The 111,658-nt window shown below is 69.9% G+C and carries 110 protein-coding genes and 1 pseudogene (1 of these 111 cut by a window edge); 59 read left to right on the top strand and 52 right to left on the bottom strand.

The features are described from left to right. The first annotated feature begins 306 nt into the window (after positions 1-306). Entirely contained in the window at positions 307-639 is a 333-nt protein-coding gene (locus Q0568_RS10450; protein WP_298866146.1) for a tryptophan synthase subunit alpha, read from the top strand. 90 nt (positions 640-729) lie between these two features. Here the strand turns inward: Q0568_RS10450 and trxA are convergent, their stop codons facing one another. From trxA to Q0568_RS10465, 3 genes are all read right to left on the bottom strand, one after another. Next, positions 730-1,053, bottom strand: a complete 324-nt coding sequence (trxA, locus tag Q0568_RS10455) for a thioredoxin (RefSeq protein WP_298866148.1) — start codon at positions 1,051-1,053, stop codon at positions 730-732. A gap of 62 nt (positions 1,054-1,115) precedes the next feature. Beyond that, complete coding sequence (gene trxB / locus Q0568_RS10460; RefSeq protein ID WP_298866151.1) at positions 1,116-2,069, bottom strand: thioredoxin-disulfide reductase; 954 nt, start codon at positions 2,067-2,069, stop codon at positions 1,116-1,118. A gap of 153 nt (positions 2,070-2,222) precedes the next feature. Further along, positions 2,223-4,253 (bottom strand): DUF6049 family protein, encoded by a 2,031-nt coding sequence (locus Q0568_RS10465; RefSeq protein WP_298866153.1) that lies wholly within the window; start codon positions 4,251-4,253, stop codon positions 2,223-2,225. A 96-nt stretch (positions 4,254-4,349) separates the two neighbouring features. On the opposite strand from Q0568_RS10465, the gene Q0568_RS10470 reads away from it, so the two are divergent. The 3 genes from Q0568_RS10470 to Q0568_RS10480 are packed head-to-tail and all read left to right on the top strand — an operon-like array spanning position 4,350 to position 7,535. Beyond that, on the top strand, positions 4,350-5,867 hold the full coding sequence (locus Q0568_RS10470; protein ID WP_366941398.1) for a methyltransferase: 1,518 nt from the start codon (positions 4,350-4,352) through the stop codon (positions 5,865-5,867). Positions 5,868-5,895: 28 nt separating this feature from the next. After that, a complete protein-coding gene (locus tag Q0568_RS10475) occupies positions 5,896-6,954 on the top strand; it encodes an LLM class flavin-dependent oxidoreductase (protein WP_298866157.1) in 1,059 nt (352 codons plus the stop codon). A 47-nt stretch (positions 6,955-7,001) separates the two neighbouring features. Next, complete coding sequence (locus Q0568_RS10480; RefSeq protein ID WP_298866158.1) at positions 7,002-7,535, top strand: AAA family ATPase; 534 nt, start codon at positions 7,002-7,004, stop codon at positions 7,533-7,535. 7 nt (positions 7,536-7,542) lie between these two features. Here Q0568_RS10480 and Q0568_RS10485 read toward each other — a convergent pair whose 3' ends face one another. Next, the gene (locus Q0568_RS10485; RefSeq protein ID WP_298866160.1) at positions 7,543-8,787 is read right to left on the bottom strand and encodes an NAD(P)/FAD-dependent oxidoreductase; all 1,245 of its coding nucleotides are present in this window, start codon (positions 8,785-8,787) and stop codon (positions 7,543-7,545) included. A 75-nt stretch (positions 8,788-8,862) separates the two neighbouring features. Between Q0568_RS10485 and Q0568_RS10490 the strand changes: the two genes are divergently transcribed. The 9 genes from Q0568_RS10490 (at position 8,863) to Q0568_RS10530 (ending at position 20,243) form a co-directional block, all read left to right on the top strand. Then, complete coding sequence (locus Q0568_RS10490) at positions 8,863-9,453, top strand: TetR/AcrR family transcriptional regulator (RefSeq protein ID WP_298866163.1); 591 nt, start codon at positions 8,863-8,865, stop codon at positions 9,451-9,453. A gap of 10 nt (positions 9,454-9,463) precedes the next feature. Continuing rightward, a complete protein-coding gene (locus tag Q0568_RS10495; protein ID WP_298866165.1) occupies positions 9,464-10,909 on the top strand; it encodes a CCA tRNA nucleotidyltransferase in 1,446 nt (481 codons plus the stop codon). A gap of 164 nt (positions 10,910-11,073) precedes the next feature. Continuing rightward, entirely contained in the window at positions 11,074-12,705 is a 1,632-nt protein-coding gene (locus Q0568_RS10500; protein WP_298866167.1) for an ABC transporter substrate-binding protein, read from the top strand. A gap of 80 nt (positions 12,706-12,785) precedes the next feature. Then, positions 12,786-13,868, top strand: a complete 1,083-nt coding sequence (locus Q0568_RS10505) for an ABC transporter permease (RefSeq protein ID WP_298866169.1) — start codon at positions 12,786-12,788, stop codon at positions 13,866-13,868. Positions 13,869-13,896: 28 nt separating this feature from the next. Continuing rightward, the gene (locus Q0568_RS10510; RefSeq protein ID WP_298866398.1) at positions 13,897-14,925 is read left to right on the top strand and encodes an ABC transporter permease; all 1,029 of its coding nucleotides are present in this window, start codon (positions 13,897-13,899) and stop codon (positions 14,923-14,925) included. Beyond that, positions 14,922-16,643, top strand: coding sequence for an ABC transporter ATP-binding protein (locus Q0568_RS10515; RefSeq protein ID WP_298866171.1), 1,722 nt, complete (start codon positions 14,922-14,924; stop codon positions 16,641-16,643). The genes Q0568_RS10510 and Q0568_RS10515 overlap by 4 nt, the downstream gene beginning before the upstream one ends. 148 nt (positions 16,644-16,791) lie before the next feature. After that, positions 16,792-18,105: a helix-turn-helix domain-containing protein gene (locus Q0568_RS10520; protein ID WP_298866173.1), complete on the top strand. Its 1,314-nt coding sequence runs from the start codon at positions 16,792-16,794 to the stop codon at positions 18,103-18,105. 119 nt (positions 18,106-18,224) lie between these two features. Then, positions 18,225-19,772 carry an aldehyde dehydrogenase family protein gene (locus Q0568_RS10525; RefSeq protein ID WP_298866175.1) on the top strand — a complete coding sequence of 516 codons (1,548 nt, stop codon included), beginning with the start codon at positions 18,225-18,227 and terminating at the stop codon, positions 19,770-19,772. Between the two features lie 66 nt (positions 19,773-19,838). After that, positions 19,839-20,243 (top strand): DUF779 domain-containing protein, encoded by a 405-nt coding sequence (locus Q0568_RS10530; RefSeq protein ID WP_298866178.1) that lies wholly within the window; start codon positions 19,839-19,841, stop codon positions 20,241-20,243. 3 nt (positions 20,244-20,246) lie between these two features. On the opposite strand, the gene Q0568_RS10535 is transcribed toward Q0568_RS10530, so the two are convergent. Beyond that, positions 20,247-21,431 (bottom strand): hypothetical protein, encoded by a 1,185-nt coding sequence (locus Q0568_RS10535; RefSeq protein WP_298866180.1) that lies wholly within the window; start codon positions 21,429-21,431, stop codon positions 20,247-20,249. Beyond that, positions 21,428-22,393, bottom strand: coding sequence for a hypothetical protein (locus Q0568_RS10540; RefSeq protein WP_298866182.1), 966 nt, complete (start codon positions 22,391-22,393; stop codon positions 21,428-21,430). The genes Q0568_RS10535 and Q0568_RS10540 overlap by 4 nt, the downstream gene beginning before the upstream one ends. 86 nt (positions 22,394-22,479) lie before the next feature. Here Q0568_RS10540 and Q0568_RS10545 point away from each other — a divergent pair, with 86 nt between their 5' ends. The 6 genes from Q0568_RS10545 to rplI all read left to right on the top strand — a co-directional run bounded on the left by Q0568_RS10545 (position 22,480) and on the right by rplI (position 24,996). Then, a complete protein-coding gene (locus Q0568_RS10545; RefSeq protein ID WP_298866183.1) occupies positions 22,480-22,686 on the top strand; it encodes a type II toxin-antitoxin system VapB family antitoxin in 207 nt (68 codons plus the stop codon). Continuing rightward, complete coding sequence (locus Q0568_RS10550; protein WP_298866185.1) at positions 22,683-23,123, top strand: PIN domain-containing protein; 441 nt, start codon at positions 22,683-22,685, stop codon at positions 23,121-23,123. The genes Q0568_RS10545 and Q0568_RS10550 overlap by 4 nt, the downstream gene beginning before the upstream one ends. 203 nt (positions 23,124-23,326) lie before the next feature. Beyond that, entirely contained in the window at positions 23,327-23,695 is a 369-nt protein-coding gene (gene rpsF / locus Q0568_RS10555) for a 30S ribosomal protein S6 (RefSeq protein WP_298866187.1), read from the top strand. A gap of 5 nt (positions 23,696-23,700) precedes the next feature. Further along, a complete protein-coding gene (locus Q0568_RS10560; RefSeq protein WP_298866189.1) occupies positions 23,701-24,207 on the top strand; it encodes a single-stranded DNA-binding protein in 507 nt (168 codons plus the stop codon). 70 nt (positions 24,208-24,277) lie between these two features. Next, entirely contained in the window at positions 24,278-24,532 is a 255-nt protein-coding gene (rpsR, locus tag Q0568_RS10565) for a 30S ribosomal protein S18 (RefSeq protein WP_071641238.1), read from the top strand. Positions 24,533-24,543: 11 nt separating this feature from the next. After that, entirely contained in the window at positions 24,544-24,996 is a 453-nt protein-coding gene (gene rplI / locus Q0568_RS10570) for a 50S ribosomal protein L9 (RefSeq protein WP_298866191.1), read from the top strand. 176 nt (positions 24,997-25,172) lie between these two features. Here rplI and Q0568_RS10575 read toward each other — a convergent pair whose 3' ends face one another. The 3 genes from Q0568_RS10575 to Q0568_RS10585 form a co-directional block, all read right to left on the bottom strand. Then, positions 25,173-26,327 carry a hypothetical protein gene (locus Q0568_RS10575; RefSeq protein ID WP_298866193.1) on the bottom strand — a complete coding sequence of 385 codons (1,155 nt, stop codon included), beginning with the start codon at positions 26,325-26,327 and terminating at the stop codon, positions 25,173-25,175. An 89-nt stretch (positions 26,328-26,416) separates the two neighbouring features. Then, positions 26,417-27,448: a hypothetical protein gene (locus Q0568_RS10580; RefSeq protein WP_298866195.1), complete on the bottom strand. Its 1,032-nt coding sequence runs from the start codon at positions 27,446-27,448 to the stop codon at positions 26,417-26,419. Between the two features lie 385 nt (positions 27,449-27,833). Continuing rightward, entirely contained in the window at positions 27,834-28,862 is a 1,029-nt protein-coding gene (locus Q0568_RS10585) for a hypothetical protein (protein ID WP_298866197.1), read from the bottom strand. A gap of 486 nt (positions 28,863-29,348) precedes the next feature. Between Q0568_RS10585 and dnaB the strand changes: the two genes are divergently transcribed. Further along, on the top strand, positions 29,349-30,725 hold the full coding sequence (gene dnaB, locus Q0568_RS10590; RefSeq protein WP_298866199.1) for a replicative DNA helicase: 1,377 nt from the start codon (positions 29,349-29,351) through the stop codon (positions 30,723-30,725). Between the two features lie 217 nt (positions 30,726-30,942). Here the strand turns inward: dnaB and Q0568_RS10595 are convergent, their stop codons facing one another. Next, positions 30,943-31,110 (bottom strand): hypothetical protein, encoded by a 168-nt coding sequence (locus tag Q0568_RS10595; RefSeq protein ID WP_298866201.1) that lies wholly within the window; start codon positions 31,108-31,110, stop codon positions 30,943-30,945. A 191-nt stretch (positions 31,111-31,301) separates the two neighbouring features. Here Q0568_RS10595 and Q0568_RS10600 point away from each other — a divergent pair. Beyond that, positions 31,302-31,887: pseudogene (locus Q0568_RS10600) on the top strand (aldo/keto reductase); the annotation flags it as partial. Between the two features lie 38 nt (positions 31,888-31,925). Here Q0568_RS10600 and Q0568_RS10605 read toward each other — a convergent pair. Continuing rightward, complete coding sequence (locus tag Q0568_RS10605; RefSeq protein WP_298866203.1) at positions 31,926-32,498, bottom strand: TetR/AcrR family transcriptional regulator; 573 nt, start codon at positions 32,496-32,498, stop codon at positions 31,926-31,928. Between the two features lie 263 nt (positions 32,499-32,761). On the opposite strand from Q0568_RS10605, the gene Q0568_RS10610 reads away from it, so the two are divergent. Continuing rightward, a complete protein-coding gene (locus Q0568_RS10610; RefSeq protein ID WP_298866205.1) occupies positions 32,762-33,181 on the top strand; it encodes a hypothetical protein in 420 nt (139 codons plus the stop codon). Positions 33,182-33,227: 46 nt separating this feature from the next. On the opposite strand, the gene Q0568_RS10615 is transcribed toward Q0568_RS10610, so the two are convergent. The 5 genes from Q0568_RS10615 to Q0568_RS10635 are packed head-to-tail and all read right to left on the bottom strand — an operon-like array spanning position 33,228 to position 37,709. Further along, positions 33,228-34,124: a DMT family transporter gene (locus Q0568_RS10615; protein WP_298866206.1), complete on the bottom strand. Its 897-nt coding sequence runs from the start codon at positions 34,122-34,124 to the stop codon at positions 33,228-33,230. Further along, positions 34,121-34,387: a DUF2933 domain-containing protein gene (locus Q0568_RS10620; RefSeq protein ID WP_298866208.1), complete on the bottom strand. Its 267-nt coding sequence runs from the start codon at positions 34,385-34,387 to the stop codon at positions 34,121-34,123. Before Q0568_RS10620 ends, Q0568_RS10615 begins: the two co-directional genes overlap by 4 nt. After that, positions 34,384-35,427, bottom strand: coding sequence for a type II glyceraldehyde-3-phosphate dehydrogenase (locus Q0568_RS10625; RefSeq protein ID WP_005049566.1), 1,044 nt, complete (start codon positions 35,425-35,427; stop codon positions 34,384-34,386). Before Q0568_RS10625 ends, Q0568_RS10620 begins: the two co-directional genes overlap by 4 nt. Positions 35,428-35,466: 39 nt before the next feature. Then, the gene (locus Q0568_RS10630; protein ID WP_298866210.1) at positions 35,467-37,122 is read right to left on the bottom strand and encodes an AarF/ABC1/UbiB kinase family protein; all 1,656 of its coding nucleotides are present in this window, start codon (positions 37,120-37,122) and stop codon (positions 35,467-35,469) included. Beyond that, entirely contained in the window at positions 37,122-37,709 is a 588-nt protein-coding gene (locus Q0568_RS10635) for an ATP-binding protein (protein ID WP_036286077.1), read from the bottom strand. The genes Q0568_RS10630 and Q0568_RS10635 overlap by 1 nt, the downstream gene beginning before the upstream one ends. Positions 37,710-37,769: 60 nt before the next feature. Here Q0568_RS10635 and Q0568_RS10640 point away from each other — a divergent pair, with 60 nt between their 5' ends. The 6 genes from Q0568_RS10640 to Q0568_RS10665 all read left to right on the top strand — a co-directional run bounded on the left by Q0568_RS10640 (position 37,770) and on the right by Q0568_RS10665 (position 42,587). Beyond that, complete coding sequence (locus Q0568_RS10640; protein WP_298866211.1) at positions 37,770-38,054, top strand: metal-sensitive transcriptional regulator; 285 nt, start codon at positions 37,770-37,772, stop codon at positions 38,052-38,054. A 46-nt stretch (positions 38,055-38,100) separates the two neighbouring features. Continuing rightward, positions 38,101-38,460, top strand: a complete 360-nt coding sequence (locus tag Q0568_RS10645; protein ID WP_298866212.1) for a heavy-metal-associated domain-containing protein — start codon at positions 38,101-38,103, stop codon at positions 38,458-38,460. Further along, positions 38,457-40,742, top strand: a complete 2,286-nt coding sequence (locus Q0568_RS10650; protein WP_298866213.1) for a cation-translocating P-type ATPase — start codon at positions 38,457-38,459, stop codon at positions 40,740-40,742. Before Q0568_RS10645 ends, Q0568_RS10650 begins: the two co-directional genes overlap by 4 nt. Positions 40,743-40,767: 25 nt before the next feature. After that, complete coding sequence (locus tag Q0568_RS10655) at positions 40,768-41,046, top strand: YHS domain-containing protein (RefSeq protein WP_298866214.1); 279 nt, start codon at positions 40,768-40,770, stop codon at positions 41,044-41,046. 29 nt (positions 41,047-41,075) lie between these two features. Next, positions 41,076-41,693, top strand: coding sequence for a hypothetical protein (locus Q0568_RS10660; RefSeq protein WP_298866215.1), 618 nt, complete (start codon positions 41,076-41,078; stop codon positions 41,691-41,693). 405 nt (positions 41,694-42,098) lie between these two features. Beyond that, a complete protein-coding gene (locus Q0568_RS10665) occupies positions 42,099-42,587 on the top strand; it encodes an alpha/beta hydrolase (RefSeq protein ID WP_298866216.1) in 489 nt (162 codons plus the stop codon). Positions 42,588-42,615: 28 nt separating this feature from the next. On the opposite strand, the gene lnt is transcribed toward Q0568_RS10665, so the two are convergent. The 3 genes from lnt to Q0568_RS10680 form a co-directional block, all read right to left on the bottom strand. Continuing rightward, on the bottom strand, positions 42,616-44,232 hold the full coding sequence (gene lnt / locus Q0568_RS10670; RefSeq protein WP_298866217.1) for an apolipoprotein N-acyltransferase: 1,617 nt from the start codon (positions 44,230-44,232) through the stop codon (positions 42,616-42,618). Further along, positions 44,229-45,248: an NAD(P)-binding domain-containing protein gene (locus Q0568_RS10675; RefSeq protein ID WP_045245675.1), complete on the bottom strand. Its 1,020-nt coding sequence runs from the start codon at positions 45,246-45,248 to the stop codon at positions 44,229-44,231. The genes lnt and Q0568_RS10675 overlap by 4 nt, the downstream gene beginning before the upstream one ends. A 268-nt stretch (positions 45,249-45,516) precedes the next feature. After that, on the bottom strand, positions 45,517-45,963 hold the full coding sequence (locus tag Q0568_RS10680) for a hypothetical protein (protein ID WP_056518817.1): 447 nt from the start codon (positions 45,961-45,963) through the stop codon (positions 45,517-45,519). 424 nt (positions 45,964-46,387) lie between these two features. Here Q0568_RS10680 and Q0568_RS10685 point away from each other — a divergent pair, with 424 nt between their 5' ends. Next, a complete protein-coding gene (locus Q0568_RS10685; RefSeq protein ID WP_298866224.1) occupies positions 46,388-48,304 on the top strand; it encodes a multicopper oxidase domain-containing protein in 1,917 nt (638 codons plus the stop codon). Between the two features lie 180 nt (positions 48,305-48,484). Here the strand turns inward: Q0568_RS10685 and Q0568_RS10690 are convergent, their stop codons facing one another. The 9 genes from Q0568_RS10690 to Q0568_RS10730 form a co-directional block, all read right to left on the bottom strand. Next, a complete protein-coding gene (locus tag Q0568_RS10690) occupies positions 48,485-49,768 on the bottom strand; it encodes a hypothetical protein (protein ID WP_298866226.1) in 1,284 nt (427 codons plus the stop codon). A gap of 325 nt (positions 49,769-50,093) precedes the next feature. After that, positions 50,094-50,822: a cytochrome c biogenesis protein CcdA gene (locus Q0568_RS10695; RefSeq protein ID WP_298866228.1), complete on the bottom strand. Its 729-nt coding sequence runs from the start codon at positions 50,820-50,822 to the stop codon at positions 50,094-50,096. Then, positions 50,822-51,454, bottom strand: coding sequence for a TlpA disulfide reductase family protein (locus Q0568_RS10700; protein WP_298866230.1), 633 nt, complete (start codon positions 51,452-51,454; stop codon positions 50,822-50,824). Before Q0568_RS10700 ends, Q0568_RS10695 begins: the two co-directional genes overlap by 1 nt. A 19-nt stretch (positions 51,455-51,473) precedes the next feature. Next, a complete protein-coding gene (locus Q0568_RS10705; RefSeq protein ID WP_298866232.1) occupies positions 51,474-51,743 on the bottom strand; it encodes a hypothetical protein in 270 nt (89 codons plus the stop codon). 26 nt (positions 51,744-51,769) lie between these two features. Then, the gene (gene ccsB / locus Q0568_RS10710; RefSeq protein ID WP_298866234.1) at positions 51,770-52,774 is read right to left on the bottom strand and encodes a c-type cytochrome biogenesis protein CcsB; all 1,005 of its coding nucleotides are present in this window, start codon (positions 52,772-52,774) and stop codon (positions 51,770-51,772) included. Continuing rightward, positions 52,771-54,399: a cytochrome c biogenesis protein ResB gene (locus Q0568_RS10715; RefSeq protein ID WP_298866236.1), complete on the bottom strand. Its 1,629-nt coding sequence runs from the start codon at positions 54,397-54,399 to the stop codon at positions 52,771-52,773. The genes ccsB and Q0568_RS10715 overlap by 4 nt, the downstream gene beginning before the upstream one ends. After that, positions 54,383-55,267: a prolipoprotein diacylglyceryl transferase gene (gene lgt / locus Q0568_RS10720; RefSeq protein WP_298866238.1), complete on the bottom strand. Its 885-nt coding sequence runs from the start codon at positions 55,265-55,267 to the stop codon at positions 54,383-54,385. The genes Q0568_RS10715 and lgt overlap by 17 nt, the downstream gene beginning before the upstream one ends. Further along, positions 55,267-55,935 (bottom strand): M23 family metallopeptidase, encoded by a 669-nt coding sequence (locus Q0568_RS10725; protein WP_298866240.1) that lies wholly within the window; start codon positions 55,933-55,935, stop codon positions 55,267-55,269. The genes lgt and Q0568_RS10725 overlap by 1 nt, the downstream gene beginning before the upstream one ends. 523 nt (positions 55,936-56,458) lie before the next feature. Further along, a complete protein-coding gene (locus Q0568_RS10730) occupies positions 56,459-56,881 on the bottom strand; it encodes a DUF6153 family protein (RefSeq protein ID WP_298866242.1) in 423 nt (140 codons plus the stop codon). A gap of 255 nt (positions 56,882-57,136) precedes the next feature. Between Q0568_RS10730 and Q0568_RS10735 the strand changes: the two genes are divergently transcribed. From Q0568_RS10735 to Q0568_RS10765, 7 genes are all read left to right on the top strand, one after another. Then, the gene (locus tag Q0568_RS10735; protein ID WP_298866245.1) at positions 57,137-57,604 is read left to right on the top strand and encodes a DUF6153 family protein; all 468 of its coding nucleotides are present in this window, start codon (positions 57,137-57,139) and stop codon (positions 57,602-57,604) included. Positions 57,605-57,706: 102 nt separating this feature from the next. Continuing rightward, positions 57,707-58,324, top strand: a complete 618-nt coding sequence (locus Q0568_RS10740) for a DUF305 domain-containing protein (protein WP_298866247.1) — start codon at positions 57,707-57,709, stop codon at positions 58,322-58,324. A gap of 117 nt (positions 58,325-58,441) precedes the next feature. After that, complete coding sequence (locus Q0568_RS10745; RefSeq protein WP_298866249.1) at positions 58,442-59,302, top strand: F510_1955 family glycosylhydrolase; 861 nt, start codon at positions 58,442-58,444, stop codon at positions 59,300-59,302. 58 nt (positions 59,303-59,360) lie between these two features. After that, positions 59,361-61,814 (top strand): phosphoketolase, encoded by a 2,454-nt coding sequence (locus Q0568_RS10750; protein ID WP_298866251.1) that lies wholly within the window; start codon positions 59,361-59,363, stop codon positions 61,812-61,814. Continuing rightward, entirely contained in the window at positions 61,811-64,432 is a 2,622-nt protein-coding gene (locus Q0568_RS10755; RefSeq protein ID WP_298866253.1) for a heavy metal translocating P-type ATPase, read from the top strand. The genes Q0568_RS10750 and Q0568_RS10755 overlap by 4 nt, the downstream gene beginning before the upstream one ends. Next, positions 64,425-65,954, top strand: a complete 1,530-nt coding sequence (locus Q0568_RS10760) for a multicopper oxidase family protein (RefSeq protein WP_298866255.1) — start codon at positions 64,425-64,427, stop codon at positions 65,952-65,954. The genes Q0568_RS10755 and Q0568_RS10760 overlap by 8 nt, the downstream gene beginning before the upstream one ends. A gap of 228 nt (positions 65,955-66,182) precedes the next feature. After that, on the top strand, positions 66,183-66,890 hold the full coding sequence (locus Q0568_RS10765) for a trans-aconitate 2-methyltransferase (RefSeq protein ID WP_298866257.1): 708 nt from the start codon (positions 66,183-66,185) through the stop codon (positions 66,888-66,890). A 56-nt stretch (positions 66,891-66,946) separates the two neighbouring features. On the opposite strand, the gene Q0568_RS10770 is transcribed toward Q0568_RS10765, so the two are convergent. Both Q0568_RS10770 and Q0568_RS10775 read right to left on the bottom strand, forming a co-directional pair. Then, on the bottom strand, positions 66,947-67,330 hold the full coding sequence (locus Q0568_RS10770) for a cupredoxin domain-containing protein (RefSeq protein WP_298866259.1): 384 nt from the start codon (positions 67,328-67,330) through the stop codon (positions 66,947-66,949). Positions 67,331-67,503: 173 nt separating this feature from the next. Next, positions 67,504-68,163 carry a histidine phosphatase family protein gene (locus Q0568_RS10775; protein WP_298866261.1) on the bottom strand — a complete coding sequence of 220 codons (660 nt, stop codon included), beginning with the start codon at positions 68,161-68,163 and terminating at the stop codon, positions 67,504-67,506. A 31-nt stretch (positions 68,164-68,194) separates the two neighbouring features. On the opposite strand from Q0568_RS10775, the gene Q0568_RS10780 reads away from it, so the two are divergent. The 5 genes from Q0568_RS10780 to Q0568_RS10800 all read left to right on the top strand — a co-directional run bounded on the left by Q0568_RS10780 (position 68,195) and on the right by Q0568_RS10800 (position 73,399). Continuing rightward, positions 68,195-69,871, top strand: coding sequence for an NAD(P)-binding domain-containing protein (locus tag Q0568_RS10780; RefSeq protein WP_298866263.1), 1,677 nt, complete (start codon positions 68,195-68,197; stop codon positions 69,869-69,871). After that, positions 69,868-70,704, top strand: a complete 837-nt coding sequence (locus Q0568_RS10785; protein ID WP_298866264.1) for an SDR family oxidoreductase — start codon at positions 69,868-69,870, stop codon at positions 70,702-70,704. The genes Q0568_RS10780 and Q0568_RS10785 overlap by 4 nt, the downstream gene beginning before the upstream one ends. Before the next feature lie 114 nt (positions 70,705-70,818). Next, positions 70,819-71,745, top strand: a complete 927-nt coding sequence (locus Q0568_RS10790) for a VOC family protein (RefSeq protein WP_298866266.1) — start codon at positions 70,819-70,821, stop codon at positions 71,743-71,745. Then, positions 71,742-72,374, top strand: a complete 633-nt coding sequence (locus Q0568_RS10795; protein ID WP_298866269.1) for a dienelactone hydrolase family protein — start codon at positions 71,742-71,744, stop codon at positions 72,372-72,374. The genes Q0568_RS10790 and Q0568_RS10795 overlap by 4 nt, the downstream gene beginning before the upstream one ends. Further along, on the top strand, positions 72,371-73,399 hold the full coding sequence (locus Q0568_RS10800) for an LLM class flavin-dependent oxidoreductase (protein WP_298866270.1): 1,029 nt from the start codon (positions 72,371-72,373) through the stop codon (positions 73,397-73,399). The genes Q0568_RS10795 and Q0568_RS10800 overlap by 4 nt, the downstream gene beginning before the upstream one ends. Before the next feature lie 25 nt (positions 73,400-73,424). On the opposite strand, the gene Q0568_RS10805 is transcribed toward Q0568_RS10800, so the two are convergent. Both Q0568_RS10805 and Q0568_RS10810 read right to left on the bottom strand, forming a co-directional pair. Next, on the bottom strand, positions 73,425-73,919 hold the full coding sequence (locus Q0568_RS10805; RefSeq protein ID WP_298866273.1) for a MarR family transcriptional regulator: 495 nt from the start codon (positions 73,917-73,919) through the stop codon (positions 73,425-73,427). Between the two features lie 110 nt (positions 73,920-74,029). Next, positions 74,030-74,944 (bottom strand): DnaJ domain-containing protein, encoded by a 915-nt coding sequence (locus Q0568_RS10810; protein ID WP_298866276.1) that lies wholly within the window; start codon positions 74,942-74,944, stop codon positions 74,030-74,032. 45 nt (positions 74,945-74,989) lie between these two features. Between Q0568_RS10810 and Q0568_RS10815 the strand changes: the two genes are divergently transcribed. Next, positions 74,990-75,169 (top strand): hypothetical protein, encoded by a 180-nt coding sequence (locus Q0568_RS10815; RefSeq protein WP_298866278.1) that lies wholly within the window; start codon positions 74,990-74,992, stop codon positions 75,167-75,169. Between the two features lie 42 nt (positions 75,170-75,211). On the opposite strand, the gene Q0568_RS10820 is transcribed toward Q0568_RS10815, so the two are convergent. Continuing rightward, positions 75,212-76,006, bottom strand: a complete 795-nt coding sequence (locus Q0568_RS10820; protein WP_298866280.1) for an alpha/beta fold hydrolase — start codon at positions 76,004-76,006, stop codon at positions 75,212-75,214. Positions 76,007-76,160: 154 nt separating this feature from the next. On the opposite strand from Q0568_RS10820, the gene Q0568_RS10825 reads away from it, so the two are divergent. Both Q0568_RS10825 and Q0568_RS10830 read left to right on the top strand, forming a co-directional pair. Further along, the gene (locus tag Q0568_RS10825; RefSeq protein ID WP_298866282.1) at positions 76,161-77,678 is read left to right on the top strand and encodes an MATE family efflux transporter; all 1,518 of its coding nucleotides are present in this window, start codon (positions 76,161-76,163) and stop codon (positions 77,676-77,678) included. Positions 77,679-77,821: 143 nt separating this feature from the next. Then, positions 77,822-78,247 carry a hypothetical protein gene (locus tag Q0568_RS10830; protein WP_298866284.1) on the top strand — a complete coding sequence of 142 codons (426 nt, stop codon included), beginning with the start codon at positions 77,822-77,824 and terminating at the stop codon, positions 78,245-78,247. Positions 78,248-78,262: 15 nt separating this feature from the next. Here the strand turns inward: Q0568_RS10830 and Q0568_RS10835 are convergent, their stop codons facing one another. The 4 genes from Q0568_RS10835 to Q0568_RS10850 all read right to left on the bottom strand — a co-directional run bounded on the left by Q0568_RS10835 (position 78,263) and on the right by Q0568_RS10850 (position 83,105). Continuing rightward, positions 78,263-79,312 carry an NAD(P)-dependent alcohol dehydrogenase gene (locus Q0568_RS10835; RefSeq protein ID WP_298866286.1) on the bottom strand — a complete coding sequence of 350 codons (1,050 nt, stop codon included), beginning with the start codon at positions 79,310-79,312 and terminating at the stop codon, positions 78,263-78,265. Between the two features lie 42 nt (positions 79,313-79,354). Then, positions 79,355-81,064, bottom strand: a complete 1,710-nt coding sequence (locus Q0568_RS10840) for an AMP-binding protein (protein ID WP_298866288.1) — start codon at positions 81,062-81,064, stop codon at positions 79,355-79,357. 51 nt (positions 81,065-81,115) lie between these two features. After that, positions 81,116-82,018: a DMT family transporter gene (locus tag Q0568_RS10845; protein WP_298866290.1), complete on the bottom strand. Its 903-nt coding sequence runs from the start codon at positions 82,016-82,018 to the stop codon at positions 81,116-81,118. A gap of 166 nt (positions 82,019-82,184) precedes the next feature. Further along, complete coding sequence (locus Q0568_RS10850; protein WP_298866292.1) at positions 82,185-83,105, bottom strand: hypothetical protein; 921 nt, start codon at positions 83,103-83,105, stop codon at positions 82,185-82,187. Positions 83,106-83,363: 258 nt separating this feature from the next. Between Q0568_RS10850 and Q0568_RS10855 the strand changes: the two genes are divergently transcribed. After that, positions 83,364-84,005, top strand: coding sequence for an acyl-CoA synthetase (locus Q0568_RS10855; RefSeq protein ID WP_298866294.1), 642 nt, complete (start codon positions 83,364-83,366; stop codon positions 84,003-84,005). After that, positions 84,002-84,406 carry a hypothetical protein gene (locus tag Q0568_RS10860; protein ID WP_298866296.1) on the top strand — a complete coding sequence of 135 codons (405 nt, stop codon included), beginning with the start codon at positions 84,002-84,004 and terminating at the stop codon, positions 84,404-84,406. Before Q0568_RS10855 ends, Q0568_RS10860 begins: the two co-directional genes overlap by 4 nt. A 3-nt stretch (positions 84,407-84,409) precedes the next feature. On the opposite strand, the gene Q0568_RS10865 is transcribed toward Q0568_RS10860, so the two are convergent. Next, complete coding sequence (locus Q0568_RS10865) at positions 84,410-85,474, bottom strand: PQQ-dependent sugar dehydrogenase (protein WP_366941401.1); 1,065 nt, start codon at positions 85,472-85,474, stop codon at positions 84,410-84,412. Positions 85,475-85,571: 97 nt separating this feature from the next. On the opposite strand from Q0568_RS10865, the gene Q0568_RS10870 reads away from it, so the two are divergent. After that, positions 85,572-87,032, top strand: a complete 1,461-nt coding sequence (locus tag Q0568_RS10870; protein ID WP_298866297.1) for an MFS transporter — start codon at positions 85,572-85,574, stop codon at positions 87,030-87,032. Positions 87,033-87,282: 250 nt separating this feature from the next. Here Q0568_RS10870 and purB read toward each other — a convergent pair whose 3' ends face one another. Next, entirely contained in the window at positions 87,283-88,656 is a 1,374-nt protein-coding gene (purB, locus tag Q0568_RS10875) for an adenylosuccinate lyase (RefSeq protein ID WP_298866402.1), read from the bottom strand. Between the two features lie 5 nt (positions 88,657-88,661). Further along, positions 88,662-89,207: a low molecular weight protein-tyrosine-phosphatase gene (locus Q0568_RS10880; protein WP_298866299.1), complete on the bottom strand. Its 546-nt coding sequence runs from the start codon at positions 89,205-89,207 to the stop codon at positions 88,662-88,664. A gap of 113 nt (positions 89,208-89,320) precedes the next feature. Here Q0568_RS10880 and Q0568_RS10885 point away from each other — a divergent pair, with 113 nt between their 5' ends. Together Q0568_RS10885 and Q0568_RS10890 are read left to right on the top strand one after the other, a co-directional pair. After that, positions 89,321-89,587, top strand: coding sequence for a hypothetical protein (locus tag Q0568_RS10885; RefSeq protein ID WP_298866301.1), 267 nt, complete (start codon positions 89,321-89,323; stop codon positions 89,585-89,587). Continuing rightward, positions 89,584-90,924, top strand: coding sequence for a hypothetical protein (locus Q0568_RS10890; protein ID WP_298866303.1), 1,341 nt, complete (start codon positions 89,584-89,586; stop codon positions 90,922-90,924). The genes Q0568_RS10885 and Q0568_RS10890 overlap by 4 nt, the downstream gene beginning before the upstream one ends. A 33-nt stretch (positions 90,925-90,957) precedes the next feature. On the opposite strand, the gene Q0568_RS10895 is transcribed toward Q0568_RS10890, so the two are convergent. Further along, positions 90,958-91,356, bottom strand: a complete 399-nt coding sequence (locus Q0568_RS10895) for a phage holin family protein (protein ID WP_298866305.1) — start codon at positions 91,354-91,356, stop codon at positions 90,958-90,960. 74 nt (positions 91,357-91,430) lie between these two features. On the opposite strand from Q0568_RS10895, the gene Q0568_RS10900 reads away from it, so the two are divergent. From Q0568_RS10900 to Q0568_RS10935, 8 genes are all read left to right on the top strand, one after another. Further along, positions 91,431-92,504 carry a histidinol-phosphate transaminase gene (locus Q0568_RS10900; protein WP_298866310.1) on the top strand — a complete coding sequence of 358 codons (1,074 nt, stop codon included), beginning with the start codon at positions 91,431-91,433 and terminating at the stop codon, positions 92,502-92,504. Then, the gene (locus Q0568_RS10905; RefSeq protein WP_298866312.1) at positions 92,501-93,679 is read left to right on the top strand and encodes a MalY/PatB family protein; all 1,179 of its coding nucleotides are present in this window, start codon (positions 92,501-92,503) and stop codon (positions 93,677-93,679) included. The genes Q0568_RS10900 and Q0568_RS10905 overlap by 4 nt, the downstream gene beginning before the upstream one ends. A gap of 53 nt (positions 93,680-93,732) precedes the next feature. Beyond that, positions 93,733-93,990 carry a hypothetical protein gene (locus Q0568_RS10910; RefSeq protein ID WP_298866314.1) on the top strand — a complete coding sequence of 86 codons (258 nt, stop codon included), beginning with the start codon at positions 93,733-93,735 and terminating at the stop codon, positions 93,988-93,990. 32 nt (positions 93,991-94,022) lie between these two features. Next, entirely contained in the window at positions 94,023-94,649 is a 627-nt protein-coding gene (locus Q0568_RS10915) for a hypothetical protein (protein WP_298866316.1), read from the top strand. Positions 94,650-94,654: 5 nt separating this feature from the next. Next, on the top strand, positions 94,655-94,819 hold the full coding sequence (locus Q0568_RS10920; protein ID WP_298866318.1) for a hypothetical protein: 165 nt from the start codon (positions 94,655-94,657) through the stop codon (positions 94,817-94,819). A 92-nt stretch (positions 94,820-94,911) separates the two neighbouring features. After that, positions 94,912-96,039, top strand: a complete 1,128-nt coding sequence (locus Q0568_RS10925) for a thiamine pyrophosphate-dependent dehydrogenase E1 component subunit alpha (protein WP_298866320.1) — start codon at positions 94,912-94,914, stop codon at positions 96,037-96,039. 11 nt (positions 96,040-96,050) lie between these two features. Beyond that, complete coding sequence (locus Q0568_RS10930) at positions 96,051-97,016, top strand: alpha-ketoacid dehydrogenase subunit beta (protein WP_298866404.1); 966 nt, start codon at positions 96,051-96,053, stop codon at positions 97,014-97,016. 122 nt (positions 97,017-97,138) lie between these two features. Then, entirely contained in the window at positions 97,139-98,482 is a 1,344-nt protein-coding gene (locus Q0568_RS10935; protein WP_298866322.1) for a dihydrolipoamide acetyltransferase family protein, read from the top strand. Positions 98,483-98,538: 56 nt separating this feature from the next. Here the strand turns inward: Q0568_RS10935 and Q0568_RS10940 are convergent, their stop codons facing one another. The 10 genes from Q0568_RS10940 to Q0568_RS10985 form a co-directional block, all read right to left on the bottom strand. Continuing rightward, on the bottom strand, positions 98,539-99,063 hold the full coding sequence (locus Q0568_RS10940; RefSeq protein ID WP_298866324.1) for a formaldehyde-activating enzyme: 525 nt from the start codon (positions 99,061-99,063) through the stop codon (positions 98,539-98,541). Next, positions 99,060-100,535, bottom strand: coding sequence for an FGGY-family carbohydrate kinase (locus tag Q0568_RS10945; RefSeq protein WP_298866326.1), 1,476 nt, complete (start codon positions 100,533-100,535; stop codon positions 99,060-99,062). Before Q0568_RS10945 ends, Q0568_RS10940 begins: the two co-directional genes overlap by 4 nt. A 3-nt stretch (positions 100,536-100,538) precedes the next feature. After that, positions 100,539-102,002, bottom strand: coding sequence for an FAD-binding oxidoreductase (locus Q0568_RS10950; protein ID WP_298866328.1), 1,464 nt, complete (start codon positions 102,000-102,002; stop codon positions 100,539-100,541). Positions 102,003-102,042: 40 nt separating this feature from the next. Further along, positions 102,043-102,819 (bottom strand): SDR family oxidoreductase, encoded by a 777-nt coding sequence (locus Q0568_RS10955; RefSeq protein WP_298866330.1) that lies wholly within the window; start codon positions 102,817-102,819, stop codon positions 102,043-102,045. A gap of 2 nt (positions 102,820-102,821) precedes the next feature. Continuing rightward, positions 102,822-104,294: an NAD-dependent succinate-semialdehyde dehydrogenase gene (locus Q0568_RS10960; protein WP_298866332.1), complete on the bottom strand. Its 1,473-nt coding sequence runs from the start codon at positions 104,292-104,294 to the stop codon at positions 102,822-102,824. Next, positions 104,291-105,250, bottom strand: coding sequence for an NAD(P)-dependent oxidoreductase (locus Q0568_RS10965; protein ID WP_298866334.1), 960 nt, complete (start codon positions 105,248-105,250; stop codon positions 104,291-104,293). The genes Q0568_RS10960 and Q0568_RS10965 overlap by 4 nt, the downstream gene beginning before the upstream one ends. A 50-nt stretch (positions 105,251-105,300) precedes the next feature. Next, positions 105,301-106,245 (bottom strand): glycine betaine ABC transporter substrate-binding protein, encoded by a 945-nt coding sequence (locus Q0568_RS10970; protein ID WP_298866336.1) that lies wholly within the window; start codon positions 106,243-106,245, stop codon positions 105,301-105,303. A 63-nt stretch (positions 106,246-106,308) separates the two neighbouring features. Beyond that, complete coding sequence (locus tag Q0568_RS10975; protein ID WP_298866338.1) at positions 106,309-107,085, bottom strand: ABC transporter permease; 777 nt, start codon at positions 107,083-107,085, stop codon at positions 106,309-106,311. Continuing rightward, a complete protein-coding gene (locus tag Q0568_RS10980; RefSeq protein ID WP_298866340.1) occupies positions 107,082-108,134 on the bottom strand; it encodes an ABC transporter ATP-binding protein in 1,053 nt (350 codons plus the stop codon). Before Q0568_RS10980 ends, Q0568_RS10975 begins: the two co-directional genes overlap by 4 nt. Then, a complete protein-coding gene (locus Q0568_RS10985; RefSeq protein ID WP_298866342.1) occupies positions 108,134-108,802 on the bottom strand; it encodes an ABC transporter permease in 669 nt (222 codons plus the stop codon). Before Q0568_RS10985 ends, Q0568_RS10980 begins: the two co-directional genes overlap by 1 nt. Positions 108,803-108,922: 120 nt before the next feature. Between Q0568_RS10985 and Q0568_RS10990 the strand changes: the two genes are divergently transcribed. Further along, complete coding sequence (locus tag Q0568_RS10990) at positions 108,923-109,771, top strand: IclR family transcriptional regulator (RefSeq protein WP_298866344.1); 849 nt, start codon at positions 108,923-108,925, stop codon at positions 109,769-109,771. A 25-nt stretch (positions 109,772-109,796) separates the two neighbouring features. Here Q0568_RS10990 and Q0568_RS10995 read toward each other — a convergent pair whose 3' ends face one another. Then, a complete protein-coding gene (locus Q0568_RS10995; RefSeq protein ID WP_298866346.1) occupies positions 109,797-111,011 on the bottom strand; it encodes an ROK family protein in 1,215 nt (404 codons plus the stop codon). A gap of 113 nt (positions 111,012-111,124) precedes the next feature. Here Q0568_RS10995 and Q0568_RS11000 point away from each other — a divergent pair, with 113 nt between their 5' ends. Further along, on the top strand, positions 111,125-111,658 hold the beginning of the coding sequence (locus Q0568_RS11000) for an ABC transporter substrate-binding protein (protein WP_298866348.1). 780 nt of this gene lie beyond the right edge of the window; only the first 534 of its 1,314 coding nucleotides appear in the window; it begins with the start codon at positions 111,125-111,127; the stop codon falls past the right edge of the window.

The following is a 111,658-nucleotide window of genomic DNA, read 5'->3' on the forward strand; positions in this document are numbered from 1 at the left end:
GAGCGAGCGCAGCGAGTCGAAACGAGTTCTCGTGCGGGCTCGGGCATTTCGTCTCCTCGCTTCGCTCGTCGCTCAATGACCGGTCGTTGAGCGAGCGCAGCGAGTCGAAACGAATACGCTGCTTGTTTCACGTGAAACATCGCTCCGCACACGCCCGCTGGCATCCGTTTTGATCCGCATACCTCTGAGTACGCCACGAACTGCGAAATGACGATCCCAGCGGTCCGCCCGGCAGTGACACACGCGGTTCTCCACAGGCGAAGCGTCGACACCGCCAGATCGGCGGGCCGCGTTTAGGCTGGAACGGTGACAGATTCCGTTCCACGCCGTGCGAGTCTCGAGGTGCTCCGCGCTGAGGCATCCGACGAGCTCGCGGTGCTGATCCAGGAGCGACTCCGTGCCGGCGAGGACCCGTGGGACTTCATGGAAGAACTCCCCAGCATCGATGAGCTGGTCGTCTACCTGCTGCGCGCCGAGAACATCAAGGCCAACGACGGCGTGCGTCCGAATGCCGCGCGCCACTACCGTGTGCTGCGTCAGATCGCGCTGGAGTACCCGGGTCTGACGAAGACGGTGTGGGGGATGCTGGGGGAGCGGCGCCACCGTCGCTGGGATCCCACTGTCGCCGACGCGTCCTGAGTCACCGGCATCCGAACGCAGAAGAAGCCCGCCACCTCGAAAGGTGACGGGCTTCTCGACGCTTCGACAGGCTCAGAGCCCCGAAGGCGCTCAGCCGATGAACGCGGCCAGGTCCTGCTCGAGCGCGAACTTCGGCTTGGCGCCGATGATGGTCGTCTTGACCTCGCCGCCCTGGAACACCTTCATCGCGGGGATCGAAGTGATCTGGTACTTCATCGCGAGGTTGGGGTTCTCGTCGACGTTGAGCTTGAGGACGGTGAGCTTCTCCGAGTGCTCGGACTGGATCTCGTCGAGGATGGGCGAGACCATCCGACACGGACCGCACCACGCGGCCCAGAAGTCGACGAGCACGGGTCCTTCGGCCTGGAGGACGTCCTGCTCCCAGGTCGCCTCGGTGGTTGCCTTGGCAGTCATGATTCTCCTTAGTTGGATGTCACCCGGTGCAACACCGGATGCAGGTCAGGTGTTCCGAACGATCAGTTGGCGGCCGCAGCCACGGGCACGGCATCCGCGAGCCCGGCGAGGAAGTGCTCCACGTCGAGTGCGGCGACCACGCCGGATCCCGCCGCGGTGGCGGCCTGGCGGTAGGTGGGGTCGATCACGTCGCCGGCGGCGAAGACGCCGGGCTGCGAGGTGCGCGACGAGCGGCCGTCGACCCAGATGGTGCCCTCGGGCGTGAGCTCGAGCTTGTCGTGAACGAGGTGCGTGCGCGGGTCGTTGCCGATCGCGACGAACACGCCCTGCAGGTCGAGTTCGCGGGTGGAGCCGTCGACCGTGGAGCGCAGCCGCACGCCGGTGGTCTCGAACTCGCCGAGGATCTCGTCGACCTCGCTGTTCCAGATGAACTCGATCTTCGGGTCGGCGAACGCGCGCTCCTGCATGATCTTCGAGGCGCGCAGCGTGTCCTTGCGGTGGATCACGTACACCTTCGACGCGAAGCGCGTGAGGAACGTGGCCTCTTCCATCGCGGAGTCGCCGCCGCCGACGACGGCGATGGCCTTCTCGCGGAAGAAGAAGCCGTCGCAGGTGGCGCACCAGGAGACACCGTGTCCGGAGAGCCGCTCCTCGCCCTCGATGCCGAGCTTGCGGTAGGCGGAGCCGGTCGCGTAGATCACGGCGGATGCCTCGTGCTCAGCGCCCGTGCCCAGCACGACCTTCTTGACCGGACCGTCGAGCTCCAGCGAGACGACGTCGTCGTAGACGACCTCGGTGCCGAACTTCTCGGCCTGCTCCTGCAGCTTGACCATCAGATCGGGGCCCTGGATGCCCTCCGGGAAGCCCGGGAAGTTCTCCACATCGGTGGTCTTGGTCAGCTCGCCGCCGACCTCGACGGAGCTGGCGATCAGCAGGGGCTGCAGGTTGGCGCGCGCCGCGTAGATGGCGGCGGTGAACCCGGCCGGTCCCGAGCCGATGATGATGACCTGACGCATGTGCTCTCCTCTGCCGGCGAGTGCGTCACCAGGACGCAAGGAACCCGCCACGACTGCTTCAACCCATGGTAACCGCGCGGCATTCCCCTCCGCTGACCGCGACCGCTGACTGCCCGAGCCGACCACCCCAGCTGGCCACCCCAGTTGACCCGCTCAGCCCGCGGCATCCGCTTTGCGACGACGCCGCCGTACCGTGCGGATCAGACCGAGCACGAACAGCAGCGCGATCACGCCGCCGAGGATGCCCAGGCCGATGCCCTCCCAGTCGGCGCGCAGCGTGACTTCGGCGACGGCCGGCTGCGAGATCGGCACGCCCGTCGCGCTGGTGAGTCGGAAGTGCACCTTCACCTCGCCGCTGGCCACGCGCGCCGAGATGGGAACGTCCACGCGCGTCGTGCCGTCAGCGAGAGCCTCGACCGTGGTCAGGGGCTGGATGTCGAGACGGGGCTGGGACGGCTCGCTGTTCAGGACCACGTGCACGTCCCACGGCAGCTCGTTGCGCACCCACACCGGCAACGGCGCCGCGGAGGTGATCAGCTGCACGGGCTTGGGGCGCTGGATGCTGACCGAGTTCAGCAGCTTCTGCACGTGCGCGGCACGATCCGAGACGGCGGTGGCGAACTGCTTGTCGCTGAGTCCGACGGCGATGGTCCGCAGGATCCGGATGCGCTCGGGCGCCAGCATCAGCGCCGGGGTGTCGAGGATCGACGAGAACGTCACCAGCTGCTGCTCGCCCGCCAGCATGGACGTCAGCGCGGTCGGGCGCACGGTGTCGGCCGTAGTGACCAGAGCAGCGGATGCCGCGGGCGAGGACTTCAGCGACGACAGCCGCACGCCCGGCGTGGCGAAGGCGCTCAGCAGCTCGCGCAGCGCGACGGGCGACCGCGTCTCGGAACGGTTCAGCCCCACCAGCACGGTGGGGGATGCCTGGGATGCGAAGTAGAGGTGCCCGGCGGCGCCGGCGATGCCGAGGTCGATACGAGTGGGGTCAGTGAGCTGCGCGGTCTGGGACAGGTGCGAGGAGACGTCGGCATCGGTCACCAGGATGCTGTGCCCGTCGACCTCTGCGTGGGAGCCGACGGAACCCTGCAGCGATGTGGAGGGCAGGATCGTGGTGACGGCGTCTCCGAGATACCCGCCGAAGGTCGCCAGATCGGAGGCCGTGACATCCGATCTGGGCCACAGCACATCGGTGTCCGCGCTGCTGATCGCGGACAGCGACGAGGTGCTCGGCGCGGTGGGGGAGGGTGTGCCGATCGGTGTGGGGGCGGGCGTCGGGAAGTCCGCGGCATCCAGCAGGGGAGTGAGGTCGGGAGTGGCCAGCAGCGTCTTCTGGCCCGCGTGCGCCTGCGTGGTGGCATCCGCATCGCCGAACTGCAGCATCACGATGTCGTTGGGCAGTCTCTCCAGGCGTGTCAGCCATGCCACCGCGCTCTGCGGCGCGCGGATTCCCAGCACGCGGATGGCGGCGGGGATCGCCGGATCGACGGCGATGATGGCCGGGGCGTCCGTGAGGGCGTCGAGCTGACCCGTGAGCATGCCGTCGGGCGCCGTCAGGTCGGCCAGCTCGTCGGCGCTCAGCAGCGCGCCCGAGGCCGGCGTCGCGGTGATCGGGACCACCACGCCGACGGTCCGCGCGGTGGGGCTGATCACCAGCACCGACCTCGCCGACAGGTTCCAGGCCACCCCGCCTTCGGTCGTCGCACCGCTGAGCAGAGCCTTGACGGCGTAGACCCCGGCGCTGAGGTCGCCCAGATCGGAGGAGTCCGCGAGGGCGCCGACCTCGACGCTGTCTCCCGGTCCGACCTTCGGCGACGGCTCGGTGGTGACGGAGCGGAACGCGCCGGTCGCCGTGCCGTCGGCGAGCCAGGCATCCAGTGCCGCGTCGTTCGCGAGCGGCGCGGGATCGATCTCCAGCGCGACGGAGCCCGCGCTGAGCTCGTCGGGGGTGGTGTTGGAGATGGTGATCGTGCTGACCAGCGACCCGCCGGGCGCGATGCGCGCCCCGGTGCCGGTGGAGACGGCGAGTTCGACGGTGGCCGACTCCGTCTTCGGGGCATCGGCAGCGGATGCCGGTGACGCGCCGCCCAGGAGCACCGAGCCGACGACGAGTACCGCGGCGAGTCGGCTCAGCAGCCTACGCGCGCGCGGGCGGAGGCCTTCGCGGGGGGAGAACGCAGTCATGGTGTGTCGTCGTCCGTGCGAATCGAGCGCGCGGACGACGCCCCGATTCTATTGGGCGCGCCGCGGGGAACCCTGAAGGCGCGTAAAGTGACGGCCGTGCCGGATCGTGCCCACCCCCGCCCCGATTCCGTTCTGCTGCAGGCGCTGGCCGCCGATCTGGATGCTGCGGACTTCCGCTCCGAGCCGCTGCGCCGGCTCTGGGGCGAGGAGGCCGACGATGCCCTGGCCCGCGGACTGCGTGAGCCGATCCTCCGCGCCATCGCCGGCCGCGAGGACGCTCTGGCCACGCTCGGCCGCCTGTGGGTGCTGGGGATGCCGCAGCCGCACCGCGCCGTGGAGTGGGCCGTGCCCCGCACGGGCGTGGACGGCCTGGTGGAACTGGGTCTGGCCGCGACCGAGGGGCCCGATGTCGTGCCTCTGGCCGTCATCCGCCCGCAGTCGTTCGTGGATGCCGACGGCGTCGGCGAGTGGTGGATCGCCAGCGACCTCGATGAGATCGCGCTGGGCACCTCTCTTCCCGCCGATCACGTGCTGGGCGTTGGCGGTGCCTCGCGGACGCTGGCCGAACTGATCATCCCCGCTCCCGTGGAGCGCGCCCTGGACCTGGGCACCGGATGCGGCATCCAGGCGCTGCTGGTGTCGCGGCACGCGCGGCAGGTCGTGGCGACGGACATCTCCGAGCGCGCACTGGCCTTCGCCGCCGTGAACGCGCGCCTGAACGGCGTGCACAACGTCGAGTTCCGCCATGGCAGCATGTTCGAGCCGGTCGAGGGCGAGACGTTCGACCTGATCGTCTCCAATCCGCCGTTCGTCATCACGCCGCGCGTGAACGACGTGCCCGAGTACGAGTACCGCGATGGCGGGCTGATCGGCGACGCGCTGGTCGAGCAGTTCCTGCGTGCGGCCCCGTCGCGGCTGACACCGGGTGGGGTGGCGCAGCTGCTGGGCAACTGGGAATCGCGCGCGGGCGTGGACGGGCTGGACCGGGTGCGCTCCTGGATCGGCGAGGAGCTGGATGCCTGGGTCATCCAGCGCGAGCAGCTCTCGCCGCTGGCGTACGCGGAGCTGTGGATCCGCGACGGCGGCACGCTGCCGAGGGATGCCGGGTTCACGCGGCTGCTGACCGCCTGGCTCGACGACTTCGAGTCGCGCGAGGTGACGGCCATCGGGTTCGGGTACATCCTGCTGCGGAGGGGCGACATCGAAGGTTCCGAGCCCCTCCGCCGCTTCGAGACGATCACCCAGTCGGTGTCCAACCTCGGCCGGGCCCTGCTCGCGGGGCTGGTCGCACACGACGAGCTCGCCGACGGCATCCCGGATCGCCTGCTGGTGGCCGCCGACGTGACCGAGGCTCGGCACCACCTGCCCGGCGACGACGCACCCAGCGTGATCGAGCTTCGTCAGGGCGGCGGGTTCGCCCGGACCATCGGCGTGGACCCCGCGCTGGCGGGTTTCGTGGGCGCCTGTGACGGCGAGCTGACGGTGATGCAGATCGTGCAGGCCCTCGCCGACCTGTTCGAAGTGCCGCTGACCGACCTCTGGGCGGACCTGGAGCCCCGCATCCGCCGACTCATCGAAGACGGCCTGCTGCTGCCCGCGGATGCGGCGGAATAGCATCCGGATCCATGCGGTTGCATAGAGCATGAAGGCTTTCGGGTTCCTCTCCTTCGGGCACTACGCGGATGTGCCCGGCTCGCTCACGCGCACGGCGGGCGACATGCTGCGCCAGACGATCGAGATCGCGGAGGGCGCCGACGAGATCGGCGTGAACGGCGCGTACGTGCGCGTGCACCACTGGGCGCGGCAGTCGGCATCCCCGATCCCGCTGCTGACGGCCATGGCCGCGCGCACCAAGCGCATCGAGGTCGGCACCGGCGTGATCGACATGCGATACGAGAACCCGTTCCAGTTCGCCGAGGAGGCCGCGGCGCTGGACTACATCGCCGACGGCCGCATCGCACTGGGTGTGAGCCGGGGGTCACCCGAGACCGCGCTGCGCGGCTACGAGACCTTCGGCTTCCACGACGGCGAGGACCCGGAGCGCGGCAGCGTGATGGCCCGCGAGAAGTTCGACCTGTTCCTGAAGATCATCGACGGGGAGCGCATCGCGCCCGGAGATCCGCGCATGGTCGGCGCCGGGCAGTACCTGTCCATCGAGCCGCACTCGCCCACCCTGCGCGACCACATCTGGTGGGGCGCGGGGTCGCGGGCGACCGCGGAGAGCACCGGCCGGATGGGCCTGAACCTGATGAGCTCCACGCTGCTCACCGAGGCCACCGGGCAGCCGTTCCACGAGCTGCAGCGCGAGCAGATCGACATGTTCCGCGCCGCCTACAAGGAGGCAGGGCACACCGGCGCTCCGCGCGTCTCGGTCAGCCGCAGCGTGTTCCCGCTGGTCAGCGACAAGGACCGCGCCTACTTCGGCCTGCGCTCCGAGGACAGCCACGACCAGATCGGCATCATCGACGGGCTGCGCTCCACGTTCGGCAAGACCTACGCCGCCGAGCCAGACGTGCTCATCGAGCAGCTGAAGGCCGACGAGGCCGTGATGGCTGCCGACACCCTCATGCTGACGATCCCGAACCAGCTGGGGCCGGAGTACAACGTGCACGTGCTGCAGGCCTTCGCCGAGCACGTCGCCCCGGCGCTGGGCTGGAAGCCGAACACAGAAGGACCGGTGCAGGGCGACCCGATCGCGTAGCAGGCATCCACCGGCTTCCATCGCGGCGGCGCGAGTACGCTCGCGGAATGCGCATCGTCGTCTCGGGCACCCACGCCAGCGGGAAGAGCACCCTGATCTCGGACTTCGCGCTGGGGCATCCGGGGTTCACGGTCCTGCCCGATCCGTTCGAGCTGCTGGACGAGGCGTCCGATGCGCCGGGCGCGGCGATGATCTCGGCGCAGCTGCGCCTGAGCGCGGAGCGCCTCCGCGAGGAGACCGCAGCCGATCTGATCGCCGAGCGCGGCCCGATCGACTTCCTCGCCTACCTGCTCGCGCTCGCCGACCTGACCGGTGACGACTTCCCTGACGGATACCTGGAACGGATGACCGCGCTGACCGCCGATGCCCTGCGCACGGTCGACCTGCTGGTCGTGCTGCCGCTGAACGATCGCGACGTCATCGAGGTCGGCGCCGAGGAGCACCCCGCGCTGCGCACCGCGATGGACGGCATCCTGGGGGAGCTCATCGACGACCCCGACATCGTTCCGGCGGGCGTGCGGGTGGTCGAGATCACCGGCGATCCGCGCACGCGGCGGGAGCTGCTCGAACAGGCGCTGTGACAGACCTTCAGCGCATGCGAGCCTGCTGAGCGGCCAGCAGTGCCTCCGGGTCGGGGCGTGCGGCGACGAGCCGCACGATCGGCCCCAGCACGGACTGCACGCTGAGCATCCGCATCGTCGTCTCGCGCAGCCAGGCGGTGAGCCGTCCTCTGCGGAACATCAGACGGGCCAGCACCCGCGAGTTCGCCTGCGCGGCCTCCACGCGGGGGCGCTCCGCGCGCTCCCACGCGGCCAGCAGTCCGGGCAGCGCGTCGGGCGCCGCGCCCGCGAGCATCCTGCCCATCAGCCAGGCGGATTCGATCGCCATCCCCGCGCCGATCCCGGCCGTCGGCAGGAACCCGGCCGCGGCGTCGCCGAGCAGCACGCCGTGCGGCAGCACCCAGTGCGCGACTCCGGCGTCCTCCAGCCTCCAGAGATACGGGTCGGGCGCCGCCGCGACCGCGGCGAGAGCCTCGTCCAGCCGAGGGCCGATGTCGTCGACGCGGGATCGCACGGATGCCGCGAATGCGGTCGGTCCCCCTGCGAGGTCGGCATCCGGTCCGCCGAGGAACACGCCCAGCCGGCCCTTCACCGGATACGCGCCGAGGAAGAATCCGTCGCCCCAGAGTTCCTCGCCGAGGGCGGAGTCGCCGCGCTCGTCCGCCCAGGCGACCCAGCCCGACCAGCCCGTCCTCGCGACGTCGAGCGGTCCTGCCCCCAGCACGTCGCGCATGCGGGAGCGGATGCCGTCGGCGCCGACGACGAGGTCGAATGAGGCTTCGCCGATCGCCCGGCCCTCCCGGCCGACGAACCGCGCCGTGCCGCCGGCTCCCCGAGCCGCGCCGGTGACCGCGTCGACGGTCGTGCCCAGGGTCACCGGGCATCCGTCGTGCGTGAGCACCTCGATCAGCGCCTCGCGGGAGATGCCGAGGGAGTCGCCGTAGGCGCCCAGCAGTTCGCTCATCGAGTCGGTGCGCAGCGTCTTTCCGCGATGGGAGCGGAACGCGTAGCGAGCCATGGGCGTGCCTGCCGCGAGGTACTCGTCGTGGATGCCGAGGTCGATGAAGGCCTGGTCGACAAGGGGCATCAGGGCCAGCATGTAGCCGGGATGGTCGAAGGCCGGCATCCGGTCGACCAGCGCGGGGTGCAGCCCGTCGCGGCGCAGCAGTTGCGCGAGAGTGGTGCCGGCGACGCCCGCGCCGACGATGAGCACCCGCAGGCGGTCGTCGCGCTGGGCGCCGAGCTGGTTCGCCAGTGGCGTGTCGATGAGCATGCTCCTCCTTTGGACCACCTGGTCCATTCACGACTGTACGCCGCCTTGGACTGGGTGGTCCAGTAGGTTGGGATCGTGACCGCTCTGACTGGACCGCATCGCGACGCCCTCATCGAGGCCGCCATCGCCGAGTTCACATCCGCCGGGTTCGAGGGCGCCTCGCTGAACAGGATCATCCGGGCCGCAGGGCTCAGCAAGAGCTCGTTCTACCACGCGGCGGCCTCCAAGGCCGAGCTGCTGGATGCCGTGGTCGAGAGCCTCGTCGACGATGTGCGCGCGCAATGGACGGCTCCCGCGCCGGTCGAGTTCGCGGAGGAGGAGTTCTGGCCGCAGGTGGATCGCGTCCTCTCCGACCTGGGCGCGCTGACCGCAGAGAATCGCGCCCTCGGGCTGCTGGGCAGCATCTTCTACCTTCCGGCCGGTGCGGGGGCGGATGCTCGCACGACCCTGCTCGAGACCGTGCGCACCTGGGTGGCGGAGGTCCTCCACGTCGGCGTCGAATCCCATGCCGTGCGCGACGACCTCCCGGCCGACGCGCTGGTCGCCGCCGCGTTCGGCATGCTGCGAGGGCTGGACGAGTGGGCGCTGGCCGCAGGGCTGCCCGAGGTCGCGGCATCCGCTCCCGGCATGCTGCTGCGCTCCATGCTGCAGCACCCGCCCCGGTAATCTGGAGATCATGCTCAATATGGCCGAAGGACTGGAACGTCTCGGCGCGCTCGCCGCGAATCCCGTCGTCTCGGCCCTCGCTTCAGCCTTCGCGGATGCCGGGTTCGAGCTGGCGGTCGTCGGCGGCCCCGTGCGCGATGCGCTGCTGGGCCGCAGCACCCACGACCTGGACTTCACCACGAACGCGCGGCCCGATGACATCCTGCGGATCGTCAAGCCGCTGGCATCCGCGCACTGGGACATCGGCCGCGCCTTCGGCACGATCGGCGCGCGCGTGCAGGGCGAGCAGGTCGAGATAACCACCTACCGCGCCGACAGCTACGACGGCCTCACCCGCAAGCCCGTCGTCGAGTTCGGCGAGAGCATCGACGGCGACCTGCTGCGCCGCGACTTCACGGTCAACGCCATGGCGCTGCAGGTGGCCGTGCCCGGACAGGCGCCGATCTCGAAGCTCATCGACCCGACCGGCGGCGTCGAGGACCTCGTCGCCGGCATTCTGCGCACCCCCATCGACCCGAGCGTGAGCTTCGGCGATGACCCGCTGCGGATGCTGCGCGCGGCGCGCTTCGCCGCGCAGCTGGAGTTCGGCATCGACGCGGAAACCCTCACCGCTATGGAGCAGCTGCGCCAGACGCTCAGCATCGTCAGCCCCGAGCGCGTGCAGGGCGAGCTCATCCGCCTCATGCAGACCGACGATCCCGTGCGGGGCCTGCGCGTGCTGGTGGACACCGGCCTGGTCGAGCAGTTCCTGCCCGAGGTCAGCGCGCTGCGCCTGGAGGTGGACGAGCACCACCACCACAAGGACGTCTACGAGCACTCGCTGACCGTGGTGCGCCAGGCCATCGACCTGGAGCATGCGCGGCATCCGGGCGCCGAGCCCGACGTGCCGCTGCGCCTGGCCGCCCTGCTGCACGACATCGGCAAGCCCCGCACCCGCAAGCTCGAGCCGGGCGGCGCGGTCACCTTCCACCACCACGACGTGGTCGGCTCGCGCATGGCGCGCAAGCGCCTGCAGGCGCTGCGCTTCGACGGCGCGACGACGGATGCCGTGGCCCGTCTCATCGAGCTGCACCTGCGCTTCTTCGGCTACGCCGAGGGCGCCTGGACCGACAGCGCCGTGCGGCGCTATGTGCGGGATGCCGGTGAGCTGATCGACCGGCTGCACATCCTGGTGCGCGCCGATGTCACCACCCGCAACAAGCGCAAGGCCGCACGTCTGGCATCCGCTTACGACGACATCGAGCGCCGCATCGAGGAGCTTCGCGAGCAGGAGGAGCTGGACAGCATCCGCCCTGAGCTCGACGGCAACCAGATCCAGCAGATCCTCGGCATCCCGCCCGGCCGCGAGGTGGGCGAGGCCTACAAGTTCCTGCTGGAACTGCGGCTGGACGAGGGCGTGATCGGACCGGATGCCGCCGAGCGGCGCCTGCGCGAGTGGTGGGCGAGCCGGTCCTGATCAGGCCATTACGAGACGCCGCGACCGGAATCGTGCGAGTGTCGGTCTCGTCACGATCCTGACCGAGCGGTTGGGTATGTCCCATGCTCCTGAGTAGATTTGAGCCCATGCCGCGTCCATCACGAGCGCGGAAACCGAACACCCGAACCATCACAGGGCAGGTTATGTCAATGAAGATCTCCAGGGGCCGACTCGGCCTCGCCATCGGCGCGCTCAGCGTCGCGGCTGTTGTTCTGTCCGGCTGCGCCACCAGCACCGGCGGATCCGATGAGGGCAGCAGCTCGGGTGGCGGTGACCTGATCGTCGGCACCACCGACAAGGTCGTCTCGCTCGACCCGGCCGGCTCCTACGACAACGGCTCGTTCGTCGTCATGAACCAGGTCTACCCGTTCCTGCTCAACAGCAAGTACGGCGACGCCACGGTCAGCCCCGACATCGCGGAGTCGGCCGAGTTCACCTCGCCGACCGAGTACACGGTCAAGCTCAAGAAGGGCCTGAAGTTCGCCAACGGCCACGAGCTCACCTCCAGCGACGTGAAGTTCACGTTCGACCGCATGGTGAAGATCAACGACCCGAACGGTCCCGCCTCGCTGCTGGGCAACCTCGCCTCGGTCGCGGCCCCGGACGACACCACCGTGGTCTTCACGCTGAAGAACGGCAACGACCAGACCTGGCCGCTGATCCTCTCCAGCCCCGCCGCTCCCATCGTCGACGAGGAGGTCTTCTCGCCCGACGCCGTCACTCCCGACGCCGACATCGTGAAGGGCGACGCCTTCGCCGGCCAGTACACGATCGACTCGTACAAGCTCAACGAGCTGATCTCGTACAAGCCGAACAAGGACTACCAGGGCAACCTCGGTCCCGCCCAGAACACCGGCATCCAGGCGAAGTACTACGCCGACGCCTCCAACCTCAAGCTCGCGATCGGCAACGGCGACATCGACGTGGCCTTCCGCAGCCTGTCGGCCACCGACGTGGAGAGCCTGAAGGGCAACAGCAAGGTCAAGATCGTCGACGGCCCCGGCGGCGAGATCCGCTACATCGTCTTCAACTTCGACACCATGCCGTTCGGCGCCAAGACCGCCGAGGCCGACCCGGCCAAGGCGCTCGCCGTCCGCCAGGCCATGGCCGACCTGATCGACCGCAACGCCGTCGCGAAGGACGTGTACAAGGACACCTACAGCCCGCTGTACTCCTTCGTGGCCGACGGCATGCCCGGCGCGACGACCGTCCTGAAGGACATGTACGGCGACGGCAACGGCGGACCCGACCAGGCGAAGGCCGAGAAGGTGCTGAAGGATGCCGGCATCACCGCGCCCGTCACGCTGAACCTGCAGTACAACGGCGACCACTACGGCCCGTCGTCGGGTGACGAGTACGCCGCGTACAAGACGCAGCTCGAGAAGGGCGGCCTGTTCAAGGTCAACCTGCAGCAGACCGAGTGGGTGCAGTACTCCAAGGACCGCTCGGCCGACGTGTACCCGATGTACCAGCTGGGCTGGTTCCCGGACTTCTCCGACCCGGACAACTACCTGGCGCCGTTCTTCATGAAGGACAACTTCCTCGCCAACCACTACGACAATCCCGCTGTCAACGACGCCATCGTCCAGGAGCAGACCGAGACCGACCAGGCCAAGCGCCTGGAGGAGATCGGCCAGATCCAGGAGATGGTCGCCAAGGACCTCTCCACCCTGCCGATCCTGCAGGGCAAGCAGGTCGCGGTCGTGGGCAAGAACGTGCAGGGCACCACGCTCGACGCCTCGTTCAAGTTCCGCTACGCGCCGCTGAAGAAGTAACGCGTTCCACAATCGGGGGTGCTGCTCACGCAGCGCCCCCGATTGCGCTCGCCCCCAGAACGTAGAAGTTAGGTACCCATATGGCCGTCGATGCCGGCGCTGCCCTCGCCCCCGTCCAACCGCGAAGCAAGTCCAAGGGCGGTGGCGGCCTGTGGCGCTACATCCTGGTCCGGCTCGTGCTGATCATCCCCACGGTCTTCATCCTGGTGACGACCGTGTTCTTCCTGATGCGGATCACCGGTGATCCCATCACGGCCGCGCTCGGCGGCCGGTTGCCGGCCGACCAGCTCGCGCAGCGCATCCACGAGGCCGGCTACGACCGGCCGCTGATCGTGCAGTACGGCGATTACCTCGCCGGCATCCTGCACGGCGACTTCGGCACCACGATCACCGACCGCCGCCCGGTCACCGCGATCCTGCTGCAGTACGGCTCGGCCACGCTCGAGCTCGCGATCTACGCGCTCATCGTCGCCCTGATCATCAGCATCCCGCTCGGCCTGATCGCCGCCTACCGCCGCGACCGCTGGCAGGACGCCACGCTGCGCGTGATGGCGATCCTCGCCTACGCCACCCCGATCTTCTTCGCCGGCCTGCTGCTCAAGCTCGTCTTCTCGGTGTGGCTGGGCTGGCTGCCGGTCTCCGGTCGCGGGAACACCCGCACCGAGCTGCTGATGAGCGGCATAGACACGCCCACCGGCCTCTACCTGCTCGACGCGATACGGCTCGGCAACGGCCCCGCCATCGCCGACGTGCTGCAGCACGCGATCCTGCCGGCCGTCGCACTGGGACTGCTGACGGCAGGCGTGTTCCTGCGCCTGATCCGCACCAACGTCATCGGCACGCTCGGACAGCAGTACGTCACCTCGGGCCGCTCCCGCGGCGTCAGCGAGTACCGGCTGCTGACCAAGCACGCGTACCGTCCGGCACTCATCCCCATCATCACGGTGATGGGCATGCAGATCGCCCTGCTGTTGGCGGGCGCCGTGCTGACCGAGACGACCTTCGAATGGAAGGGCATCGGCTTCATGCTCGCCGAGTACCTGAAATCGCGCGACTTCGTCGCCGTGCAGGGCATCGTCGTGATGATCGCCGTCGTGGTGGCCGTGACGAACTTCATCGTCGACATCGTCGCCGCGTTCATCGACCCGAGGGTGAGGTACTGAGATGAGCATCCCTGATTCCTACGACGAGATGCCCACCCCCAGCACCTCGGCGCTGGCCGCCGTCCCCGTGCGGAAGAAGAGCTGGGTCGAGAAGACCCCCGTGCTCAAGGAGCTGCGGCAGAGCGTCGGACTGCAGCGCGGAATGCTGGTGACGGGCCTGGTGATCACGGTCGCGTTCATCCTCGTCGCCGTCCTCGCCCCCGTGCTCGCGCCGTACTCGTGGGCGCAGCAGCAGACCGCCGACGGGCAGTCGTTCGGCACCCAGCAGGCGCCGAACGCGCTGAACATCCTCGGCACCACGGTCTCGGGCTTCGACGTGCTCTCCCGCGTGCTGTGGGGTGCGCAGACCGCGCTGCTGGTGATCATCGCCGCCATCGCGTGCTCGATCTTCATCGGCATCGCACTGGGCCTGATCTCCGGCTACTTCGGCGGCTGGCTGGACCGCATCCTGGTGGTCATCGCAGACGCCATCTACGCGTTCCCGTCGCTGCTGCTGGCCATCGTGATGTCCATCGTGATCAGCCGCGGCCAGTCCACGCTGTGGGGCGGGATCATGGCCACGGCCATCGCCATCACCGTGGTGTTCGTGCCGCAGTACTTCCGCGTGGTGCGCTCCGAGGTGGTGCGCGTGCGAGCCGAACCGTTCGTGGACTCGGCCAAGGTGATCGGCGTGCCGACCACCCGCATCCTGCTGCGCCACGTGCTGCGCAACTCCACCCGCTCGCTGCCGGTGATCATCACCCTGAACGCCTCCGAGGCGCTGCTGACCCTGGCCGGCCTGGGCTTCCTGGGCTTCGGCATCGAGGCCACGGCCGCCGCCGAGTGGGGCTACGACCTCAACCGCGCCATGGGCGACGTGACCAGCGGCATCTGGTGGACCAGCGTGTTCCCCGGCGTCGCCATCGTGCTGGTGGTGCTGGGCGTGACCCTGGTGGGCGAGAGCCTGAACGACCTCGCCGACCCGCGCCTGCGGTTGCGTCGCCGTGCGGGCGGCAAGAAGAAGTCGGGTGCTGCGGATGCCGGATCCGGCGCCGCGAGTGAAGGAGCACAGTCGTGACCGACGTCGCAGACAAGAGCACGGTCGCCGAGATCCGCGACCTGAGGGTGGTCTTCGCCACCGATGACGAGCCCGTCGTCGCCGTCAAGGGCATCTCGCTGAGCGCCCACGCCGGCGAGGTGCTGGCGATCGTCGGCGAGTCCGGCTCGGGCAAGACCGTCACCGCGAACACCCTGCTGGGGTTGCTGCCGGAGACCGCCACCACCTCGGGAGCCGTGATCGTGCGCGGCCGCTCGGGCGATGAGACCGACATCGTGCACGCGAGCCATCACCGCATGCGCGAGATGCGCGGACGCGATGCGGCGATGGTGTTCCAGGAGCCGTCCACGGCGCTGAACCCGGTGTACACCGTGGGCTGGCAGATCACCGAGGGTCTTCGTGCGCACACGAAGATCTCCAAGAAGAAGGCCCGCGAGCGCGCGATCGACATGATGCAGCGCGTGGGCATCCCGGATGCCGCCACGCGCGTCGACGACTATCCGCATCAGTTCTCCGGCGGCCAGAAGCAGCGCATCGTGATCGCGATGGCGCTGGTGCTGGATGCCGGCCTCATCATCGCCGACGAGCCGACCACCGCGCTGGACGTCACGGTGCAGGCCGAGATCCTCGACCTGCTGCGCACGGCGCGCGACGAGTTCGGCGCGACCATCGTGCTCATCACGCACAACATGGGCGTGGTGGCCGACCTGGCCGACCGCGTCGTGGTGATGTACCAGGGCGACATCGTGGAGCAGGCGCCGGTGCGCGAGCTGTTCGCGAACCCGCGCGAGGAGTACACCAAGAAGCTGCTGGCGGCCGTGCCGCATGTGGGGCAGGGCAAGTCGGCTGCCGGTTCCGCGGGCGTTCTGACCGAGCCGGACGTCGCCCCGCACACTGCGCCGCCGGTGCCGGAGGGCTCGCTGATCGTGGCATCCGCCGCCGAGATCGGCTACCCGGGCCGGTTCGGCCGCAACGCGGTCGTCGCCGTCAAGGGCGTGGACTTCCACGTCGGACCCGGCGAGGTCGTGGGTCTGGTCGGCGAGTCCGGATCGGGCAAGACCACCATCGGCCGTGCGGTCGTGGGACTCACCACGGTGCTGGGCGGCTCGCTGACCGTGCTCGGCCAGGAGATGAACGGCGTCAAGAACCGCACGCTCAAGCCCCTGCGGCCGCAGATCGGGTTCGTGTTCCAGGATCCTGCCACCAGCTTCAACCCGCTGCTGTCGATCGCGGAGTGCATCGCCGAGCCGCTGATCGTGCACGGCCGGGCAGCGAACATGCAGGCCGCGCGTCCGCGCGTGAACGAGCTGCTGGATGCCGTGCGGCTGCCGACCAGCTTCGGCGACCGCTACCCGCACGAGCTCTCCGGCGGTCAGCGTCAGCGCGCCTCGCTGGCCCGTGCCCTAGCGCTGGACCCGAAGCTGCTCATCGCCGACGAGCCGACCAGCGCGCTGGACGTGTCGGTGCAGGCCACGGTGCTGGAGCTGTTCGTGCAGCTGCAGGCCGAGCTGGGCTTCGCGTCGCTGTTCATCAGCCACGACCTGGCCGTGATCGACGCGGTCTCCGATCGCATCATCGTGCTGCAGCAGGGCCGGATCAAGGAGCAGGGCACCACCGCACAGGTGCTCGGCGACCCGCGCGACCCGTACACCCGCGAGCTGCTGGCCGCGCTGCCCGTGCCCGACCCGGTCGAGCAGGCCGAGCGCCGGGCGCTCTGGGAGTCCGTGCGCAGGCACTGAGAGCCGCTGCGAGTCGCCCAGAACCGGAGGATCGCCGAGATCCGGAGAGAAAACGGCAAAATCCTCCGGTTCCCGGACGTCCTCCGGTTCTCAGCTGCGGGGCACCGACCTACACTGGGCACATCCGTCAGTGCCGATCGGAGGTCGCATGCCGTCTTCCTGGTCCTCTGCGCGCGACCCTCAGGCGTCGCGCCTGATCATCGAACGCGCGCACGAGGAGCTCGTCGCGGGCAATCTCGACGACCACCGGCTGCAGCAGGTGCGTCCGCTCATCAGGGCGTCCTGGCAGCGCGCCTGGCAGGACAGGGTCGGCGCGGAGGGCCTGCCGCCGATCGATCTCACCGGGGAGCTCCTCGAGGAGTATCGCTCGCAGCATCCGCTGTCCGGTGCGATCGACCTGATCCGCTCCCTGCTGCTGCCGGGATCCGCCGACGACTCCGGTGTCGTGGTGGCCGTCGGTGACCACGCCGGCCGCCTGCTGTGGGTGGAGGGAGACCTGAGCCAGCGGATGCTGTCAGGCGAGATGGGGTTCGTGGAGGGCGCGAACTGGTCAGAGACGACGGTCGGCACGTCGGCGCCGGGTACGGCCCTGACGCTCGGCGAATCGGTGCAGATCCATCACGCCGAGCACTACAACCGGCTGGTGCAGCCGTGGTCGTGCACGGCGGCGCCGGTGTTCGATCCCGAGACGCATCGGATCCTCGGGGTTCTGGACGTCACCGGCGGTGAGGAGGCGGTGACGCCGCAGGCGCGGATGCTGGTGGACGCCACGGCGCGCGCGGTGGAGTCGCAGCTGATGATCGCACGGCTGCGGGAGCGGGCCGCTCCGCGGGCGGCATCCGCTCCGCCCCGCACGCTGCACCGGACCAGGGCCACCCTGCAGGTGCTGGGCAGGGACCGGGCACGGCTGGAGGTGATCGGCGACGGCGGAGAGTCGATCATCGAGCTCAGCGCCAGGCACGCCGAGATCCTGCTGATGCTCGCCACCCACCGTCAGGGACTCTCCGCGGAGCGGCTGGCCGAGCTCGTGTACGGCGAGGGCGCCTCTGCGGACACGCTGCGCCCGGAGATGGTGCGGCTGCGCAAGGTGCTCGAACGCGTGTCGCCCGAACTGGTGCCGCAGTCCCGGCCGTATCGGCTCTCCGCGCAGCTGGAGACGGACGCCCAGAACGTGCTCTCGCTGCTGGACCGAGGGGCGCACCGGGTGGCGCTGAGCGCCTACCCCGGACCGGCGCTGCCCGACTCCGACGCACCCGGCGTCGTGGAGCTGCGGGAGAGCCTTCGCGGCACCCTGCGCGAGACGATGCTCAGCGAGGCGAGCATCGACGTGCTGCTGGCGTACGCGGACATCCCCGAAGGCGCCGAGGATGCCGAGGTGCTGAGACTGTGCCTGGAGATGCTGCCGGCGCGCTCGCCGCGCAGGGCGGGGCTGGTCAACCGGATCGCCAGGCTCGACGAGTAGGCGCGTCGCGGGCGCTGCAACTCGATGCAACGTGACGCACGGGGGTGCAACCCGCCTCGCCGTACCTTCTGAGGACAGCCGTGCGGCACCGATGCCGCGGCCCGTCGAAGGAGACCACGATGACCATCGTCGAAGAGGACGTGTCCACCGCCTACGCCGCTCCGGGTCAGCCCGGCGCCGTTGCGAACTATCGCCCGCGTTACGGGCACTACATCGGCGGCGAGTTCGTCGATCCCGTCAAGGGCCAGTTCTTCGAGAACATCAGCCCCGTCAACGGCAAGCCGTTCACCGAGGTCGGCCGGGGCACCGTCGAGGACATCGACCGCGCCGTCGACGTGGCGTGGCGGGCGTTCGAGTCGTGGAAGCGCACCACGCCCGCCGAGCGATCGGTGATCCTGAACCGGATCGCCGATCGCATGGAGCAGCATCTCGAGGAGATCGCGGTCGCCGAGACCTGGGACAACGGCAAGCCGGTGCGCGAGTGCCTCGCCGCCGACATCCCCCTGGCCATCGACCACTTCCGCTACTTCGCCGGCGTCCTGCGCGGGCAGGAGGGCGGCATCAGCCAGATCGACGAGAACACGGTCGCGTACCACTTCCACGAGCCGCTGGGTGTCGTCGGCCAGATCATCCCGTGGAACTTCCCGATCCTGATGGCGACGTGGAAGCTGGCGCCCGCGCTGGCGGCGGGCAACTGCATCGTCATGAAGCCGGCCGAGCAGACGCCGGCATCCATCCTCTTCCTCTTCGACATCATCGGGGATCTGCTCCCGGCCGGCGTCGTGAACATCGTCAACGGCTTCGGCATCGAGGCGGGCGCCCCGCTCGCGCAGCACAAGCGCATCCGCAAGGTCGCGTTCACCGGCGAGACCACCACGGGCCGGCTGATCATGCAGTACGCGTCGCAGAACCTCATCCCCGTCACCCTTGAGCTCGGGGGCAAGAGCCCCAACGTGTTCTTCGAGGACGTCGCGCGCGAGGACGACCCGTTCTACGACAAGGCGCTGGAGGGCTTCACGATGTTCGCCCTCAACGGCGGCGAGGTGTGCACCTGCCCCTCGCGCGCGCTTGTGCAGCGCTCGATCTACGACGAGTTCGTCGCCGACGGCATCGCCCGCGTGGACAGGATCATCCAGGGCAACCCGCTGGACCCGTCGACGATGATCGGCGCGCAGGCGTCCAACGACCAGCTGGAGAAGATCCTCAGCTACATCGACATCGGCAAGCAGGAGGGCGCGAAGCTGCTCACCGGCGGCGAGCGGGTCGACCTGGGCGGGGATCTCAGCGGCGGCTACTACGTCGCTCCGACGGTGTTCGAGGGCACCAACGACATGCGCATCTTCCAGGAGGAGATCTTCGGCCCGGTGCTGGCGCTGACGAACTTCGCCGACTTCGATGACGCGATCTCGATCGCCAACGACACCCTCTACGGGCTGGGCGCCGGCGTGTGGAGCCGCAGCGGCGACACCGCCTACCGCGCCGGCCGGGCCATCGAGGCCGGGCGCGTGTGGACCAACACCTACCACCAGTACCCGGCGCACGCCGCCTTCGGCGGATACAAGCAGTCGGGTATCGGCCGGGAGAACCACAAGATGATGCTCGACCACTACCAGCAGACCAAGAACCTCCTGGTCTCGTACGCGGAGGGCCCGATGGGCTTCTTCTGATCGACCATCCGGGCGGGGCCGTGCGGCTCCGCCCGGATTCCATTCACGCAGGAGGGAAGAGGGCTCATGGTCAGCATCGGCAGGTACGAGCGGGTGGATGTCACGGATGCCGCGGCATCACTCATCCGCGATCTCACGACGCAGCACGGCCCGTTGATGTTCCACCAGTCGGGCGGATGCTGCGATGGGTCTTCGCCCATGTGCTATCCGGTCGGCATGTTCATCACGGGGCCGAGCGATGTGAAGCTCGGCGATCTCGACGTGGGGCTGGACGCCCCAGTGGAGATGTTCATGTCGGAGTCGCAGTTCGAGTACTGGAAGTACACACACCTCACCGTCGACGCGGTGCCGGGCCGCGGCGCGGGGTTCAGCGTGGAGGGCCCGACCGGGATGCGGTTCCTCACCCGATCGAGAATGCTGAACGACGCGGAGTTGGAGTATTTCGGGCTCGCACCCGCAGGCAACCCCTGATCGTCAGCGCAGGAACAGGACCCCGAGCACACCGAAGAACTGCGGCAGGATCATGAAACCGACCACCACGGCGAAGATCACGATGGTCAGCCACGGCACGCTCCTGTGCAGCCGGCGTCCCTGCAGGGCCACGCCCGGCGGCGGCGCCAGCAGTCCGGCGGGTGCGGCGAAGGGCAGCGGAGCGGATGCCGGCGATCCGACCGGCCCCGGCGCGGATGCCGACGACTCGGCCATCCCCGGCGCCGGCGCCTGCGCCTGCGCCGCGCGGAGCCGGTCGTCGCGCCAGCGCGCCCACTGGTCGAACTTGGTCATCAGCGCGCCCACGGCGTTGAACAGCCACGCCCAGGTCGCGGCATCCGTCGTCGAGGCCGCCCGCCGCATGTACAGGAACATCCAGTCGTCGACGATCTCCACGTCCAGCTGTGCGGCGTTGTCGATGAAGCGCGCCATGATGTCGGGCGTGAACAGGTACAGCGCGTCGGCCTCGTAGCCCTGGGGGCAGTACAGCGTGAAGTGCTGGTCGAAGTCGCCCTCCAGCGACAGCCGCTGGTCGCGCGAGAACGAGGCGGGCAGGTTGGTGCCCAGGGTGTTGTTGCCCAGGGCATCCAGCACGATGTTCGGCAGCGGCACATCCAGTTTGACGGCCACGTACCCCCAGTGGTGCGTCGAGCGGTTCTTGCCGGAGCCCGTCGAGTACCGGTAGTTGCCGAATTCGACGAATCGCGGTGTGTGCCCGCGCACCAGCTGTGACGCCACCCGGCTGTCGCCGAGCTGGAAGATCATGCCCGGCAACGCGGGATTCGCGATCTCGTGCTCGTAGGTCATGGCGTTGGCCTGGGCGAACCGCGCGATGCGGAACGCGTTCGTGCGGTTGCGGCGCATCGACGCGACGCCGATCGGGATGCCGATCGCCAGGAACAGCACCACCAGCACCAGCGGCAGCACGAACCCACCGCTGATCCCGCCGTGCGCGAGACCACCGCCGGCGATCCCGAAGACCGCGACGCCGATCAGCGGCATGATCGTCATGACGACGAACACGCCGGCGATCACCCAGCCGATGACGGTCACCGTGCTGGTCGGGTGGGTGGCGCGGATGCCGCGCCAGAACGCGCTGACGGCTCGCGGGTCGACGGGGTCGGTGAGCGGGCGCGCATCGAACGGGTAGGTCTGGGCGGGGATGGTCATCCGTTCACCTCGTCCCCCTGCCAGCCGAGGTCTGCATCCGCCGGCACCGGCATCGCCTCGACGGCGGGGTCCGCGCAGATCTCGGCCACCAGCGCGGCCGAGCCCGCCACGATCGTCGAGTCGAAGTCGATCTCGCTCACCAGCACCCACGCACGGTCCTCGGGCCAGATCAGGCTCGGATGCTGCGCAGACGGCGCGAACCCGTGCTCCTCGGCCTCGGCGTCGCGCCACGGCGCGTCGAGGATCCAGTCCGGGTCGGCGAACGCCCGCGGTGGCGCGGAGAACAGCACGTGCTCGCGGTCCGGCAGCTGCAGGCGGGGGCCGCGCGAGATCTCCTCCGACAGGATGCCGGGCTGCCAGGTCTTCTTGCGGTAGTCATCCTCGAAAGGGTTGTGGATGCTGCGCTCCAGCAACTGTTCGTGTGCGGGCGCGTCGAAGGAGAAGAACCGCCGCGAGGGCGTCTGCCCCATGAACCCCAGCAGGCCGCCCCATCCCGCCCAGAGCGCGGCGAACCCGGCATCCGGAGTCGACGTGTGCGCGATCAGGTGCGAGGCGACGGACGCCAGCAGCTCGGGCGGCATCGAGCCCTCCTCCGGAGAGGTGAACTCGCGGCCGTCCGGCGCCACTCGCGTGCGCCAGTCCTCGCCGTCCGGCGCGCGGACCAGCCGCTGCCACTGCGCGAGCGGATGCAGGGCCGTACCGAACGCCTCGGCGGTCTGCGCCCACGTCGTGGTCTCGTCGATGTAGGTGCCGTGCAGCGCATCGCGCTCGGCATCCGGCATCCGCTCGTACTCGGCCTGCGTGGGAACCGCGCGGTCGGGGAGAGAACGCAGGCACGCCGGGTGAAAGACCCGCGCGTAGGCGTCGTACCCGCGGGGCACGACGCTCTGCGTCGTCTGGGCCCCGGCGTCCAGCAGCTCGCGCAGCCAGTCCCCCCGGGAGGGGTCGTCGATCCACTCCATGCGTCAACGGTACCCGCGGCGCTCGTGCGCTCCCGTACATGAGGCGTATATACTGAGATGGAAGGTATGGATATATGGAGCCCGGAATGACGAAGACGCTCATCGACATCGACGACGCGCTGCTCGCGCGCGCCATGCGCCTCACCGGGGCGACCACGAAGAAGGCCGCAGTCAACGACGCTCTCGGGCAGGTCGTGCGCAGGTTCGAGGCTCTCGGCTACATCGACATGATCCGCGCTGGAGTGGCGGTCGACCTCGATGACGCACAAGTGATCGAGGACGCGCAGCGTTGAGCCGCGTCTTCCTCGTCGACAACTCGGTGATCCAGCGTCTGCACCGGTCCGACGAGGTCGCCGCTTCTCTCGTGGATCTGCTGGCACTGGGAGAGCTGGGCGGATGCCTGCCCCAGCTGCTCGAGGAGGGATACTCGGCCCGCTCGGGCGAGGAGCATCGCCGGATCCTGGATGCCAACACGCGGGCGAAGGTCTTCCTGCAGGCGGATGCCGAGGTGGCCGAGATCGCGATCGATCTGCAATCGCGGCTCTTCGCGGCAGGTCTCGGCCGGGCGGTCGGTGTGAGCGATCTGCAGATCGCCGCCACGGCGATTCGGCACACGAGAGGGGATCGTCTCGTCTCGGTCGTGCATTACGACGCCGACTTCGAACAGCTGGCCGGCATCGCCCCGGAGCTTCACCAGCAGTGGATCGTGCCGCGCGGCAGCGTGGACTGACCTGGCATGATCGTGGGGTGACCGAGACCACGACGCTGCCCTCGTCGCTTGCAGGCCACGGTCAGCGGCATCCACGCTCTTCGGCTAGACTGTTGTGGTTGTCTGCCCGGCGGCGCCCTGCCGAAGGAGCGGACGACATGCAGCACACCCTCCTGCTTCCGGGAAAGTCCCGGGAGCCGTTCTAGTCCGAAGGAGGTGGGTAAGTGACGCACCAGTACGAGCTCATGGTCATTCTGACTCCCGAGCTGGACGAGCGCCAGGTTGCCCCCAACCTCGACAAGTTCCTGAAGGTCATCACCAACGATGGTGGCACGGTGGACAAGGTCGATGTCTGGGGCAAGCGTCGTTTCGCCTACGAGATCAACAAGAAGACCGAGGGCATCTACGCCGTCGTGAACTTCACCGCGACGAGCGAGGCCACTGCCGAGCTCGACCGTCAGCTGAAGCTGAGCGAGCTCATCTTCCGCACCAAGGTCCTGCGCGCCGAAGAGGCACAGGCGATGGTCGCGGCTGAGGCCAAGCGCGCCGCCGCCAAGGCTGCTCGCAAGCCCAAGACGGCAGTCAAGGCGTAAGCACCATGGCCGGCGAAACCGTCATCACCGTGGTGGGCAACCTCACCGCAGACCCCGAGCTGCGCTATACGCAGAACGGCCTGCCGGTGGCGAACTTCACCATCGCCTCGACCCCGCGCACGTTCGACCGTCAGGCCAACGAGTGGAAGGACGGCGACGCGCTGTTCCTCCGTGCGTCGGTGTGGCGCGAGTTCGCCGAGCACGTGGCGGGCTCGCTGACGAAGGGCATGCGCGTCATCGCGCAGGGCCGTCTGCGTCAGCGCTCCTACCAGGACCGCGAAGGCAACAACCGCACGGCGATCGAGCTGGAGGTTGACGAGATCGGTCCGTCGCTGCGGTACGCGACGGCACAGGTCACGCGGGCCGCGTCGAACGGCGGTGGCGGAAGCTTCCAGGGCGGCGGCAGCCGTCCCCAGCAGCAGGTCTCGGAGGAGCCGTGGTCCACGCCCGGCTCGTCGAGCGCTGACGCATGGAGCACCCCGGGCAGCTTCGGCGACGACACCCCGTTCTAAATCTGCAGGTACTGGGCCCCCGAGCGTGTCGACGGGGCGCAGCATCCGAAATTCTTCTTAAGGAAAACTCATGGCTGGAAAGTCGAGCGGCGACCGCCGCAAGCCGCGGAAGGGTGGCAAGCCCACCGCTCCCGCGAAGTCGATCCGCGTGGGCGTCATTGACTACAAGGACGTCGCAACGCTTCGCAAGTTCATCTCCGAGCGCGGGAAGATCCGCGCCCGCCGTATCACCGGTGTCTCGGTCCAGGAGCAGCGTCTGATCGCCAAGGCGATCAAGAACGCTCGCGAGATGGCCCTGCTGCCCTACGCCGGCGCCGGCCGTTAAGGGGTACGAACATGGCAAAGCTGATTCTCACGAACGAGGTCGCCGGGCTGGGCAGCGCCGGTGACGTCATCGAGGTCAAGAACGGGTACGCCCGCAACTACCTCATCCCCCAGGGCTTCGCGGTCGCATGGACCCGCGGTGGCGCCAAGCAGGTCGAGTCGATCCAGGCAGCCCGCAAGGCTCGCCAGATCCACGACCTCGACGAGGCCACGGCTCTGAAGAACAAGCTCGAGGGCACCAAGGTGCGCCTGGCCGTCAAGGCCGGCGCTCAGGGTCGCCTGTTCGGCTCGGTGAAGACGGCCGACGTGGCCGACGCTGTCGCCGCCGCCGACCTCGGCTCGATCGACAAGCGCAAGGTCCACTTCGCCGCACCCATCAAGGTGACCGGCGAGCACGAGGCCACCGTGCGTCTGCACGACGACGTCGTCGCCGTGATCACCCTTCAGGTGGTCGCTGCGAAGTAATTCGACAGCACGATGGGCTTCCGAGCCCGTCACGGAACGCCCCGTCCTCTTCGGAGGGCGGGGCGTTCCGTGTTGTGGCGGATGCCCGCATGGGGGTGCGGGCATCCGCCGAAGGACTGGCGCCCGACCAGCCCCGGCAGCGCGCGAGAGGGATCGTGCGCCGCGCCGAATGATGCTCAGGCCACCCGGGCCCGTCGCATCAGCCAGAACCCCGCAGCCAGCATCAGCACGGCAGTGGCTGCGAACAGCGGCGCCTCGCCGCTTCCTCCGGTCGAGGCGAGGACGCCGGCGCTCGCTGCCCGTGCCGCGCTCGTGTGGATCACGGATGCCAGCTGCGGGGTGGGTTCAGGAGTCGTTCCGGGCGTGGTGCCCGGGTCGGTTCCGGGGTTCGTGCCCGGGTCGGTCCCGGGGTCTGTACCGGGATCGGTTCCGGGGCTCGTTCCGGGGTCGGTGCCCGGGATGGTGTCGGTCACGGTCGCATCGCCGACGACGCCGATGGCGTTGCCGCCGATCGTGAGGGGCACGGAGAGCGGCGCCACCACCTGCGTGCCGCCGAGGATGCCGCCCAGACCGTCGGTGGCCGGTGCCAGCGGATCGGTGGCTGCGGGTGCCGTGGTGTCGGTGGTTCCGGTGCTGGTGACGGTGGAGTCGCCGAGGATGCCGATGGCGTTGCCGGTGGCGGTGATCGGTGCGGTGACGGGTGCGGCGACCTGTGTGCCGCTGGCGACACTGTTCGTGCCGTCGGTGGTGGTCGGTGTCGCGGTGGCCGGGGACGATCCGGGGTCGACTGCCGATGTTGTCGTCGCGTCGGTGTCGTCGAGGACGCCCACCGAATTGCCGACGACGCTGATCGGCGCGTTGACGGCGATCAGTTCCTGGGTTCCGGAGAGCAGCCCGTCGACGCCCGTGGTCTGCAAAGCGGGAGCCGGCGCGGGTGCCGGTGCGGGAGCCGAAGCCGAAGCCGCCTGCGACGTCCCGGCCACGGCCAGCGCCACGTTGCGCACCGCCACCGGCGCGTTCACCGTGACGACGGCCTGGGTGCCACTCGCCGCGCCGTTGCTGCCGGAGGTCGTCGTCGTCGGTGCCGGTGCAGGTGCAGGTGCAGGTGCAGATGCCGGAGCCGGTGCGGAATGCGTCGCCGAAGTGCCGAGCAGCGAGACGGCGTTGCCGACGATACTGATCGGCGCGTCGAGCGTGGCCACGGCCTGGGTGCCTGAGGCGACGCTGTCTGCGCCGTCTGTCTCGGCCGCATTGGCGGCCGTCGCACCGAGGAGCGTGATGCCCCCGGCGATCAGCGTGCCCCACAGGGCGCGCTTGATGAAGGTATTCATGATGAAACTCCTGACTGGATGAATGGGTCCTGGATTCGCTGCGTCAGCAGCGTCGTTCGTCGTCGAACAGAGCGACGGCAGGACCCGTATCAGTCAGGGGATACGTCGAAGGAGGTGCTGGGCGAGGACGGCAGTGCGTCGTCGCCAGCGGAGAATCCGCCAGCCCGCGTAGCGGTCGGCAGGACGAGTGCGTTGTTGAGTGCGGCCGCGGATCCTGCGCTCCCGCCACCGGAAGACCCTGAGGAGGATGCCGGCGCCGCGGCCGACCCGAGATCGGGCAGCGGGCCCGGTGTGATCGGGCTCGTCGGCGAGACGGCGGCATCCCCGGCATACGGGACGGCGCTGTCCTGCGCGTCGGCGAGGAACGGCACCCACGACTGCGGGTGCACAGCGGCATCCTGCGGCGGGATCGCGTCGAGCAGACCGGCAGTCGAGAGCGCGGCTGCTCCGGTGGCGTCGTCCGATGAGATTACGGGAGTCGTCGGCGAGGAGCCTGCGGGTGCAGTCGGACCCAGCGCGCCGATGACCGGCGGCAGGATCGTATCGGCGCCTTCAACGACGTCCGCGACCGTGCCGTCGACGGCGCCGACGACGCTGCGGACGATGTCTGTGGCACCGAGATCGCCGATCACCGGCAGTTGATCGATCGCTCCGAGCACCGGATCGGTGATCGACGAGATCGGCTGCTGGTGCAGGATCTCGGTCACAGGTGCGGTGACGCTGCTCTGCACGGCATCCGCGACGCCAGTGCTGACGGTCTTGATCACCGGGCCCGCCACGGGAACCTTCGCCGCCGTGTCGGCGGCCGTCGCGACGACAGCCGGAGCCGTCTTCGCCACGGGCTGGACGACGGCCTTGACGACAGGCTCGACGACCGTCTGCACGACCGGCTCGGCGTCCTGAACCACCGGCTCGATTACCTGCACGACGGGATCGGTGACCACGGTGACCGTCGAGCTGACGAGCGAGGTGATCGGTGACAGCGGGTTGCTGGGCGGCTGATCGTCGGCGTGCGCCGCAGACCCGCCGAAGAACAGGCTCAGGGCGGCCCAGGAAAGTGCGCACACAGCACCCCACAGAATCACCGCACGGATGCGGTTCTGGGATGCGTTCCCGTACACGCCCAGCCTCCCCCTCAGAAAGCTATGCCACGAGCACGTCTCGGTGCTCGTTACGGCAAATGTAGGCCGAGAAGGGAAAACTGTCCAGTCCGTGGTGAAAAGAAGGGCGGGTGTCTCGCATGAGGGTGCGAGACACCCGCCAGGGGAGTGGCGGCTCTGAAGGCTGCTCTTCTCCCGGGTGGGCGACGCAGCGGAGAGGGGATTCCGCATTGCCGCCAGAGACGACGGATCCATGCCGGGATGCTGGGGACATCACTGTGGCACGGGCTGCTATCGTCCCACCGCCGGCGGCGCGGACCTTCCCCCGAAGGCGTGCGCAGCACCGGCGGAGTCTGTGGGGTGCGACGATGTCGCGTACAGCTCGGTCGGAGTGATGGGCCCGCTGCTAGTCGGGGAACGACTCAGTGCTGTCGACGGGGCCCGCCGGCGGCACGTCATCCGCGTGCAGAGCCTGCTCCGCGCGCAGAGAGGCCGGCGTCGGCGGCATCGCCGCGGCCGACGCCTCGAGAGCGAAGATCGATCCGGCGCCTGAACTCTGCGCCGCTGTCGAGAGCGGGTGGCTGCTGGTGTGGTGCTGCGCCGGGATCGGTGCGGCCGGCTGGGCAGGAGCCTGCGCTTCAGTGGCGGGCTGCGGAGTCGCGGATGGCGGTTGCGGCGCCGCGGTCGCGGTGGCAGAGTGCGTTCGCGACGTCGCGAACGAGGCTCTGTGCGTCTTGTGGGCCTTGTGCGCCTGCGTCGCCTTGTGCGCCTGCACCTGCGGGTGCGTGCGCAGCTGATGCTGACCATGCCACCCACGGTCCCCGCGGAATGAATCGGCGATGCGTGCCTTGTGGTGGCCCGAGTTATCGACGTGTCCGACGAAGTGGTCGATGTGGGCACCGGCCTTCTCAGCGAAGCGCTGCGGCGCGGCCTTCACGGCCTTCACGTTCTGGGGGACGACGATGCGCTGGGCATCCGCTTTGATGTTGCCATTGCCAGACTTATGCGCGGCAGGGACTGCCTTTGCGACCTTGACGGCGACGTTCCGCGCGGGCTGCACGGCGGTGGCTGCGGGGGCCGAGACTGCCTGAACGGTCTTGACGGCGATGTTCCGCGCAGGCTGCACGGCACGCGAGGGAGCCGGCGTCGAAGCTGCGGGAGCCTTGTGCTTGGAGTTCACCTGGTGCCCGGCGTTCGCGCCACCGTTCCCGCGGTTCGCGTTCTGCCGGCCGTCGTGACCTTGACCGGGGTGGCCCTGACCCGCAGCTGCCTTCGTGAGCGTCGGGGTCGATGCCGCGACATGAGTGGCAGGAGTCTGGGATGCGGATGCCGGGGAACCGCTCAGCAGCATGCTCAACGCGGCCCAGACGAGCACGCCGAGGCCGCCCAGCAGCCACATCGTCGTGCTGCGGTTCTGAACCGGCAGAGCCCGCACGCGTTTCCCCTCCCCATGTGATCACGCGGTATACCGCATGACGCGAACGTTGTGACGATACCGTGTCCGGCGCTCGATGTCCATCCGGCGGGGAACGCTTACCGGATGCGGCCGCAGGATGGGCCTGTCCCCAGGGTTCTGCACATGACCGTCGCGCGCGGCCAACCTTAAATCTTTCCTTGAAGTCGAAATGATCCACAGGTGTGCACAGATGAATATCGCAGGTCAAGCGTGCATTCGTCTTCAGAATCGGATGCTCTCCACCGAGTTGTCCACAGCCGTTCTGCACAGACACTCCCGAGTTGTTCGCAGACTGTCCACAGAGTTATCCACAGGGCGTCTTGCGTGGGGATAATGCGACTCCTACGGTGGGGGAGACCGGATGTCGGAGCCCCGTGATTCGCTTGTCCAAGCGGGCGGGGAGCTGCCTCGGTCGTGTGGTCGGCGAATCGTCATCAGATGACGCCGGCGGGGGAGGAGCACGGATTGTCGATCGCCGATATCTCTGACGAGCGCCTGGGCGGGTCACGCCCTGCTGAGCGGACCCCTCCGCACGATCTGCTCGCCGAGCAGAGCGCGCTGGGCGGCATGCTGCTGTCGAAGGACGCCGTCGCGGACGTGATCGAGAGCCTCAAGGGCGCTGACTTCTACGTGCCCAAGCACGAGCTCATCTTCGAGGCGATCCTGTCGCTGTACTCGCATGGCGAGCCCACCGATGTGGTGGCCGTCACCGACGAGCTGATCAAGACCGGCGAGCTGGGCCGGGCCGGCGGCGCGGACTACCTGCACACGCTGACTTCCATCGTGCCGACGGCGGCCAATGCCGGCTACTACGCGAGCATCGTCTCGGAGCGCGCCATCCTGCGCCGCCTGGTCGATGCGGGCACGCGCATCGTGCAGCTCGGCTACGCGGGCGAAGGCGATGCCACCGACATCGTCAACAACGCACAGGCCGAGATCTACTCGGTCACCGGATCCGAGACCGCCGAGGACTACGTGCCCCTCACGGTCGCCGTCGACGCGGCCGTCGAGGAGATCGAGGCCGCGAACGGCCGTGACGGCTCGATGACCGGCATCCCCACCGGCTTCCGCGAGCTCGACGAGCTGACCAACGGCCTGCACGGCGGGCAGATGATCGTCGTCGCCGCGCGCCCCGCCATGGGAAAGTCGACGCTCGCCCTGGACTTCGCCCGCTCGGCATCCATCGGCCACAACGAGCCGTCGATCTTCTTCTCGCTCGAGATGGGCAAGAGCGAGATCGCCATGCGGCTGCTCAGCGCCGAAGGCGCCATCCCGCTGCAGAACATGCGCAAGGGCACGCTCGATCCGCGCGACTGGACCACCGTCGCGGCCACGCGCGGGCGCATCAACGATGCCCCGCTGTACATCGACGACAGCCCCAACATGACCCTGGTCGAGATCCGGGCCAAGTGCCGCCGGCTCAAGCAGCGGGCGGGCCTGAAGATGGTGATCATCGACTACCTGCAGCTGATGACCAGCGGCAAGCGCGTCGAGTCGCGCCAGCAGGAGGTCTCGGAGTTCTCCCGCGCACTCAAGCTGTTGGCCAAGGAGCTGCAGGTGCCCGTGGTGGCGCTGAGCCAGCTGAACCGCGGTCCCGAGCAGCGGCAGGACAAGAAGCCCGCCATCAGCGACCTGCGCGAATCCGGATCGATCGAGCAGGACGCCGACATGGTGATCCTGCTGCACCGCGACTCGGTCTACGACAAGGACGTGCGCCCTGGCGAGGCCGACCTCATCGTCGCCAAGCACCGCAACGGCCCGACCGCCACCATCAACGTCGCGTTCCAGGGCCACTACTCCCGTTTCGCAGACATGGCCCCCGGCGACTTCAACGGCGTGTAGGTTCCACGCCGAAATGACATATTCCACGGGTAGTTGGCAGGCACTTGGCGTCTCTGCCATTTGCCGTGGACGATCGGCGGTCCGGCGCGACTGATGAGACGGGGGCGCGCGCGTTTACGTCTCACAGCTCGGCGGCGCGTACGCCTCGGTTCTGCGGCCGACGAACACCTACGTCGCGCGTCTATCGGCCACGGCCGCGACCCCCGGATGGCCAGATCTAGGACGCGGAGCGTTCCTCGACCGCGGGAGCGTCGTCGACGTACTGGCTCGCGGCGTCCCACCAGGGGTTCTCGCGTACGCGGTAGAGGAGGGTGCGTTCGCCGGGCACTCGCTCGACGAGCTCGATGAAGTTCGCGCGGCGAAGCTTCTGGATGAGTGGATGCACGATTCCGGGGGAGAGTCTCGTTGCGTCGGTGATCGACCTCGAGGAGAACTTCTCGCCGCGCTGCGCGCCCGCGAGCTCGACCCCACCGCCGACGTGGGGTTCAGGTGGGGTCCTCGAGCGCGGATTCGGTCGTCCCTACGATCAGTATCCCTGTGTAGGTTCCACACCGAGATGACGGTTTTCACGGGTACGTGCTGCTCCTGCACCGCCCCGACGCGCTCGTCGAGCCCGAGGAGGTCGCCCGCGCGTTCGATCACCTCGAGTCGTCGGCGAAGGTCCGTCACTTCGGGGTTTCCAACCACGCCCCCGTCAGATCGACCTGCTGAAGACGGCGGTGAGGCAGCCGATCGTGGCCAACCAGGTGCAGCTGTCGATAGGAACACGCCGTCCTGATCGCGCAAGGCCTCTCGTCGAACATGACCGACTACGACGACTCCATCACCCGCGACGGCGGCGGCCGGGCCGACTACGCCAGGATCAACGACATCACGCTGCAGGCGTGGTCTCCGTTTCAGAAGGGCTTCCACGGCGGCGTGTTTCCTCGACTCGCTCGACTACCCCGAGCTGAACGCGGAGCTCGACCGGCTCGCCGCGAAGTATGTGGTGACCTCGATCGCGGTCGCCACCGCGTGGATCACCCGGCGCCACGCGAACATCCAGGTCGTGCTCGGCACCACCACCCCGTAGCGCGGCGCCGACGCGGCCCAAGGCTCCGACATCCCGCTCACGAGAGCCGAGTGGTACGTCCTCATCCAGGCCGCCGGCCACATGTGCCCTGATATTGCTCCTGACCGCGTGAACGACGGTCGGTCTGCTCACTCCTCGGCGTCTTGCCGGATGGTGGCGACGACGAGCGTGGCGAGTCGTGAGACGGCGGTCGTGTCGGGCAACGCCGCGGCGGCGCCGATCGCGCCGACCGCGTACGCGGCGAGTTCCTGCGGCGAGAGGTCGGTGCGGGTTGTTCCTGCCCGGGTGTCGTCGTCGATGATCTCCTGCACGAGCGCGGTGAGCTCGGATTCGGCGGGTGCGAGCCGGATAGTGCCGTGGAGTGCATCGTCGTCGTCGTCGCCGTGCCGGTGCCGGCGCAGCCGGGCGTAGGCGAGCAGCATGTCGGACAGCCGGGATTCCGGCGGGCTCTCCTGTGCGATGGTTCGCAGGCGCTGCAGGTGGCGTCCGATCTCGCGCTCCTGCCACGCGGTGAGAGCGGCGGCGACGTCGGGCACGTACTTGTACAGCGTCGCCCGGCCCACTCCGCTCGCCTCGGCGAGGGCGGTCATGGTGAGTCCGGTCAGGCCGTCCCGGTGCACGAGCCGACCGGTAGCGTCGAGGATCGCGTCCCGCACCGCGGAGCGATGTTCCACGATGGTGTCACTCCACAGCTTGGGCACTCCCCTACCTTATCAGGAACGAGACGCTTTGACCTGTATGCAACAGTGTGTATAGATAAAGCCGTGATGTCGAAACCGAGTCCGGTGCCCCGCTGGGTGATCGTCGGGGGAGTCCTGGTGCTGCTGGCCGCCGGGGCGTTCGTGGTGCTGCATCTGACCGGCAACGGGATGGCGGGGATGCATTGATGGGCGCGTCCGGTCGTCGGCTGCGGTCAGTGTTGCGGGCGTTGCATGTCGTGTTTTCGATCGGGTGGGCGGGGTCCGTGGCCGTGTTCTTGGTCGTGGCGGCCGCCGGCTGGGCGTCGCCGGACGCGCGGATCTGGGCGGGTGTGTACGCGGCGCTGCAGGTGACCATGTGGTGGGCGGTGGTGCCGCTGGCCGGGTTGTCGCTGCTGACCGGGATCGGGGTGTCGCTGGTGACGCGGTGGGGGCTGACCCGTCACTACTGGGTGCTGTTCAGGCTGGTGCTCACCGTGGTCGCGACTGGCGCTCTTGTGCTGCACACCGGGGTGGCCGACACCGCCGCGCACGCGTCCCTCCAGGTCGGTATGGACTTCTCCGCGGTGCGGCTGCAGCTGATGGTGGACGCGGTCGCGGCGTTGGTCGTGCTGGTCGTGGTGATGATCCTGGGGTTCGTCAAACCCCGCGGGACCACCCCGTGGGCGGCCCGGCCCGTCTCCTGACTGTGCGACGTCCGTCTGCCGGACGCCGGGTGTGGCAGGCGGGCGCTCAACCTCGAAGCCGACGGGACGCGCGATCAGCGTGTCTGCCGGGGATGGTGAGGAGTGCGACGGAGCCGATCACGATGGCCGTGCCGGCCCAGCCGAGCACGCTCTGGGTCTCGCGCAGGAGCAGGATGGACAGGACGATCCCGAAGACGGGCACGAGGATCGTCCAGGTCGTGAGGATGTCGAGCCGGGACCGCTGTGTCTCGGCGTACCAGGCGACGGTGGTCGCAGCGGTGCCGGCCAGGGACATCCACAGCAGGGAGAGGGCGAATCCCGGCGTCCAGTCGATGACCGGGGGGCCTTCGACGATCGCGGCGGCGACCAGAAGTATCCCGCCGCCGAGCAGCAGCTGCACGGCGGCGACGAGGAACGGGTCGGCGCGCACGGCGCGGCTGATGAGGGTGCCGGCGGTGACGGCGGCGGCGGCGGTGACGGACAGCCATGCCCCGGTCCCGGCGCCGGCGGGCAGCACGATGAGCAGGAGCCCGGCGAGCCCGGTGAGCATCGCGGCCACCGACCGTGGGGAGGGGCGTTCTCGGTAGAGCCACCAGGCGGGCAGCAGGATGAGGACGGGCTGGATGTTGGCCAGCACGGACGCGACGCCGGTGCTCAGGCCGATGGTGCCGCCGAACATCGCGGCGTAGGCGATCGCGACGTTCACGACGCCGAGCACGCCGATCAGCGTCCAGCTGCGCACCTCGCGGGGGACGGGTGCGCGGCGGATGACGGTGAGGATCAGCAGCGCGGCGCCGGCGACGAGGGCGCGCAGCGCTGCGAGCCACAGCAGCGGCGCGTCCTGCAGCCCGACGCTGATCGCGACGAAGCACGAGCCCCAGACGAAGGTGACCCACAGCATCCGCCACGGGCTCGGCGCCCGCCGTTCGGTGGGCGTGCTCATGCGGCGTCGTCGGCGGGCGGGTCCGTGTGGTCGTGACGGGGCTGTTCACGGTGTCGTCCGGAGTCACCGTGTCCGCGGTGGCCGAACAGGTGCAGCAGGGCGATCACGATGATGCCGGCGTAGGGGGCGGCCGCAGCGAGGTGGGTCCAGTGGTCGATGATCAGGTAGAGGACGATCCCGGCGACGGCCAGCGCGATGATCACCCAGATCCACACGCGTCCAGCGCGGGGGGCACGGGGCGGCCCGGCGTTCGGGGAGGTCATGACCGCTCCGGGGCGAGGAAGTCCTGCCTCATGCCGAGGGTCGCGTCGGTGAGCCGGATGGAGGCGGCGGGGTCGGTGACGGTGCCGGTGAGGGCGCGGATCGCGTCGACGGTCTCGGGGATGACGATCGCCTCGTTGCACACCTGGTAGGTGAGGTACGCCTCGTCGCCGTCGACGGTGACGAGGTCTTCCCAGACCGCGACCTCCCACATGTCCCCGCGGGGCCGGCCGAGGTCGCGCATCAGCTCGACCGTGGAGTTGAGGGCGACCAGCCCGTCGGACATCCGGATGAACGCGATCCGGGGTGCGGCGCGCAGTGCGTCGAGGACCTCGTCGCGGGATGCGCGGCGGGTCAGCTGCAGGGTCCAGTAGTGGTTATGGGTCTGGGTGTGTGCGCCCTTGGCGGCGATGGTGACCACGTCCAGGTCGGGGAGCACGGTCTTCGCGTCGGGGCCCTGGTGGGAGGGGATGACCGGTTCGGGGACCATCGTGTTCATGATGCCGCCCAGGTGCGATTCCCACGGGTCGGTGGCGCGGCGGATGAGGACCCCGCGGGCGCGCAGCAGCAGCCCGGCGTTTTCGAGCGCGCCGAGGACGCGGACGATGCTGGTGGTGTTGCAGGACACCACCCGGGTCAGGTCCCGGCCGAGCGCGGTGGCGTAGTTGGCCTGGGCGACGAAGGAGTGCCCGGTGGTCGAGTGCGCTTCCCCGCCCTGCACGATCACCTTTACTCCCGCCGCCTGGTAGCGGGGCAGGTTTCCGGCGGCGACGTGCTTGGGGGTCGTATCGACGATCACGTCGCTCTGCGCGAGGAGATCGTCGAGGGTTCCCTCGGGGCGGATGCCGGTGTCCACCATGCCGCTGTGCGCGTCGGGGGTGGCGGCGAATACGGGCAGCCGCGGGACGGCGGATTGTATTCGCCAGTCGGTGACGATGTCCGCGACGCCCACCAGGTGCATGTCGGGTTGGGCGTGGACGGCGTCGGCGACCCTCTTGCCGATCACTCCGTACCCGTTGACGCCGACTCTGATCCTGTCCATCTTCGTCTCCTTTCGTGGTGTTCTTGAGCCGTGCGCGGGTCAGGGGCGGGGTCGGCGGCGCCGCAGCGTCCACAGCAGATAGCCGCCGAGCGCGCCGATCGTGCCGGTCCCGGCGCCGATCAGGACGCCTTCCCGGGAGCGCCATTTCGTGTTCCCGCCGACGAGGGTGCCGATCCCGCCGATCAGCGCGGCGGCGATCATTCCCGCGACGACACGGTTGCCGATGCGTTCGGCGCGCCCGACGAGAGGTTCCAGCTCCGTCGCGCGCAGGTGCACCTCGAACCCGCCGTCTTCGAGGAGATGCCGGAGCCGGCTCAGGGTGGCGGGCAGCTCGGTGAGCAGTGCCCCGGTGTCGGCTCCCGCGCGCGCCCATCGCCGGGCCAGAGCCGGCGGGGACAGCTGGGCGCGGGTGAGCTGCTCAGCGTAGGGCTGCAGGGCGTCGAGCATCTGGAAGTCCGGATCCAGCCGCGCCGCGGTCCCTTCGGCCATCATCAGCACTTTGAACAGCAGCGCCGTCTCCTGCGGAAGGTGCAGCTGGTGCTGCTGCAGGATGCCGAGCAGCTGCTGGAGCATGATTGCGAGGCTGATCTCCGACAGCGAACGGCCCCGGTAGCGGGCCGTGAACGCGGTGATCGCCTGCCGCAGCCCTGCCCGGTCGACGACGTCGGCGGTCCGGGAGAGTTCTATCAGGGCGGTGGTGAGGGTGTCCGGGTCGTCGCGGGTGAAGGCGAGCACGATGCCGGCGAGGCCGTCCGTGGTCTGTTCGGTGAGCTCCCCGACCATCCCGAAGTCGATCAGCGCGAGCGCGCCGTCGGGCTGCACGAACATGTTCCCGGGATGGGGGTCGGCATGGAAGAACCGGTTGTCGAACACCATCGTGAGCACGATGTCGGCACCCAGCCGCGCGAGTGCGACCCGGTCGATGCCGGCGGCGTCCAGGCCCTCCAGGTCGTCGATCCGCACACCGCTCATCCGCTCCAGGGTCAGCACGCGCGAGGTCGTGGTCTCCCCGTGCACGCGGGGAATCCGCACCCGCGCCGCGTGGGCGAACTCCTGCGCGAACCGTTCGGCGTTGCGGGCCTCCTGCAGGTAGTCCAGCTCGGCACGCAGCGTGCGGGAGAACTCCTCCACCAGCCCGGGCAGGTCGTACTGCCGGATGGTATCCCAGCGCCGGTCGGCGCGGTCGGCGAGGTTGCGGAGAATGTCCAGGTCTTCATGCACCTGCGCGACCACGCCGGGCCTGCGCACCTTCACGACGACCTCGGTGCCGTCGTGAAGAGTTGCCGCGTACGCCTGCCCGATGGACGCCGCCGCCAGCGGCACCGGGTCGAACTGGGCGAACACGTGCTCTGGGTCGGCGCCGAGCTCTTCACGGAGCACGTCCCGAATGCCCTCCCACGGTGCCGCGGCGACGTCGTCCTGCAGTTTGGCGAACTCGGCGACCCATGCCGCGGGGAGCAGATCGTGCCGGGTGGAGAGGATCTGGCCCAGTTTCACGAACGTCGGCCCGAGCTCCTCCAACGCGACCCGCACATGCTCGGGGTTCGTGTAGGGGTCCTCCTGCCGGGCGTGTCCGAGGGCGCCGCGGTGGAACGGCACCAAGCCGCCCAGGCCCAGCACGCCGGCCAGGACGCCGAGTCCGTGCCGGCGCAGCACGGCCCCGATCTGCCGGTACCGGCTACTCCCCGCGCCCATCAGCTCACGCCCCTCTCGGCTGGAGTGCCGGCCGATGCTCGTTCGAGGATGAAGTCGACGCGCGCGTCGGGGGCGAGTGCGGGGACGGTGACGACGGGAAAGCCCAGCTCCTGGTACACCAGCCCGAGCAGGTCGTGGATGCGCCGCTGCGCGGCGGGGTCCTCGGTGCGCGCGTAGTCGGACGCCAGCGGGAGCAGGTCAAGCAGGAACACCGTCGCGTACCGGGCGCCGGCCAGCGCGCCCAGCAGGGCGGTGCCGGGGGCGAGGCCGAGGAAGCGGTAGTAGGCGAGCGAGTCCGGCAGAGCACGGTCCAGGAACACGGTCTGTTGCGGGTCGAGGGAGCGTTCCTGCTCGATCTGCATGTCGACGACGGCGCGCTGGAACTCGCTCTGCCGTGCCCGCACCTCCGCGGTGCTGCGCCCGGTGATCCGTTGCAGGTCGATGTAGTGGCGGGCGTGCTCGATCGTGGTCGTGTACCCGCGGCCCCGCAGCAGGTTGACCGTGGTGGTCTTGCCCGAGCTGGGACCGCCCGTCACGACGTGCCAACGGGTGGTCTGTGCGGGCCGCGGCTCCTGGATGCCGGTCATGACCTCACCCTACACCCTGTACCCCTACAGGGTATGGTAGATTGTGGGTGGGGGTGCGAGATGGCACACGGGTATGTGGACAACAAGCCGGCGCTGCTGGCGCGGCTGAGCCGCGCGGAGGGTCAGGTGCGCGGGATCGCGCGGATGATCGACGAGGACGTGTACTGCATCGACGTGCTGACCCAGGTGTCGGCGGCGACGAAGGCGCTGGAGTCCGTCGCGCTGTCGCTGCTGGAAGACCACCTCGCGCATTGCGTCGTGCAGGCGACCGCCGAAGGCGGCCCGGTCGCGGAGGAGAAGCTCCGCGAGGCGAACGCCGCGATCGCGCGCCTCGTGCGCTCCTAACGTCGTCCCCACTCACATCGTTCAACGCTCTTGAAGGGAGCACATCATGACCGGACAGGGATTCCAGGACCTCGGCCTGCAGGCGACCAGCACCGGCGGTGGCTGCGCCTGTTGCAGCTCCACCTCCCACGCCACGGCAGCCACCGACACCGGCGCACCGGCGCAGCAGACGGCGGCGGGCGAGACCGTGTCGGCGCGGTTCCTGGTGGAGGGGATGACCTGCGCGCACTGCGTGCGTAGCGTCACCGAAGAGGTCTCCGCGATCGACGGCGTCTCCGACGTCGCGGTCGATCTGCACGCCGGCGGTGTGTCCACGGTGACGGTGTCCAGCGCCGCGCCGGTGGATGCGGAGCGGGTGCGTGCGGCGGTGGAGGAGGCCGGCTACAGCCTCGCCTCAGCGTCATGACCACGACGACGACGGATGTCGATCTCGACATCACCGGGATGACCTGCGCGTCGTGCGCGACCCGGGTGGAGCGGAAGCTGAACAAGCTGCCCGGGGTGGCGGCGACGGTCAACTTCGCCACCGAGAAGGCCCGCGTGCACGCCGAGTCCGCGGTGCCGGTGGAGGAGCTGATCTCGGCGGTCGAGCAGGCCGGGTACGGGGCATCCGTCCCCGCCCCACCCGTCGACACCCCCGACGAGAAGACCACGCCGCAGGATGCGGAGTTGGTGTCGTTGCGGCAGCGGCTGATCGTCTCGGCGATCCTGGCGGTGCCGGTGGCGGTGTTGTCGATGATCCCGGCGCTGCAGTTCACCTACTGGCAGTGGCTGACCCTGACCCTGGCGGCCCCGGTGGTGGTGTGGGGGGCGTGGCCGTTCCACCGTGCCGCGGCGATCAACGCCCGTCACGGTGCGGCGACGATGGACACACTGATCAGCCTGGGCGTGCTGGCCGCGTTCGGCTGGTCCCTCTATGCCCTGTTCTTCGGCGGTGCCGGGATGCCCGGGATGCGGATGAGCGTGACCTTCGTCGGCACCCCGCAGTCCGGCGGTCACGAGGTGTATCTGGAGGTCGCCGCCCTGGTGACGGTGTTCATCCTCCTCGGCCGCTACCTGGAGACCCGCGCGAAGCGGCAATCCGGGGAGGCTCTGCGCGCCCTGTTGGAGCTGGGCGCGAAAGACGCCGTCATCCTCCGCACGGGTGTCGAGCAGCGCGTCCCGGTCGCCCAGCTGGTGCCCGGCGACATTGTGGTGGTGCGGCCGGGGGAGAAGATCCCCGCCGACGGTGTCGTCACCGAGGGTGTCTCCGCGGTGGACGAGTCGATGCTGACCGGCGAGTCCGTCCCCGTCGAAGTCGCCCCCGGCTCGAAGGTGGTCGGCGCGACGGTGAACACCGGCGGCCGGCTGCTGGTGGAGCTCACCCGGGTCGGCGCGGACACGGAGCTGGCCCGGATGGCCAGGTTGGTGGAGGAGGCGCAGACCGGGAAGGCGCAGGTGCAGCGCCTCGCCGACCGGGTCTCCGCGATCTTCGTCCCCATCGTCATCGCCCTCGCCATCGTCGCGTTCACGGTGTGGCTTCTGATCGGGGCTTCCCCGGAGGTCGCGTTCACCGCCGCGGTGACGACGCTGATCATCGCGTGCCCGTGCGCGCTCGGGTTGGCGACGCCGACCGCGCTGCTTGTCGGCACCGGGCGGGGCGCGCAGCTGGGCATCCTGATCCGCGGACCCCAGGTGCTGGAGCAGACCCGCCGCATCGACACCGTCGTGCTGGACAAGACCGGCACCATCACCGCCGGCACCATGACCGTGACCGCCACCCACCCCGCCGCAGGGACCGACGAGACGGAGCTGGTGCAGGTCGCCGGGGCGCTCGAGCACGGCTCCGAACACCCCATCGGCCGCGCCATCACCAACGCGGCCAGCGGCCCGCTCGCGGCAGTGGAATCGTTCGCCGCGGTGGCCGGGCAGGGCGTGCAGGGCATCGTCGACGGCCGCCTGGTCGCCGCCGGCCGCGCCTCCTGGATCACCACCCAATGGGCACTTCCCGTCCCTACCGACCTCGCCGCGACCATCGCGGCGGACGAGGCGGCGGGGGCGACGGTGACGGTGGTGGCGTGGGACGGGCAGGTGCGCGGGGCGATCAGCGTCGCCGACACCATCAAACCCACCAGCCGTGAGGCGGTCACCCGGCTCCGGGAGCTCGGGTTGACCCCGATCCTGCTCACCGGCGACAACCCCGGCGCCGCGCGGGCGATCGCCGACCAGGCCGGGATCGAGGACGTCCGTGCCGGGGTCACCCCGCAGGGCAAGCTCGACACCATCCGCGACCTGCAGGCCGCGGGCCGGGTGGTCGCGATGGTCGGCGACGGCGTCAACGACGCCGCCGCCCTCGCTGCGGCAGACCTGGGGATCGCGATGGGCACCGGCACCGACGCGGCCATCACCGCCGCGGACCTGACCATCGTCTCCGGCGACCTCGTGCTGGTCCCGGACGCGATCCGGCTGGCCCGCCGCACCCTGGGCACGATCAAGGGGAACCTGTTCTGGGCGTTCGCGTACAACGTCGCCGCCCTCCCGGTCGCGATGCTCGCCCTGCTCAACCCCATCCTCGCGGGAGCTGCGATGGCGTTCAGCAGCGTGTTCGTCGTCACCAACAGCCTCCGACTGCGCCGCTTCCGCGCCCTCCCCACCCCGACACCCGCCGCCGCGCCCGCCAGCCGGGAGCCCGCGCCCGTCCGGGCCTAACCATCGCTCAAGAAGGAGAAACACCATGTCCCACGACCACGACCACCCCGGGCACGACCACACGCACGGGCACGCCCATGGGGGACACGAGCATGGTGCGCACGAACATCACCATCACGAGCCGCCGGCGGGCGCGACGAACCTGGTGACCTGCCCGGTGATGCCCGGCAACCAGGTCGACCCGGCCTGGGCCGAGCAGCGCGGCCTGTTCCGCGACTACCAGGGCACCCGGTACTGGTTCTGCTGCGCCGACTGCGGGCCCCTGTTCGACGCCGACCCCGCCCGCTACACAAACGCCGCCTGACCGGCCAGACAACCGGTCGGAGATAGAGGGTGGACACGGCGGTCGGGCTGGTGCAGGCCTACCTGCGGGTCAACGGCTACTTCACCGTCGCCGAATACCCGGTGCTGGATGCCACCGGGCTGGCCGGGCCGCGCACCATCACCGACCTGGACATCCTCGCCGTGCGGCTGCACCGGGCACCGGGAGCGTCTGGGACCGTCGACGCACCGCTGGACCCGGCCCTGGGCGCCGGGGGCGGAGCGGACATGATCCTCGGCGAGGTCAAGGAAGGCCGCCCGCACCCCAACCCGGCGATGCGGGACCCGGCCGTGCTGGAAGCCGCGTTCACCCGGTTCGGGTGCTGCGCCCCGACCGATGCCGCCCGGCTGGTCGCCGAACTGCTGGAAACGGGACGGACGGTGGCGCCGGAAGGGCACACGATCCGCACGGTCGTGTTCGGCAACCCCACCTCCCCGCCCGGGGCGGGGGCGCCGTGGCACACCGTCCCGTTCGCCCGGGTGCTGCGCTACCTCGAAGACCACCTGAGCGCGCACTGGGGCATCCTCGGCCGCACCCAGATCAAGGACGACACCCTCGCCCTGCTGGCCCTGCGGGAGAAGGCCCACCGCGCCGCGACCGGCGCCTCCCGCCAGGGCACGGACCGGTAGGGCGGGTCACGGCGGGGGAGCGTGTGCACACGCAGGGGGAGCCGGTGTGGGTGCGCACCCGTGACGAGCGCGCCCTGTATACGATGGTGCTGCCCGCCCCGGCCGGGACCCCCGGGGCGCCGACGGTGGTGTTCGAGGCGGGATGGGCGTCGCCCCGCTCCACCTGGGCGTTGCTGCAGACCCGGGTCGCCGCGTTCACGCGGGCCGTGGTGTATGACCGGGCAGGGCTGGGCCGGTCCGCCCCGGATAGTGCAGGGCGCACCCTGGACCGGATGGCCGACGACCTGAACGATTTGCTGGACGGCCTCGAGCCGAGCAGCGGGTTCGTGCAGGTGGGGCATTCCGCGGGCGGCCCGATCGTGCGGCAGGCAGCAGACCGGCCGCCCGGACCGGGAGGCCGGTCTGGTGCTGGTGGATCCGACCGACGAGGCAGCGACCCAGCAGTTCGGTGTGCCGTTCCGGGTCGGGGAGAAGATCGTGATCGCCGTGGAGTGGGTGCTGGCACGGGTGGGGTTGCTGGAGCGGTTCTTCCGGTTCCTCGGGGAGGGGATGCCCGAGGATGTGCGGGCGGATCTTCACCGGGAGGCGTTCCGGCCCGCGGTGGTGGTCACCCAGGGTCGGCAGGCGCGCACGTTCCTCACCGAGCTGCACGCCTGGCGCGGCGACCCGCCGGTGCTGCCCGATGTCCCGGTCACCGTCATCTCCGGCAGTCTCGCGGACGGGATGCCGCGACGGGTCCGGGATGCCGCGACCGCCGCCGGGCGGTATCGGGCCGCACAGTCCCGGCAGGGCCGGCACGTGGTCGCTGCCTGCTCCGGCCACTGCATCCCCGCCACAGAATCGGACCTGATCGCTGCGGAGATCCGCCGCCTCGTCCTCCCGCCCGTCGGATAGCCCCGGGTTGTCTGGCGGGCATGCCTGGTCAGGCCACGGCAGGGGGGCGTCGCCGCCGGGCGATCGCACCGGTGAGGGCGAGACCACCCAGCCCACCCCATAGGGTGACAGTGGAAACGCCTTGCCCGATGAGGACGGCGGGGGTGAGCCCGGCGCGCAGGTCGGTGTCGGCGATCATCGCCCCGGCCTGTCCGGCGGGCAGACCGGTGAGGGTGCTGCCGTCGGGGCGGATGATCTGGCTGGCGCCGACGGTGGAGACGTTCACCACGGTGCGGCCGGTCTCCACCGCGCGGATTCTGGCGACCGCGAGCTGCTGCAGGTTCTCGTCCGTGCCGCGGAAGTCGGCATTGTTGGTCTGGAACACCAGCAGCTCCGCGCCGGCGGTGACGCTCTCGGCGATGACTTCGTCGTAGATCACGTCGAAGCAGATCGCCAACCCCACCGGCACGTCGCCGACGGTGACCATGGGCAGGTCGGTGCCGTGCGCGTAGTCGCGTTGCAGCAGCCCGACCAGGTCGGGAGCGAGCAGGGTGTAGAACGCCCGGTCGGGCACGTACTCGCCGAACGGCACCGGGTGGCGTTTCGCGTGCGTCTGCACCTGCTCCCGCTGCGGCGTGGCACCGGTGGTGGCCGGGTCCCACAGGAACGACGTGTTGTAGATGTTGCCGCCCGCCGTGGTGGCCGCGTTCGCCAGCAGCGGGGCACCTGCCCGGGTGCTGATGCCGGTGAGGTACGCGGCCAGCCACGGGGTCTGGAACGGGTCAGCATCCAGCCCTTCCGGCCACACCACCAGATCCACATCCGCGTCGAGCACCGGGCCGGTCGCGTCCCCCTGCGCCCGGGCGATCGCCCCAACGGTGCGCTGGTCGAAGTACCCGGACGGGCCGTTGCCTTGCACCGCCCCGACCCGCATCGTCCCGGCCGGTGTGGTGGGAAACGCCGGGACCAGGACCAGCATCAGGGTGGTGACGGCGGGTACGGCGGGTACGGCGGCGGGGAACGGGCGACGCCACCGGCCGGTCCGGATGGTTTCGATCGCGGCGGCGACGGTGAAGACCATCAGGAAGGTGAGCCCGCTCACCCCGACCCAGGACACCGTCTGAACGAGGGGGCTGTCGGCTTGGGTGATCCCGAGCCGCGCCCACGGCAGCCCCCCGTACGGCCAGGCGCCCAGCAGCACCTCCCGGCCCGTCCACAACGCGGCCACCAGGCCCGGCAGCAGGAGCAGGCGTCCGACCGGGCCGGGGGCGGCGCGCGGCACCCACCGGTAGGCGAGTGCCAGCGGGATGATCCCGACCGCGGTCAGGGTCCCTTCCACCACGGTCAGTGCCGCCCACGGCACCGGCCCGAGATACCGGGTCGTCCAGGACACCAGCAGCCCGAAGAACAGCAACCCGAACACCGCCCCGACCGCCACCGCCCCCCACACGCTCCGGCCGATCAGGGCGAGAAGCAGCAGCCCGGTCGCGGCGAACGCGGCCGGCCAGAATCCCACCTCCGGGTAGGCGAGATCCATCAGCACCGCCGCGGCTGCCGCGACCGGCAACGCCATCGCCAACGGCATCACCGCCCGGGCGCGGCGGTTCGGCGGGGTGGGTTGGGGGCGTCCGTGCGGGTCCTGGAGGGTCGTCGGGGTGGCGGTCATGGCCGGTCCGCGATGGTGCGGGCGATTACGGCGGCGTCCCGGGACACCCCGGCGAGGGTGTCCGCTCCGGGGCGGCTGTGGGCGGGGATCCCGGCGACGAACAAGCCCGGCAGCCCGGTCATCGCCGGGCGGGACCGGGCTGCGGTCGCCTCGGCGGGGAGCCAGTCGTCGCCGGGGTCGTACCCGGTGGCGAGGATTACCGAGTCCGGGGCGAGGGTGCTGCCATCGGCGAACGTGACCTGCCCGCCGTCCGCGCCGGTCACCGCCGGGGCGACCGCCACACCCGCGTGACGCAGCGCATGGTAGCTGTCGCCGAACACCGGCTGCACGGCGGGTGGGCGACCCAGCCAGGACGAGCCTGCCCGGGCGTGGACGGGGAAGGTACGGGCGGGTCGGTGCGGCCGTCGGGTGCGGACCGCGAGGGTGACCTCGTGGGAGGCGGACAGCTCTCGCGCCAGCTGCACCCCGCTGTTCCCTCCGCCGACGATCAGCACCCGCCCGGTGGGCACCTGCCGGGGGAACTGGTAGTGGGCACTGTGCAGCACCACCCCGGGCACCCGCAGCTGCTGCGCCCACGCAGGGATGCGGGGGTGGGTGGCGGCGCCGGTCGCGCACACCACGTTGCGGGTCTGCACGTCGCCCTCCGCGGTCTGCAGCTGCAGCACCGACCCGTGACCGCGGCGTTCCACCCCGACCACACGCAACCCCCAGAACGGGTCCACCCCCAGGGTGTGCTGCACCTGGTCCAGGTAGTTCGCGATCTCATCGGCCCGGGGATGCTCGTGCGGGTCCAGCGGCAGCGGCCGGAGCGGAAGCGTGCTGTGGCGGGCGTCGGACAGCAGCCGCATCGAATGCCAGCGGGACGCCCAACTGCGTTGCCGGTCCGTGGCGGCGTCGACGACCACGAACTCCTGCTGCGGCCGGAACCCCAACCCGATCAGCGCGGCGGCCACCGCGAGCCCGGCCTGCCCGGCCCCGACGATGATCGCCCGCCGATGCGTCAACCCCGACCGCATCACCACCCCCTCCCCGCACAAGAGGGCCGGGGCGGGAACGGACGGAGGATGATCGCGCCGGCGCCGCGGCGGGACGGGGCCGGACGGGGCCGAGCGGGGCCGGGTGGGCGGCGGTGACCGGCCGCAGCCGTCGGCACTGGACCGGCGACGGGGGCCGCCGTGATACGGGTCGTCAAGACATTCTCCAAACCTAGAAATCGGCATCACACAGCGCCCGCACACGGGCGGGCGGGAAGACGCCGCCCATGGGTGGGCGGCATGCCGGATCTCAGGTTCGGGAAATCGACAACAGCAGCAGTGAGGGCGCGGCCGGACGCCGCGACACGGGCACCGGCACCAGCAGCGGCGCGCGCACCGGACGGGATACCCGCAGTATCCGCAGCCGGCTCTGTAACCGCAACCCCGTCACGGCCGCCAGTACCAGCAGCGTGCACACCACCCCGATCAGGCACCCCCACGCCCCGGACGCATCGACGGACACCCCCGCAGAGGACGACGCCGTCCGGCCCTCCACCGGTGCCCCCGAGTCTGGGGTAGAGCCGGTCGCGACGGGGGAGCCCGCACTGGTGTCGGCGTGCGCGTCAGCCGTGGTGTGGGAGGTGGTCCAGCCGCCGATGATGAGCACAAGTGCCAGGCCCAGGATGGTCAGCAGCCGCCCCGACCACCACCCCGCCGCGATGACCCGGTCGGGCCGGGATCGGGGGTCGCGGGGCATAGTCCCTCACTGTACCAATCCGACCTTTGCGTCTCCCGGATCCCGCCCGGCCGCAGGCCCTCCACGCCTTCGCCGACAGAGCAGCCACATCGCGTCCACCGGCACGTCGTTCTCGATTATCGCCGAACGACGTCCGTCTCCTGAGCGGAAGGATCAGTGCCCTCGGGGTGCGGTGGTGTCGGTGAAGGCGGGCAGCAGGATCGCCGTGATGCCGTCGGGGTCGAGTCTGCCGGTGCGGACTTCTTCGGCGGCGCCGTTGAGGACGGCACGGGTCGCTGAACTCCGCCGCGATCGTCTCGGCTGCGTCAGGTTCGCCCCACCGGGCACGTGCACCCGTCGGCACCCGAGGCGGCGCCGATTGAAAGAATACCTATAGGGGGTATAAGGTGCGGGGGAGTCGTGTGCGAGGGAGAGGCGGGCGAGGTTGATTCAACCGATCGACTATTTCCTGGTCGCCTGGTTCGTGCTGGTCGCGATCAGCACGATCTGGGTCGGGGTGGACCAGTTCCGTCACAACCCGGAGCCGGCGGTGATGAAGTGGGGCTTCATCCTGGTCACCCTCTGCCTGGGGCCGATCGGGGCGCTGCTGTATGTGCTCGCGGACAAGGAGCCGCGGCCGGGAGAGCATGAGGAGTTCACCCGGCCGCTGTGGAAGCAGGGCATCGGGTCGACCATTCACTGCGTCGCGGGCGATGCCACCGGCATCATCGTCGCCGCCGTCGTCGTCGCGTCGCTGGGCCTGCCGATGTGGCTGGATCTGATCATCGAGTACGCCGCCGGGTTCGCGTTCGGGTTGTTCGTGTTCCAGGCCCTGTTCATGAAGAACATGATGGGCGGCAGCTACTGGCAGAACGTGCGCCGCTCGTTCCTGCCCGAGTTCATCAGCATGAACCTGATGATGGCGGGCATGGCGCCGGTGATGTCGCTGCTGATGATGGGCCGCGACATGCGGGCCATGCTGCCCACCGAGTTGCTGTTCTGGGCGGTGATGAGTTTCGGGATCGCGGTCGGGTTCGTGCTCGCTTACTCCGTGAACGTGTGGATGGTGAAGAAGGGCCTCAAGCACGGTCTGATGACCGTCCGCCCCCAGCCCGCCACCCACCCCCAGGAGCATGACGCGCACGCGCAGCACAGCCCGCGGCCGCCGGAGGCGCACGCCGGCCACGACCAGGCGGCGGGCGGTGCGTCGTCGCCGGGGTCGGGGCATGAGGCGCACCAGCCTTCTGGCGCCGGAGCGGTGACCGTGCCGCAGCTGACCGTGGTCGGCGCGTTCTCCGCGATCGCGCTCGTGGTCGGGATGGTCGCCCCCGCGAACGCCGTCAACATGACTCTCAGCGCGCACGACGTCGGTGGGCTGATCATGCCGCCCGGGATGATCATGACCCGTGACACCCCCGCCGAGGCGATGCGGGACATGGCCGCCGTCGACCCGCGCAACGCGACCGCCGCGTACGACGTGGACACCCGCGGCGACGAGGTGCTGGAACCTGCCCGCATCGAGGACGGGGTGAAGGTGTTCGAACTGACCGTGTCCCAGATCCGCTGGGAGATCCTCCCGGGCGTCACCGTCGACGCGTACGCGTACAACGGGCAGATCCCGGGGCCTCGGCTGCAGGTCACCCAGGGCGACCGGATCCGCATCGACGTCACCAACGAGCTCGACGAGTCCACAACCGTGCACTGGCACGGCCTGGACGTGCCCAACGAGATGGACGGGCCCGCCGGGATCACCCAGGATCCCATCCAGCCCGGCGACACCTACCGGTACGAGTACACGGTGAAGCAGTGGGGCACGTTCTTCTACCACTCCCACGATCACGCCGACCGGCAGCAGGCCCTCGGCCTGTACGGGGCGCTGATCATCGACCCCGCCGACCCTGGCCTGCAGCCGCCCGCCGATCACGAGTACACGATCCAGCTGCAGGAGTGGCTGTCCCGGGAGGGACTGACCTATCCGGCGATGCCGATGGAAGGGGGCATGCCGAACTACTTCACCATCAACGGGAAGGCATACCCGGCCACCGAGACCATCGACATGAAGGTGGGCGAGACCCTCCGGGTGCGGTTCATCGGCTCGAACACCATCGACATCCACCCGATGCACATCCACGGCGGCCCGTTCACCGTCGTCGCCCGCGACGGGGCGGCCCTCACCACGGCGCAGCAGTTCCAGGCCGACACGATCAACGTCGGGCCGGGACAACGCTACGACGTGCTCTGGAACGCGCTCGAGCCCGGCCAGTGGCTCATCCACTGCCACATCAACCACCACACCACCAACAACAACGTCGAAACCGACGGCGCCGGCGGCCTGACCATGATCATCAACGTCACCGAATAACCCCTACGGGCCGAAGAAGCCCGCCGTCATCGCCGTTGCCGCGTCGAGTCACGTCCGAGCCCTCCGGCAGCACAGCATGCCGATGCCAGGGGCGCTCAGCTGATCGTGCCCGACCGTTTCGGTTGCCGGGGGCCGAGATCGCCCGCCCGCCCGCAACGGGGCGCGGTGACCTCGCCGTGGTCAGGTGGTCGCGGGAGGGAGGACGCGTCGGCGGCGGGCGACGGTGACGGCCGCGGCGACCGTGAGCGCCGCCGAGACGGCGAGGAGCACGGCGCCGAGGAGGATCTGCCCCGGTGGCGGGGCGGCGGCGGTGACGGGCTGGTACAGGTTGCGCTGCTGGCTTTGCGGGCCGGTGAGCTGCTGATCGACGGGCACCCACACCTCGAGGGTGCGTTCGCCGGTGGCGAACTGGGCGTACACGAACCACAGCCCCGGTGACGGCAGCGCCAGTTCCCCGGTGAAGGTGCCGGGAGGCGGGGTGCCGGGTTGCGCGCGCAGCGGCGCGGTGAGGTCCTCTCCGGCGCGGCGGGCGACCAACCGGGTCGGGGTGAGGTCGGTGTCGTCGTTGAGGCGGATGCCGGTGATGGTGACGGTCAGCTGCCCGGTGCCGTCGCCGGTGACTGTCATCTGTGCGGTGCCGTAGGCGGTGCCCTGGCCGGGGTCGTGCGCCTGCGCGGGTGGCGGCGGGGCGAGGGCGACCAGCAGAAGGGTGAGGGCCGCGGCCGCGGCCCCGGATCGGAGGCGAGTCCCCGGCCGCACGGTGAGGGCGATCATGCTGACGATGATCACCGTGGTGGTGCCGACGGCGGACCAGGCGACGGGGGTGGGTGGGACGCTGCTGATCCCGGTCCCGGAGGCCAGCAGTTGCAGGGTGGTCACGGCGAGGGCGGCCACCGGCCACCGCCACCGGGGGACGGGCAGGGCCAGCAGGAAGAGCCCGGCCACGGCGACCGGCAGGTCGGGGGCGAGCCACCCCGCGCTGGTGAGCAGCACCCACAGCACCACCCGGAACACCAGGTACCCGGCGACGACGAGGACGATGCGGGTGCGGCCGGGGACCAGGGCGGTGATCACCCATGCCGCGCCGAGCGTGGTCGCCAGCAGCAGCGGCAGGTACAGGGTCTCGGTGAACTGGGGCACGTCGGTGTCGTATTCCATCACGATGATCAGCGCCGCCCCCAGCACGCCTGCGGCCAGGGCGATCCGCGGCGGAGCGGGCACGTGCCGGTCGGTGCCGGTGAGCAGGCCGATCAGCACGCACAGGGTGCCGATCACCGATAGCAGGTGCGGGGGCGACCAGAGCACCGCGTCACGCCCGAACGCGGTGTGCCAGAACGCGTCGGCGGGGGCGGCCGCCGCGGTCGCGACCGCCGCGGCGACCGCGAGGGCGAACCCGGGGGTGCGGAACACGGCGGCCACTGAGCTTGTGGCGGCCAGGCGCCGCCACCCCCAGCCGGCGATCACGACCCCGACGGTGAGGATCGACGCATACAGCAGCAGGTGCGGGGGGATGAAGGTGCTGTCCCGGCCGAGGGTGGTGTGCCAGGAGTCGTCCCAGTACGCCGACCCGACCCCGGCGGCCGCGGCGGCGGCAGCGACCCAGACGCCCCCGGCCCCCAGCGCCGGGGAGCCGCGGGCCGGGTCCGGCTCGGACGGGATGGGGCGCGGTCACGGGTGCCGTGTGGTCGCATGGTCTGTCCTTTCTCTGATGCGGAGGGAGCCGGTCACTGCGGTCGGCGTTGCCGGGCGGCGTGCCCGCCCGGGGTGCCCGTCCTGGCGGTCGGTCGTGTTAGAGGGGGAGCACGGTGGCTCCGATGAGGTTCTGGATGCTGGAGATGAGGAGTGTCCAGGCTCCGCTGATCATCGCGATGCCGGTGGCGATCATGAGGATCCCGCCGGTGATGTTGATGGTGCGGATGTGGCGGCGCAGGAACGCGATGCTTCCGGTGGCCCAGTTCAGGCCGGCCGCAGCGGCGATGAAGGGCAGCCCCAGACCGAGGCAGTAGGTGACGGCGAGGAGGGCGCCGCGGGCGGGGTTGCCGGTGGTGAGGCTGAGGGCGGAGATCGCGGCGAGGGTGGGGCCCAGGCACGGGGTCCAGCCGAGCCCGAACGCGATGCCGAGCAGGGGGGCTCCGGCCAGCCCGCGGGGTGGGTGGATGGCGGGTTTCGCGGTGCGTTGGAAGAGCCGGAACACGCCGAGGAATACGAGCCCCATCAGCAGGACGACGATCCCGAGGATGCGGGTGAGGAGATCTTGCCAGCGGGTGAGCCAGGCCCCCAGGGCGCCGAACGCGGCCCCGTAGCCGATGAACAGGACGGAAAAGCCGAGGGTGAACAGCCCGGTCCCGGCCAGCGCCCGCCACCGGGAGACCCCCGCGGCGGTGGTGGTGCCGGTGAGGTAGCCGAGGTAGCCGGGAACGAGGGGGAGCACGCAGGGGGAGGCGAAGGACACCAGCCCGGCGAGGAGGGCGAGGGGGAGGGCGGCCCAGATGCTGCCGGCGGTGATGATCTCCCCCATCAGGGGCTCGTCTCGGCGAGGACGGTGTCGATGAGGGAGGCGAGGGTGGTGCGGGTGGGGAGTTGCCCGATGATGCGGGCGGCCATCCGGCCGGTGCGGTCCAGGACGATGGTGGTGGGCACGGCGCCGGGGGCGGCTTTCCCGGCGAACGCAGCTTGCACGGTACCGGTGGTGGCGTCCAGGATCGACGGGTAGGTGATGCCGAACTGATTCTCGAACGCGGCGGCGGTGTCGGCGCTGTCGCGCACGTTGACGCCGATGAACACGACACCGTCGGGCTGGTAGGTCTGGGCGAGAGCTTCCAGGTCGGGCGCTTCGGCACGGCAGGGCGGGCAGGCGGCGTACCAGAAGTTCACCACGACGACCGAGCCCGCCCACGCGGTAGAATCGGCCTTGGCCCCGGTGTCGGTGGTGCCGGTGAAGGTGACCGGGCCGTCGCGCTGATCGGCGGGGATCTCCCGCACGGTTTGATCCGCGGAGAGGTAGCCGGGGGGCGCAGACGACGACAACAAATCCGGGGTCTCGGCCGCGCAGCCGGACAGGAGCAGGGCGAGCGCACCGAACACAGCGATCGCTCCGGTGATCACGGCCCGACGGCGAGGCCTGTGCGTGAGGTGGATGGGGGCGTGCATGCGGACTGTTCCTGTCGGGTCAGTTGTTCTTGCTGGTGGGGCGGCGGCGGCCGGCGAGGATAGCGCCGGTGATCAGCAACAGCGCCCCGGTCGGGTACCCGGCGACCAGGTCGAGCCAGCCGGGAGGCTGCCCGGGGCCGAACACTTCCAGATGCGCGAGCCAGTGGATGATCGCGACGATCCCGCCGAGGGCCATAACGGCCTGGCCGACTCGGACGAGCAGGCGGTGCCGCCGCCAAGCGCGTTGCGGGTCCTCAGCCGCGGCGGGGCGGGGGGTGGTGCGGGTCATGAGCGGGTCCTTTCGCAGGGGGCGGGTCACAGTCCGGAGTACGAGTGCAGGCCGGTGAAGAAGACGTTGACGACGCCGAAGTTGAACAGCACGGCGGCGAAGCCGACGATGCACAGCCAGGCGGCGCGGGTGCCGGCCCAGCCGCGGGTGGCGGTGGCGTGCAGGTATCCGGCGTAGAGGACCCAGATGATGAACGTCCAGACCTCTTTCACGTCCCACCCCCAGAACCTGCCCCAGGCGCGGCCGGCCCAGATCGCCCCGGCGATCAGGGTGAAGGTCCACAGGATGAACCCGACGATCGTCAGCCGGTATGCGAGCCGGTCCAGATCGTCCGGGCCCGGCAGACTATCACGCAGCCGGGTGAGCCGGCCCGAGTGGCCAGGGCCGCGGCGGGTGGTGAGCAGGTAGGTGAGGGAGACGAGGAACGCGAGCCCGAAGAACGCGGTCGCCAGCAGCGCGACCAGCACGTGGATGACCAGCCACCCGGATTGCAGGGCGGGCATCAGGGGGACGACGGGGACGTAGAAGCTGACTGCCGCGACGCCGAGCAGCAACACGGTCAGCCCGAGCACGGCGCTGCCCAGGTACGCCAACCGCACCCGCAGCGACACGGCCAGGAAGGCGGCGATGATCAGGGCGGTGCCAGTGAGGGAGAACTCGAACATGTTCGCCCACGGCACACGGTCCGCGGCGACCCCGCGCAGCACCACCCCGGCAAGGTGAAACACCCAGCCCAGCACGGTCAACGCGAACCCGACCCGCGCCGCCTTCCCCGCCCGCCGTCCGCCACCCGGGGCGGCGGCACCGGGCGCGGCGTCGGCGGTAGGGGAAGTGTCGGCGGGTGTGCCTGCCAGGTCTGGGTCGGTGGTGGCGCCGGCGCCGGTGGTGACCGGTACCCGGGCGGTGGCCGGGACGGCAGGGGTGCTAGCGCGGCGCGCGAGGTGGAGCGTGTAGGCGACGAACGCGGCGGCGTAGATCGCGATCGCGGAGTACACCAGCAGCAGGGACAGGGCGTCAAGGAACGGAGTCATCGGATCCTCCTCGAAGGGGTGTTGAGGGTGGGGGTGAGGTGAGTGGCGAGGGTGTCGACGGTGGCTTGCAGACGGGGGTCGTCGCCGCGGGCGAGCCCCGCGACCTCGAGCACCGTGCCGCCGTCCCGGCCGATTGCTGTGCGGACCCAGAGGCGGCGGCGGGGCACGAACAGGGACAGAGCCAGCCCGGCCATCGCAGCGACCGCGGCGATCAGGGTAGGGATTTGGGTGGGGTCGGCGGCGATCTCCAGCGACGCGAACCGCGGGATCGGGCCGAGCTCGATCGTGCCCAGACCGTCCGGCAGAGGGACCGGGGTGCCGGGGACCAACTGCAGGGCGGGAGTGGGGGTGCCGCGCCCGGCGATCTGAGTGAGGGTACTGGTGTCCAGCGCGTACACCGACACCGGGACCCCGGTGTTCAGGCCCAGGTCGCCGACGTACACGTTGAAGGTGACGACCGGGTCCAGCAGGTCCGGGTAGCTGGACGCGAACGCCCCAGAGGCGGTGGTCGCGCGGGTGGGGTACAGCATCCCGACCAGGCCGACCTGCTCGGCCAACCCGTCGGGAACCTTCACGATGCCCAGGCTGGTCATATTCGCGTCCTGCGGCAGGAACGGGACCGTGTCACTGAACACGGTCTTCCCAGCCGGGTTTCGGACGGTGATGGTGGGGGCGTACCCGTTGCCGAGCAGGTAGATGTCGGTGCCGGCCACCGGCAGCGGCTCGTTGACCCGGATGCTCGAGGCCTGCCGGGTGCCGCCTGTGGTGGTGGTGACCTGCGCGTCGAAGCTCTTCGGCATGCCGAGCGCGTTGACGTTGTCCAGGACGTAGTCGACGCGGAACCGGTCCAGGGCGAGAGAGAACGGGGGAATCTGCGCATCAGTGACGAATTGACCGGCGGTGAACGAGTCGTACGCGATCCGGGTGGACGCGAACGTCTGACCCTCCACCAGCACCCGCTGCCCGGTGAACCGGAACCCACTGCCAACGCCGACCACAATCAGCACCGCCAGCAGCGCCACGTGGAACAGCAGATTCCCGGTCTCCCGCAGGTAGCCGCGCTCGGCTGCGACCGAGTCCCGTCCGTCGTCGCCGCGGACCCGGCGGGTGCGGTACCGCTGCCGGCGCAGCGCCTTCTCGGCCGCGTCCAGGACCGCACCGGGGGGCGTGTCGGGGAGGAGGCGGCGGGTGTGGGCGGGCAGGCGGGACAGGTTGCGGGGGGTGGCCGGGGGCGGGGCGAGCAGCGCCTTCAGGTGGTGGCGGATGCGGGGGATGACGCAGCCGATCAGCGACGCGAACAACAGCAGGTAGATCGCGGAGAACCACACCGACCCGAACACGTCGTGCAGCTGCAGCAGGTCCACCGCCCACATCCAGCCCGGGTTGGTCTTGTCGAACTGGATCACCCCGTTCGGGTCGGAGGAGCGTTGCGGGATCAACGACCCGGGGATCGCGGCCATCGCGAGCAGCAGCAACAACACCAGGGCGGTGCGCATGCTGGTCAGCTGCCGCCACGCCCACCGCGCCCACCCCGAAACGCTCAGGCGCGGATTCGTGGGCTCCTCCACCGGCCGGTCGACGTGATCGGCGGGCAGCTGCGGGGCCTGCTCACTGCGGATCGACACGCGCATCCCCCCTCTCCCGGACGGGTGCGCGGCGGCGGGCGCGCCAGGAGGCGTGGGCGAGCAGCCCGACCCCCAGTGCGGCGGCCACCAGGGCGGTGAGCACGTTCGCTTTCAGCCCGCCGGCGAGCAGCTCGGTGGGATCCAGCCGGATGGACTCCAGCACCGCCCGCCCCGCCCCGTACCACAGCAGGTACACGCCCAGACTCCGCCCGGTGCCCAACGTGATCCGGCCGTGCCGGCGGCGGTGATGCTCGAGCAGCACGATCACGGCGGCACCGGCCAGGTTCCACAGCAGCTCGTACAGGAACAGCGGATGAAACAGGGTCCCCGCCGGGGTCCCCGGCGGGATCGCGGGGGCTGAGGGGTCGATCTGCAACCCCCACGGCAAGCTGGTGGGTGGGCCGAACAGTTCCTGGTTGAAGTAGTTCCCCAGTCGCCCCACCGCCTGGGCGACCAGCATCCCCGGGGCGAGCGCGTCCAGGAACAGCAGCACCGGGATCCCGGCGCGGCGGGTACCGATCACAATCCCGACCAGCCCGCCCAGGATCGCACCGAAGATCGCGATCCCGCCCTCCCAGATGTAGAGCACCCGCCACAGATCCGCGCCAGGGAAGAAGTAGTCGCCCGGATGGGTGAGCACATGGTAGATGCGGGCGCCGAGGATCCCGAACGGGACCGCCCACATCGCCACATCCACCACGACCCCGGCCGGGTGCCCGACTGCCCGCAGTCGACGGCCGGTGATCAGCACCGCCAGCACGATCCCGGCCAGGATCGCCAGCGCGTAGAACCGGATCTGGAACGGCCCGACCTGCACGAAGCTGATCCCCGGGCTCGGGATCAGCGCCGGAACCACGATGGCGCGCATCAGGGTCTCCTGTTCGCGGGGATCCACACCAGCGGATCGACCGGCTCCCCGCCGACGCGCACCTCGAAATGCAGGTGCGCGCCGGTGCTGCGTCCACTGTTCCCGACCCGTCCGACCAGTTGCCCCACCCGCACGGTCTGCCCCGGGGTGAGGGCGAGGGACCCTTCCAGCATGTGCGCGTAGACGCTCTCCACGACTTGCCCGTCGATCTCGTGCCGGATCACCACATACACCCCGTACGCGCCGCCCTGCTCCGTCGCAGTGGTGACCACCCCGTCGGCCATCGCCTGGATCGGGGTGCCGATGCCCGGGGTCATATCCAGGCCGGCATGATCGCTGGAACACGACGGGCACGGCCGGGTGCGATACCCGAACGTGCTGCTGATCGGCACCCCCACCGTGAACGGCCACTGCACCGCCGACGCCGGGTCATTGGTGAACGTGTCCGCGGTGTGCGCGTACGACTCGGTCCCGGCAGGGGCCGCCAGCACCGCCTCATACTCGCCGCGGTCCATTTCGGGCGCCGGGAGGGTGTGGGTGGCGATGAATGTCTGCGGCCGGGGCGGGGTGGCGGGCTCTTCCACCGCGAACGCCGGATCGGGAGTCAGCGGCACCAGCAACGGCGTTGCGGCAAGTCCTGCCACCACGAGCATCACCGTTCCGGCCATGACGTGACGCCGCCCCCGTCCTGTGCGACGTGAACGGCGGCGGGCAGCATCTGCCGCGGCTGCCGCTTCACGCCTACTCCGACGTGTGTGCACTGCCGCGACGGTGGTGGTCATGCGTCCGCCCCGGTCACGACACGGTGGGTGATCCGACGATCGATCACCCTCCTCGTGGGAGAGACGTCGCGGACGACAGCAGTGAGGGAAGGGCAAGGCAATACGAGCATGGGGTCTTTCGAAGTCGACGAATGATGGATGGTGGCGTCGGGCGTGGACATGACGCCACAGTGGCGCGGGACACCGCGGACAGGCGGTCGACCGCGCGGCTCCCGCGACCCGTGGGGACGAGAGACCAGGTCACATCACGACACATGGTCACGGCGCCGGGAAATCCGCGCGGCTACGAGCTGCGCAGACGACAATCGGGAGCGCCCAGCAGGACATGCCCCAGCAGGGCAGAGCGCACTGCTCGGTACGGCCTAAGCGGGGCTGACCCCGATCGCGGTCGCGGTAGATCGGGCGCGAGTCAGGTGCGACTGATCGACAGGGCGACCAGCGAGGGACGGAACCATGAGGAGACAGAATCCGCGTGCGGTGAGCTCATGCAGAGGTGCCGGATCCGCGCGAGGAGATCCGCCCATCCGGCTCGCGTCGGCAGGAGCAACAAGAGCAGCGTCAGCAATGCGAGGAGACACGTGGCGGTGCCGGCAGCATGACCTGACTCGCAGATCGCTCCCTCGCAGGGCATGGGGGTGATCGCGTCGACGGACGTGGCGTCTACCCCCGCGGAGGGGGGCGCCACGGTGACGATGGTGGTGACGGTGGCCGCCGGGTCATCTTCGAGGCTCAATGAGTGCATCGCTAGAAGCCCGGCGATGACGGCGATGACCGCGGCGAAAGGCAACAGGGAGAGATAACGAGATCGGCGTCCCCGCCGATACATGGTCATGACCCGGTTCACACTCACCACCTCTCCCGCCCAGCATACCCCACCCGGTAGCGCAACCCGACCCGCCCGCCGGGACGTCAGACCGATACTGTTCCCACGACAATGCATATCCTCAAGCAGGAGAGACGCACCTCAACTCAGCTGCAATACCCCTGAAGGGTATACGCTGGGGGAAGACGGCGGCCGTCGTGTGGGAGAGCGGTGTCGGGGGCGGGGTGACGCGGACGCTAACCTGGATGCGGAGGGAGGTCGGCCATGTTGAGGATTCGTTCGCATGAGCGTGTCCCGAGTGTGCTGCGCCGACTTCTGGTTCTGGTTCCTGTCGCGCTTGCGATCATCACGGGTCTTCTCGGCATGCACACCCTGACCGGATCTCATGCTTCCCCGACTGCAGAGACCACCATGGCGAACGTCCACAGCGCCGGTGTCGCCCCGGCGACGTCGGTCGGCGGGGCCGGTGCGGCCGCGATGGAGGAGGGATCATCGGCCGGTCACTGCGCAGGCGACTGCAGTTACCCGGCGGGCATGCCTGATCACTCGATGCTGATGATGGTGTGCGTGCTGGCTCTGCTGGCGGCGGTCATCATTCTCCTGGCGCCGACCGCCCTGGCTCTCCTCGCCTACACGCTGGCGCGCGCGCACGCTCGTGGGCGGTCCCTGCTCGCCCGGTTGCCGCACCCACGACCGCCCTCATTGATCGTCCTGTCCATCAGTCGAACCTGATTCGAGTCGCGTGCCCTCGGTGATCCCGGGGCGCGTCAACATGCCCTGTGTGGGGCACCGAATCAGACCTTCACCGACTGACTAGATAGGGACCTTTTTCTCATGCGATTCCGCACTCTTGCGCTGACCGCCAGCGCTCTCGCCGCCGTGCTTGTCCTCGCCGGCTGCGCACCCACGGACGGCACCATGCCCGGCATGGATCACGGCTCCGGGGGGATGAGCAGCACGTCACCTGCGCCGTCACAGTCTGCGTCGTTCAACGCGGCAGATCAGATGTTCGTGACGATGATGATCCCGCACCACCAGCAGGCCATCGAGATGGCCGATCAGATCCTCGCGAAAGACGGTATCGACGAGCGGGTCGTCTCCCTCGCCGAGCAGATCAAGGCCGCACAGGACCCGGAGATCCAGACCATGAAGGGCTGGCTGGAGGAGTGGGGCGTCCCGTACGACGACTCCATGTCCGGGATGGACGGCATGGACATGGGCGGCGGGATGATGTCGGAGGACGACATGGCCGCTCTGGATGCCGCGACCGGGGTCGAGGCGACCCGCCTGTTCCTGAACGGCATGATCGCTCACCACCAGGGCGCCGTGACGATGGCGCAGTCGGTGCTCACCGACGGACAGAACACGGACGTGGCCGCCCTCGCGCAGCAGATCATCGACGGGCAGACCGCCGAGATCACCACGATGCAGGACATCCTCGCCAGCCTCTGACCCGGTACCCCTCGGACGGGACCCGCGCTCCCGATGCCGGTCCCGTCCGAGGCCCCACCCTCGACCCCTGTGCGGTCACCGGTATCCGGCGTACCCGCACGGAAAGGCCCTCCGTTCATGATCTCTCCCACCACCCGCAGACTGGCGATCACGGCCACCGTCACCGTCGCGCTGCTGCTCACGGGCTGCAGCACCACCCCTGCGGAGCCCGATGCACCCGCGAGCACCGCGGCCGGGTTCGGGCATGTGCACGGCATCGTCGACGACGGTGACGGCACCGTGCTGCTGGGCACCCACACCGGCCTGTACACGCTGGGCGAGGACGGCACCGTCACCGGCCCGGTCGGTGGCATCGACCTGGACGCGATGGGACTGACCGCTACCGGTGACACCCTCTACGCGTCCGGACACCCCGGCCAATCCACCCCGGCGGAACTCGGCGCCCCCAACCTCGGCATCATCCGCAGCCTCGACGCCGGCGCCTCGTGGGAACCGGTCGCGTTCACCGGGGAAGAAGACTTCCACGTCCTCACCGTCACCGGCGACGGCACCCTGTACGGGATCGGATCCTCCCGCCCGCTGCTGCGCACCAGCAGCGACAGCGGGCAGAGTTGGGCGGACGGTGCCGAGCTGCCCGCCGTCGACCTGGCCGCCGCGACCGACGGCACCCTGTACGCCGCCACCCAGGACGGGCTGCAGCGCAGCACCGACGGTGGCGCCACCTTCACCCCGGCGCCGGACGCGCCAGTGCTGTACCTGGTGGAGACCGACCCAACCGGTGGGGTGGTCGGAGTGGACACCGACGGGATGTTGCGACGTCTGGTCGGCACCGGTTGGGAGGACGTCGGCACCACCACGGGAACCGTCCAAGCCCTCGGGGTCACCGGGGACGGTGCGATCGTCCTGGTCGATGACCGCGGCGTGGTCTGGATCCGCGACACCACCGCCACCGTTCTCATCCCGGCGGCAACACCATGACCACCGTCATTCGCACCTGGCGCGACCCGAGCGGCCGCGGATCGGAAGGAGACCGACCATGACCCCCACACCGGCACCCCCCGCGTGGGCGCACCGCACCACCGATGCCACCGCCGAGCAGTTGGCGGCGGTGGATGCGTGGTGGCGGGCGGCGAACTATCTGAGCATCGGCCAGATCTACCTGCAGGGTAACCCGCTGCTGCGCCACCGCCTCATCCGGGACGACATCAAGCCGCGGCTGCTGGGCCATTGGGGCACCACCCCGGGCCTGAACTTCCTCTACGCCCACCTGAACCGCGCCATCCGCGACCGCGACCTGAACACCCTGTACGTGACCGGGCCCGGGCACGGCGGACCCGGCATGGTCGCCAACGCCTACCTGGACGGCACCTACACCGAACGCTACCCGGGCATCGACCGCACCGAAGAGGGGCTGCGGGCGTTGTTCCGGCAGTTCTCCTTCCCTGGCGGGATCCCCTCGCACGCGTCACCCGAGACGCCGGGGTCGATCAACGAGGGCGGCGAGCTGGGCTACTCCCTGGTGCACGCCTACGGGGCCGCGTTCGACAACCCCGACCTGCTGGTCGCCTGCGTGATCGGTGACGGGGAGGCAGAGACCGGGCCGTTGGCGACCGCGTGGCACGGTAACAAGTTCCTCAACCCCGCCGCGGATGGGGTGGTGCTGCCGATCCTGCATCTGAACGGGTACAAGATCGCCAACCCGACCGTGCTGTCCCGCATCCCCGAGGAAGAGCTGGTCGCGCTGCTGCGCGGCTACGGCCATCACCCCCACGTCGTCACGGTCGGCTTCGATGGCGAGACCCCGCAGGAGTCCCACGCGACGTTCGCGGCGGTCCTGGATGCGGTGCTGGATGAGATCGCGGACATCAAGGCCGCCGCGGCGGCCGGGACGCTGGAGGGGCGGCCGGCGTGGCCGGCGATCGTGCTGCGCAGCCCGAAGGGGTGGACCTGCCCGAAGATCATCGACGGTCTGCCGGTGGAGGGCACCTGGCGGGCACACCAGGTGCCGCTCGCCGAGGTCCGCGACAATCCCGAGCACCTGCGGATCCTCGAGGACTGGCTGGCGTCCTACCGCCCGCACGAGCTGTTCGACGTGACCGGCGCCCCCCGCCCGGCCACGGTCGCGATCGCCCCGGACGGGGATCGGCGGATGAGCGCGAACCCGGCCGGCAACGGCGGACAACTCACCGTCCCGCTGCGGCTCCCGGACTTCCACAAGCACGCGCAGCCGGTCGACCCGGCCGAGCGGGGTGCGGGAACCGGGGAAGCGACCCGCGTGCTGGGCGAGTGGCTGGCGGGGGTGATCCGGGACAACCCGGACAACTTCCGCATCTTCGGCCCGGACGAGACCGCCTCCAACCGGCTCGCCCCACCCGTCTACCAGGCCACCGGCAAGCAGTGGAACGCGGCCGTGGAGCCCGTCGACGAGCACCTGGCCCCGACTGGGCGGGTGATGGAGGTGCTCAGCGAGCACCAGTGCCAGGGCTGGCTCGAGGGCTACGTCCTTACCGGCCGGCATGGGCTGTTCAACTGCTACGAGGCGTTCACCCACATCGTCGACTCGATGTTCAACCAGCACGCCAAATGGCTCGAAGCGGCCCGGGAGGTGTCGTGGCGGGACCCGATCCCGAGCTTCAACTACCTGCTCTCCAGCCACGTCTGGCGGCAGGACCACAACGGGTTCTCTCACCAGGACCCCGGGTTCATCGACCTCGCCCTGAACAAGAGCCCCGACATCGTCCGCGTCTACCTGCCGTTCGACGCGAACACGCTGCTGTCCACCTACGACCACTGCCTGCGCTCGGCCGGGTACATCAACGTCGTCGTCGCCGGGAAGCAGCCCGCCCCGCAGTGGCTGACGATGGACGAGGCGATCGAGCACTGCACCCGCGGGCTCGGGATCCTGCCGTGGGCGGGCACCGAAACCGAAGGCACCGAGCCGGATGTGGTGCTCGCCGCCGCCGGCGACGTCCCCACCCTCGAGACCCTCGCCGCGGCGGCGCTGCTGCGCGAGCACATCCCCGACCTGAGAGTGCGGGTGGTGAACGTGGTCGACCTGACCCGGCTGCAATCCGAGGACCAGCACCCGCACGGTCTCCCGGACCGGGAGTTCGATGCGATCTTCACTCCCGACAAGCCGGTGATCTTCGCCTACCACGGCTACCCGTGGCTGATCCACCGACTCACCTACAAGCGCGCCGGGCACCAGAACCTGCACGTGCACGGCTTCCAGGAGCGCGGCACCACCACGACCCCGTTCGACATGGTCATGCTCAACGACCTCGACCGGTACCGGCTGGCGATCGACGTCCTCGACCACGTCCCGGGCCTCGCCGCCCGCCACGCGGAGCTGCGGCAGGAGCTGCAGGACGCCCGCCTGCATGCCCGCGCCCACACCCGTGAGCACGGCACCGACATCCCCGCCGTCGCCGACTGGCACTGGCCCCACCCCGACACCACCGACCCCACCATCGGGAAGGAACCGAAATGAGTGACACCAGAACCGTGACCCTGCAGGTCAGCGGCATGATCCGCGCGACCTCCAAGAACGTCACCGAAGCCCACCTGAGCCGCCAACCCGGGGTGATCGCCGTGGACGCGAACCCGGTCTCGCAGACCGCGACCGTCACCTACGACCCCGAGACCACCTCGGTCGCGCACCTGCAGCAGTGGGTCATCGACTGCGGGTATCACTGCGCCGGCCAGTCCGTCCCCGACCATATCTGCGACCCCGCGCACGACCCGCACGACGAGGGTGCGCACGACCACAGCGCCCACCACGGCCCCGCAGCTGAGGGCGCACAAGAACCGCACGCGAGTCACGACGCGCACGAGGGCCACACGGATGCCACGGGTCACGCCAGCCACGCGGGCCATAAGGGTCCTGCGGGCTATCACGACGACCCCGTCCACGACCACGCCGCTGGCCACGACCACACGCACGCCCCGTCGGCGACGGCGGATGACGGTGAGCATGCCGGTCACCACGTCGAGCACGCCGGTCACACCGCGGCCGCGGGTGGGCACGATCATGGTGCAGCGTCGGGTCACAGTGCGCAGGAGATGATGGGCCACGGTGGGCATCACGGCGGGATGTCGATGGACGCGATGATCCGCGACATGCGCAACCGGTTCCTGGTCGCGCTGATCCTGTCGATCCCGATCACCCTGTGGTCTCCGATCGGGCGGGAGGTGATCGGATTCGAGGTGCCGGCACCGTTCGGGCTGCGCGATGACGTGTTCATGCTGATCCTGTCGCTGCCGGTGATCTTCTACTCGGCGTGGATCTTCTTCGACGGCGCCTACCGGGCGCTGCGCGCGAAGACCCTCGACATGATGGTGCTCGTCGCAGTCGGTGTCGGCGCCGGCTGGCTGTACTCCCTCGCGGTCACCCTCACCGGCGGCGGTGAAGTGTTCTACGAAGCCGCCACGGTGCTTGCCACCTTCGTGCTGCTGGGGCATTGGGTGGAGATGCGCGCCCGCGGCGGCGCGAACGACGCCATCCGCACCCTCCTGGAGCTCGCACCCTCGCAGGCGGTCGTGATCCGTGACGGGCAGGAGGTCGAGATCCCCACCAGCGAGGTCGTCCCGGGGGATCTGATGCTGGTGCGGCCGGGGGCCAAGATCCCCACCGACGGTGTCGTGGAATCCGGAGAGTCCGAGGTGGACGAGTCGATGGTCACCGGCGAGTCCATGCCGGTGGACAAAGCGCCCGGGTCGGAGGTGATCGGAGCGACCGTGAACACCGTCGGCACCCTCCGCGTCACAGCCACCAAAGTCGGCTCGGACACGGCGTTGGCGCAGATCGTGAAGCTCGTGCAGGAGGCGCAGAACTCCAAAGCCCCCGGGCAGCGCCTCGCCGACCGGGCAGCGTTCTGGCTCGTCCTGGTCGCCCTGATCGGCGGCACCCTCACCTTCCTGGTGTGGCTGCTCGCCGGCGCTGCAATCCCGATGGCGATCCTGTTCGCTATCACCGTCGTCGTCATCACCTGCCCCGACGCGCTCGGCCTCGCCACCCCGACGGCGATCATGGTCGGCACCGGGCTCGGCGCGAAACGGGGCGTGTTGTTCAAGAACGCCTCCGGGATCGAAACCGCCGCCCACATCGACACGGTCGTGTTCGACAAGACCGGCACCCTCACCAAGGGGGAGCCGGAGGTCACCGACTACATCCCCGTCGGCGGCGACGACCTCGAGACTCTCTCCCTCGCGGTCGCGTTGGAGCGGGAATCCGAGCATCCTCTGGCGAAAGCGATCGTGAATTACGCCGACGCCCGCGACATCCCCCGTCGCACCGCGACCGCGTTCCGAAACGTCACCGGGCAGGGCGCGATCGCCACCGTCGACGGTCGACAGGTCGTCCTCGGCAACCCGCGCCTTCTCACCGGGGAGGGGATCGACATCAGCGGGGTGCAGGCCGCTCAGCAGGACCTGGCTGGGTCCGGCCGCACCGCGATCCTGTTCGCCGTGGACGGGCAAGTCGCCGGGATCATCGGTCTCGCCGACGCACCCCGGGACACCGCAAAGACCGCGATCGACGCTCTCCACGAGCAGGGCGTCGAGGTCGCAATGCTCACCGGGGACAACAAGCCCACCGCCGACCGGATCGCCGCTCTCCTCGGCATCGACACCGTGATCGCGGATGTGCTCCCCGAGGACAAGTCCGCGAAGGTCGCCGAGCTGCAGAAGACGGGCAAGAAGGTCGCGATGGTCGGCGACGGCGTCAACGACGCCCCCGCCCTCGCCCAGGCCGACCTCGGCATCGCGATCGGCGCCGGCACCGACGTCGCCATCGAGACCGCCGACGTGGTCCTGATGCGCTCGGACCCGCTCGATGTTGCGATCGCACTCAAGATCGGCAAGGGCACACTGCGAAAGATGCGGCAGAACCTGGGCTGGGCCATCGGATACAACGCCGCCGCCCTCCCCATCGCCGCTGGCGTGTTCTACCCGGCGTTCGGGATCATGCTGTCCCCGGAGATCGCCGCCCTGTCGATGTCCGGTTCCTCCGTGATCGTCGCCGTCAACGCCCTCCTCCTCAAGCGGCTCCGCCTGCCCGCCCAGGCGCCCGCTGCGACGACCATGCAGAAGGAGCCCGAACATGCCTGACCGTCCGCTCTCTCCCACACAGTCCTCCCCGATGCTGCTGACCCGACGAGGTGTGCTCGGACTCGGACTGGGCGCCGTCGCGGCAGCCGTGCTCGCCTCCTGCACCCCCGCGCCGCAATGGGTGACACCCACCGGCGCAGCGGTGTCCGGCACGGAGAAGAACCGCGGCGGCACCGGCCGAGTCACCACCGTCGACCTCACCGCCGCCCCCACCACGCTCGACCTGGCCGGTACCGCCGCCGCCACCTGGGCGTTCGGAGGTATCCCCGCCCCGGTAATCCGGCTCACCGCAGGCGACACGCTGAAAGCGACCGTCCGCAACCAGCTCGACGCGGACACCTCCGTGCACTGGCACGGACTCGCCCTCCGCAACGACATGGATGGGGTCCCTCCGGTAACCCAAGCCCCCATCGCCCCGGGCGGACAGTTCGCATACGAGTTCGTCACCCCGCATCCGGGCACCTACTGGTTCCACCCCCACGTCGGCCCGCAACTGGACCACGGCCTCTACGGTGCGCTCATCATCGACGACCCGGACGAGAAGGTGACGTGGGACGACGAATGGGTGCTGATCCTCGACGACTGGCTCGACGGCGTCACCGCCACCCCGGACCAGGTCCTCACCGACCTCTCGAAGGGCATGGGAGACATGGGCGGGATGGGCGACATGTTCATGCGGATGGGGAACCTGCTGATGGGCGCCACCTCCGACCTGCTCGGCGGCGACGCCGGCGACGTCTACTACCCGCACTACCTCATCAACGGCAAACCCAAAGCCGACCCCGCCCAATTCACCGGCACTCCTGGTGCCCGGGTGCGGATCCGTGTCATCAACGCCGGCAGCGACACCGCGTTCCGGTTCGCGATCGGCGGCCACACCCTGACGATCACCCACACCGACGGGTTCCCGGTGGATCCTGTCGAGGTCGACAGTGTCCTGATCGGGATGGGCGAACGCTACGACCTGCAGGTCACCCTGGACGATGGGGTGTTCCCTGTCGTCGCCGACGCGGAAGGCAAGCAGGATCGCGCGTTCGCGCTCGTTCGCACCGCCGCTGGCACGGCTCCGGCCAGCGACGTCCCCGTCGCCGAGCTCGGCACCGGCAGGGTCGGCACCGCTGCCGGACTGAGCGCGACCGCCTCCGTCACCCTGCACCAGGCATCCCCCGACCGGGTCGTGCACCTCGCGCTGACCGGGGGGATGGAGGCGTACGACTGGGGGATCAATGGGCGCCGGTTCGACATGAACGACCCGTTGCGGGACGCGCACGCGATCAGTATGGGGGAGCGGGTGCAGTTGCGGATCCGCAATGACACCGAGATGTGGCATCCGTTCCACCTGCACGGCCACACCTACCAGCACGCGAACGGCGGCCCCCGGAAGGACACCTCCATCATCCTCCCGGGCCAGACCCTGACAGTCGACTTCGACGCCGACAACCCCGGCCAGTGGGTCGCGCACTGCCACAACATCTACCACGCCGAGACCGGCATGACCACGGTGCTCGGATACCGGTCATGACCGGCGCGTTCATCCCCAGCCTGGGAGGATGAACGCGCAGGCGATCGGACCGCGGCGGCGGACGCCAAATCTAAGTGGACTTCCTACTTTTATGGAGGGATCTGCTATTTCGCGTGGAATCCTGCTAGCGAAACTGCTGCCAGTTGCCGTGTAATCCCCGGGTTCTCCGCCACCTTGACCGGGAACCTACACGGTGGCGACTTCAACTGACGGAGAGCTGCAGAGCGGATGCCGGATTTCGAGGACGCGCGCGAGGAGACGATCCGCTACCACGACGAGCTCTACGCCGATGCGTCGCTGGGCGAGGAAGGCACCTGGCTCGCCCAGCCCGATCCGCTGATCTTCGAGGCGCTGCGGTGCGTGCCGCATGACCGACCGGTCATCGCGTACGACCTCGGCGCAGGCATCGGCCGACACACCGTCATCATGCTGGAGCGACTGCCGGAGGGCTCAGAGGTCCACGCCATCGATCTGCTCGAGTCCGCGGTCGAGCAGCTGAAGCAGCTGGACCCGATCGCCGGCGCGACTCGGCTGCACGTCCGCCGGCAGGACCTCGCTGACCTCGAGCTCGCCGGCGGCGCAGACCTGGTGTTCGCGTTCTCGGCGGTCGAGCATCTGCCGGACCGGGAGTCGATCCGTCGCCTGCTCGACAGCATCCGCTCCGCCCTGCGTCCGGGTGGTGTCGTGGCACTCGGCATCATCGTCGACCGGGTGGAGATCGCCGACGAGGGACGCCGGCGGCCGGCGCTGCTGGAGAGCGATCTGACCACGGTGGATGTGGATGCGCTGCTCAGGGCGTCGTTCACCGATCTCGAGACCGTGAGTCGCCGGGACCGCCCTGCGCGGATCGAGGAGGAACGCGACGGCGAGACCTACACGCTCGCATCGACGCTGATCTCCTGGATCGGCCGGCTCGCGGCATCCTCCTCCGGCTGAGTTCGTCGCACAGGCGCGGCGCCCGCGCAGGCTCGCGACGATGCTCTTGCTGAGTCCTACTTCTTGACGGCGTTGACCTTCATCACCATGCCCAGTGCGCGGTGGTTGCTCACCGAGCACCAGCCGTCGGTGTCCTCGTCAATCACGCCGGCGTCTATCTTCTGGCTCTCCCCAGGGTTGAGCTGATCGGAGCCGGCGCCGTTGGCGAGCACCAGGTCGTGCACCACCATCCCGGTGTTCTTGAAGTCGATGACGAGCTTGTTGCCCACCGGCACGTCGATGGAGTCGGGCACGAACCGCATCCCCTCCACCTTGACGGTGACCTCGGTGGTCTCACCCGTCGGGGTGACGTCGGGTCCGGACGCACAGCCGGTGAGGATGAGCAGGGCTGCCGCCGTGACGGCCGCTAGCTTCGTGAGAGGGGTTCGGACAGAGGACACGGGGCACTCCCGGATGCAAGGGGACAGGACGGTACCTCCATCATCACCCCTCCACGCCCGGAGCGCTCCGGTCAGCGCCGAGCCGGGTCCAGCGCGTCGGTGATGCGCCCCACCACGATCCAGGCCAGCGCGGCGGCGGCGATCCACAGTGTGACTCCACCCGCCTGCGACGTTCAGGACTCCGACGCCTCCATCGGCAGCGCCGGGCCGTGATTCCAGGCCAGGATCGACGGCTGCTCGCGGGAGAAGCCCAGTACCGAGGTGGAACCGGCATCCAGCGAGATGGATGCCGCGAACCGCGGCGCCTGGCGCAGGAACACCGCCGTGAGGATGCGCAGGTAGTGGCCGTGGGCGACCAGCGCCACATCGCCGTCCACCATGGCCGGCAGCACGCGCGTGAGCACGCGGGATGCCCGTGCCGCGACCTCTTCCACGGTCTCGCCGGGTGTCTCGCCGCGGATCACCCCGTGCGTGAACGCGTTCCAGTTGTAACCGAGCTCGGCCCGGATGTCCTTAGTGGTGCGGCCCTCGTACCCGCCGTAGTCCCACTCCACCAGCAGCGGATCGATCGCGGCATCCAGCCCTGCCAGCTCGGCCGTGCGCCGGGCGCGCTGCAGCGGCGAACTCAGCACCAGCCGGAAGTCGTAGCCGCGCACCAGCTCGCCGGCGGCCCTGGCGAGCTCCTCGCCATGCGCGGTCAGCGGGATGTCGGTCAGCCCGGTGTGCCGACCCGTCTTCGACCACTCGGTCTCGCCGTGCCTCAGCAGTACGAGCTTGCCCTGCGGGTTGTCGGGTGCGGGCCGGTCGGGCAGCGGGTCGGTTGCAGCGTCCACCCCGTCACCGTACCGCGCGCGCGGAGCACTGATGCCGCGATCGCGCCGGCCCGGGTCACGCCGGACGCCCCCTGACCACCCGCAGGATCACGTCTGTCACGTCGTCGACGAGATCGGCGGCATCCGCACGACCGGCGCGCGGGGTCTGCATGCGCTGAACGAGGACCTCGGTGATCCCGCCGACGAGGACGAGGCTCGTGAGCCCGCCGGGGGCGTCCTCGATGCGACCCGCACGCTCGAGCGCGGCGAAGGCCTGGTCGATCGCCTCCGCGAAGGCGCGATAGGCCGTGCGCCGCTCCTGCTCGAGAGCATCCGAGACGCCTACAGACTCCACCTCGAGCACACGTGCCTTGCGCTCGTCGGCCAGGATCGGGTCGAGCGCGCCGCCGACGAGCTCGCCGCCGTCAAGGCGCTGCACCTCGCCGGCATCCCGTTCGACTGCTTCGAGAAGGGCACTGAGATCGGCGGCAACTGGCTGTTCGACAACCCGAACGGGCAGTCCGCCTGCTACGAGACGCTCGAGATCAACACCTCGTGCCCCCGGATGGCGTTCTCGGACTTCCCGATGCCGGCCGACTACCCGCCCTACGCCCGGCACGACCAGGTGCACGCCTACTTCGAGGCGTACGCCGCGCACTTCGGCTTCCGCCACCGCATCACCTTCAGCACGACGGTGACCGAGGTCACCCGCACCGACGAGGGCGGATGGCGGGTGCGCACGACCGGACCCGAGGGGGAGCAGTCCCGTGACTACGACGCCGTGCTGGTGGCCAACGGGCACCACTGGGATGCTCACCGCCCCGCCCCGGACGAGTACCCCGGCACCTTCTCCGGCGAGCAGATCCACGCGCACGACTACCGCTCCGGCGACCAGCTCGCCGGGCGCGACGTGGTCGTGGTGGGCGCGGGCAACTCCGCGATGGACATCGCCGTGGAGGGCTCGCGCCGTGCGAACAGCACGACCCTGTCGATCCGGCGCGGCCAGTGGGTGATGCGCAAATTCCTGCTCGGGAGGCCGAGCGATCAGATCGCCCTGCCGGGATGGATGCCGTGGTGGGCGACAGCCGCCCGGCTGCGCATCGGCGCCCTGACCTCGGGCGGGCTCCGCCGGTACGGCCTGCCCACCCCTCCGCACAAGCCCGGGCAGTCGCACCCCGTGCAGTCCGAGCAGATCCGGGAGCGCATCGCCGCCGGCGCGGTGACCGTGCGCCCCGGCATCGAGCGCTTCGACGGCGATCAGGTGGTGTTCGTCGACGGCACCCGCACGCGCGCCGACCTGATCATCTGGGCGACGGGATACAAGGTGTCGTTCCCGTTCCTCGATCGCTCGCTCGTCGATCCCGACGGCAACGAGCTGCCGCTGTGGAAGCGTGCCGTGCACCCCGACCTGCCCGGACTGTTCTTCATCGGGCTGCTGCAGCCGGTCGGCGCCGTCATGCCGCTCGCCGAGGCGCAGTCGGCCTGGATCGCCGAGATGCTGACCGGCGGCTGCGCTCCGCCGAGCGCCGCCGAGATGCGAGCGCAGATGACCCGCGACCACGAGCGGTACAAGCGCCGTTTCTACGCCTCGCCCCGGCACACCATGGAGGTCGACTTCGACCACTTCCTGTGGGATCTCGCGCGGGAGCGCAGGGCGGGTGCGCGGCGGGCGGCCGCGCAGCGCCGCGCCGCAGCAGGGGAGCGGATGCCGCAGCAGGTGACCGCATGAGCACGGTGGAGCGGATCCGCGGCAGGGTGATCGCCGTCGCCGGTGGCGCCAACGGGATCGGACGCGAGACGGCGACGCTGCTCGCCCGCGCCGGTGCGCACATCGCCATCGGCGACTACGACGCCGCCGCCGCGCAGCACGCTGCCGCGGAACTCGCGGGAATCGCGCGCGGCTACGACCTCGACGTCACGAGCTCCGAGTCTTTCGCCGCGTTCGCCGCATCCGTCGAGAGCGACCTGGGCCCGATCGACGTACTGGTGAACAGCGCCGGGGTCATGTGGGTCGGCCCGTTCGACGCCGAGCCGGATGCGGCCGCGCGACGGCAGCTCGACGTCAACCTGCTCGGGGTCATCCACTCGGTCAAGCTGGTCGCACCGAAGATGCGGGCGCGCAGTTCCGGGCAGATCGTCACGATCGCCTCGGCAGCATCCCTCCTGCCCACCCCGGGAGAGGCCACCTACGCCGCCAGCAAGCACGGCGTGCTCGGCTATCTCAAGGCCGTGCGCACCGAGCTGCGGGGCTCAGGCGTGAACCTGTCGGTGATCATGCCGACCGTGGTCGACACCGCGCTCGCCGCAGGCACGAGCACGGGATCGGCGGCCATGCTGCAGCCGATCGACGTCGCCCGCGCCGTCGCGAAGGTCATCGAGCGCCCGCGGTTCCAGGTGACCGTACCCGGGTACGTCGGTGTCGCCCATCGCGTCGTCGACCTGCTACCGCAGAGGCTGCAGGACCTGATCCTGGCGCGGCTCGTGCCCGATCAGGTCGCGTCGGTCGACCGGAAGGCGCGCTCGTCGTATGAGGAGGGCATCACGCGCGGTCGAGACGGTTGAGCGGGGTGATCGGGCAGCGCGTCAGGTGCATCGACACGGCAACCGTGCTCGCGGGAATGAATCCGCGGATCTTTTAGTTGTATATTCAACCAAAGCATCTCGCACGGAGGAATCATGACCACCACCCAGCCCGGCACCGCCCCCGACCGCGTGCTCAACGCGAACACCGGCATGGATGCCGTGACGCTGCGCGTCGGCGACCTCGAGCAGATGACCTCGTACTACGCGAACGCGCTGGCCCTCGAGTCCATCGAGGAGCGCGCCCGCGGCCGCGAGGTGCACCGCGTGCTCGGCCGCGGACGCACCCCGATGGTGCGCCTGATCGGCACCCCGGATCTGCCCGGTGTCGACCCGCGCCAGGCCGGTCTCTTCCACACCGCGTTCCTCTTCGACGACGCCCCCACCCTCGCCGCAACCGTGCTGCGTGCCGCGCAGGACCAACGCGGGCACTTCACCGGCTCGAGCGACCACCTGGTCAGCGAAGCGTTCTACTTCACCGACCCCGAGGGCAACGGCATCGAGCTGTACCTCGACCGCGACCGCTCCGAGTGGCAGTACCAGAACGGCGCCCTGCAGATGTCCACCCTGTACCTCGACCCGAACGCCTACCTGCAGCGCCATCTCGACGAGAACGTGCTCGCGACCGTCGGTGTCCGTGCGGGCAAGGTCGGCCACGTGCATCTGCAGGTCGGCGACATCCCCACCGCTCGCGCGTTCTACGTCGACGCGCTCGGCTTCGAGACCACGGTCGACACCTACCCGGGCGCGCTGTTCGCCGCGGCCGGCGGCTACCACCACCACGTCGCCATGAACACCTGGAACAGCGCCGGCGCCGGCCCCCGCGCCGCGAGCCTCGGCCTCGGCGATGTCGCCATCACCGTGCCGACCCGCGACGACCTCGATGCGCTCGCAGCCCGCCTCACTCACCGCAAGCTGCAGTTCGCCGACGACGGCCGCGCGGTCTCGCTCGACGACCCGTGGGGCACGCACGTCACCGTCGCCCTGCCCGGCGGCGACGTCGACGAGGTGCTGGCCCGATGACCCTGCACGCGATCGCCTCGGCCGAGCGGTTCGATGACACGGCATCCGTCGTCGCGGTGTTCCTGCACGGCTTCGGCTCGAACGAGCGGGACCTCGTCGGACTGGCACCCGCCCTTCCGACCGGCATCCCGTGGGCCTCGCTGCGGGCGCCGATCGCGGTCGGCTCCGGCGCGCACGCGTGGTTCCCGATCGGCGAACCCGGCAATCCCGACCCGGCGCCGGTCGCCGCCGCGACCGACGCGATCCTGGCGTGGGCGGATGCTGCGCTGCCGGCCGGCGCCCGCATCACACCGATCGGGTTCTCGCAGGGCGGTCTGATGGCCTCGCAGCTGCTGCGCACCGCCCCTGAGCGTGTGCTCGCCCCGGTCATCCTCGGCGGCTTCGTGCAGGCGGGCGAGCAGCCCGGCGACCGGATGCTGGCCACCACGCGCCCCGCCGTGTTCTCGGGCCGCGGAGAGGACGACCGCATCATCGCGGCGCCCGCGGTCGCGCGCACCGACGCCTGGCTGCCCGCGCACGTCACCCTCACCGCGCGCACCTACCCCGGTCTCGGGCACGGCATCGACGCACGGATGCTGCGCGATGTGCGCGAGTTCCTCGCCGACGAGCTCGCGGTGGCAGACGCATGAGCACCCAGCCGTTCGAGATCGGCATCTTCACCTTCGGCGAGCTGAACCGCACCGACACCGGCGCGTTCACCGACCCGCGCGACCGCCTCGAGCAGCTGCTCGAATGGGCCCGTGTCGCCGATCAGGCCGGACTCGACGTGTTCGGCGTGGGGGAGCACCACCGCCCCGACTTCGCGGTCTCCTCGCCGCAGATCGTGCTGGCCGCCGCCGCGCGCGAGACCGAGCGCATCCGCCTGACCAGCACGGTCTCGGTGCTCTCCAGCGCCGACCCGGTGCGGCTGTTCGAGGAGTTCGCGACCGTCGACCTGCTCTCCCGAGGCCGCGCCGAGATCACCGCGGGCCGCGGCGCGTACATCGAGTCGTTCCCGCTGTTCGGGCAGGAGCTCGGCCGCTACGACGAGTACTTCGACGACCGCCTCGACCTTCTGCTCGCACTGCGCGCGCAGAACCCCGTCACCTGGACGGGCACCACCCGCCCGTCGCTGCGTGATGCCGGCGTCTGGCCGCGACCGGCGGGCGAGCTGCCGGTGTGGATCGCCGTCGGCGGCACACCTGAATCCGCGGTGCGCGCCGGCCGTCTCGGCCTGCCGATGTACCTCGCGATCCTCGGCGCGCCCGCGCGGTTCCGCTCGCTCGCCGCCCTGCATCGGGACGCCGCGGCCCAGGCCGGCATCGCGGCGCCGCGCATCGGCGTGACCTCGCATTTCCACGTCGCCGAGACCACCCAGGCCGCGCGCGACACGTTCTTCCCGCACTACGCCGCGTACTTCGCCGAGAACATGCCGCGCGGCGGGATGCTGGATCGCGACACCCTCGACGCCTGGGCAGGACCCGACGGGGCGCTGTTCGCGGGCAGCCCGGCCGAGATCGTCGACAAGATCCTCTGGGAGCACGAGATGCTCGGGCACACCCGCTTCCTCGCCCAGGTCGGGCTCGGCGGCCTCGCCCAGCGCGACACGCTGCGCTCGATCGAGCTGCTCGCGACCGAGGTGCTCCCGCAGGTGCGCAAGGCGCTCGCTGACTGACCCGGGCGCGGCCTGCGCGCCGCGCTCAGACCATCCGACTGGCCAGCATCCGCTGCTCGGGGTCGAGTCTCGCGAGCAGCGCGGCCGTGATGTCGTGCAGCTGGCGTCGCTGCTCGGCATCCAGCGCATCGAAGACGAACGAGCGCACCGTGCGCACATGCTCGGGCGTCGCGCGGATCACCTTTCGGCGGCCGTCGGCGGTCAGCTGCACCGTCGTCGCCCTGGCGTCCTCCGGGGTCGGGATGCGCCGCACGAACCCGCGCTTCTCGAGCCGACTGATCGCGTGCGAGAGCCGCGAGAGCGTGGCGTTCACACCGGTCGCGAGGGCGGTCATGCGCATGCGCCGGCTCTCGGCGAGGGCGAGCATCGACAGCGTCGCGTAGTCGAAGTGCGTGAGCTCCTCGTCGCGCAGCAGCTGCGCGTCGATCTGATGCGGCAGCAGTTCGAGCACCGCCGTCAGCGGCGCCCAGGTGCGGCGCTCTTCGTCGGTGAATCCGCGTGAGACCTGCGCTGTGCTCATTCTCCGATCGTACGGGAATACTTGACGGCTCAACCAGGCTGTGTCCGAGCATTCGGATTCCGGAACGGCCTCGCACCCGGTGCGGGGCCGTTCCGCGCTCCGGAGGCCCTTCAGGGCACGAGCACGCGTGCGGTCTGCGTCAGCCGCGTGCGCACGTCGAACGCCTCGGTCACGCCCATCGGCCTCGCACCCGGGATGCCGCCCCGCAGAACCGTGCGCAGCGCGCTGCGCCGCACCACCGCCACCAGCACGCCCCGCACCGAGCCCAGCACGGTGACCGGCTCGTCGAGGTCGTCGTCGGGCAGGATCAGGATCGCGCCGGCGAATCGCACGCGCGAGACGCGGGAGACCGAGCGCACGCGGCCGAGCAGGTCCGCGACGGGGGTGCTGCCGCCCACGGCCCGGCCGATGACCTCGCCCTGACGGAACCGCACAGTGTCGCCGAAGTCGTCCGATGCCAGCCCGTACAGGCCCGAAGGGCCCAGCACCGCGTGGTCGAGCTTCTGCGCGGCATCCACACCGACCACCACGTCGTTCCAGGCGGTGAACCCGATGCCGAGATCCGCGATCGCGGCGGCTGTGCTCTCCTCGGCGAGGGCCGCCGCCAGCATCCGCCTGGCCTCCCACGGCGCATCCCGCACGACGGCGGGGTCGTACGCCTCGCGGGCGGTGACCGTCCGGCCGAGGTGATCGGTCAGCATCCGCAGGTAGTTCAGCCGGCGCCACCCGCCGGCCTGCCCGTACACCTTCGTGCGCGGTCGCGTTCCCGCGGAAGAAGCGGATGCCCGCGGCGCGCCCCACGAGACGTGCTCGCGCCCGCGATCGTACGCGGCACGAGCGGATGCCGTGCCGACGTGCTCCCACGCGCGCTGCACGCGGATGAACAGGCTCGCGTCGCCGCCGGTGTCGGGATGCGTCTCGCGCAGCCTCAGCCGGTACGCCCGCCGCAGCTCGTCGTCGTCGGCGCTCGCCGCGACGCCCAGCACCTCATAGGCGGATGCTGCCAGCGGCCCCTCGAACGTCACGATGACACGTTAGACGGTCACGGCCGCACCACGTACGCTGAACGGATGACCAAGAGCACGATCTGGAGCATCCTCGGCGGCATCGTCGCGATCATCGTGGCGTGGTGGATCGTCAGCGCCCTGTTCTCGGTGCTGTGGTTCATCGTCAAGCTCGCGGTGGTGGCGGTCGTGGCCGTGGCGGTGTACGCCGGCATCCGCTCTCTCACCCGCCGCGCGGGCGACTGACGCGACGCTTCGACGGGCTCAGCGGCCCAGCCCGCGCCCTGATCAGGCGCGCAGGAACTCCAGCGCCGCCCGGCGGAAGTCCTTCGAACCGGGCGCGTTGAAGTGGTGCCGGCCGGGGATCTCGAAGAACGTGCCCTGCGGCGCGTACGACGCCACGGTGCGCGAGCCCTCGAGGACGGGATCCTCCGAGCCCGTCGCGAACAGCACCGGCTGCTGCGGAGCATGCTCGGCGGAGATGGCCGGCGAATCGCGCTGCCCCTTGGCCAGGGCGACCAGGGCGCGCAGGTCGTTGCCGGACACGCGCTCGGCGAGGTCGACATACGCCTTCGTGCCCGGGTCGGTCACGGGCACTCCGTCGTCGGCGTAGCGGTACACCTGCTCGTCGGCGAACTCGTCCAGCGGGATGCCGTCGGGCACGCCGCCCAGCACGGCCCGCGGGATGCGGTCGTCGAGGTCCTGCAGCAACTGCCAGCCCACGCGCGCTCCCAGTGAGTACCCGACGTAGAACGCCTCGTCGACGAGGAACGTCTCCATGACGGCCTCGACGTCGTGCGCCAGGCTCTTCACCGCGTAGCCCGCGCCGTCGTGCGGCTTCTCGCTGGCGCCGTGGCCGCGCAGGTCGATGCCGAGGATGCGGTACCCCTCCTTCTTCAGCATACGCGTCCACCCGGTGTGCACCCAGGTGTCGGCCGTGCTCGAGGCGAAGCCGTGCACGAGCACGACGGTCGGCGCATCCAGCTCGCCCCACGAGTAGGCCGCGAGAGCCACGCCCTCGCCGACCTCGACGAACTGCGGAGCGGGCTGGTCGGTCAGCGAGGAGAGGATGTCGTCGGTCACACTTCCATCTTGGCCCGGTTCCGGGCAAGGAGGCAGGGGGATCCGCCGTTCCTATTCTCGAATCGATTCGATAGACTTATCGCACCGGCGCCGTGACCGATCACGGGGCCGGTCGTCGTCTTTCCCCCACCCTCCGCACCCCCTTCGGAACCGCATGGCCACCACCCTCATCACCGGACGCCCGTGGCGCGTCATCCTGGCCTTCTCCGTGCCGCTGCTGATCGGCAACGTCGTGCAGCAGCTGTACCAGTTCGTCGACGCGGTCGTCGTCGGCCGGCATCTGGGCGTGAACTCGCTCGCGGCCGTCGGCGCCTCCGGCAGCCTGATCTTCCTCGTGATCGGATTCGCGTGGGGGCTGGGCAGCGGCTTCGCGATCCCCACCGCCCAGGCCTTCGGTGCCTCGGACTCCCGGGGCGTTCGCCGCTCGGTGGCCACCGGCACCGTGCTCACCGCCGCGACGAGCCTGATCCTCACGGTGCTCGGCCCGCTGATGGCCGAGCCGCTGCTGCGGCTGCTGCAGACGCCGCCGGAGCTGCTGGCCGAGTCGACCGCGTTCACGCAGGCCACCTTCATCGGCGGCAGCACGATCATGTTCTTCAACTACCTGGCCGCCATCATCCGCGCCATCGGCGACTCCACCACCCCGCTGGTGTTCCTCACGATCTCGTGCGCGATGAACGTGGGCCTGGTCATCCTGATGGTCGGCACCCTGAAGTGGGGAGTGGCGGGCGCCGCCTGGGCGACCGTGGTGGCGCAGGCCATCTCGGTGCTGCTGTGCCTGCTGTACGTGTGGCGGCGCCTGCCGGTGCTGCACGTGCAGCGCGCGGACTGGCGCGTGACCCGCGCCGCCATGGCCGAGCACCTGCGCCTGGGCCTGCCGATGGGCTTCCAGGCGTCGATCATCGCGATCGGCGCGCTCATCGTGCAGGTGGCGCTGAACACGCTGGGACCCGAGGCGGTGGCCGCGTACACGGCGGCGGCCCGCATCGACAGCCTGTCCAGCGCACTGCTGGCCTCGCTGGGCCTGGCCGCGTCGATGTACGCCGCGCAGAACCTCGGCGCCCGTCGACCCGACCGCGTCCGCCGCGGCACGATCCAGGCGCTGTGGATGTCGGTGATCGCCTCGCTGGCGCTGGGTGCGTTCATGATCACGCTGGGAGCGCCGGTGGTGAGCATCTTCATCGGCGACGGCGCGCCGGACGTCGTGCGCGACGCGCACCTGATGCTCATCATCAACGGATCCACCTATACGATCCTCGGAGTGCTGTTCGTGCTGCGCGGAGTGCTGCAGGGGATCGGTCGCGTGCTGGTTCCGACGATCACCGGCGTGATCGAGCTGGTCATGCGCGCGGCGGCTGCTGTGATCATGGGAGCGCTGCTGGGCTTCGGCGGCGTCGCAATGGGCAACCCGATGGCGTGGATCGGCGCGGTCGCGCTGCTGATCCCGGCGTACGTGTCGGCGCACCGCGCGCTGGCGAAGATGCCCGTCGCGCCGCAGGAGACGACGCTCACCACCCCGATACCCGTGATCGGACTCGCGGAAGGGTCGATGGTGGCGGATGCCGTGTTCACGGCGCCCGTTCCCGTGGTGCATCCGAGGCTGGGGCGGCTGCACCTTCCGCGTCGCTCACGCGGCGCGCACCGCTCGCGCAGTGCCCGACGCACGCGCTGAGCACCGTCGGCGTCATCCCTGAGGATGATGCCGAATCGTTCTCCCGGGGGAGGGACTTCCCTGGTCGACACGGGTAACCTGGACGTCAGAGGCACGCGGAACCGTGCTCATGACGGGGGGTCGTCACAATGTCCACTTTGGCCTTGACACGAGCACTGGCATCGATCTTCGTGCCGATCGGGATCACCGGAGCAGCCATCGCGCTCGTCTGCGCGCTCATCGCGGCGTTTGCGATCACGCGCGGCTCGGTGGGGCTCGCAGGCGGCGCGATCGGCGTCTGGATCGTCGGTGCGCTGCTCAGCGCTGCCGCATCCTTCGCCAACGCGTGGGTTCCACTGCTCGTCGCCTTCGCCGCGCTCGGCGCGGCTCTGGCGGTCGGCGGCCTGGCGCGTGCGGCGGTCCGCGGCGTTCGGGCGATGTCCGAGCGCGCACCGCAGCAGTCGCCCCCGGCGGAGGTCGCTGTCGCGCAGGCCAAGGCCCCGGCGCATCCCGCCGCCAGGCCCGCCCGTCCGACCACGTCCGTGCGGCCGTCGGCACCCGTCGCCGACAGCATCCGCATCGCGGCCTGACGGCGCTCGCCGCGCTCAGGCGGTGAGCGTGTCGATGTCGATGACGAATCGGTAGCGCACGTCCGACGCGAGCACGCGCGCCCACGCCTCGTTCACCTGGTCGGCCGTCGTGATCTCGACCTCGGGCGCGATGCCGTGCTCGGCGCAGAAGTCGAGCATCTCCTGCGTCTCGGCGATGCCGCCGATGTTCGATCCGGCGAACGAGCGGCGGCCGCCGATCAGCGTGCCCGCCCGCACGGGCATCGGCTCGGACGGGGCCCCCACGTTGACGAGCGTGCCGTCCAGGGCCAGCAGCTTCAGATAGGCGTCGACGTCGATCGAGGCGGACACCGAGTTGATGATCAGGTCGAACGAGCCGCGCAGGTCGCGCAGCGTCTGCGGGTCCTCGGTCGCGAAGTAGTGGTCGGCGCCGAGCTCGAGCGCATCGTCCTTCTTGGCGAGCGAGCGCGAGAGCACCGTGACCTCGGCGCCCATCGCGTGCGCGATCTTCACGGCCATGTGGCCGAGCCCGCCGAGTCCGATCACGGCGACCCGCGTGCCGGGACCGGCGTTCCAGTGCCGCAGCGGCGAGTAGGTGGTGATACCCGCGCACAGCAGCGGAGCGGCCTTCTCGAACGGGATGGCCTCCGGGACGCGCAGCACGAAGCGCTCCGTGACCACGACCGAGGTGGAGTACCCGCCCTGCGTGATGGTCCCGTCGACGTCCTCGGCGGCGTAGGTGCCGATGGCGCCGTTCAGGCAGTACTGCTCCTCTCCGGCCAGGCAGTTCGCGCACTCGCCGCACGAGTTCACCAGGCATCCGACGCCGACCCGGTCGCCGACGGCGAACCTCGTCACGTCGGAGCCGATCTCCGCGACCGTGCCGACGATCTCGTGCCCGACGGTGAGCGGGAACGGCTGCGGGCCCCAGTCGCCCTGCACGGTGTGGATGTCGGAGTGGCAGATGCCGGCCCAGCGGATGTCGATGCGCACGTCGGACGGGCCGACATCGCGCCGCTCGATGGTGCCCGTGAACAGCGGACCGGTGGCGGAGGGCGCGACGATGGCGGGGATCACAGCAGACATGATTCGAGCGTAGACGGCGCGCGGCCCGTGCGGGCCGATCGCTCAGCGGTGGTCGCGGTCGAGATGCTGGCCCGCGCTGTCGCCGGAGGCGACGCGCTCGGCCTCGCGGGCCCGCAGCTCCACGCGGCGGATCTTGCCGGAGATGGTCTTGGGCAGCTCCGGCACGAACTCGATGACCCGCACCCACAGGTGCGAGGAGAGCCGTTCGCGCGCGAAGGCGAAGATCTTCGCGGCGGCCGCGTGTTCGGCATCCGCTCCGGCGCCGGCATCCGGATGCAGGATGACGTACGCCTTCGGCACGTTCAGGCGCGTGGGGTCGGGGCTCGGCACGACCGCCGCCTCCACGACCAGGTCGTGCTCCAGCAGCGCGGACTCCAGCTCGAACGGCGAGATCTTGTAGTCGGACGCCTTGAAGACGTCGTCGGCGCGGCCGACGTAGGTCAGGTACCCCTCCTCGTCGCGAGCGGCGATGTCGCCGGTGTGGTGGAAGCCGCCGGCGCGCGACTCGGCGGTCTTCTCCGGGTCCTCGAAGTACCCCGACATCAGGCCCAGCGGCGAGTCGGACAGATCCAGCGCGATCTCGCCCTCGCGCTCCGTCACCTCGCCGGTGATGGGATCCAGCAGCACCACCGGGTAGCCCGGCAGCGCACGACCCATCGAGCCGTCCTTCACGACCTGTCCGGGGGAGTTGCCCACGCAGGCCGTCATCTCGGTCTGCCCGTAGCCGTCGCGGATGGTCGAGCCCCACGCCTCGCGCACCCGGTTGATGACCTCGGGGTTCAGCGGCTCGCCGGCGCCCACCAGCTCCCGTGGCGGAGTGGCCAGTCGTGACAGGTCGGCCTGGATCAGCATGCGCCACACGGTCGGCGGCGCGCAGAACGTCGAGACGCGGTGCGTGTCCATCACCTGCATGAGCGTGTTCGCGTCGAAGCGGTCGTAGTTGTACACGAACACCGTCGCCTCGGCCAGGAACGGCGAGTAGAAGCTCGACCAGGCGTGCTTGGCCCAGCCCGGCGAGGAGATGTTCAGGTGCACGTCGTCGGGCCGCACGCCCAGCCACCACATGGTCGACAGGTGCCCCACCGGGTACGACACATGCGTGTGCTGCACGAGCTTGGGCCGGCTGGTGGTGCCGCTGGTGAAGTACAGCAGGGCGGTGTCGGATGCCGGCGTCGGGCCGTCCGGCTCGAAGACGGCATCCGCCTGATACGACTCGGCGAAGTCGTGCCAGCCCTCGGCGACATCGCCGACGGCGACGCGCAGCACGTCGGCATCCTTCACCCGATCCGCCAGCCCGCCCAGCGCGACCACCGCACGGGCACGGCCGTGCTCGATGCGGTAGGACAGATCGGATGCCGACAGCAGCGTCGAGGTGGGGATGGAGATCGCGCCGAGCTTGGTGATGGCCAGCATGATCTCCCACAGCTCGATCGTGTTGTCCATCATCACGATGAGGTGATCGCCGCGGCGGATGCCGAGACCGCGCAGCCAGCTCGCGACCTGGTCCGAGCGCGCAGAGAGCTCTCCGTACGACCAGCTGCGAACCGACAGGTCGGCCGAGACGATCTGCACCGCGGGCCGGTCGGGATTCTCCCCGGCGACCACGTCGAACCACTCCAGTGCGAAGTTGAAGGTGTCCAGCTGCGGCCAGGCGAACCCCGCACGGGCGCCGTCGTAGTCGTCGCCGTGCGCGAACAGGAAGTCGCGCAGCTCGCGGACGGCGGTGGTTGAGGCGGTGGCGGAACGTGTCATCTCGGGCTCCCTTGCTCGACACTCCATCATGCGCCCGTTGCCGCCGGAGAGTCACCCCCGATCGGGGGTGTTCGGATGCGGCCGCCGCACGATGCGCAGCTCGCTGGCGAGGATGCCCAGCACCACCAGCATCCCGCCCACCAGCGCCGCCGCAGGCAGGCGCTCGCCGGCGATGCGGCCGATGATGGCGGCCCACACGGGCTCGCCGGAGTAGATGATGGTCGCGCGGGTCGGCGAGACCGACTTCTGCGCCCAGTTCATCGTGAGCTGGATGATGCAGCTGGACACGCCCAGCCCGATGCCGGCGGCGACCCAGGCCCAGCTGAATGCCGGAACGCCCTCGCCGACGACCGGCATCGTCGCGAATGACAGCAGGCCCGCCGTCAGCAGCTGCACGATCGTGATGCGGCCCAGGTCGATGCGGCCCGCGAACACGCTGATCAGGATGATCTCGCCCACGATGGGCAGGGTGCTGATCAGGGTCACCGACTCCCCGAGGCCCAGCGAGAGGCTGAACGCCTCCGGTCCCGCGATGAGGACGAGACCGGCGAACGCGAGCGCCGCGCCCACGAACGCCATCGCCGGCGGGCGCTTGCGGAAGAAGATCCATTGTGCGAACGGCACCATCGGCACGTACAACGCGGTCAGAAACGCCGACGTGCTGGAGTCGATGGTCTGCAGCCCCAGCGTCTGCAGTCCGTAGCCGCCGTAGATCATCAGTCCGATCGAGGCCCCGGCGCCCAGGTCGGCCCAGGTCATTCCGCGCAGCGATCGGTGGAAGATCAGCATGCTGATCAGCCCCGCCACCGTGAACCGCAGCCCCACGAAGAACCAGGGTCCGGAGTGCTGCATGGCGATGTGCACCACCAGGAACGTGCCGCCCCACACCGCGGTGATCGCGATGAGGGCGAGTTCCTGGGGGCGCATTCGCAGCCAGCGGAGATTCGAGGGCACAGCTGATTCTCCCGGATTCCCGGGGTGCGCGGCGCTGTTCGTCTTGGCAGGTACGGATGTCGGTCGATTCCCCGCTTGCAGGCCGATTCTGCGGCGTGTCGACCGACATCCGTGTCAATCGACCGACATCCGTACCGGGGACGCCGGACGGATCGGATGCCCGAGCTCAGTCCGTCGTCGGGCGCTCGCCGCGGCCCCAGCCCATCGACAGCGCGCCCGGGCCGAAGCCCCGGCGCACGGCGTGCAGGGAACGGGCGCCGTGCAGCATCCGCGGCGTGACGACCCGGCCCGCCGGGGTCTCCTCGATCTCGTCGCACCAGTCCGGCAGCCAGGCCGGGTCGAACCGTGTCCACAGCAGCAGCTCTCGGGCCTGGAAGGCCACTCCGTAGCCCGAGCCGTCGCTCACCTCGATCTCGGGCGGGTACGTCACGGCCCACTCGATCAGCATGGTCTCGGGGCTGGTGATCGGCCGCTCCAACTCGAACAGGAACCCGTGCACCTCATTGCTGGGGTGCGTGTAGCGCTTCGAGATGCGGCCGCCGCCCAGCGCCTCGAACCCGGGCGGGGGAGTGGGCTCGCCGGTCGAGATCTCCACATACGGCACGGCGGTGACCACACCGGAGGTGGCCTGTACCAGCACCCGGGCCGTCCGCCGCCGCACATGTCCCTCGGGCCCGACATCGGTGACGGCATGGATCGTCAGCTCGCGAGTCGGATCGGGGTAGGCGGCGCCCATCGCCAGGAACGTCTCGCGGACGCGCTGCTCGGTGGGATCCTCGTCGAACGGGAAAGCCACAGGGCCGAGCGGGCCGGTGCGCTGCGTCGGACCGAGCAGCTGCAGCAGTGCCCCGTCGTCCAGTCCCAGCAGCTGCTCCAGATCGGCGACCGCCGCCAGCGACTGGGCGCCTTCGGGCCTGCGCGCCCCCGAGCGCCAGTAGCTCAGCGTCGCCCGCGACACCGGATTGCCATGCGCGGCGAGCCGCTCCTGCAGCCGCGCCAGCGTCATCCCGCGGTCGCGGATGGCCGCACTCAGTGCCCCGGCGAACGGCGTGGTCGCCTGCCCCTGCAAGATAGCCTCGTCCGTCACAGCCGCCCTCTCGGTATGTGAACGCGCTCACCATAGAGTGGCACAAGGTCCGTCGGATGCCTTCGCTGGGGAGCAGGTGTCGCGCGGGCCTCCGAGAACGCACGGGTGGCGCCCGCCCGAAGTCTCGGGTGCAGTCCGAAATCCGTCCTCCGCGGATGTCGGGAGCGCGGCGGCAGCTGGGGAGGCCGCGCTCCCGGCCACGGCCTGGTTCATAGGCGCCCGTCGTAGACTGGAAGGGCCACCGATCCGAGGACTGCCATGCCCGCTGAACGCACCTTCACTGCACGTCACGTGCAGCTGACGCGCGCCGCTCTGGCCGCCGTCGCGGCGCTGATGATCACGTTCTCGCCCGACCACTCGGCATCCGTCGGCCTGCCGACGTTCGGCGGCTTCGTCATCGCCACCGCGCTCGTGCTCGTGCTGGCCGCGATCATCGTCTACCCGGCCGGCCACCGCTGGCCAGCCGTCATCATCGCCGGCATCTCGTTCGTGCTCGGCATGACCGCCGGCATCCCTTCGATCCGCTCCGACGCGCTGTTCTTCGGACTCGTGATCGCGTGGGCCGCCTCGACCGGACTGGTCGAACTGATCCACGGCATCCGCTCGAAAGGGACGGAGGGAGCGCGCGACGCGACCCTCATCGGCTCCCTGGGACTGCTGCTCGCCCTGCTGCTGGCGCTGGTGCCGGCCGGGTTCGTGATGGACTACACCACGCCGCAGGGTGCGGCATCGCTCACCGGCATCATCATCGGCGTCGGGATGTTCGGCGGCTACGCCGCGATCATCGCCGTCTTCCTCGGCATCGCCGGGCTCACGCCGGGCGCGAAGAAGGCCGCTCAGGCGGATGCTGAGAAGGATGCCGGCACGGACAGCCTGGCGGACCACGGAGGATACGCATGACCGAGCAGAAGCCCACGCGGCGCGACATCCTGAAGCCGCTGCACCTGGTGAGCATCGCCCTGGGGTGCGGCGTGTTCGCGATGCTGGTCACGATCTTCTCCACCGGCGGTTTCACCGCCCGAGTGAACAGCTCCATCGCCCGCGGCACCTACAAGGACCTGCCGCCGTTCACGCTGGGACTGGTCATCGGCGGCATCTGCTTCATCGTGACGCTGCTGATCATGGCGCTGCTGATGCTGGCCGTCAACCCGACCACGGTCACCAAGACCATCGACCGCCCGATCCTGCTGGACCCGAAGCCCACGCGCGCGCAGCGCCGGGCCGCCAAGGAGGCCGAGGCCGCCGATGCTGCTGCAGAAGCCGCACCCGAGGCCGCGAAGCCCGACGCCCCCGAGGCCTGAGCCTCAGCCCTCCCGGAACGCCGGCTGCACGAGGCGGTCGTCGCCCTCGCGCGAATCGCCGCGCCCGTCGGTGTTGCTGGTGAGCAGCCAGAGCCTGCCGTCGGTGCCGGCCAGCACGTCGCGCACCCGGCCGTAGTCCTCGGTGAATGCCGCCACCCACGGCTCCTCGTCCGGATGCGAGGGATCGAACAGCCACACGCGCTGCCCGCGCAGCCCCGCGATGTACAGGGTGCCGTCGATCACCGCGATACCGCTGGGGCTGGCATCCGCCGGCTTCCACACCGCGGCCGGATCGATGGCGTCCGCCGCCTTCGCGATGCCCTCGTGATCCGGCCAGCCGTAGTCGCCACCGGCGACGATGCGGTTCACCTCGTCCCAGGTGTCCTGCCCGAATTCGCTGGCCCACAGGGTGTCGTCGTCGTCCCAGGCGATGCCCTGCACGTTGCGATGTCCGAGCGAGTACACCCGCGTGCCGAACGGGTTGCCCGGCGCCGGATCGCCGGTGGGCGTCACACGTAGGATCTTGCCGCCCAGGTACGTCCTGTCTCGGGCGCGCTCGCGCTGCCCGGCATCCCCGGTCGTGATGTACAGCATCCCGTCGGGGCCGAATGCCAGGCGTCCGCCGTTGTGGTTGGTCGCGTGCGGGATGCCGGTGACGAGATCCTCCACGGCGCTGGTGTCCAGTCGCAGTCCACCGGGCTCGCCGCGCAGCGGCATCCGCACCACCCGGTTGTCGTCGTCGGTCGCGTGATACGCATACAGCCAGCGGATGCCGTCGAGCTCGCGCACGACGATGCCGTTCAGCCCCGCCTCGCCGCCGGAGACGACGCCGGGCACGGTGCCCGCGGTGCGCAGTTCTCCGGATGCCGTGCGCTCGAGCACCTTCCCGTCGTCGCGCTGCGAGATGAGTGCGCTGTCCCCGACGAGCGCGACCGACCAGGGTGCGTCGAGGCCGGATGCCAGCGTGACGGGCTTCTCCTGCAGCGACGGGGACGGCGCCGTGCAGGCTGTCAGCATGAGCGCGGCCAGCATCCCTGCTGCCGCCGTCGTCCATCGCATCGTGCCCATGGTCCAGGGTCTCAGCATCCGCCTTCACGGGCAACGGGTGCAGCGGCTGACCGCACTCCGGAGGAATAGAACGTCGCCGTTTCGGCTTGGGACAGTCATGGGTTCCTCTGTGGACCGCTCCGCGGTCGGCCTTCGCTCCGAGCGCGGACCCATCCTCGGCGGGCTCATGCTCTCGACCGGGCTGATCGCGATCGACGCGACCATCCTCGCCACCGCGGTGCCCAGCATCGTGCGCGATCTCGGCGGCTACCAGCAGTTCCCGTGGCTGTTCTCGGTGTACCTGCTGGCGCAGGCCGTGAGCGTGCCGATCTACGCCAAGTCCGCCGACATGATCGGCCGCAAGCCCATCATCCTCATCGGCATCGGGCTGTTCCTGCTGGGATCGGTGCTGTGCGGCTTCGCGCCGGGGATGCTGTGGCTGATCCTGTTCCGCATCGTGCAGGGTCTGGGCGCCGGGGCCGTAGGACCGATGGCGATGACCATCGTCGGCGACATCTACACGGTCGCCGAACGCGCGAAGGTGCAGGGCTACCTGTCCAGCATGTGGGCGATCGCGTCGGTGGTCGGGCCAGCGCTGGGCGGCATCTTCTCGCAGCTGGGCATCTGGCGCGGCATCTTCTTCGTGAACGTGCCGCTGTGCGCGCTGGCGGGATGGATGCTGATCCGCAACTACCACGAGGACAAGTACGAACAGCGGCACCGCATCGACTTCGGCGGCGCGGCGCTGCTGACGCTGGGGCTGACCGGAATCATCCTCGGCCTGCTGGAGGGCGACAGCGCCTGGGCGTGGATCTCGGTGCCCAGCGCCATCTGCTTCGGCGGGGGAGCGCTGGCGCTGGTGGCCTTCGCGGCCGTCGAGCGGCGGGCATCCGAGCCCATCATCGACTTCTCGCTGATCGGTCGACGGCTGATCCTGTCCACGACCGTGGTGTCGTTCGGGATCGGCGCGCTGCTGATCGGAGTGACGAGCTTCGCCCCGGCCTACCTGGAGGGCTCGCTCGGCATCCCGCCGCTGCTGTCGGGGCTGGCGGTCGCGGCGCTGACGCTGGGCTGGCCGCTGGCCTCGGCGAACTCCGGCACCCTGTACCTGCGCATCGGCTTCCGCCGCACGGCCACGATCGGGATGAGCACCGCCGTGGTCGCGTCGATCCTGCTGGCCGTCACCGGCCCTTGGCCGAACGCGTTCACGGTCGCCGGTATCGCGTTCGTGCTGGGCCTCGGACTGGGCTGGTCGTCGGCGCCTGTGCTCATCGCCGCTCAGGCGTCGGTGGGGTGGGGCGAGCGCGGCGCGGTGACCGGCATGAACACGTTCGCGCGCTCCGCCGGCAGCGCCGTGGGCGTGGCCATCCTCGGTGCCATCTCGAACGCGGTGATCGCGCGCGGCGCGGGTCCTGATGACCCGGCGACGATCGTGTCGGCATCCACCGGGGTGTTCATCGGCGTTGCCATCACCGCCGCCGTGACACTCGGCGCACTGATGTTCATGCCCCGCGACTACGCGGGTGCCGGCGGAGCCTCCACGGATGGGGCACCGGCGGGCGGCGCGTCCGCTTCCTGAGTCCGCCCCCGCCGGGTCGCTTCGGCATCCGGGCTTCCGTCCAGCTCTCAGGCGTCTGCGCTTCCGTCCAGCTCTCAGGCGTGCGGATGGAAAGTGCAGGTGGATGCTGCGGTTACCCGGCGTTTTCCATCTCGCCAGTGGTCATTCGGCTGGAAAGCGCCGGGTCCGAGGAGCACCTACCCGGCACTTTCCATCTCGCCGGATGCCGGATGCCGGATGCCGGATGCCGGTTCTGCGGCGGACAGTCCGGTCAGCGCGCGAGCTGCTCCGCGATGCCGATGTAGGTCGCCGGTGTCAGTGCGAGCAGGCGCTGCTTGGCGGCATCCCCGATCTCCAGCTTCTGCACGAACTCCGCCAGCTCGGCCGCACCGACGCGGTGTCCGCGGGTGAGGTCCTTCAGCAGGGCGTACGGGTCGGTGATGGTGGAGCGCCCGGCGACGACCTCCGCGCGGATGACGGTCTGGATGGCCTCGGCCAGCACCTCCCAGTTGTGGTCGAGGTCGTCCAGCAGCACGTCACGCGACAGGGAGATGGCGTCCAGCCCACGGCGCAGGTTGTCCAGCGCCAGCAGCGAGTGCCCGAAGGCCACGCCGATGTTGCGCTGCGTGGTGGAGTCGGTCAGGTCGCGCTGCATGCGCGAGGTGACCAGCGTCTGCGACAGGGACCCGAACAGGGCTCCGGAGATCTCGAAGTTCGCCTCGGCGTTCTCGAACCGGATCGGGTTGATCTTGTGCGGCATGGTCGACGAACCGGTCGCGCCGGGCACGGGGATCTGCGCGAAGTAGCCCAGCGAGATGTAGGTCCAGATGTCGGTGGCGAGGTTGTGCAGGATGCCGCCGGCGTGCCGCACGTGGTCGTACAGCTCCACCTGCCAGTCGTGCGACTCGATCTGCGTGGTGAGGGGGTTGAAGTCGATGCCCAGGCCCTCGATGTACTCGCGGCTCACGGTGGGCCAGTCCACCGAGGGATCTGCGGCAAGGTGCGCCGACCAGGTGCCGGTCGCGCCGGAGAACTTCGCCAGGTACTCGGATGCTGCGATGCGGGCGCGCACGCGCTCCAGGCGCCACGCGAACACGGCGAGCTCCTTGCCCATGGTCGATGGGGTGGCCGGCTGCCCGTGCGTGCGGGAGAGCATCGCGGCGTCCGCGTGCTCGGCGGCGAGCGAGCGGAGCTTCGCGATCACGGCATCCAGCGCCGGCAGCCAGACGCCCTCGACGGCGCGCTTGACGGTGAGCGCGTACGAGGCGGAGTTGATGTCCTCGCTCGTGCACGCGAAGTGCGTCAGCTCGGCGATGCGGTCCAGGCCCAGGGTCGCCAGGCGGTCGCGCACCAGGTACTCGACGGCCTTCACATCGTGGCGGGTGACGGCCTCCTTGGCGGCCAGCCAATCGATCTCGTCCTGGCCGAAGTCGCGGTACAGCGCGCGCAGGCGCTGCTTGTCGGCATCCGGCAGGGGAGAGGTGCCGAACACCGAGCGGTCGGTGAGGGCGATCAGCCACTCCACCTCCACCTCCACGCGGGCGCGGTTCAGCCCCGCCTCGGAGAGGAAGTCCGCAAGTCCCGTGACGGCGGTGCGGTAGCGGCCGTCGAGGGGGCTGAGCGGCTGAGCGGGGAGCGAAGGCAGAGAAGTCAGAGGAGTTCCTCCTGCTCGGGGCCCCGCGTCGCGCGGAGCGTCGAATGGGATGCCCGCACAGCCGGTTCGAGTTGGCTGAAGAGCCCGCGGGTGGCGGTCTCAATCATAGCCAGCACCGAATCGAACATCGGCGGGCCCGCATAGTACGGATCGGGCACGTCCATGGTGGACGCGGCCGGGTCGTAGGCGCGCAGAAGGGTGACCTTGCCCTTGTCGTCGGCGCTGCGGGCCCACGCCTTCAGGATGCGCTCGTGCGTGCGATCGAGGGCGACGATCAGGTCGTTGTCGGCGAAGGATGCTGCGCTGAACTGCCGCGCGCGGTGCGCGGAGCCGTCGTAGCCGCGGCGGCTGAGGGCTTCGAGGGTGCGCTGGTCGGCGCGCTCGCCGAGGTGCCAGTCGCCCGTGCCCGCGCTGCGGGACAGCACACGATCGCCCAGCCCGCGCTGTGTCGCGAGCGCGCGGAACACGACTTCGGCCATCGGTGAGCGGCAGATGTTGCCCGTGCAGACGAAGACGACGCGGAAGGGATCCGGTGAGGTCACAGCACCATTGTGCCTTCATCGACTTCTGTCCCCAATCGTCAATCTCGAGAAGTTGCGCACAGTGGGTAGGATTCCGGGCGGAGCGGATGCCCGCCATCCCGCACCCTGGATGCATGTACACGATCACAGCGGCCCAGGCTCCGGGAGGCGCGGGCGAGGATCTCTGGGCGGCGGTAGAGGCGATGCGGCTGCTGAACGAGGCGACCGACCTGGTGGAGACGGTGGGCGTGGGAGTCTCGCGGCTCATCGAGGATGCACGCTGGGAGAACGCAGGGGTGCGCGCGCTGCGGTGGGCGCTCTCGGATCTGCACGCGCAGTTGGAGAGCGAGCGCGGCGAGCTGGAGTTCCAGCGCCAGCAGGTGGCCAGGATCCTGCGATGAGCGGCGAGCTGAACATCACGTCGGGCGGCGCGATCCACGTCGACTCGGGGGCGTTCCGCGCGGTCGGGCACCGGCTGGCCGCGCTGGCGGAGCACGTGAAGGATGCCGCACGCGTCGCGCGGCGTGCGCAGCACACGCTCGCGCAGACCGCTGATCGGCACCCCGCCACGGGGCAGATCGGGAACTGCGTGCATCGGCTGGAGAGCCAGGGGGAGAAGGCGGCGAAGACCGCGCAGGGCACGCTCGTCATGGCCGATGTGTTCGAGCTGGTCGAGCTGCGCACGCAGCAGAACCTGATCGGGGTGGGCGATGCGCGTGAAGCACTGGCGATACAGGACCGCATCCATGAGCTGCTCGCCTCGAACCCGAACATCGGACCGGCGGCGGACTCCCTGGTCACGCGCTGGCAGAACCACCGATTCGACGGACTGACGGATCAGCCGTGGGACGACACGTACACGCTCGCTCGATGGGTCGGTGCGGTGCTGGCCCCGACACTCTTCGGCTGGGCGGCCCTGTGGCTGGGCCCCGAGCCGGTGGGATCGACGATGGGCACCCTGCGCGATCTGGCGGTGGATGTCGATCTGGGCACCCTGCCGAGCGGCACCCGACTAACGGGTGAATCACAGGCCGTGACCCTGAGAACTGTCGAGTCGCGTGACGTCAAGCCGGTCGCGGGAGTCCGTGATTCGATCGCGCGCGTGCCGTGGGGGCGCACGGCCCAGGTGGCGGTGGAGAAGTACACGATGAAGGATGGGTCGGTGCGTTATGTCGCGTACGTCGACGGCACCCGGGAGATGATGCCCGGCACGGACGAGCCGTTCGATGCGGTCTCCGACGTGGAGCTGTACATGGGCCGGAAGAAGTCCGCATCGTATGAGGCGACGCTCCAGGCGCTGGAAGAGGCCGGAGCCGAGCACGGCGACACCGTCGACATGGTGGGGTACTCGCAGGGCGCGATGATCGTCTCCCATCTGGCCATGGACAGCCCCTATCACGTCGGGACCGTGATCGTCGCGGGCGATCCGGTCGACCCGGCGCTCGCCGCCGATCAGACGATCGTCCGACTGGAGAACAGCGCCGACCCGGTGAACGCACTGGCGACCGGTGGCACTGCGGGAGGGTCGGGTTCACCCGACAGCTTCACGGTCCAGCGGGAGATCCCCGGCCGGAGCAGCCCGATCGATCCGCACATGTATGGGGACTACATGAACACGGGCGCAGAGCTGGATCGCTCGTCGGATCCACGCGCACAAGCGCTGCGGGACAAGTTCTTCCACGAGCTCGGTGAGGCGGCGCGGGTCGAGCGGACGGAGTTCAGCGCGGAGCGCGCCTGATCAGCATCCGATCTCTGTCGGCGACGCGACTCGTCAGCGGCGCTTCTTCTTCTGCGGGCGCAGGATGGCGCCGAAGACGGCGTTGATGATCGAGATGAGGATGGCCGCCACCACACCCCACCAGAACGACCCGACGCTCAGCCCCCAGCCGAAGCCGCTGGTGATCCAGGCGGTCAGCCACAGCAGGAAGCCGTTCACGATGAAGGAGATGAGTCCGAACGTGAGGATGTACAGCGGGAACGCGACGATCTTGATGGCCGTGCCGATGATGGTGTTCACGAGGGCGAAGATCGCTCCCACGGCGAGCAGCGTCAGCACGAGCTGCAGGGTCTCGCCGGGCGCGAACGCGCGGATGCTCACCTCGAGCGCGGGGATCAGCGTGACCACCCACAGGGCGAAGGCGTTGATGACGACGCGGATGATGAATCGCATCTGTCGATCGTGCCACGAGACGCTCCTCATGACGGCCGCCCCCGCGGTGGTTCGCACCTCTTTAGACTGATCCCGTGACCGAGCCCATCCTGCCCCGCATCCGCCCCGAGATCGCCGCCCTGCCGCCGTACCGCCAGGGCAAGCAGGCGGGCGCCGACGCGTTCAAGCTCTCCAGCAACGAGAACCCGTTCGAGCCGCTGCCGTCGGTGCTCGAGGCGCTCACGCACACCACGCCGATCAACCGCTATCCCGACGCCTCTGCCGGTGCGCTGCGCGCCCGCCTGGGCGAGAAGTACGGCGTCGACGCGGACGCCGTGCACGTGGCATCCGGTTCCGTGTCGATCCTGTACCAGTTGGTGCTGGCCACGGCATCCGTCGGCGACGAGGTCATCTACGCCTGGCGCTCGTTCGAGGCGTACCCCGGCCTTCCGCTGGTTGCCGGCGCCACCGGGGTGCAGGTCCCGCTCGGCCCGGGCACCCGTCACGACCTCGACGCGATGGCGGATGCCGTCACCGACCGCACCCGCGTGATCATCGTCTGCACGCCCAACAACCCCACCGGCCCGATCGTCACCAGCGCCGAGTTCGCGGCGTTCGTCGAGCGCGTGCCGCAGGACGTGCTGATCATCCTCGACGAGGCGTACGCCGAGTTCGTCACGGACCCCGAAGCCGTCGACGGCCTCGCCGAGCGCGTGTTCGAGAAGCACCCCAACGTGGTCGTGCTGCGCACCTTCTCCAAGGCGTTCGGCCTGGCGGGGCTCCGCGTCGGCTACGCCATCGGCCACCCGCGCGTGCTCGACGCCGCCCGCACCACCGCCATCCCGCTGTCGGTCACCAGTGCCGCCGAGCGCGCCGCCATCGCCAGCCTGGATGCCGAGGACGAGCTGATGGCCCGCGTCGCCGTCATCGTCGAGCGGCGCACCCGCCTGGTCGAGGGCCTGCGCGCGCAGGGCTGGGATGTGCCTGATTCGCAGTCCAACTTCGTCTGGCTCCCCGCGGGCGAACGGACCGACGAGATGGCCGCCGCGTTCGTCGCCGCGGACCTCATCGTCCGGCCGTTCACGGGCGACGGCATCCGCATCTCCGTCGGCGAGGAGGAGTCCCTGGATCGGGTGCTCGCCGTGGCGGGGGAGCAGGTGCGCGCGTGACGTACGACTTCGAGACCGTCGTCGACCGCACCGGCACCGGCGCCTCCAAGTGGCAGCACATGTTCGACGCGAAGCCCGATGTGCCCGCCGGGATCTCGCCGTTCTCCGTCGCCGACCTCGACCTCAAGCTCGCCCCCGAGATCCTCGAGGGCCTGCGCGAGCACCTCGAGGACGTGGTGCTGGGCTACACCATCGCCACCGACGACTACTGGGACGCCGTCACCGGCTGGTTCCAGGACCGGCACGGCTGGACCGTCACCCGCGAGCAGATCAAGCTGGCACCCGGCGTGGTGCCGGCGTTCAACACCGCCGTCCGCGCCGTCACCGCGCCCGGCGACGGCGTCATCGTGCAGACCCCGGCGTACTACCCGTTCTTCGGCGCGATCGAGGGCAATGAGCGCGTGGTCGTGCGCAACCCGCTGGTGCTGCGCGACGGGCGCTGGCGCATCGACCTCGACGACCTCGCCGAGAAGGCCGCCGATCCCCGCACCACCGCGCTGCTGTTCTGCAGCCCGCACAACCCCACCGGCCGGGTGTGGGAGCGCGACGAGCTCGAGGCCGTATGGCGCATCGCCCGCGACAACGACCTCACCGTCATCAGTGACGAGATCCACTTCGACCTGGTGATGCCCGGTGCGCAGCACACCGTGTTCTCCACGCTGAACGACGACGCGGCGGCCCGCACCATCGTGTGCACTGCGCCCAGCAAGACGTTCAACCTGGCGGGCATGGCCACCAGCAACATCGTCATCCCGAACGAGCAGCTGCGTGAGAAGTTCGCGCTCGAGCAGAGCCGCACGGGCTTCTTCACGCTCAACGCGCTGGGCTTCCAGGCCTGTCGTCTCGCCTACTCGAAGGCCGGTGCGTGGTTGGACGGACTGATCGAGCTCGTGCACGGCAACCATGAGCTGGTGCGGTCGTTCTTCGCCGAGCGGATGCCGCAGGTCGTCGTCTTCGATCTGGAGGGCACCTACCTGCAGTGGCTGGACTTCCGGGCGCTGGGCCTGTCGCACGTGGAGCTCAAGCGCATCAACGAGCAGGAGGCCCTGGTCTACTTCGACGAGGGCGCCATGTTCGGCCCCGAGGGCGAGGGCTTCGAGCGCATGAACCTCGCCGCCCCGCGGCAGACCGTGCAGGACGCGCTGGAGCGCCTCGCGCAGGCGTACGGGCACTGAGCCCTGTACGGTATTCTGTGGTACCTTGGTACCCAAGGTGAGGGGATACCGTCATGGTTGCTGTTGCGCCGATCAAAGTGGATGCTGAGACCGACCGGCTCATCTCGAACGCTGCGCATTTCCTGCAGCGCTCCAAGAAGGATGTCGTTGACGTTGCCGTGCGCGAGTACATCGAGAAGCATCGCGAGGAGATCCAGAGTGGTGCTCTTGAGGCTCTGCGGCTGCTCGACGGAAGCACCCGCGGCGCCGTGAAGCTCTTGGCAGACGCAACCGACGATGAGATCGATGAACTGGGTGGTCTTTCCGAGTGATCGGTGTCGGCGGCCCGCATTAGCGTCGAGCCATGACACGGCATGTGCGTCCGACTCGCAGGGCTCTCACTGACCTCGGCCTCGACTTCCCGCAATTGGACGTCGAGCTCCACGCCATCGGAGACGCACTGGTGCAGAAAGCGCAGCGCGTCCCGGCAGAGGTGGCGTCCGGTGGTGCAGAACGTGTTCGTGCTCTCCACGACCGGGTCTGGTTCAAAGTGAAGGTGACCGCTCTGCGTGGAATCGCCGGCGAGGTGCCGATCCCTGACGATTTCGCGCCGAGGACGGACGCTGACTACTCCCGCTCGGCCTGGTGGCTGGCGGCTGCGGGATCCCGGCAGGATGACACGACTGCCCATGACTTCTACGCGACGCTCACCGACGAATGCCGGCGTGCGGCCAAAGGATCGGATGCCGCAGTGAGCTCTGCTCATCTGCTCCCGACCGCGACAGACTATCGGCGCTGGCAGCTTGAGAACTCGGCAGTGATCGCTACTGCGCTGCGCAAGAAGGTCAGGGAAGCCATCGCGCGCTCTGCTCAGACCGGGGCTCTGTGGATCGCCCGATCGGCACTTTCCGTGTCGGAGCGCTCATTCACCAACGTGACGGCGAGTCGTATCTGGCCGTCACCGCGGAAGGGTTCTGGGATCATCGGCTGATCGCGGTGATCCTGGACGCCGTGCCTGGCGTGTCTGCGGATGAGTGGCAGATCGAGCCGTCGACCGTAGACGGGATCTCGCCAGCGGACGGTCAGGTCGTGTACTCGACCATGATCCCTGTCGAGGCGCTGAGTGCTGTCCTGGACGAGGTCGACCGCTCGTTCCTCTGAACCGCAGCGCGGCATTCGTCCTGATCCCGGACACTTATTAGGGACCCCGAACTATGCGTGACGGGGCATGCCGACGTGGGTAGCGTGGAGCCGTGACTTCGACCGACACACCCCTCGTTCGCGTCCTGGAAGCGGATGGAACATTCGCTCCGTCGCCGGCATCCGAGCGGTATCTGCCGCTCATCGATGCGCTGACCGACGCCGAGCTCGAGCAGTTCTACCGCGACATGGTGGCCATCCGCGCCATCGACACCCAGGCCACCAACCTGCAGCGTCAGGGCCAGCTCGCCCTGTGGCCGCCGAGCCGCGGGCAGGAGGCCGCCCAGGTGGGCTCCGCGCACGCCGCTCGCAGGCAGGACACGATCTTCCCGTCGTACCGGGAGCACGCCGTCACCCGCATCCGCGGGGTCGACCCGGTGGACATCATCAAGCTCATGCGCGGCGTCTCGCACGGCGGCTGGGACCCGACCGATCCGAAGAACGGCAACACCCGGCTGTACACCCTGGTGCTGGCGTCGCAGACCCTGCACGCCGCCGGCTTCGGCATGGGCCTGACCTTCGACGGTCGCACCGGCACCGGCGACCCCGAGCGCGACGAGGCCGTCGTGGTCTACTACGGCGATGGCGCCTCCAGCCAGGGCGACGTGCACGAGGCCATGGTGTTCGCCGCCAGCTACGGCGCCCCGGTGCTGTTCTTCCTGCAGAACAACCACTGGGCCATCTCGGTGCCCGTCTCCACCCAGTCGAAGGTGCCGCTGGTCGGCCGCGGCGCCGGATACGGCATCCCGTCGGTGCGCGTGGACGGCAACGATGTGCTGGCCAGCTACGCCGTCTCGCGGATGCTGCTCGACGAGGCCCGTGCCGGCGGCGGTCCGCGCGCGATCGAGGCCGTCACCTACCGGATGGGCGCGCACACCACGAGCGACGACCCCACCAAGTACCGCGGATCTGACGAGGAGCAGTCCTGGGCCCAGCGCGACCCGATCGCCCGGATGCGCGCATACCTGCTTTCGCGGGGCGCGAGCGAGGAGTTCTTCACCGCAGCGGATGCCGAGGCCGCGGCTGCCGCGGAGGACCTGCGCGCCCGCACCGTCGAACTGTCGGCGCCGGGCCCCGCCGCCATCTTCGACCACGTCTACAGCGAGCCGCACCCGCTGATGGCCGAGCAGAAGGCGTGGCTGGCGGACTACGAAGCCTCGTTCGAAGGAGGCGCCCTGTGAGCATCGAGACCATGCCCTTCTCCAAGGCGCTGAACGCCGGCCTGCGCAAGGCCATGGAGGACGACTCCCGCGTGCTGCTGATGGGCGAGGACATCGGCCGCCTCGGCGGGGTGTTCCGTGTGACAGAAGGACTGCAGAAGGACTTCGGCACCCGGCGCGTGCTCGACACCCCGTTGGCGGAGTCCGGCATCGTCGGCTCCGCCATCGGCCTGGCCATGGCCGGATTCCGCCCGGTGTGCGAGATCCAGTTCGACGGCTTCGTGTGGCCGGCGTTCGACCAGATCACCTCGCAGCTGGCCAAGGTCACCAATCGGCACGCGGGCGCCCTGTCGATGCCGGTCGTCATCCGCATCCCGTACGGCGGGCACATCGGCGCCGTGGAGCACCACCAGGAGAGTCCGGAGGCGTACTTCACGCACACCCCCGGCCTGCGCGTGGTCTCGCCGTCGACGCCGAACGACGCGTACTGGATGATCCAGGAGGCCATCTCCTCGAATGACCCGGTGATCTTCATGGAGCCCAAGAGCCGCTACTGGCCCAAGGGAGAGGTGGAGCTGGAGGCATCCGCTCTTCCGCTGCACGCGTCCCGGATCGTCCGCCGCGGCACGGACGTGACCCTCGTCGGCCACGGCGCGATGGTGACCACGCTGCTGCAGGCCGCCGCGCTCGCCGAGTCGGAGGGCACCAGCTGCGAGGTCGTCGACGTGCGCTCGCTCTCGCCGGTGGACTACGGCCCCATCCTCGACTCGGTGCGATCCACCGGCCGCATGGTCTACGCGCAGGAGGCCCAGGGCTTCACCAGCCTGGGCAGCGAGATCGCCGCGACCGTCATGGAGCGCGCGTTCTACGCCCTCGAGGCGCCCGTGCTGCGGGTCTCGGGGTTCGACACGCCCTTCCCGCCCGCGAAGCTCGAGGGCGTGTACCTGCCGGATGCCGACCGCATCCTCGAAGCCGTCGACCGCTCGCTGGCCTACTGACACCCGTTCTGCGTTCATAACTCCGGAGAATCGCCCATGATCTGGACTCTCTGCCACGATTCCGGCGTCGTGGCCGCCGTATCTCCGGAGTTATGAACCACACGCAGTCGAAAGGACTTGCAATGACCACCCAGACCTTCACCCTGCCCGACGTCGGCGAGGGCCTCACCGAGGCCGAGATCGTCGCCTGGAAGGTGGCGCCCGGCGACACCGTCGCCATCAATGACGTGATCTGCGAGATCGAGACCGCCAAGTCGCTGGTCGAGCTGCCCTCCCCGCACGCGGGGGTGGTCGGCGAGATCCTCGCGGCCGAGGGCGCGACGGTCGAGGTCGGAGCACCCATCGTCACATTCGTGTCGGAGGATGCGGATGCCGGGACGCCGGCCCCCACGGCATCCGCTCCGGCTGCGGAGGAGGGCGGCGGGTCCGTGCTCGTCGGCTACGGTACCGGCGGCGGTGCGACGTCCCGCCGGCGCAAGCCCGCCGAGAGGGCCGTGCGCTCATCGGTCGGCGTGATCGCCAAGCCGCCGATCCGCAAGCTGGCCCGCGACCTGGGCGTCGACCTCACCGAGGTCACCGCGACCGGCGCCGACGGCGAGGTCACCCGCGACGACGTCGTGAAGCACGCCGAGCAGGCCAGCGTGTTCCGCAACATCGAGACCCCGGAGTGGGGGAGCGTGCGCGAGGAGACCGTGCCGGCACCGGCATCCGCTCCGGTCGGACTCGCCCGCGGCATGCAGCCGGCACCGCAGCCGGGGTCGGATGCCCGCACCGAGTCGATCCCCGTCAAGGGCGTGCGCAAGGCGACCAGCTCGGCCATGGTGCAGAGCGCGTACTCCGCCCCGCACGTGACGGTGTGGAAGGAGGTCGATGCCAGCCGCACGATGGAGCTCGTCAAGCGGCTGAAGGCCTCGCCCGACTACGCCGACATCCGCGTCTCGCCTCTGCTGATCATGGCGCGCGCCGTGATCTGGGCCGCCCGCCGCACGCCGATGGTCAACGCCGCCTGGGTCGACACCGACTCGGGTGCCGAGATCGTCGTGCGGCACTACGTGAACCTCGGCATCGCCGCGGCCACGCCGCGCGGCCTGCTGGTGCCCAACATCAAGGACGCCCAGGACCTCAGCATGAAGGACCTCGCCCGCGCGCTGAACCGGCTCACGCTCACCGCCCGCGAGGGGAAGACCAGCCCCGCCGACCAGCAGGGCGGCACCATCACGATCACCAACATCGGCGTGTTCGGGATGGATGCCGGCACCCCGATCATCAACCCCGGCGAGGCGGGGATCGTGGCCATGGGCACCATCGCGCAGAAGCCGTGGGTGGTCGACGGCGAGGTGCGTCCGCGCTGGGTGACCACGGTCGCCGGATCCTTCGACCACCGCGTGATCGACGGCGACCAGATGAGTCGATTCGTCGCCGACGTCGCCTCCGTGCTCGAGGAGCCCGCGCTGCTCGTGGAGTGAGAGAAGCGGTCGTCCCGGATGACCGGGGCGACCGCTTCGACTGCGCGCGCCGCCGCTCAGTCGCCCCCGTAGAACGGGTGCGTCAGCGCGTCGCGTCCGTCCACCTGTGCGGAGCGGATGCTCGCGGGCAGGCCGTTCGCGGCTTCCGAGACCGCTGACGCCGCCGCCGCGCGAGCCGCGAGCTTGACCTGCGTCTCGTCGTCGCACGCCGGGTCGATCCACAGCGCCACGAACACGAGCGTGTCCTGGTCGCCGGTGATGTGCCCCTGCGCGACGGCGTCCAGCACGCCCTGGGAGACGCCGACCTGCGCAGCGCCGAAGACCATGGTCTCGACCATCCCGACCTCGGCGTGGCTCTTGGAGAGGATCACGGTCGGCGGGTTGACCGTCACGTACTCCTGCTGGCTCTCTCCCACGCAGGCGAGGATGGGCGTGAAGCCCGGCCGCGGCGAGGTGAAGGCCGTCGTGATCGACGCGGCCGTCGGGGTGCCGCGCCGCGCCAGCAGCACGTTGACGTGCACGCCGTTCGGCGCCGTCCCGCCCCAGCCCTGCGCGAACCGCCCGTCGATGTCCTGGTTCATCTCTCGTCTCCCTTCCCCGCGGCATCCGCCGCAGGCGATCGCGATTGTTCGGTCCCGGGGCCGTGAGCGACCGCGAAGCGCGACAGTTCGGCGATGCGCGTGCGGATCTCCCGATGCCAGGGGCGCAGCCTCCGGTAGGCGGCGGCATCCGCTCCCGGCGAGGCGGCGGGCACCTGTCTGGCCATCGCCCGCAGCGCAGTGGCCCAATCGGCGTGCACACCGGCGCCGACGGCGGCGCAGATCGCCGCGCCGATCCCGGCCGCGTCGTCGTTCTCGGCGCGGCGCACGGGCAGCGCGAACACGTCGGCGAGGATCTGCCGCATCGTGGCCGACGCCGCCCCGCCGCCGGTGACCACCAGCGCCTCGGGACGCAGGCCGAGCTCGGCCGACATCGCATCGGCGTTGTCGGCCATGGTCAACGCGATCCCCTCGAGGATGGCGCGGTACAGGTGCGCACGCCCCTGCGCGCCGGAGAAGCCGATGATCGCGCCGCGGCGCCACGGCTCGTCATCCGGTGCCAGCCAGTCCAGCACTGCCGCGACGCCGTCACTGCCAGCCGGGACGCCGGATGCCTCGGCATCCAGCACCCCCTCGAGGTCGTACATCGTCTCATCCGCGGCATCGTCGGACCGGATCAGCCGGCGCAGCCAGCTGATCGTCCACATCCCGCGCCGGATGCCGTGGCTCTCCGCCAGGTGCACGCCGGGTCGCGCGGCGAAGTTGGACCAGTACGCGGCGCCGTGCTCCGGCCCGTCGCCCACCGTCATCGCGGCGATGTACGTGCCCAGCGACAGCAGCAGCATGCGGGAGTCCGCGACACCGGCGCCGAGCGCCTCGACGGCCTTGTCGTTCGCCGTCGCGAAAACGGGAACCCCTTCGGGCAGCCCGGTCGCCGCGGCAGCATCCGCCGTGATCCGGCCGAGCTCCTCGCCCGGATCCCTCAGCTCGAAGAGCATCGTCCGCGGCATCCCGGTCGCCGCGTATGCGGCGGGATCGGCCGACCAGCGCCAGGAGCGGGTGTCGATCGGCCAGACGCCCTGCAGGTTGGCGCTCGCGTCGGTGCGCTCGCCGGTGAGCCGATGCGCGATGTACCCGGATGACGACGTCACCCACCGCGCGTCGGGCGCCGCAGCCGGATCGAACGGCCGCCCCACTCGCTCGTCCATCCAGCTCAGCAGCGGCTCGGCCAGCATCCCGTCCGCGCGGAGATACGCCCGGCAGAAGCGGATCGTGCACAACCCCACCCCGACGATGCGCGAACGGTCGCCGTCGAACCGCGCCAGGGCCGCGGTGCAGGCCCGCGCGATGGAGTCCCACACGTCGTCGTCCGGATGCACGACCCGGCCGGGAGCGATCGTGTCGTACGGCCGCAGCCCTACCCGGGCGGAGGCGTGCACCCGGCCGTCCTGATCGACCACGAGCACCTTCGTGCTCTGCGATCCGTTGTCGATCGCGACGAGGTACGAGTCCACTCCTCACGCCTCCAGCGGGTAGATCGTTCCCGGGTTCATGATTCCGTTCGGGTCGAGAGCGTGCTTCAGGCGCTCCAGCAGCACGTAGGCGCTGCCGTGCTCCTGCCGCGTCCACGGGGTGCGGTACTTGCCGATGCCGTGATGGTGCACCATCGACCCGCCCAGGCGCAGCGCCTCCTCCACGATGATCGCGTTGAGGGGCTCGTGGTACTCGGTGATCTCCTGCCGCGGCTCGCAGCGGATGTCGTAGTCGTACACGAAGTACAGGTTCGTACCGGTCTGGTAGCTGTGCGACGAGTGCGCGCCCAGCATCGTCAGGTCCTCGGCCCGGGGGAACTCCGCGCGGATCCTGTTCATCACGGCCTCGTACAGCTCGTTCGTGCGCGACCAGTCCACCGAGACCTCGGTGGTGTAGCCCAGGTGCGGGCGCTCCTGCATCTCGCGCCGCTCGCGGTCGATTGCCGACTGATCCCAGTTCAGGCGCGCGAACCACTGCTCGATCAGGGAGTCGTCCACCCGCACGTGCGGCCGGTCGGCGAACACCTCCTCGATCGCGGTGGCTGTGGCGTCAGCCAGGGCCTTCGGGCCCTCGGCCACCAGCACGACGACGTTCTTCCCGTCGGAGAAGTGGCTGAAGTGCTGACGTGCGTCCTCCGGCGAATAGACCCGGCACACCGAGGGGCGGTAGCCCGACGTGATCAGCTCGCGCAGCGCGTCGACTCCCGCAACGAAGTCGTCGACGAGGAATCCGAAGTACCGGTTGTTCTCCGGCTGATGCCGGAAGACCTTGATCGTGACCTCGGTGATCACGCACAGCGCACCCTCGTTGCCGATGACCATGTGACGGATGTCGGGGCCCGCCGCGCGCCGCGGGACGTTCTTGATGCGCGTGATCGTGCCGTCGGCCAGCACGGCCTCGAGCCCCACGATCATGTCCTCGATGCCGCCGTACAGCGTCGAGAACTGGCCGATCGATCGCGTCGCGGTCAGTCCGCCGTACTGCGCGAGGGGCTTGGACTGCGGCGAGTGACCGGTCGTCAGGCCCTGCAGGCGCAGCTCGTCCTCCAGCCGCTGCAGCGGCACGCCGCACTGCACGGTGACCATCATGTCCACGGCGTTCACGTCGAGGATCGCGTCCATGTGCGAGCCGTCCAGCACGATCGAGTCGGCGATGACCGTCTCCAGCCCGCCCTCGGTGGCCGTGCGACCGGTGCGCGGCACGACGGCGATGAGGTTCTCGTTCGCGAACCGCAGCACGTCCGCGACCTCCTGCGCGCTCGCCGGGTAGACGATGGCCGACGGGAACGGTCCGTCGAAGATGCCGTGCGCGGCGGTGTACTTCTTGAACCTGTCGACCGAGGCGCTGCGCAGCGCGGTCGGGTCGGTGTCGATCTTGTCCGGTCCGAGGATGCCAGTGAGGCCCTCGACGATCTGGGCGGTGCTCAGCGCGGAACGGGAATCAGTCATGTCTCTCTCTCAGGGCGGTGGGGCGAACAGGGCGGTGGGCTCAGCGGACCAGGTAGCCGCCGTCGACGGTGAGCGTGTGCCCGTTGACGTAGTCGGATGCGCGGCTGCACAGGAACACGAGCGGTCCCATCAGGTCGGCGGGGTCACCCCACCGGTCGGCGGGGGTGTGGTCGATGATCCGCCGGTCGGCTGCGGGATCGGAGCGGGTGGCCTCGGTGATGGCGGTGGCGAAGTATCCGGGGGCGAGGGCATTGACCTGGATGCCGTGGGCGCCCAGCTCGTCGGCGTACGCCTTGGTCAGACCGACGATGCCCGCCTTCGTCGCCGCGTACGCCGGCGACTGCCTGCCGCCGAGGAACGAGAACAACGAGGCGATGCTGACGATCTTCCCCGACCCCTGCGGCACCATCACGCGTGCGGCCTCGTGCGCGAAGTCGAACGCGGCCGTGAGATTGACGGCGACCATCGGGTCCCACTTGCTGCGGTCGAAGGCGAGCACGTCGTCCAGCAGGCAGATACCGGCGGAGTTGACGAGGATGTCGAGCCCGCCGAGCTCGGCGACGCAGGCATCCACCATCCGAGCCGGGGTGCCGGAGACGGTGATGTCGGCCTGGGCGAACACGAAGCGCCGTCCGTGCGCGCTCACCAGCCGTTCGGTGGTGCCGTCGTCGGGGGCGAGCCCCGGCGCGAACACGTCGGCGCCCGCCGCGGCCAGCGCCACCGTGAACGCGCGACCGAGGCCGGTGTTGCCGCCGGTGACGATGGCGCGCTTCCCGGCGAGCGAGAAGAACGAGGGTGCGAATTCGGTGATCTCCACGATCAGTCCCTCCTGCTCGGGTCGGCGATGCCGACGTAGCGGGTCTCCAGGTACTCGTCGATGCCCTCGATGCCGCCCTCGCGGCCCAGGCCCGACTGCTTCACGCCGCCGAACGGCGCGGCGGGGTTCGACACCACGCCCGCGTTGATTCCCAGCATCCCGGTGTCCAGCTCGTCCGCCAGGCGCAGGGCGCGATCCAGGTCGCGGGTGAAGGCGAAGCTGACCAGCCCGAACGAGGTGGCGTTCGCCAGCCGGATGGCCTCTTCCTCGTCGCGGAACGTGGTGATGGGCGCGACGGGTCCGAAGATCTCCTCGTCCAGGATGCCGGCGCCGTCGGGGACGTCCACGAGCACCGTCGGCTGGTAGAAGTAGCCGGGGCCGGGGAGCGCCGCGCCGCCCAGTGCGACGCGTGCGCCGTCGCGCACCGCGCCGTCGACGAGCGACGCGATCTTGTCGCGCGTGGCCGCGTCGACCATCGGGCCGATGGTGGATGCCGGTTCCGTGCCGCGCGCGGGATGGAACGCCGCCATCCGGGCGGTGAACGCCGTCGTGAACTCCTCTGCCACGCTCTCGTGCACGATGAAACGGTTCGCGGCCACGCAGGCCTCGCCGCCGTTGCGCATCTTGGCGGCGATGGCGCCGTCGACGGCGGCGGGGATGTCGGCGTCCTCGAAGACGAGGAACGGGGCGTTGCCGCCGAGCTCCATCGACACCCGCAGCACCTGGTCGGCGGAATCGGCGATGAGCCTGCGGCCCACCTCGGTCGAACCGGTGAACGAGAGCTTGCGCAGCCGCGAGTCCTTGATCAGCGGCCCGGTGACCGCACCGGCGTGCGAGGTGGGGATGACGTTGAGCACGCCGGCGGGGAGACCGGCCTCTTCGAACACCTGCGTGAGCAGCAGCGCCGTCAGCGGCGTGAGCGCGGCGGGCTTGAGTACCATCGTGCAGCCGGCGGCGATCGCCGGCGCGATCTTGCGGGTCGCCATCGCCAGGGGGAAGTTCCACGGGGTGATGAACAGGCACGGGCCCACGGGGCGCTTCACGACCAGCAGTCGGTTGCGGCCATCGGGCGCCGTCGCGTACCGGCCCGCGATGCGCGGGGCCTCCTCCGAGAACCAACGCAGGAACTCGGCGCCGTAGGCGACCTCTCCGCGGGACTCCGCGAGCGGCTTGCCCATCTCGATGGTCATCGTCAGCGCGAACTCCTCGGCGCGCTCGGTCACCAGCTCGAACGCGCGGCGGAGGATCTCCGACCTCTCGCGGGGAGAGGTGCGCTCCCAGGAGCGGCGTGCGCGGCCGGCGGCATCCAGGGCATCCTGCCCGTCCTGCACGGTCGCGTCGGCGACCCGGGCGAGCACCTGCTCGGTCGCAGGATCGGTCACGTCGAAAGTCGCGCCGTTCGACGCGTCGCGCCAGCGGCCGTCGATGTACAGGCCGGTGGGGATCGTCGCCAGCAGCTCGCTCTCGGTGGTCATGCCGCCTGTCCCTTCTGCTCATCGGTGTCGACAGCGACGGCATCGGCCAGCCGCAGTCGCGTGCCGAGCAGGTCCTCGTACAGCTGGAACGGCTGCATCTCGCCGGCGCGGTCGCCGTAGGTGGCCTTGGCGCGCCGGAAGATCTGGTCGACCAGACCGGACAGCTCGACCGGCATCCCGACCGCACGGGCCAGATCGACCGACAGGCCGAGATCCTTGCACGCCAGGGCCAGTGCGAAGCCCTCGTCGTAGTCGCCGCCGTCGAGGATGGAGAGCACGTCGTGCTCGAGGAAGTTGCTGTTGGCCGGGCTCGCGATGAGGGCATCGCGCAGCACCTTCAGGTCGACTCCGGCCTTCACGCCGACGGCGAGGACCTCTGCGGTGGACACCAGATGCGAGAACCACAGCTGATTGATCATGAGCTTGACCGCGTAGCCGGCGCCGTGGCCGCCCACGTGCAGGATCCGCTCGGGGTCGCCCATCGCCTCGAAGACGGGGCGCAGTCGGGCGACGTCGTCCGCGTCGCCGCCGATGAAGATCTGCAGCATGCCGCGGGCGGCGCCCACCGACATGCCGCTGACCGGCGCGTCGAAGATGTGCAGCCCCCGGCCAGAGGCGGCGGCGCGCACGGCATCCGCCACCTCCGGGACCGAGGTCGACATGTCCACCCACGTCCCGCCATCCCGGATGCCCTCGAGGATCCCTCCGGGACCCGCGGCCACCTCGGACACGTGCCGGGGCGTGGGAAGCATGGTGATGACGACGTCGCTGGCGGCGGCCACCGCGGCAGCGCTGTCCGCCCACCGCGCCCCGCCGGCGATGAGACCGTCGGCGGCCTCGCGCCGGACGTCGTTGACGACCAGCGGGAATCCGGCTGCCTGCAGGTTGCGGGTCATGCCGCCGCCCATGCTCCCGAGTCCGATGAAGCCGATGGTCGGGTGATCCTGAATGGACATGGTTCCTTCCTGATTCTTCTTCTGTGCTTCTGCTCCGTGCGGGAAGAGCCTCAGATGAGGCCCTTCTCCTTCAGGAACTCCTTGGCGACGTCGGCCGGCTCCTCGCCGTCCACGTCGACCTTCGCGTTGAGGGTCTGCATCTGCTCGGTGGTCAGCAGCGGCGAGAGCTTGGCCATCACGTCGGCGATCTTCGGGTACTTGGTGAAGACCGCGTTCTGCATGGTGAACGCGCCCTGGTAGACGGGGAAGAACTGCTTGTCGTCCTGCATGACCGTCAGATCCAGCGCCTTGATGCGGCCGTCGGTCTGGAAGACCTCGCCGAAGTTGCAGTCGCTGCCCTTCTGCGTGGCCGTGTAGATCACGCCGGTGTCCAGCAGCTTCACGTTCGACGCGGGGACGTCGATGCCGTACGCCTTGGCGAGTCCCGGCCAGCCGTCGTCGCGGGTGGAGAACTCGCTCTCGATGCAGAAGGTCTGCTGGTCCTTGGGCAGCGCGGCCACGTCGCTGAGCGTCTTGACGTTCAGCTTCTTCGCCTCGGAGGAGCGCACGGCGAAGGCGTAGGTGTTGTTCAGCGGCGCCGGGTCGAGCCACTTCACGTCGTTGGCCTTCAGGTCCGCCTCGGCGACGGCGGTGAACTGCGCACTGGGGTCGGTGATCGGCGCCGTGTTGCCGAGGTAGGTGATCCACGCGGTGCCGGTGTACTCCCAGTAGCCGAGGAAGTCCTTGTTGGTGAGGGCCTGCCGGGTGTTGGCGGAGCCGACGAGCTTGGTGTTGGTCGTCAGGTTGGCGCCGTGGGCGTTGAGCAGGTCGGTGGTCATGTAGGCGAGGATGTACTGCTCCGAGAAGTCCTTCGAGCCGATCACACCGGTCAGGCCCTTCAGATCGTCGCTCTTGCTGCCGCTCTCGACGGCGCTTCCGGTGGAGCATCCCGCTGTGAGAAGGGCGGTGGTGACGAGGATCGCAGCGGTCGCGGCGATGTGACGCTTGGTGAACATGGTTCTCCTGAATCGAGTTGGTGCGGGTTTTTGTAAAGGGATGCCGGTGACGACCGGCCGGGCTCAGAGGCCCTTCGGCCGGACGAGGTCCTCCACGACCCCGGCCAGCCAGTCGATGAGGACGGCGATGGCGGCGACGAGCACGGCGCCGGTGAACAGCACCGGGTAGCGCTGCAGTTTCAGGCCGTTGACGATCATGTCGCCGAGCCCTCCGGCGTTGATGAAGGTGGCGACGGTCGCGGTGCCGACCGCGAAGACCAGCGCGGTGCGCAGGCCCGCGAGGATCGTCGGGGAGGCCAGCGGCAGCTCGATGCGCCGGAGCACCTGGTTGGGGGTCATGCCCATTCCTCGAGCGGCTTCCTTGACGTCGTCTCCGACCTGCTCCAGGCCGACCATGGTGTTGCGCAGCACCGGGAGGAACGAATACGCGACCAGGGCGACGAGCGCGGTGGCGAAGCCGGTCTGCCAGACGATCGCCAGCAGGATCACCACGCCGACGGCGGGCGTCGCCTGCCCGATGTTCCCGAGGGCGAGGAAGAAGCTGCGCACCCAGCGCGAACGCGTGCGGTAGGCGAGGATGCCGGCGGGGATGGCCAGCACGGCCACCAGCAGCGAGGCGACGAAGGTCAGCAGCAGGTGCTCCTTGATGCGCGCCTCGATGTACGTCGGGTTCAGCGTGCGCTGCTCGATGGAGTCCAGCTGCAGCGTGGAGAGCCACCAGAACAGCAGCGCCACGGCGAGCACCACGATGACGGGTGCGGTGACGAGCCGGAGGATCCGCTGCGTGCGCTCCCTGGCGCGCGCCTTCCGCGGCGACAGCAGCGCGACCGTGGCGGTCATGGCGCCACCGCGCTCTCGGGACCCGACGCGGATGCCGGGGCGCTGGTGCCCAGCACGTGCGAGATGGCGGCGTGATCGATCGAGCCCATCGCCTTCCCGTCCGGGTCGGTCACGGTGATGCGCTCGGCGCCGCTGAGCACGATGAGGTCGAGTGCGTCGCGCAGCGACCCGGTCACCGGGATCCGAGGTCCGCCGCTGACGGCCGGCCCGAGGGCGGCATCCGATATCGGCATGAGCGCGAGTCGCTTGATCGCCGCGCCCTGGCCGATGAAAGAGGTCACGTAGTCGTTCGCGGGGGAAGCGAGGATGCGCGCCGGGGTGTCGAACTGCTCGATGTGGCTGCGTTCGCTGAGCACGGCGATCCTGTCGCCCATCCGGATGGCCTCGTCGAAGTCGTGGGTGACGAAGATGATCGTCTTGCCGATCTCGGCCTGCAGCCGCAGGAACTCGGCCTGCAGCCGCTCCCGGGTGATCGGGTCGGTCGCGCCGAACGGCTCGTCCATCAGCATCACGGGCGGGTCGGCCGCGAGGGCCCTGGCGACGCCGGCGCGCTGCTGCTGGCCGCCGGACAGCTGCCGCGGGTAGCGGTTCGCGAAGATGGAGGGGTCCAGCTGCACCGTGCGGAGCAGTTCGTCGACGCGGTCGGCGATGCGGTCCTTCTTCCAGCCGAGCATCTTCGGCACGGTGGCGATGTTCTCGGCTATCGTGCGATGCGGGAACAGGCCGATCTGCTGGATCACGTAGCCGACGTGGCGGCGCAGCTCGTTCGGGTCGAGGGAGAGGACGTCCTTGCCGTCGATGCGGATGCTGCCCGACGTCGGCTCGATGAGCCGGTTGACCATCTTCATCGTGGTGGTCTTGCCGCAGCCGGAGGGGCCGACGAACATGACCAGCTCGCCGGGACGGATGCTCATCGAGAAGTCCTCGACGGCGGGTGCGGGCTGGCCGGGGTACTGCTTGGTGACGTGGTCGAGCTCGAGTGCGACGCCCGCCGACTGCGCGGAGATGGCGCGGAAGAATCCGGTGTTGGTGTGGGTGGTGTCAGACATCAGGCGCGGAGTCCTTTCGAGGTGGTGGCCCTGGCCACGAGGATGAAGGCCGCATCGATGAGCAGCGCGAGGATGATGGTGGCCACGGTTCCGGTCAGGGCGTAGTTGACGGCGTTGAACGATCCCATCGACGACAGGCCGGTGAAGATGTACTGGCCGAGTCCGGGACCGGCGACGTAGGCGGCGATGGCGGCGATGCCCACGGTCATCTGCGCCGAGACCCGTACGCCGGCCATGATGACCGGCCAGGCGATCGGCAGCTGGGTGGTGACGAGGATGCGGGTGCGCCCTATGCCCATGCCGCGGGCCGACTCGACGATCTGCGAGGGCACTTCGCGCAGGCCGACGACCGTGTTGCGGATGATGGGCAGCAGCGCGTAGAACGCGAGGGCGACGATGCTCGGCCCCCAGCCGAGGCCCAGCAGCGGGGAGAGCAGTGCGAGCACGGCCAGCGACGGGATGGTGATGGCGATACCCGCGGCGGACAGTGCGGTGGCGCGCCCGATCGGCCGGTTCCACACCAGGGCGCCGATGAGGATGCCGATCACCAGCGCGAAGGCGAGGGAGATCGCCACCACGGCGAGGTGCTGAGCGGCGAGTTCGAGGACCTCGTCCCAGCGCTGCGCGAGGAAGTTGATGAAGCGGGACCATTTGAAGCTCGTGTCCATCGGCATCCTTTCTCTTCGTCGAGAGGGGGTTGCCCTGTTCGGGTAGGTCAAAGCTAGGACAGCGATGTCATTCTCACAATGGCTGTTGCATATATGACAACTGACGTTTAGATTCGGAGAATGGCATCCGTGTCCGAACCCCGTCGCAATTCGTCCGGCCTCGCACGGGACGTGGAGATCCTCGACATCCTCGGCGCGCCGGAGGCGATCCGCGAGGGTGGGCTCGGCGTCGTCCGGATGGCCCAGCTGACCGGGCGTGACAAGGCGGCGATCTCGAGGGCGATGGCCACCCTGGCCGCGGCTGGGCTGATCGAGCGCGACGAGGCCACCCAGCTGTACCGGCTCGGGGCGCGCCTGTACGCGCTGGCCGCACGCACGGTCGAGAGCCGGATGGTCGCGATCAGCCGTCCGCTGCTGCGTCGCGTCGCGCAGGGCACCCGGGAGACCACGCACCTGTGCGTGCTGCGCGGGGGCAACGTGCTGACGATCATGAGCGAGCTCAGCCCCCACGAGGTCAGGGCGACCGGATGGGAGGGCGTCACGACGGCCGCGTGGCGGACGCCCTCAGGGCGGGTCCTGCTGAGCGACTGGGATCGCGGCGCGCTCGAGCGCTGGTACGCGGAGCACGGCCAGGATCGGGTGATCGTCGAGCCCGCCGACTCGTTCACCACCGAGACCGACTTCTCCCTGCTGTGGACCCCGCCCGTCGACAAGGCGGTGATCACCGACTTCGAGTCGCTGCTGGAGGAGATCGCCCGCATCCGCACGCATGGCTACGCGCTGCTGGATGAGGAGCTGGAAGGCGGCGTGGTCGGCGCCTCCGCGCCCGTCCGCGACCTGAACGGGCGCATCGTCGCCGCCATCAACGTGAGCGCCCCCAAGATCAGGATGGGGGATCGCCTCCAGGCGCTGGGCCGGTACGTCGCCGACGCTGCGGCAGCACTCTCCGAGCAGCTGGGGGCCTCCTGAGGGTCGGTGCGCCCTCCCGGCGTGCTCACATCTCCCGCAGCCGCTCCTGCGCGAGACGCGGGAGCGCCGTGGCCCTGGCGCTCTGCAGTGCCGTGGCCAGCGCGCCCTGCGTGACGATGTCGCCGCCCAGTTGCGAGGCGATCAGCTCGGGCCGGGGCAGGTGCAGCAGTGGGGCGAGCGCCTCTCGGGTGGCGTCCAGCACCGGCCCGATGCCCTCGGCGACCGCGCCGCAGATGATCACGCGCTGGGGGTCGAACATGCTGCCCAGCACTCCGACGATGCGGGCCAGTCGCTCGCCCAGGCGATTGGCCACGCGCAGCGCGTCCGGGTCCTGCGCGGCCGCGAGCGCCATGATGTGCCCGCCGTCCACCTGCTCCGGTCGCAGCTTCGCCAGTGCGCCGTCGGGATCGGCCTCGCCGGAGCGCAGCAGGCGCTGTGCGAGCTCCTCGGCTGCTGCGCCCAGACCGAAGGCCGAGTCCACGTCGCGCACGTAGTCGAACGCGAACATCTCACCCACGCCGCCGTGCGCGCCGTGCAGCAGCAGCCCATCGACCACGACGCCGGCGCCCAGTCGCTCACCCGCCAGCAGCGCGATGTAGTCCCGGCATCCGATCGCCTCACCCGCAGCGCCCTCGGCGGCGGCTGCCAGCTGCGCGTCGTTCTTGATCTGCACGACCTGCGCCCAGTCGGCCAGCGCATCGACCAGGCCCGGGTTGGTGCGCTCCCAGAAGCCCTCCGGGTGCGGGGGTGATGAGCCGTCCCGCGCCACAGGGGCGGCCACGCCGGCGCACAGCGCGAGCACGTCCTTCCGGTCGATGCCGGCGGATGCCAGCGTGCTGCGCACGGCATCCACGATGTCATCGCGACGCTCCTGGGGCGTCTGCTGCGCACCCAGTGCGCGCCGGGCGGAGGCCAGCACGCTGCCGGCCAGATCGGCGACGGTCACGGTCAGGTGCGAGTCGCCCGAGTCGATGCCGATCACGGCGCCCAGATCGGTGGGCAGCTCGAAGCGGCGGGCGGGCCGGCCGGCGCGGTACTCGCCGGCATCCCGCGCGTTCGGCAGCTCCCGCAGCACGCCGGCCGCGACCAGGGTGTCCAGTGCGTCGATCGTCGTCGAGCGCGTCAGCCCGGAAGCGGCCATCGCGTCGCTTGCCGTGAAGACGCCGTGTCCCCAGGCCAGATCCAGCACGAGGCCCACGCTGCCTCGGCCGGTGCCGAGATCTGCGGAAATCTTCGCCATCGCTCTTGACCTCTCGGGTTCGCTCTGTCAAAGTATGTCCCAATCCAGTTGATTCGGCCAATAGATTTAATCATCGGATCTGATCCACGAGGGTCGGGACCCAGAAAGGGACGATGTTGTCTTCACGAAGAACACGCGCTCTCGCCATCGCTGCGACGCTCGTCCTCGCCGCCAGCGCACTGGCAGGCTGCTCGTCGGACGGGCGCGAGACGATCCGCTTCACCTTCAGCAAGCGCGAGGCGATCGGCTTCATGACCGATCTGGTCGCGCAGTACAACGCCTCGCAGGACAAGGTGCACGTCGACATCGACACCTCAGGGGTGGATGTCGTCTCGGCCAGCTTCGTGCGCGGCAACCCGCCGGACATCATGCTGGCCAACTACAACTTCGAGGTCGCCCGCTTCGTGCAGCGCTGCGCGCTGAGCGACCTGTCCGGCACGGATGCCGCCTCCTCGGTGCGCGACGACCTGCAGCCGCTGATGGATCAGTACGGCTCCTGCGCCGGCCGTATCAGTGCACTGCCGTACTCGGTGATGGCCGCCTCCGTCATCTACAACAAGCAGATCTTCGACGAGCAGGGCATCCAGGTCCCGAAGACCTGGGATGAGCTGCTGGCCGCCTGCGACCAGCTGAAGGCCGCCGGCATC

It is taken from the genome of uncultured Microbacterium sp., from assembly GCF_937927635.1.
In the GTDB taxonomy this organism is placed as follows: domain Bacteria; phylum Actinomycetota; class Actinomycetes; order Actinomycetales; family Microbacteriaceae; genus Microbacterium.

What these genes read in the sequence shown, in the direction of transcription:
- trxA (WP_298866148.1), bottom strand. Translation starts at nt 1,053, where the DNA reads ATGACTGCCAAGGCAACCACCGAGGCGACCTGGGAGCAGGACGTCCTC.
- trxB (WP_298866151.1), bottom strand. Translation starts at nt 2,069, where the DNA reads ATGCGTCAGGTCATCATCATCGGCTCGGGACCGGCCGGGTTCACCGCC.
- Q0568_RS10465 (WP_298866153.1), bottom strand. Translation starts at nt 4,253, where the DNA reads ATGACTGCGTTCTCCCCCCGCGAAGGCCTCCGCCCGCGCGCGCGTAGG.
- Q0568_RS10475 (WP_298866157.1), top strand. Translation starts at nt 5,896, where the DNA reads ATGAAGGCTTTCGGGTTCCTCTCCTTCGGGCACTACGCGGATGTGCCC.
- Q0568_RS10480 (WP_298866158.1), top strand. Translation starts at nt 7,002, where the DNA reads ATGCGCATCGTCGTCTCGGGCACCCACGCCAGCGGGAAGAGCACCCTG.
- Q0568_RS10485 (WP_298866160.1), bottom strand. Translation starts at nt 8,787, where the DNA reads ATGCTCATCGACACGCCACTGGCGAACCAGCTCGGCGCCCAGCGCGAC.
- Q0568_RS10495 (WP_298866165.1), top strand. Translation starts at nt 9,464, where the DNA reads ATGCTCAATATGGCCGAAGGACTGGAACGTCTCGGCGCGCTCGCCGCG.
- Q0568_RS10500 (WP_298866167.1), top strand. Translation starts at nt 11,074, where the DNA reads ATGTCAATGAAGATCTCCAGGGGCCGACTCGGCCTCGCCATCGGCGCG.
- Q0568_RS10505 (WP_298866169.1), top strand. Translation starts at nt 12,786, where the DNA reads ATGGCCGTCGATGCCGGCGCTGCCCTCGCCCCCGTCCAACCGCGAAGC.
- Q0568_RS10510 (WP_298866398.1), top strand. Translation starts at nt 13,897, where the DNA reads ATGCCCACCCCCAGCACCTCGGCGCTGGCCGCCGTCCCCGTGCGGAAG.
- Q0568_RS10520 (WP_298866173.1), top strand. Translation starts at nt 16,792, where the DNA reads ATGCCGTCTTCCTGGTCCTCTGCGCGCGACCCTCAGGCGTCGCGCCTG.
- Q0568_RS10525 (WP_298866175.1), top strand. Translation starts at nt 18,225, where the DNA reads ATGACCATCGTCGAAGAGGACGTGTCCACCGCCTACGCCGCTCCGGGT.
- Q0568_RS10530 (WP_298866178.1), top strand. Translation starts at nt 19,839, where the DNA reads ATGGTCAGCATCGGCAGGTACGAGCGGGTGGATGTCACGGATGCCGCG.
- Q0568_RS10535 (WP_298866180.1), bottom strand. Translation starts at nt 21,431, where the DNA reads ATGACCATCCCCGCCCAGACCTACCCGTTCGATGCGCGCCCGCTCACC.
- Q0568_RS10540 (WP_298866182.1), bottom strand. Translation starts at nt 22,393, where the DNA reads ATGGAGTGGATCGACGACCCCTCCCGGGGGGACTGGCTGCGCGAGCTG.
- Q0568_RS10545 (WP_298866183.1), top strand. Translation starts at nt 22,480, where the DNA reads ATGACGAAGACGCTCATCGACATCGACGACGCGCTGCTCGCGCGCGCC.
- Q0568_RS10560 (WP_298866189.1), top strand. Translation starts at nt 23,701, where the DNA reads ATGGCCGGCGAAACCGTCATCACCGTGGTGGGCAACCTCACCGCAGAC.
- rpsR (WP_071641238.1), top strand. Translation starts at nt 24,278, where the DNA reads ATGGCTGGAAAGTCGAGCGGCGACCGCCGCAAGCCGCGGAAGGGTGGC.
- rplI (WP_298866191.1), top strand. Translation starts at nt 24,544, where the DNA reads ATGGCAAAGCTGATTCTCACGAACGAGGTCGCCGGGCTGGGCAGCGCC.
- Q0568_RS10575 (WP_298866193.1), bottom strand. Translation starts at nt 26,327, where the DNA reads ATGAATACCTTCATCAAGCGCGCCCTGTGGGGCACGCTGATCGCCGGG.
- Q0568_RS10615 (WP_298866206.1), bottom strand. Translation starts at nt 34,124, where the DNA reads ATGAGCACGCCCACCGAACGGCGGGCGCCGAGCCCGTGGCGGATGCTG.
- Q0568_RS10620 (WP_298866208.1), bottom strand. Translation starts at nt 34,387, where the DNA reads ATGACCTCCCCGAACGCCGGGCCGCCCCGTGCCCCCCGCGCTGGACGC.
- Q0568_RS10625 (WP_005049566.1), bottom strand. Translation starts at nt 35,427, where the DNA reads ATGGACAGGATCAGAGTCGGCGTCAACGGGTACGGAGTGATCGGCAAG.
- Q0568_RS10630 (WP_298866210.1), bottom strand. Translation starts at nt 37,122, where the DNA reads ATGGGCGCGGGGAGTAGCCGGTACCGGCAGATCGGGGCCGTGCTGCGC.
- Q0568_RS10635 (WP_036286077.1), bottom strand. Translation starts at nt 37,709, where the DNA reads ATGACCGGCATCCAGGAGCCGCGGCCCGCACAGACCACCCGTTGGCAC.
- Q0568_RS10640 (WP_298866211.1), top strand. Translation starts at nt 37,770, where the DNA reads ATGGCACACGGGTATGTGGACAACAAGCCGGCGCTGCTGGCGCGGCTG.
- Q0568_RS10645 (WP_298866212.1), top strand. Translation starts at nt 38,101, where the DNA reads ATGACCGGACAGGGATTCCAGGACCTCGGCCTGCAGGCGACCAGCACC.
- Q0568_RS10650 (WP_298866213.1), top strand. Translation starts at nt 38,457, where the DNA reads ATGACCACGACGACGACGGATGTCGATCTCGACATCACCGGGATGACC.
- Q0568_RS10655 (WP_298866214.1), top strand. Translation starts at nt 40,768, where the DNA reads ATGTCCCACGACCACGACCACCCCGGGCACGACCACACGCACGGGCAC.
- lnt (WP_298866217.1), bottom strand. Translation starts at nt 44,232, where the DNA reads ATGACCGCCACCCCGACGACCCTCCAGGACCCGCACGGACGCCCCCAA.
- Q0568_RS10675 (WP_045245675.1), bottom strand. Translation starts at nt 45,248, where the DNA reads ATGCGGTCGGGGTTGACGCATCGGCGGGCGATCATCGTCGGGGCCGGG.
- Q0568_RS10680 (WP_056518817.1), bottom strand. Translation starts at nt 45,963, where the DNA reads ATGCCCCGCGACCCCCGATCCCGGCCCGACCGGGTCATCGCGGCGGGG.
- Q0568_RS10695 (WP_298866228.1), bottom strand. Translation starts at nt 50,822, where the DNA reads ATGGGGGAGATCATCACCGCCGGCAGCATCTGGGCCGCCCTCCCCCTC.
- Q0568_RS10700 (WP_298866230.1), bottom strand. Translation starts at nt 51,454, where the DNA reads ATGCACGCCCCCATCCACCTCACGCACAGGCCTCGCCGTCGGGCCGTG.
- Q0568_RS10705 (WP_298866232.1), bottom strand. Translation starts at nt 51,743, where the DNA reads ATGACCCGCACCACCCCCCGCCCCGCCGCGGCTGAGGACCCGCAACGC.
- ccsB (WP_298866234.1), bottom strand. Translation starts at nt 52,774, where the DNA reads ATGACTCCGTTCCTTGACGCCCTGTCCCTGCTGCTGGTGTACTCCGCG.
- lgt (WP_298866238.1), bottom strand. Translation starts at nt 55,267, where the DNA reads ATGCGCGCCATCGTGGTTCCGGCGCTGATCCCGAGCCCGGGGATCAGC.
- Q0568_RS10725 (WP_298866240.1), bottom strand. Translation starts at nt 55,935, where the DNA reads ATGGCCGGAACGGTGATGCTCGTGGTGGCAGGACTTGCCGCAACGCCG.
- Q0568_RS10730 (WP_298866242.1), bottom strand. Translation starts at nt 56,881, where the DNA reads ATGACCATGTATCGGCGGGGACGCCGATCTCGTTATCTCTCCCTGTTG.
- Q0568_RS10735 (WP_298866245.1), top strand. Translation starts at nt 57,137, where the DNA reads ATGTTGAGGATTCGTTCGCATGAGCGTGTCCCGAGTGTGCTGCGCCGA.
- Q0568_RS10740 (WP_298866247.1), top strand. Translation starts at nt 57,707, where the DNA reads ATGCGATTCCGCACTCTTGCGCTGACCGCCAGCGCTCTCGCCGCCGTG.
- Q0568_RS10745 (WP_298866249.1), top strand. Translation starts at nt 58,442, where the DNA reads ATGATCTCTCCCACCACCCGCAGACTGGCGATCACGGCCACCGTCACC.
- Q0568_RS10750 (WP_298866251.1), top strand. Translation starts at nt 59,361, where the DNA reads ATGACCCCCACACCGGCACCCCCCGCGTGGGCGCACCGCACCACCGAT.
- Q0568_RS10755 (WP_298866253.1), top strand. Translation starts at nt 61,811, where the DNA reads ATGAGTGACACCAGAACCGTGACCCTGCAGGTCAGCGGCATGATCCGC.
- Q0568_RS10760 (WP_298866255.1), top strand. Translation starts at nt 64,425, where the DNA reads ATGCCTGACCGTCCGCTCTCTCCCACACAGTCCTCCCCGATGCTGCTG.
- Q0568_RS10765 (WP_298866257.1), top strand. Translation starts at nt 66,183, where the DNA reads ATGCCGGATTTCGAGGACGCGCGCGAGGAGACGATCCGCTACCACGAC.
- Q0568_RS10780 (WP_298866263.1), top strand. Translation starts at nt 68,195, where the DNA reads ATGCCGCGATCGCGCCGGCCCGGGTCACGCCGGACGCCCCCTGACCAC.
- Q0568_RS10785 (WP_298866264.1), top strand. Translation starts at nt 69,868, where the DNA reads ATGAGCACGGTGGAGCGGATCCGCGGCAGGGTGATCGCCGTCGCCGGT.
- Q0568_RS10790 (WP_298866266.1), top strand. Translation starts at nt 70,819, where the DNA reads ATGACCACCACCCAGCCCGGCACCGCCCCCGACCGCGTGCTCAACGCG.
- Q0568_RS10795 (WP_298866269.1), top strand. Translation starts at nt 71,742, where the DNA reads ATGACCCTGCACGCGATCGCCTCGGCCGAGCGGTTCGATGACACGGCA.
- Q0568_RS10800 (WP_298866270.1), top strand. Translation starts at nt 72,371, where the DNA reads ATGAGCACCCAGCCGTTCGAGATCGGCATCTTCACCTTCGGCGAGCTG.
- Q0568_RS10805 (WP_298866273.1), bottom strand. Translation starts at nt 73,919, where the DNA reads ATGAGCACAGCGCAGGTCTCACGCGGATTCACCGACGAAGAGCGCCGC.
- Q0568_RS10815 (WP_298866278.1), top strand. Translation starts at nt 74,990, where the DNA reads ATGACCAAGAGCACGATCTGGAGCATCCTCGGCGGCATCGTCGCGATC.
- Q0568_RS10825 (WP_298866282.1), top strand. Translation starts at nt 76,161, where the DNA reads ATGGCCACCACCCTCATCACCGGACGCCCGTGGCGCGTCATCCTGGCC.
- Q0568_RS10835 (WP_298866286.1), bottom strand. Translation starts at nt 79,312, where the DNA reads ATGTCTGCTGTGATCCCCGCCATCGTCGCGCCCTCCGCCACCGGTCCG.
- Q0568_RS10840 (WP_298866288.1), bottom strand. Translation starts at nt 81,064, where the DNA reads ATGACACGTTCCGCCACCGCCTCAACCACCGCCGTCCGCGAGCTGCGC.
- Q0568_RS10855 (WP_298866294.1), top strand. Translation starts at nt 83,364, where the DNA reads ATGCCCGCTGAACGCACCTTCACTGCACGTCACGTGCAGCTGACGCGC.
- Q0568_RS10860 (WP_298866296.1), top strand. Translation starts at nt 84,002, where the DNA reads ATGACCGAGCAGAAGCCCACGCGGCGCGACATCCTGAAGCCGCTGCAC.
- Q0568_RS10865 (WP_366941401.1), bottom strand. Translation starts at nt 85,474, where the DNA reads ATGGGCACGATGCGATGGACGACGGCGGCAGCAGGGATGCTGGCCGCG.
- Q0568_RS10870 (WP_298866297.1), top strand. Translation starts at nt 85,572, where the DNA reads ATGGGTTCCTCTGTGGACCGCTCCGCGGTCGGCCTTCGCTCCGAGCGC.
- Q0568_RS10885 (WP_298866301.1), top strand. Translation starts at nt 89,321, where the DNA reads ATGTACACGATCACAGCGGCCCAGGCTCCGGGAGGCGCGGGCGAGGAT.
- Q0568_RS10890 (WP_298866303.1), top strand. Translation starts at nt 89,584, where the DNA reads ATGAGCGGCGAGCTGAACATCACGTCGGGCGGCGCGATCCACGTCGAC.
- Q0568_RS10895 (WP_298866305.1), bottom strand. Translation starts at nt 91,356, where the DNA reads ATGCGATTCATCATCCGCGTCGTCATCAACGCCTTCGCCCTGTGGGTG.
- Q0568_RS10910 (WP_298866314.1), top strand. Translation starts at nt 93,733, where the DNA reads ATGGTTGCTGTTGCGCCGATCAAAGTGGATGCTGAGACCGACCGGCTC.
- Q0568_RS10915 (WP_298866316.1), top strand. Translation starts at nt 94,023, where the DNA reads ATGACACGGCATGTGCGTCCGACTCGCAGGGCTCTCACTGACCTCGGC.
- Q0568_RS10930 (WP_298866404.1), top strand. Translation starts at nt 96,051, where the DNA reads ATGCCCTTCTCCAAGGCGCTGAACGCCGGCCTGCGCAAGGCCATGGAG.
- Q0568_RS10935 (WP_298866322.1), top strand. Translation starts at nt 97,139, where the DNA reads ATGACCACCCAGACCTTCACCCTGCCCGACGTCGGCGAGGGCCTCACC.
- Q0568_RS10940 (WP_298866324.1), bottom strand. Translation starts at nt 99,063, where the DNA reads ATGAACCAGGACATCGACGGGCGGTTCGCGCAGGGCTGGGGCGGGACG.
- Q0568_RS10950 (WP_298866328.1), bottom strand. Translation starts at nt 102,002, where the DNA reads ATGACTGATTCCCGTTCCGCGCTGAGCACCGCCCAGATCGTCGAGGGC.
- Q0568_RS10960 (WP_298866332.1), bottom strand. Translation starts at nt 104,294, where the DNA reads ATGACCACCGAGAGCGAGCTGCTGGCGACGATCCCCACCGGCCTGTAC.
- Q0568_RS10965 (WP_298866334.1), bottom strand. Translation starts at nt 105,250, where the DNA reads ATGTCCATTCAGGATCACCCGACCATCGGCTTCATCGGACTCGGGAGC.
- Q0568_RS10970 (WP_298866336.1), bottom strand. Translation starts at nt 106,245, where the DNA reads ATGTTCACCAAGCGTCACATCGCCGCGACCGCTGCGATCCTCGTCACC.
- Q0568_RS10975 (WP_298866338.1), bottom strand. Translation starts at nt 107,085, where the DNA reads ATGACCGCCACGGTCGCGCTGCTGTCGCCGCGGAAGGCGCGCGCCAGG.
- Q0568_RS10980 (WP_298866340.1), bottom strand. Translation starts at nt 108,134, where the DNA reads ATGTCTGACACCACCCACACCAACACCGGATTCTTCCGCGCCATCTCC.
- Q0568_RS10985 (WP_298866342.1), bottom strand. Translation starts at nt 108,802, where the DNA reads ATGGACACGAGCTTCAAATGGTCCCGCTTCATCAACTTCCTCGCGCAG.
- Q0568_RS10990 (WP_298866344.1), top strand. Translation starts at nt 108,923, where the DNA reads ATGGCATCCGTGTCCGAACCCCGTCGCAATTCGTCCGGCCTCGCACGG.
- Q0568_RS10995 (WP_298866346.1), bottom strand. Translation starts at nt 111,011, where the DNA reads ATGGCGAAGATTTCCGCAGATCTCGGCACCGGCCGAGGCAGCGTGGGC.